Source organism: Chitinophaga skermanii, from assembly GCF_003259335.1.
In the GTDB taxonomy this organism is placed as follows: Bacteria; Bacteroidota; Bacteroidia; order Chitinophagales; family Chitinophagaceae; genus Chitinophaga; species Chitinophaga skermanii.
In genome coordinates this window covers 461371-576713 of record NZ_QLLL01000003.1, presented here as the reverse complement: position 1 = coordinate 576713, position 115343 = coordinate 461371, and the positions used below count along the sequence as shown (strand labels likewise).

Below are 115343 nucleotides of genomic sequence, written 5' to 3'. Positions count from 1 at the left end.
CTTACAAGCCATTAATAGTTACGGAGCTTCAGCTTCTTCTGATACCGTTTCAATTAAAGCAGCTAATAAAAACCCAATCATTGCAAATATTCCTGCTGTATTAGCGAAAACTGATACAACGATCTATGTACCTATTTCAGTTTCCGACGATCCAGGAGAAGCGATCACTTTAAGCTCTAGCACTTTACCTGTTTTTGCTACCTTGGTAGATAACGGTAACGGTTCTGGTAACTTAATCTTAGCGCCCAATAGCTTGCATATTGGTAAATACACAATTAACATTACAGCTACCGACGTGAACGGTGGTTCCGATACAAAAACAGTGTCAGTAACAGTAAAAGATAAAAACCTTACTTCTTACTACATCAATTTCAATAACTCGGACCCTGCAGCTGCTCCTTGGAACAACTTTAATAAGCTGCCAACTGCCGGCGCTGCTATTGCAAACGTAACGGATGAAACAGGTGCTGCTACTTCAATCGGCGTAACAGTTGTAAATGCTTTCACGGGTGCGAACGACTTAGGTGCTGTAACTGGTAATAACTCAGGTGTTTATCCTGATGCAGTAATGAAAACAGCTTACTACGAAGAAACAACGACCGCGAAGAGCGTGAAATTTACTGGCTTAGATGCCAATAAAAAATACAACCTCGTGTTCTTTGGTAGCCGTGGTGCTGTAACCGATAATAGAAGCACTAACTACACAGTAGGTTCAACTACAGTTACGTTGAATGCAGCAAGCAACACTACTAACACTGTTCAAATTAACGGCGTAAGCCCAACCAATGGCGAAATTACCTTCTCTGTTCAAAGAGGTACTGGTAGCAGCTATGGTTACTTAGGTGCGGTTGTTTTACAAGGTTATGTTGACAATGGCATTCCTCCTGCTCCTACTGCTTTACAAGCATTAAGTCCAAACCGTACTTCTGTAACATTAAAATGGCAAGATAAAACGAGCGACGAGATCGGTTTCGAAATCTACCGTTCTACTACCTTGTTGGGTACGTATACTTTGGTAACAACTACTGCTGCCAATGTAACTACTTACACAAACACTGGTTTAACTGCCAATACGAAGTACTACTATAAAGTACGTGCTAAGATCAGCACTACATCATTCTCAGATTATAGCAATGTGGCCGTTATCACTACGTTGAAATACGGTGTGTATGTGAACTTCTCTGTAGATTATGGTGCTGCTGCTCCTTGGAATAACACGAACATCTTGCCTTACTTGGGTCAGCAAATTGTGAACCCAACCGACGACGATGGCAATGGTACAGGCATGCTCATTACCACTATTAGAAACTTCACCGGTACAAACAACGTGGGTATGAACACGGGTAACAACAGCGGTGTAGTTCCAGATAACGTAATGAGAGAGTCTTACTACCTCGATCGTGGTGATACAGCTATCTTACGTGTTAGCGGCTTGAACCAATCTTTGGTATACTCATTCACCTTCTTCGGCAGTAGAAATGGTGCCGGTGATAGAACAACGGTTTACCAAATTGGAACAACTACAGTTAACCTCAATGCAGCACTTAATACAGCTAATACTGTTACGATCCATAAAGTAGTACCAAACAGCGATGGCGAAATCTTCATCCGCGTGTATGGTTCTGCGGCTAGCCAATACGGTTACCTAAATGGTTTGATTGTTCAAGCTTCAAACAACGACGGTACCGGTGCTGAAAATGGTATGACGGTTTACGCTAAGAAGAATGTGTTGAGAGATATGGAAATGGCTGCTAAAAATAGCAAAGAGAGCGCAGTGAAGGGTCATAGTTTTGAATTGTTGAATGCGTTCCCGAATCCTTTCCAACAAGATCTGTACTTGACGATGTCGAAAGATGGTAACCCAAGCAGAATAGCTGGATTGTTGTACGATATGACAGGTCGCCTTGTTCACGCAGAAGTGTTTGGTTCATTCAGTGGAACAAACCAATCTAAAGTGAACGTTCCGGCCAACTTACCTCCGGGTATGTATTTATTACAAATTTTAGTCGACGGTAAAGCTGAAAAAACAGTCAAGTTGATTAAACGATAATATTTCCTGGGTTGAAAAAATCCGGTTTTATTAACCGGATTTTTTCAGCTCTATCTTATTAAATTCTTTTTTATATTAAAGAATAGATTTATATGGATTTGATTTACCTCTTTAAGTCGCTGTTACGCAGAAAATGGATTATTATCATTTGTACCATTTCGGCAGTGATATTGGCATTTTTGTTAACGCTCAATCAACCTCAACTATATCGCTCTGTAGCGCAAATTGCAACAGGTTTTACCACTTCAGGCGAACAGGTGAAATTGCGCGATGAAGGGTTTAACATCTACGAAATTGACGTGAAGTTTAATAACGTAGTGGAAGCTATGCGTTCTCCTAAAGTATTAGGATTACTTTCCTATCACTTAATGATTCACGATCTCGAAAACCCAGCTAAGCCTTTCCGTACTTTAAACTCGGACCAGAAAGCGAAGGAAGCTGCCCTTAAGATTGACCGCGCGAAAGTTGTGGACATCCTAAAAGGCAAATACGCCAAAGAAAAATTATTAAGCTCTTTCGATCCAGAAGAAAGAAAAATCATCGAGCTCATTAAGATCTATAAATACGATCTCGAAAACCTCCGTAAATTCTTATGGGTAAGCCGCGTTCAAAGAACCGACTTTATCGATATCGAATTCAACTCATCGAACCCCGAATTATCGGCCGATGTAGTAAACCAAGTAGCGGCAGAATTTATTCGTACCAACGAATCTAGCCGCACCCAAAATACGATCAAATCTATCGACGCCCTCGATGTACTCGTTCGCCAGCAAAGAGAAGAGCTCGACTCTGCTCTAATGCGCCTGCGCTCTCGTGGTACGATCGATGTTTCGTTGGAGTCTACCAATAAACTTGAACAAATCAGCAACTACGAAAACCGTATTGCCGATGAACGTTCTATCCTAAATACCGCGCGCCTTAGCTTGCAAGAAATCAATCTTAAAATCGCGGAAATGGATAGAAGCAATTCTAGCTCTATTTCGGCTCCTAGCTCTATTAACAGCGAAGTGTCGACTGCAAAAGCTTTGATGAACAGGGCTTATTCAGATTATTTGAACTCCGGCTCGAGAGATGCAGAGCTGAAAGCGAAATATGAACGTTTAAAAGATGAGTACAATAAAAAATTGTCGCAATTAACCAGCACTACGCCTTCGGCAAGTGTGGGCCCTACAGTTACAAAGGCCGATTTGTTACAAAAACGTTCCGATCTTTCTATTCAAATTTCTACAGCGGAAAGTAATATCGAAGACTACCGCAATAAAATTGGATCGCTCAACAGTAGCATCGGTGCCGTTGCTTCTCGTGGCGCGAACAATATTGCGTTGCAGAAGGAAGTTGACTTAGCACAAGCCGAATACGAAAACGTAAAATCTCGTTACGATGCAGCAGCGAATTCTAAAATCGCGCCATCCGATAACTTCCGCCAGATTTTGTTTGGTCAACCTGCTGTTGAACCTGAACCTAGCAAACGTTTAATCATCCTCGGTTTAGCGGGCATGAGTATGTTTGTATTCTGTTGTATCGCGCTTATCTTCTTGGAGTATATTGATGTATCGATCAAAACACCTTCTCAATTCACAAAATCAGTGGATTTGAAAATGGTCGGTGTAGTGAACAAGGTGAATATGAAGAAAACGTCTATTACGAATATCTTCGCCAACCCCGATTCTAAAGAACCCGATGAGGTAATCTTCCGCGAACATTTACGCAAACTCCGCTACGAACTAGAATCCAGCAACCAAAAAGTATTCTTGTTCACCAGCGCACGCCCGGGTGAAGGTAAAACGACCATCATCAAAGCTTTAGCTAACAGCTTAAGCTTAAGTAAAAAGAAAGTTTTATTAATCGATACCAATTTCTCTCACAACTCGCTCACGCAAATTTTCGATGCAGCGCCTACGTTAGAGAAATTCCATGTGCAATGGAAAGATGGTCATATCGTAAATAGCGATAAACTAATTTCTGCCAGTGGAGTCGATTATGTAGATATAATTGGTTGCGAAAGCGGGCATTATACGCCAACAGAAGTGATCAACAGAAATAACATCTTGCATCATTTGGGTGCCCTCAAGAATGAATATGATTATATTTTCTTAGAAGGCGCAGCGCTGAACGGGCGTTCCGACAGTATGGAATTATTACAATATGTCGACAGCGTTATTTCTGTTGTTTCCGCCCGCTCTTCCATCCGTCAAACCGATAAAGAATCTATCGCTTTCTTACAAGGTTTGAACGGTAAATATACCGGCGCCGTACTGAATTATGTAGAACTGGAAAATATCGATTTGTAACGAATCGTATAACCGCGTACACAAATGAAGTTTAACCTCTTTAATAGTTCAATTGTCAACAATAGCCGCTTGCCATGGGTCGACTATGCACGCGGCATTGCCATTATTCTCGTCCTTTACCGCCACATTTTCGAGGGCTTTTTAAGGGCGATTCCTGGCACGGATGCTTATGATTATTTGGAACATGCGAATATTATTTTCTATAGTTTCCGTATGCCATTGTTTTTCATCTTATCGGGTGTATTCATTGGGCGTAGTTTAGCAAAACGTAGTGTAGGTACCATTGTAAAGAACAAATTCAATATTCTGCTTTGGCCATATTTAGTTTGGTCGGTATTACAAGTAACGCTGCAAATCGCGTTATCGAAATACGTGAATGCGGATCGGACCTGGCACGATTATACCTACATTGCCCTATTTCCCCGGCGGATCGACCAGTTTTGGTATCTCTATGCTTTATTCAATGTAACTGTTTTATACGTTTTATTACGACAAAAACTCAAAATTGGGTACCAGTTGCTATTAGGTGCTGCCATGTACTTTACATCCAGTTACCTAACGCGCCATCAAATCGATATTGGTTTCGTATATGATATCCTGCATTATTACATGTTCTTCGCTTTTGGTGATTTGATTGCGGATTATATGTTGAACAAGGAGAAGTATAAATTATATGGCTCTTGGCAGGTCTTCGGTGTTTTATTGCCCATCTTCATCGTGGGGCAATATTACTTTTTACAGGAAAATTTAATGATGAAGGATTATGAATTCGTAGAAGCATACCAACCGATCTTATTTATTGTGATTGCGGTTACGGGATGTGCTTTTATGGTGAACATAGCCTTTATGTTACAGCAATACAATGTGCTGAAAGCCTTAAGGGTTGTCGGTTACCACTCGATGTACATTTATGTATGCCACGTACTAGTAGCTTCGGCAACACGCGTGCTATTAGTAAAAGCAGGTATGACGTACATCCCGTTAATGCTGGCTATCTGTTTAGTAACTGCCCTTATTGTACCTATTATCGTGTATAACATCGCGATGCAAATTGGTGCATGGTGGTTGTATAGTTTGGAACGGCCAGAAAAGAAAACAGTTCAACCCAACCCGCAATTAGTCAAATAATGGAGCAAGAGAAAAAATATAGCTATTGGTTGTCATCGGGCATCTACAGCGGTTTGCAAAAACTAGCGGTGTTGTTCTTTGGCTTCGGTAGTATGCTCATACTCGTTCGCCATCTTACGAAAGATGAAATGGGTATATGGAGCTTGTTTTTGGTGATGACAGGCTTGATTGAAGTTATTCGCACTGCGCTCATCAAAAACGGTTTAATTAAGTTCCTCAATAGCACCCAAAAGGAAGAGCACGTTTTCGTGAATTCTGCCGCAATGTGTTTAAACATTGGCATCACCTTAGCCTTTGGCTTAGCGATCGCTACCCTATCGGTGCCATTAAATAACTTGCTGAAAGCACCGGCCCTAACACCGGTATTATATAAGTTTTTACCCGGTTTGTTGTGCTTAATTCCCTTCTCTCATTTCGAGTGGATTCAGAATGCTAATGCCGATTTTAAAGGGGTATTCTTCGCCTATTTCATGCGCCAAGGAACAGCCTTCGGGTTAATTGTCGCACACTTGTTTACGCAAGGTAGTGTAACGCTCGATTCATTGATATTGTATTACAACATTGGGATCGTAGTGGGAACAGCTGCTTCTTATTACTTCGCGCGGAAGTTCTTGTTAAGAAATTTCGTGGTGAAGAAGGAATGGATATTGAAATTATGGCATTTCGGGAAGTATGTGTTTGGAACGAATTTCAGCGCTATGGTGTTTCGAAATACGGACCAATTCATTGTGTCGTCATTTTTCTCTCCGGCGGCTGTAGCCTTGTATAGTGTATGTGTGCGTATCAGCAATTTAGTAGATGTGCCTTCGCAGGTGCTAGGTGATATTTTGTTCCCTAAAAGCGCGAAAGTGATGGAGGAAGGTAACATTGGTAAAGTAAAGTACCTCTATGAAAAAGCAGTAGGCGCCTTATTGGCCATTGGGTTACCGGTCAGTATTTTCATTTTTTGCTTGCCTAAGTTCGTGCTATGGGTGATAGCAGGACAGGAATACATGGAAGCAGCATACCTATTGCAAATCACGATGGTGTATGGCCTGTTTCTACCCTTCGTAAAACAATTCGGAACCATTATGGATTCCACGGGGCACCCGCAATGGAACTTTACGGTGCTTACAGTAACCGCTGTGATTAACATCGGTATCTGCTACGTATTCGCCAAGTATTTCGGGTTACAAGGGGCGGCCTTGGCTACTCTTACAACGTATATTTTATCCTTTGCTGTGATGCAAACGATTTTACATAGAAAGTTCGGTGTACAAGTAGGCAACGTGTTTAAATACATGTTCCAATTCTACCCCGACATGTTACAGATTGTTCAACAACGCCTGTTATGGAAATGGAAAACGAGATAATGCAAGGCAGAGATATTGTTATGGTGGGCTTGCAACCTTGGGACGTGCCAATTGGAAGTAATTGTAAGAATATCGCGATGGAATTATCGCGCTATAACCGCGTGTTATATGTTAACCGTGCGCTCGATCGCATTTCATCTATTCGCGATAAAAACGACCCTATCACGATCGCTCGTATGAAAAGCATTCGTCGAGAGGTCGATGATATCAATGAAGTACATCCTAATTTATTCGTATTGAACCCGCGAACGATAGTAAGTTCTGCTAATTGGGTACCTACGGATATGTTGTTCGATTACTTCAACTACAGAAATAATAAAAGTATTGCCAAGGAAATCCAACAAGCTATGAAACGCTTGCAGTTCGTTGATCCTATTTTGATAAACGACAGCGATTTCTTCCGTGCCTTCTATATGGATGAATTGTTGCCCGGGTTTGCCGCCACTGTATACTACATCCGCGACAACCTCGTGAGTCAACCGTATTTCCAAAAGCATGGCGTTCGCCTAGAACCCAAACTAATGGCTAAAAGCACAATGGTGGCTGCTAATTCAGCCTACCTCGCCAATTATGCTAAGCAACATAATCCAAACAGCATCGACATCGGTCAAGGTTGCGAGTTCGATCACTTTATCGTAAAACGCGCGCCCGAAAAACCATTCGGAATGCAAGGCATCAACGGCCCATTAATCGGGTATGTAGGTGCTTTAATGTCGGCCCGGCTAGACATCAACATTATTAAAACCATCGCGCAAGCGAATACGCAATGGCAAGTGATTTTAGTGGGGCCGGAAGATGAAAGCTTCCGCCAAAGCGAGTTGCACAATATGCCCAATGTACATTTCCTTGGACCACAACCCGCGCATACACTCGCCGATTACATTTACCATTTCGATGTGTGTATGAACCCGCAAGCGCTGAATGATATGACGATCGGGAACTATCCCCGTAAAGTAGACGAATACTTGGCTATGGGCAAACCCGTTGTAGCAACCAAAACTGCTGCCATGGAAATGTTCGCGCCGTATACATACCTATGCGAAAATGCCAACGAATATGTGCAAGCTATCGGTAACATTTTACGTATGCCTGTTGATCTACCTGTGATCGAGGCACGTAAAAAATTCGCCTTATCGCACACTTGGCCCGCATCAGTAGGAAAAATGTGCCAACAACTGAAACAGATCTTAGAACAACAAAACAAACGTACATGGCCGACGATAGGTTTAGCAACGATCGAATCTTAGAGATACTCGTCACCATTTTCGTGTTGTTCGTAATGGTAGCGATTTGTTTGAAAATTTTATTCTTTTAAAACATCGATTCAAGCGTGCTGAAATTAGCAAAACATACGTATAACAGTTTTACCAAGTGGGTGTACAATGTGCTGTACGACCAAGTTTACCAACGTAAACTCAATTCTCCATTGGGTTATATGACACTCCTATTTGTGTCGTTGGTGATCGCGGTAGGTGTTGCAAAAATACATTTCTTAGTAGGCATTGGTATTGTAGCAGGATTGATTGGTATTGCTACGGTATTCGCCTGTTTATTCGAAACCAAGCTAGGCTTTTACTTGTCGACCGGGGTCTCCTTCTTCGTTTTCTATCTCAACCGGATGGTGAACGATGCTTTACCCGTTGGTATCTTGATCGACGTGATGATCTTCATGAACTTCACCGGCATTTACTTCCGTAAAACGCTTATCCGCGAACGCTACTGGCAATATTCGAAGAACCCGATTACCTATATCTACTTCATTTACTTGGCATTCATGCTCGTAGAAGCATTCAATCCTTCCATGTATTCTATTGGTGGTTGGATATTCGCTTTTAGAAAGTACCTCAACTTCATGATGATCTACTTTGTAGCACTGCACGTATTTGAGTCGTTCGATGATGTAAAGCAGTTCTTCAAAATTTGGTTATCTCTTTGTGCCTTATCAGGCTTTTACGGGGTGTTCCAACAATGGGTGGGCCTCTTACCTTTCGAAGAATACTGGGTAGTTAGTGACCCATTAAAATACCGCCTTTATTTCCAAGGGGGTACCATTCGTAAGTTCTCGTTCTTAAGTGATCCTACTTCGTATGGTATCTTAATGGCTAGTACCGCGCTTTCTGCCATTGCATTAGCCATGGGGCCGGTTAGTAAAAAACATCGTCGCTATTTATTAATAGGTGCTTTGGGGATGATGCTAGGAATGGCTTTCTCTGGTACAAGAACAGCCTATGCTATGTTACCGGCGGGCTTGGTATTGTATATTATGATGACGATCACCAGTCGTAAAACCTTGGCTTTCGCCATTATTTCTACCATGGTATTCGTGGTGGTAATATTTGGTCCTTTCCATAGTAACGGCACTATCAACCGTATTCGCAGTACGTTCCAGTCGGAAGATGAATCGTTGAACGTGCGTGATGTGAATCGACATTATATTCAGCCCTATATCTGGCGCCACCCATTAGGTGGTGGTATGAGTACAAGCGGTGTAGGTGGTGAGATCTACAATCCTGGTCACCCCTTAGCGGGTTTCCCACCAGATAGTGGGTTCTTGAAAACTGCGTTAGAAGCAGGATGGGTAGGCTTGATTTTGGGTTGTATTTTATACTTCATTGTGATGCAAACGGGGATAAGGCAATATTACCGAACCCGTAATCCCGAACTGCGAACATACTACTTAGCCATCATGGTTAACATCTTCTCGATGATCATTGCCAACTATGCCCAAGTGGCCATTGGCCAAATTCCAGGCGCATTTATGTTCTACGGCTCCTTAGCCATGATCATCAAATTGCGTTCATTCGATACAAACACACAAACTGAAAATAAATCTGTACTTAATAAAACCGAGTTAAAATGAAAAAAGCATTCGCTGTATTGTTTCTAAGTGTAACGTTTGCTACAACCCATGCACAAACGCAGACCGCTGCCACTCAATTGAATCCCCCAACGGTTACCATCCGTGAGAAGTTGGTAGAACTAGCATTACATGGCCCCCTCGTGCGTGGTGCTGAAGCAGAAAAACAAAGAGCGCAACACATCGTTACCCGTGAAAAAGCGCAATGGTTGAACTACGTCATCGTAAGTATCAACATGAACGAAGTATCCCTTAATACGGTAGATCGTTCACAATTAGGAAACCTTTATTACCCGCTATGGAACGTTGGTATTAACGTGCCATTAGGTTCTTTCTGGTCGAAAGCCAGTGAAGTAAAAATCGCAAAACGTGGCGTGGAAGCTGCCGATGCTAAAAAAGAAGCAGCTGAACGTTCTATTAGGACGCTCGTATTGTCGAAATACGAAGACTTCCTCATGAAACGCGAACTCCTCAAATTGCAAAACGAAATCGCTGAAGATGATTATGCTGCTTTCACACAAGCAGAACAGAAATTCTCTACGGGCACCATTACGTACGAAGCATATAGCGCTGCTTCTAAAACCTATAATGCCGAACTAGTAAAGAAAATCATGTATGAACGCGATTTAGCTGTTGTAAAATTGGAAATCGAAGAAATCATCGGCCTCCGTTTCGATGACGTATTATCCCAATACCCGCAGCAATAATTTTAGTTACGTAGATACGTAACCGTTAGTATTGACCACTTATTACTTTGAATCATGAGAATTGCAGCTTTATTATTAATAGTGATGCTGTTTTCCGGAATACACCGAATACACGCCCAACGCCACCAAACTAAAATCGACATTCGCCTATCGCCTTGGCACACCAACGGGGCTTTAGTGCAACTACCCGATGACTATGCCACTGCCAATAAGAAGTACCCACTTATCTTATTCCTCCATGGCAAAAGCAAGTCGGGTACCGATTTAAGTCGACTAGCCTTGGAAGGTATCCCGTACTGGCTCGATAAAGGTGCCAAACTCGATGCTGTAAACCCAGTAGATGGCAAGCTCTACAAGTTTATCGTCGTGTGCCCACAAGCCTTAGAATGGGGCCTTAAACCCGAGCAGCTCAGTAGCGTGCTCGACCAGATCATTGCCAAGTACCGCGTAGATACTACCCGTATTTACATCACCGGTTACAGCGCCGGTGGATGGGCTTCCGTGATGGCCATCACAGAATCACTGAAACTAAGTAAACGCTTCGCGGCAGCTATACCCATGTCGCCCTCGGCGATCGACGATAAAAACTTATACCATTTCAGGAACACCGCTATTGCCGGTGTACACTGTTGGTATTTTGGTGGTAGTGACGAGCTTTTCTTCTTAGAAAATGCCCAACGATATGCCGATAGCACGAATAAATACCAAGAGGGTTTAGCCCGTGTAACGATCACCCCTTTCCGCCATTGTTGTTGGAAAGAATTGTATGATCCTAACTTTAGACAAGAAGGTATGAGTATATACGAGTGGCTACTACAATTTAAACGCGAGTAAGCGATTGTTTATACACTAGTCGATATGAAAAGGTTCTCTCCCCAATAGAGAGCCTTTTGTATTTTACAGGCAGTGGCCCCAACTATTTCTTGCCCATAATAGAAGCACGGTGTTCCATACCCCAATTAATCATTACCTCCAGCACCGGCCGAATGGCATATCCAGAAGACGTAAGTTCATAATCAACTGTTACTGGTTTCGAATCATTCACTTTCCGGGCTACAATCCCGTTAATTTCCAATTCCTTGAGTTCCTTCGACAACATACGTGGGTTAATGGTAGGAATATTCCTTTCAATCTCAGAAAACCGCTTTTTACCACTCAATAGAGAAGCCATGATAGGCAGTTTCCATTTCCCGCTAATAACATTGAGTGTATCGTTTAAGGCAAGTACAAGTTTGCTTTCACATAATTCGGCGTCGTTTACGAGTAATTTTTCCATGGGACAATTATAATAACTATACTGAAGTATAGCACTATACAAAAGTATAGTACTTACTATTTTATAGTAAAGCTATGTACTTTTACATCGTCAAACAAAACCTTTCAATAGGGAAATACGATGGAACGAAAAGAATTTATGCAAGCTATGATAGGATTAACAACGATGGGTACTTTGGGTGGATTGAAGACTTTAGCAGATGCTTTGCCTAAGCAAAGCAAAAAGATGCCGGTGCTTTTCACCTCTCATGGTAGCCCTATGGATATACCGCTGTCGAAAGAAGAGCGGCCGTTTTGGAATACTTTGTATGAACTAGGTAAAGTATTACAAACGAAATACGAGATAAAAGCCGCCTTGGTTATCTCTGCACACTGGTGTACAAAGGGCACTTTTGTGAATATATCACAAGAGCAAACCCAAATCTACGATTACTACGGCTTCCCTCCAGAATATTACAATGTAAAATACCACGCCAAAGGCGCCCCAGGAATAGCGCAAGAAGTAACAAAAATAATCCCATCGGTACACGCTACCGAAGATTGGGGCTTAGATCACGGCGCATGGCCCATGCTCATGCACCTCATCCCCAACGCCAACATCCCGATTTTTCAAATGAGTATCGACTATTACGCCAAACCCGAATATCATTATGAATTAGGAAAACAGCTACAGTCTCTCAGGGAAAAAGGCATCCTAATCATAGGCTCCGGCTCCCTCATCCATAATCTCCAGTTAGTAGGTCAAAAACTACAACGCGGCGACTACACCCCTTTCGGCTGGGAATTAGAATACGATCATTGGATTAAACAACAACTCGACAACCGTAATTTCACCAACATCATCAACTACGAAACAAGCCACAAACTGGGCAAACTAGCCGCCCCCACGCCCGACCATTTCGTCCCCGTCCTCTACAGCCTCGGCCTCATGGACAAAAAAGACGAAATCAAACACTTCTACGACCACACCATCAACCTCCCCGCCTTCAGCGAACGAAGCTTCATGCTCGGCGACTGGTCATAATAAAGAAAGAAGAAAAGAATCAACATACAAGCTATCTCCCCAAAGAGATAGCTTTTTTTCACCCCCACCCCCCACATACCACATACCCACCCACAAAACAGGCACCACAAAGAACGAATGCCCTTCACCACAGTAGCACCGAAGCCCCATCAACATCCCGATAAAACGGCGACGCAGTCTTTCGCCGTTTTTCCTCCTTTCTTTGGTTACTTTCTTTGGAGAAGCAAAGAAAGTAACAAATAGGATAAAAGAAATTTGAAAAACCTCGAATCCCAATCGTAAACCACCTTCGTAGAAATAAGAAAGGCTGCCACCTTTCGGTACAGCCTTTCCTAACAAATGATGATGTAAGCATTTTTATAAGCCAAAAGCAGCTTTCACTTTATCTACATAGTCGAGTTTCTCCCATGTAAACAACTCTACTTCCACTTTTTTCTCGTTTTTCTTGCCTGCGTTGAACACCTTCGTTACTACTTGGTTTTCACGGCCCATGTGCCCATAAGCAGCTGTTTCCGAGTAGATTGGATTACGAAGTTTCAATCTTTGTTCGATAGCGTAAGGACGAAGATCGAAAATTTCTTCGATTTTACGTGCAATAGCGCCATCATTCATATTTACTTTTGAAGTACCGTAAGTGTTAACGAACACACCACAAGGTTTCGCAACGCCAATAGCGTAAGAAACTTGTACGAGAATTTCGTCGGCAACACCTGCCGCTACTAAGTTTTTAGCGATATGACGGGTTGCATATGCAGCAGAACGATCCACTTTAGAAGGATCTTTACCTGAGAAGGCACCACCACCATGCGCACCTTTACCACCGTATGTATCTACGATGATTTTACGACCGGTTAAACCTGTATCACCGTGTGGACCACCAATCACGAATTTACCGGTTGGGTTAATGTGATATGTGATTTGATCGTTGAACAACGCTTGTAATTCCGGTTTCAATTGCGCTTTTACACGCGGGATGAGGATGTTGATCATGTCGGATTTGATCTTAGCCAACATCGTTTCATCTTGATCGAAATCGTCGTGCTGAGTAGAAATTACAATGGTATCGATTCTAATCGGCGTATTATCGTCAGAATATTCAATCGTAACTTGGGATTTAGCATCTGGGCGTAAATAAGTGATCTCTTTATTCTCGCGGCGTACTGCTGCTAATTCGATCAATAATTTATGCGCCAAGTCTAAAGCCAAAGGCATGTAGTTTTCCGTTTCTTTCGTCGCGTAACCAAACATCATACCTTGGTCACCTGCACCTTGTTCTTCTGGGCTTGTACGGTCAACACCTTGGTTAATATCTGGCGATTGCTCGTGAATCGCTGATAAAATACCACAAGAGTTGGCTTCAAACATATATTCACTCTTCGTGTAACCGATTTTACGGATCACGTCGCGTGCAATGTCTTGCACATCAAGGTAAGCTTCTGATTTCACTTCACCGGCTAATACGACTTGACCGGTTGTTACGAGGGTTTCACAAGCGACTTTAGATTTGCTGTCGTATGCCAAAAAGTTATCGATCAAAGCGTCGGACACTTGGTCTGCAACTTTATCTGGGTGACCTTCTGATACTGATTCTGAGGTAAAAAGATAAGGCATGTAATTTAAGGATTCAGCGTTATTGTTTAGTATAAATGATTCGTAAGTGCATATTTTGGGTAGACACTCCGCTACCACCGGCTTTCAAACGACGAGCGTCGATTGGCAATGATGAGTAAGCCATTAATTTGAAGCCATAATTGGTTTCTTGCTTTCTCAACAACATTTGCAAGTAGCGCGGGATGTTGAACTTGTATTGTATAGTTTTTACACCGCCGAGGTTAATCTCAACCTTCTCGCCACCAAAACTAGGGTTTGGAGAAAGTGGGCTACCATAGTCAACCACGTAGCCTAAGCTATCGGTTGTAGGAGATGCATACTTATACAACATCAAAGTACTTGGTTGGGTGTAGATATCTTTTTGTGTGTTGCCGGCAGTGATTTCTGTGATCACTAATTCTGCCGAGTTGATCGTTGATTGGGGGAAATTCTCCAAACCTGGGATCAACAGCTTTGCGTAAATACCTGGGGCCTCTTGCAAGTAAGTGGTTTGATCACCTGCTGGGTTGTTGGTATTCACAAAGTTAGCTACTTCGGCACCACTGTAATTACGCTCAAAATAGTTTTGATGCGCACAAGTAGACGCTACATATGGGAAGTTGTAGAAGATCGTACTATCTGGGCGACTGTTGAGGTACGTTTGAATACTCAATTTCGCTCCCGAAACCGAGGTGTACATCAAGGCTTTACCCGTTGATTTTGATCTTGGAACAATCGCCAAGCCATTTAACCATCTACGGAATGTACTATCGTTATCAAAAGCTGAAGTTTTAGAAGCGTTCACCAACATGTTGATGAAGGTGGCGTTCATTTTGATACGTAAGCTAGCACCTGTAACATAAATGGAAGAATCTTTACCTCCAATTTTGTCTACAATATAGACAGAATCTTTACTATTTACAGGTTTCTGCGTGGCAGTACCCAAAACAGTCGATAACCTGTTCATTTGTTGGTATGATCTATAAGCAGAATCTACCTTGAAAGTAGGTTCCTGCATTTGATATACATCTACTACCACATCGGAATTTTCGTCGCCATAAGAACCACTGTAAGGTAGGTATAACCATGCTTCCCTAATGCTTGAATTATCGGCAAATCGGAAAGTATCTTTTGGCATAGCCAATTGCAAAAACGCTTCACCGTACGACTTACCAAAAATAGCATCATCGGAAATAGTACCGATTACCTTGCCATAGCTTTGGTAACCTCCCGTGATGATCGTTGAGTCTGGACGTTGAATGTTGTATACAATGAGATTATTGATTGTTGAGTCAACAACATCTACCTTATCGCCACCGGGAATGAGATTACTACCAAGGATAGTAGATTCCGAACAGCCTGAAAACGTAAACAGGCCGAATGTGAGCAGCGATAAACAGCTTAAATAACTGAATTTGATCTTCACGTAGGTTTGATTTGAAAGGTTCTCTTATGCGTTTATTTGCCTATCAATTGTGTATAAAGTTGCAGGTAATCTGCTAAGTCTTCGTTGTCTTTCTTATAAGGAACAATAATTTTACCTTTCTCTGCCTTCACCTCGTCCACGATTTTTTTATCGGCCTTTTCGCCTGCAACAACGATTGCATCGGCGTATTTGGCTGCACCTTTATTCAAGGCTGCATTCGTACCTTCTTTGAAAAGTTCGAGATCTTTCTCTTTCACCTGGTTGCTGATCGCGGCTTTTTTCAAGAAAGTAGCCCCCAATTTCTCTTTGAAGCTGTTGGGTTCCAATGAATATACCGTTTTCGCATTCGCGAACACAGGCTCTTTTTTATATGCTGTTTTTAAATACATGGGAATGAGCGACGTCATCCAACCACTACAGTGGATAATGTCTGGAGGCCAACCGAATTTCTTCACGGTCTCTAAAGCACCCTTACAGAAGAAGATCGAACGGGCCGCGTTGTCGTCGAAAAATTTACCGTCATCGTCGGCAAATACATTCTTGCGCTTAAAGTAATCCTCGTTATCCAAGAAATACACCTGTAAGCGCGCATTCGGTAAAGAAGCCACTTTAATGATCAGCGGGTAATCATCGTTGTCGATCACAATATTAATCCCCGATAGCCGTACAACCTCATGTAAACGATGCCTTCTTTCGTTAATGGTACCAAACCTTGGCATGATGACCCTCACTTCCAACCCGGCTTCGTTTGATTTAATCGCCATTTTATTCACCATCGCCGCGTAATCACTTAATTCTAAGTAAGGCGACATCTCCTGGGCAATAAAAAGAATTCTTTTCTTTGTGGACATTTAAATGCTGATTATTAATGCAGTAATTTTTAATTTGGCTTGCAAAACTACGAAATTTTTAGGTAATAATAGGCAGTTTAACACTTTTAACATCCCTTTAAGCAAAGGATTATGTATCTATTTAAACAAAAAAACGAGTTGAAAACCTACTTGGCTCAGCTCAAATCTGAAGGAAAAAAAATTGGCTTCGTTCCAACGATGGGAGCCTTACACGACGGGCATTTATCACTCATCCGCGAGGCCCGCAAAGCGTGCGATATTGTTGTATGCAGTATATTCGTAAATCCTACTCAATTTAACGACCCAAAAGATTTCGAAAAATATCCGATTACGATTAATGAAGATATAATAAAATTGGAAAGTGTTGATACAGATGTTCTTTTTTTACCATCTGTTAGCGAGATGTATCCCGCCGGTATTCATGCCCAACACCCCCACTACGATTTCGGTCAACTCGAAAATATGCTCGAAGGCGCCTATCGCCCCAACCACTTCCAAGGCGTTGGTATCATCGTTCATAAACTTCTCCAAGCGGTGGAGCCGGACGCGTTATTTATGGGACAAAAGGATTTTCAACAATGCATGATTGTCAAAAAATTGTTGGAAATCACCAATACGCCAACTGATCTAGTGATCGTTCCAACACGACGAGAAGATTCTGGCCTTGCCATGAGTAGCCGAAATATGCGCCTCACGGCCGAAGAAAAATCCCTTGCCGTTACCATCTTCCAAGTGCTTTCTACAATTAAGCAACACTTGAAGCAGCAGCCTATTTCCGAATTAATTTCCACTGCAAGTAGCACATTACAACATGCTGGTTTTCAATTAGATTATGTGGCTGTTTGTAATGCCGATAATTTAGCACCCGTTACCGAATATACAGGCGAAAAACTCGTTGCTTTAGTGGCCGCGAAACTCGGTGAAATCCGTTTAATTGATAATATGCTGTTAAATTAATTCCACTTCCGCTGATACCCAATAATGTGCATTGTCAAATAAACGGTATAACGATTTGACGATGAATAGAATATTCGAAGCCCGTTTCTATACTATGGAAGCGGGCTTCTTTTGTCATGCGACTATAAATCCATGAGTTTCACCTACTACTTATGATTCTTTTTTCTTTACCTTTGCGAACACTTTACGCAGAACTATGCAAATCGAAGTATTAAAATGTAAGATCCACAGGGCAGTTGTTACCGAAGCGAACCTGCAATATGTTGGTAGTATTACTATCGACGAGGCCCTGATGGATGCCGCCGGTCTTATCGAATATGAAAAGGTGCAAGTGTTGAACGTAAACAACGGCGAACGCTTGGAAACTTATGTCATTAAAGGTAAAAGAGACTCTGGTGTTATTTGTATGAACGGCCCTGCAGCCCGTTTGGTAAGCCCTGGTGATATTGTTATCATCATCTCTTATGCAACAATGGACTTTGAAGAAGCCAAAAAATACACACCTATCGCGGTTTTCCCGAAAGAAGGTAACAAACTCTAAGCAATCGCATGCAGCAAAATCCTAACTATCCAACTGGCAACTCTTTCCTAGGGTTTATAAAGAAAGCACTCCGACTTTTAGTATTCCTCGGGCTAGGATTGCTATTGATATGGTTAGCACTAAAGGACCTGGAACCGGGGCAGAAAGCAGCCATCGTCGAATCATTTAAGGCGGCTAATTACTGGCTGATTCTTCCTGCTTTTGTCATCGGGTTCTTTAGTCACTGGGTACGTGCCATCCGCTGGCGCCTTCTCATGCGTTCCTTGGGTTACAATCCAACCCTTTGGAACACTTTCTTTGCTGTTATGATCGGCTACTTGGCCAATTTGGCCGTTCCCCGTTTAGGTGAAGTAGCCCGTTGCGGTATCTTAGCCCGCTACGAAAAACTCCCTGCCGACAAGCTAGTAGGTACTATCATTGCCGAACGTGCTGTTGACTTACTTAGTCTTATCCTCCTTTTCGCCATCACCATTTTATCACAGGTTGATGTCGTATATAACTTCTTAGAAACCGATATCCTCATCCCCCTACAAGCTAAAATCGCCGCCATGGATGCGAAGCATCTCATGATCTTGGCCGGTATAGCCATCGCGTTTGTATTGATATTGATTTATTTAGGCCGCAAATTCGCTAAATCTGCCGCCGCTATTAAAATCAAAGAAATCATCCGCAACGTATGGGATGGTATCATTGCCATTGGCAAAATGCCCAATAAAGGCTGGTTCATCTTCCACTCTATCTTCATTTGGTTCCTCTACTTCGGGATGATGTACGTGGGTTTCTTCACCTTGGGCGAAACTAGTCACCTCGGTGTGAAAGCCGGTATGGCGTTGTTAGCTTTTGGTAGCATCGGGATGATTGTTACGCCTGGTGGTATTGGAGCTTACCCGCTTATTATTCAGAAGATTATGCCTTTGTATAAGGTGCCTGCTGCGGCGGCTTATGCTTTTAGCTGGATTATATGGGGAGCGCAAACTTTGTTAATCCTTATTCTAGGGTTATTTTCCTTGATTATTCTTCCGATTTATAATCGTAATAGGCTTAAGTAATAGTTGCTTATTTGCCATGCGGTTACTTGCTATACAGTAGTTCTGTTATAGTTGATTTTTTATTCCATTCGCTGGCCCGGCTATTCTGTTTTGGGTTACATCCCGTTGTGTTACTTTCTTTGCTTCTCCAAAGAAAGTAACCAAAGAAAGGAGGACAAACGGCGAAAGACTGCGTCGCCGTTTGATCGGGATGTTGATGGGGCTTTGGTGCTACTGTGGTGAAGGGCATTGGGGGCTTTGTGGTGCCTGTTGTGTTGGGGGGTGGATGGGATTTTTGAGATTGGGATTTTTGAAGGATTGGGGTGATTGATGAGTAGTTGTAATGGTATAATACTATTTATACATGATGCTTTCAATTTGTTCCTTACTTTATCATTCATGTCATGCTGGCATAAAAAAATTGCTTTTTGAAAGAAGGAAGTTTCTTGAGAATAAGTATGTTTGTATTCTCTGAAAAATCGATTTTAAGGCCATTTTCAGGCCGATTAAGGGCTTTTGTTGTAACTTTGTCTTAGTTTGTTGATTTCTTCAAAAACTCCTTTAAATCGCCTTAAAATAAGTAATTCGACAAAATCCTTACCCACACAGTAAATGAGCCAAAAAAGTCGACTTTTTCGGGTTAAACCTAATCCAGCTAAGCCTTTTATCGGAAAATGTCGGGTAACAGTCGACAAAAGCCTTACTTAACCCTTACAAACACTGGTTTTCTCTCGGTGAAGCCTCGGCAAGCACTTGGTGAAGTGTCGGTAAAGACTTGGTAAAACCTTGGTAAACGTGGGTGATGAGTGGGTGAAACCTTGGGGGAAATTTAGGATAACTTCTTGCTTTCTTCGACAAAATGTCATGCTAATATACTATTATGCTTACCTATGGCCTAGATATATTGTCTATATATGCAAAAACATCCCACATACTTGGGAAATATATCCTACCTATTGTATTTACTGGGGTTTAACATTGAAAGAACATTAGAAGAACATTAGAAGATATTATAAGTACCATAGGGGTGCCTTTTAAATGATTCAATGTCAATTTATTAAAAAAATATATCCTGCTGCACGCAAATTTCACTCAAAAAACACATCCCATTTAACCCATGTCCCCCCAACACAACAGGCACCACAAAGCACCCAACGTCCTTCACCACAGTAGCACCAAAGCCCCATCGACATCCCGATCAAACGGCGACGCAGTCTTTCGCCGTTTGTCCTCCTTTCTTTGGTTACTTTCTTTGGAGAAGCAAAGAAAGTAACACAACGGGATGTAACCCAAAACAGAATGGCCGCGCCAGCGAATTGGAATAACGAATCAACTACTACAATAATCATAATTTATCGCTCGCCTACGGCATTGCTCGCCTTCGGCACTAATGAAAAAAGGTTTCCTCAAAAACTGAGAAAACCATTGATAACAAAATAATTACCTCGATTGATAGAAACAATTCGTAATTTAATATGCAATTAACATTTGGTTTGTAGCATTGCAACTTGAATCGTAAAACAGTTATTATGAGGGATACAAGCGCTGCCCTTGCTGCTCAACCACTTGAATCTAAGAAGAAGAAACCGGAACCCAAGAAAATCGTTAGGCGCATGCCAGTGAAGAAAAAAATTATTGTTAGAGACCTCAGTTGGTTATCGTTTAATGCACGTGTGCTGCAAGAAGCTGCCGATCCGAATGTACCGCTTTATGAACGCCTCCGCTTTTTGGCGATTCATTCGAATAATATGGACGAGTTTTTCCGCGTTCGCGTGGCTACTCTTAAAAGGATGACTTCCTTTGGCAAGGGGTCTAAAATGCATCTTGAACAGAATCCTGCGAAGATACTCGAAGAAATCCAAGCCACTGTTATTCACCAGCAACAAGAGTTTAACCGTATTTATAAAGAGATACTCGAGAAGTTAGAAGAAGAGAAGATCTTCATGCTCAACGAGAAAGAACTCAACCGCGAACAACAGAAGTTTGTACTTAATTACTTCAATGAAGAAGTACGTACGAATATCACCCCGTTGATGATCGAAAGCATTCAACACTTCCCCATCTTGCGAGATAAATCCATCTACTTAGCCGTTGTGCTGGGTAAGGAGGATAATTCTATTCGCCAGAAGTTCGCGTTGATCGAAATCCCAACGAAATTATTACCTCGTTTTATCATCCTGCCGTCAAAAGAAGGTGAACATAATATTATGTTACTGGAAGATGTTGTTCGCTTTAGCTTACCCAGCATTTTCTCGTACTTCGGGTACGATAAATTCAGCGCACACATTATTAAAGTAACCCGCGATGCCGAGCTCGACATCGATAACGACCTCGATACCAGCCTCATTCATCAATTAGAGAAGGGATTGAAAGACAGGAAGAAAGGGAAACCTGTGCGCTTTGTGTACGATAAGGATATCGATAGCCTGTTGTTGGAATACTTGATGCGAAGAATGGGCTTATCGAAGAAAGATAACCTCATTCCGGGGCAGCGTATTCACAACTTTAAAGACTTTATGGACTTCCCGCAAAGTGTGTTTGCCCACAAGCATCACCGTAGGAAGTCGTTCTCGCATCCGTTGTTCTTGAATGCACCGAGCGTTATGCACGTTATTCAGCAGCAAGATGTGATGTTGCATTTCCCCTATCAATCGTTCGATACGCTCATCGATTTACTGCGAGAAGCGGCCATCGATCCTAACGTTACCACCATCAAAATTACGGCTTACCGCTTGGCGAAGAACTCCAAGATTGCCAATGCGCTCATTAACGCGGCAAGGAATGGTAAGCAAGTAACCGTGGTGTTGGAGCTTCGTGCTCGTTTTGATGAAGAGGCGAACTTGAAATGGAAAACGCGTTTGGAAGAGGAAGGTGTGAAGGTGTTGATTGGTGTGCCGGGTATGAAAGTGCATGCGAAAGTTTGTGTGATTAAAAAACGCATTGGTAATAAAACCGTTCAATGTGGTTTTGTTAGTACGGGGAACTTAAATGAAGTAACGGCCCGCTTTTATGGCGATCATTGTTTGCTAACAGCCAATAGGGCTATTATGGCCGACATTAATAGGATCTTTACTTACTTGGAGAACCCGAAGCACGATTTGCAAGTATTGGCAGCGTGTACGGTTATGCCGGTGAGTCCTTATAACATGCGCCGTACCTTCTTGCGTATGATTGATAAAGAAATCAAAAACGCAAAGAATAAGAAAGCAGCCGCTATTACCATCAAAATGAACTCGTTGAGTGATGAGTTCTTGATCTTGAAACTTTACGAAGCGGCTAAAGCCGGGGTAGATGTGAAGATGGTGATTCGTGGTATTTGCTGTGCTTATACGGAAAATAAATCGTGGAAAAAGAACATCGAGGCGGTAAGTATTGTGGATGAATACTTGGAACATGCCCGCGTATTCATCTTCCATAACGGCGGTAAACCTAATGTTTACATTGCTTCTTCCGATTGGATGGTGCGCAACTTGGATCACCGGGTAGAAGCAGCTGTACCGATCTTGAATAATGATTTGAAAAAGGAATTGATAGACATTATTAATATCCAGTTGAGCGATAATGTAAAAGCGCGCATCTTGGATAATAAACAAGAAAACGAGTATAAACATACCCCAGGTAAGAAAATAAATTCACAAGTAGAGATTTTCCGCTACCTACACGAAAAATCTACTACTTTTACGCCTGCAAGTTATTGATTGACATCATCTTTACTGGTGTGGTTTTTGTGAACCCATTGGAATTGATGATTTTATTTTTGAATTGATTCATGAAGCTAGCAGCAATAGATATAGGTTCCAACGCCGCCAGGTTGTTGATTTCAGAAGCTTCGCCGAAAAGTAACGGCGAAATGGATTTCACGAAGGTAAACCTCGTTAGGGTACCCTTGCGTTTAGGTTTTGATGTATTTGCAGAAGGTAAGATCTCCGAGAAACGGGCCGATAACCTCATCAATACCCTAAAAGCATACAAGCACTTACTAACTGTTTACGAAGTGAAGTACCTTAAGGCTTGTGCAACTTCTGCTATGCGCGATGCCAGCAACGGCGCCGCTATCATGCAACGGGTGAAGGACGAAACAGGGTTGGATATACAAATTATTACCGGTCAACAAGAAGCTACTTACATCTACGAAAACCATGTAGCTGAAAACTTAGATAAATCGAAGTCATACTTATACATCGACGTAGGTGGTGGTTCCACCGAACTTACGCTCTTTAGTGGTAACACGTTAAAAGCCAAAGAGTCGTTTAACATTGGTACCATTCGTCTTTTACAAGGTCAAGTAACGGAAGATCACTGGACGGCAATGAAGGACTTTGTGAAAACGAAATTAAAGACATTAAACTCGCCATTAGTAGCCATTGGTTCTGGTGGTAACATCAATAAAATTTTCTCGCTCTCGAAACGGAAAGAAGGTAAACCGTTGACATTCGACCAGTTGAAGGACTATCTAAAGGAATTCAGCAATTTCACGGTAGAAGAACGGATACATATTTACAACCTCCGGGAAGACCGCGCCGATGTAATTGTACCTGCCTTGCAAGTATATGTTAACCTAATGCGCTGGGCTAATATCGAAGAAATATACGTACCTAAGATTGGCTTGGCCGATGGATTGATACATGCATTGTATAATGAAATTGTTGTAAGCAGTCCCCTTTCGTAAAAAAATTCACTGATTTCCAAATTATATATTAACCTTTGTGATCCATTTCGCCACACCATGCTGCGAAATGGAACGGTTTATCGTAAACCGTGATGATTGTTTACACAAAAAATAAGCTGCTTTATGTCGGTGAATAAAGAGATTAAACGCATTACCACCCACGTATTACAAAAAATGAAGCACGACGGGGAAAGAATTTCCATGTTAACTGCTTACGATTTCTCGATGGCCAAAATCTTTGATGATGCGAACATCGACATTTTGTTAGTAGGCGATTCGGCTTCGAATGTAATGGCGGGACACGAAACCACCTTACCGATCACTTTAGATCAAATGATTTACCACGCTGCTTCGGTAGTACGTGCAATCAAGCGTAGTTTCGTGGTGGTGGATTTACCGTTTGGTTCTTACCAAGGTAATTCGAAAGAGGCGTTGAATTCTACCATCCGTATCATGAAAGAAACGGGCGCACATGGTATTAAAATTGAAGGTGGCGAAGAGATCATTGAATCTGTGAAGCGTATTATTTCCGCGGGTGTTCCGGTAATGGGCCACTTGGGTTTAACACCACAATCTATCTACAAATTCGGTACTTACGCGGTAAGGGCTACGGAAGAAGCGGAAGCACAAAAGCTGTTAAACGACGCTAAATTGCTGCAAGATGCAGGTGCTTTTGCCATTGTATTGGAGAAAATCCCGGCGCAATTAGCGAAAAAAGTAGCTGAAGCCTTAGAAATCCCGGTGATTGGTATTGGTGCAGGTAAATATGTGGATGGCCAGGTATTGGTTATGCACGATATGCTGGGTATCAATAAAGAATTCAAACCACGTTTCTTACGCAGGTACTTAAACCTGTACGATCAAATCTTAGATGCCACGAAACAATATATTACAGATGTGAAAGGTCGTGACTTCCCGAACGACAACGAACAGTACTAATGCAATTGTTGTGAAATAACTTGAAGGCTTCCAAGCAATTGGAGGCCTTTTTTTATGATTTTATTGACGAAACTCATTTGATAAAATCGCCCAAAAAAATTACATTCGCTGAAAGAACACGTTAAGTTGAACGCATTATTAAACATACAACTCTCCCTGCTTTCCTTTCTTCGGAGCACTTGCTCCCATGTTCCTTGATGCTTTCGTTTACGCATACCCGTTAGTGGCAAAGCATGCTTGCATGTGAGGGTACTTAGCGCCACATATTTTCCGAACAAAAGCTATCAACAACACCAAAATGATTTAAGATGAGTACTTTAGACATTGTTTTACATGGATTAATGAGTCGTTATAAAGAACGCGTACCCGATGTACCGGCTATTATCGATGCGATGATAGATGAAAAGATCATTAATAACGGCGATGAGATTGAAAATGACCACATTGCATTTCGCACGATGGGTGTAGAACACCTCGGTATTCAATCCTTAGAAAAGATCTTCTTGCATTACGGTTACACGAAAAGAGACTACTACTTCTTCCCTGAAAAGAAACTAGATGCCTATTGGTATGCACCTCCTTCCAACGAGTACCCACGTATATTCATTAGCGAGTTACGTGTGAAAGATCTCAGCGAACAAGCACAACAAATTATCAAAAGCTATACAAACGAAGTAACAAGCGATCCTGTAGATGCGATCGATTTAGATAATGGCGAGGCTGTAGACAAGTTCCTGCATAGTTCTTTATGGAGAACACCTACCCTAGCCGACTTTAAAACCTTAAGTGCTGAAAGTGAATACGCTGCATGGGTTATTTACAATCGTTATTATTTGAACCACTTCACCATTAGTGTACATAACCTTAAAGATGGTTATAACACCGTGGCCCTTTTCAATGAGTTCTTGAAGAAGAAAGGCTTCAAATTAAATAACGCCGGTGGCGAGATCAAAACCAGCCCCGACAATAACCTATTGCAAAGCTCTACCGTAGCACGCATGATCGAGGCTAATTTCGCTAACAATGAAACTCAGTCGATTTCAGGCTCTTATGTAGAATTTGCAGAGCGCCGCGTATTGCCACAGTTTAAAGACTTACCGGCGAATGAAATCAAACGCGAGCATCGCCGCGAAGGCTTCGAAGCGAATAATGCCGATAAGATTTTTGAAAGCACTTATTCTACCCAAACAGGTCGATAATCAATTCATTCCTATAAAATACAAATTATGAAATCTTCATCAGGTAGAATACCTTTATATCCGTACGTATCTAAAAGCGGAATCAACAAAATTGCATTTATTGAAATTGCCAATGATAATAAAGGCGGAGAAGGATCTTGGGAGGGTGAGTCTAGTATTCGTAAAACTGTTATTGATGCTGAGAGTGGTTCCTTTGATCGAATGTCAAGTTATGAATTACCAACAAGAGATATTACAAGAATAGTTCAAGAAGGTGCAAATGATGACGTTTTTAGTATTGAAGAATGTAGATCTATGATTGAGGCATTGTCTGCTTCTTTGCAAAGAATTTAATGTTATTCAATTGATTTCCATAAAAAAAACCTTACCAAGTACTTGGTAAGGTTTTTTTGTTGTTATCTATCTCCATCGCTTAATGCGGTAATTTATTTTTATAACGCCCGTACACCCAAGTACCTGAAATGGCAAACAAAATGGTAACAATGGCAACTGTGTAGCCACCACCAATTTGTGCGTATAAAGGCCCTGGACAAGCACCTGTAATACCCCAGCCTAAACCGAAGATTAAGCCACCATAGATATTGCCTTTGGAGAACACCTTTTTAGGAATGATAATAGGCTCGCCGCTGATGGTTTTGATATTGAACTTTTTAATAAGTAATACCGATATCATACCAACTGCTATTGCACTGCCAATTACACCATACATATGGAACGATTCCAAGCGGAACATCTCTTGAATACGGAACCACGACATTACCTGGCTTTTAATAAGGATAATGCCGAAAATGATACCGAATACTAAGTATTTGAATAATTTCATGTTAGACAATTTTTAGGATGAAGGGAAGAATGAGGTTGGCCATGATGAAGCCGCCTACCATGAAGCTGATAGTAGCAATAACGGAAGGCCATTGTAAAGTGGAAATACCCATAATGGCGTGGCCAGATGTACAGCCCCCTGCATAACGGGTACCAAATCCTACTAAGAAGCCACCGATGGCGAAGAAGAATAATCCCTTCAACGTAAAGAGGTTGTGCCAATTAAATATATCGCCAGGCAATAACCCGCTAAAGTCGGTGATACCGCGTTCTTGTAAAGTTGCTATTGTATGAGGGTTTAAATCTACGGGTTGGCCATTGCTCATAAAGTTTACTGCTATAAACCCGCCAATAATAATACCCAAGGCAAATACTAAGTTCCAGCTTTCCTTCTTCCAATCGTAGGTAAAGAAAGGGATGTTAGCCGGTACACAGGCAGCGCAAATGTGCCTGAACGAACTGGATATACCGAAGGCTTTATTGCCTGCAATTAATAATACAGGCACCATTAAGCCAATCAGCGGCCCGGCAATATACCAAGGCCATGGATCTAAGATGAAATTCATAGCGTTCTAAAATGTTATGGTGTAAAAGTAAGCTCGTCAATTGTACAGGCGCGTGATAAAAGTCACAGCGAAACATGCTACTATAAATGTAACACTCCACATCCAATATTTTATCATCTGTTAAAGCCCTTTAAATTTTGGTTGTCGAATCGCTGGCTTACAAGCATTTATTGTAGATTTGGAACTTATTCAAGCAATCTAAACATGCAAAACATCTTACAACATTTCCAACTGGGCGAATTGAACAGCGGTGTTTCTACCGGCAACAGTTGGTTACATTCCAACGGTGAAAAAATTGTTTCTAGCTCCCCTGTTGATGGTAAAGTAATTGGAACCGTGCAAGCGGCGGATCGTGCTGCATACGATGCGGCGATTTCGAGTGCACAAAAAGCTTATCCTATTTGGAAAGCCATCCCTGCTCCTAGGCGTGGCGAAATTGTTCGTCAAATTGGTGAAGGTTTACGCAAGAATAAAGAGGCTTTGGGCAAATTAGTGTCGTATGAAATGGGTAAAAGTCTCCAAGAAGGTTATGGTGAAGTACAAGAAATGATCGATATATGTGATTTTGCCGTAGGCTTATCACGCCAATTACATGGTTTAACCATGCACTCTGAACGTCCGGGTCATAGGATGTACGAACAATACCATCCACTGGGTATTGTAGGTATTATTTCGGCTTTCAACTTCCCGGTAGCGGTATGGAGCTGGAATAGTATGTTGGCTTGGGTATGTGGTGATGTTTGTGTGTGGAAGCCATCTGAGAAAACACCTTTAACAGCCATTGCTTGTCAACGTATTACAGCAGAAGTATTTGCTGCCAATGATGTACCGGAAGGTGTTTCTTGCTTGGTGATTGGTAACCGTGATGCGGGTGAATGGATGGCTGCAGATGAAAGAGTACCATTGGTATCGGCTACAGGTTCTACGCGCATGGGTAAAAGTGTAGCGGCGGTAGTTGCGGGCCGTTTGGGTAAATCTTTGTTAGAATTAGGTGGTAACAATGCCATCATTATTACAGAGAATGCTGATTTGGACATGTCGCTTATTGGCGCTGTATTCGGCGCTGTAGGTACTGCGGGTCAACGTTGTACAACTACCCGTCGTTTAATTATCCATGAAAGTGTATATGATGCCTTTAAAGATAAACTGGTAAGTGCTTACAAGCAATTGCGCATTGGTGATCCGTTAGACCAGCACAACCATGTAGGTCCGTTGATTGACCAGGATGCGGTGAAAGCTTACTTGGCGAGTATTGAAGCGGTAAAAGCAGAAGGTGGCAAGTTTGTAGTAGAAGGTGGTGTATTATCTGGTGCAGGTTATGAATCAGGTTGTTATGTGAAACCTTGTATTGCAGAAGTAGAGAACCATTACAAAATTGTGCAACACGAAACCTTTGCCCCTATCTTGTATTTAATTAAATACAGTACACTCGACCAAGCCATTGCTTTACAGAATGGTGTACCGCAAGGTTTATCGTCGGCTATTATGACCCTTAACCTCCGCGAAGCAGAGCAATTCCTTAGCAATGCGGGTAGTGATTGTGGTATTGCCAATGTGAATATTGGTACATCGGGTGCTGAAATAGGTGGTGCATTTGGTGGTGAGAAGGAAACCGGTGGTGGTAGAGAATCGGGTTCTGATGCATGGAAAGCGTATATGCGTCGTCAAACGAACACGATCAACTACAGCACAAAACTGCCATTAGCGCAGGGCATTAAATTCGATTTCTAAGAAAGTAGTAGTAAAAAATGGGCAACACCGTTTTTGCGAGAAGATATAAAATGAGCGGGGTGGAAACCCCGCTTTTCGTTAAACGGAAACCATGCTTATGAGAAAGAAATATAACTGCCGGGATGGCATATTATATTCTCCCTGGTATAAATATTATACTTTTTTCCGAATTCTCCTATTCAACTTTTGTGCTACAGTGGGTACTTTCGGGCTATTAGCCACCTTGTTATACCGCTAAATTCCCCAAACAAATACTCCATTAACGCAAATGACCCTACAATAGGGCGTTTTAGACTGCGAATAGTATCAGGCTATCCCCTTACCTGCTTCAAAAAAACTTACCTGTTACAGGAAAAAATTTCGCAATTGATTATTGATGTACGGTAGGTAGAAGATTCTATTTAAGATAAGTTGTGCAAAATTTATCGCTTGAAACACTTTGCTGCATTGGGTTTAATAAGAATTTTGCATGATAATTTGCTAAAATGATCAAAGGGTGCATTAGCACTCCTACTTAGGTGGAATGACAAAATGCTACCTTGTTAAGCGGGCGATATGTGAAGGAAATGTTAATGAAACCCAAGCCAGTAAAGGTTCGGGCTGCCTTTTATGCATTTTAACAATTGTATAAAGTACATAACACGAACATGTTTTGCAATTGCAGGTTTAAATACATGTTTATTGTAAATGCTTGCTGTACTTGGGTTTAACAAAATTCAGATTACCAACATCCAATTTCAACGCACAAACGTTTGTATTACTTTTTACCGATTATGTAATAAGTAAGGATTGATTTATTGCATTTTACATACCTTTAACCAATTGTGGTATTTATATTGACTATCGATTTTAGCAAATTTTTCTAAACATGAATTTTTTTAGTACATCCAAGGCAGTCTTAGCTAGCATAGCTATCGTAGCTGCTTGTTCGATGAGCGCGAATGCACAATCTACCAAACCAACCGTCCCCAAAAACTGGCAATTATTAAGCTATGATAAAGATAGCGTGTATGGTGTGGGTGCAGAAAAAGCCTATCAAACCTTATTAAAAAACAAGAAAAGTACACCCGTAATCGTTGCGGTGATCGATTCTGGTATCGACACTACCCACGAAGATCTCAAACCTGTACTTTGGCGTAACCCGAAAGAAATTCCGAATAACGGTATCGATGATGACAAGAACGGTTATATCGACGACGTATTTGGATGGAACTTCCTTGGTGCAAAAGATGGTGGTAGTGTAAAAGAGGATTCTGATGAAGCTTCCCGTGAGTACTATCGCTTGAAGAAAAAATACATCAACCCAGATAGCGCTTTAGCCAACAATGCTAAAGAATTGGCTTACTGGCAATCATTAAAAGAAAAAATCGAACGTCCTGCTTCTCAAAACAAGGTTACTTATAAAACCATGTTGAAAGTGCAAGAAAACGTTCGTAAAGCTGAAAACATCCTCACTTCGTTCTTAAAGAAAGAAGATTTCACGTTGAACGACCTCGATAGCATTAAAACCAGTGATGAAGATGTATTGCAAGCGCAACAATTCGCTACCCGCTTATTAGAAAGCACCGGCGAAGAAGATGTAGCTTTCTCTAAATTAAAAGAAGAATTAACAGAGTATATCGCCGATTTAAAACGTAAAGTAAACAGCTCTACACAAGAGCCGGAAGATAAACGTACTAAAATCGTAGGCGATAACATTGAAGATATTAACGACCGTTACTATGGTAATAACGATGTTACCGGTCAATTTGCTTTCCATGGTACCCACGTTGCCGGCATTATTGGTGCAGCGCGTAACAACGGTATTGGTATGGATGGTATTGCTAATAACGTGAAAATTATGGCCGTTAAGGTGGTGCCAGAAGGCGACGAACGTGATAAAGACGTTGCATTAGGTATTCGCTATGCGGTTGACAATGGTGCACAAATCATTAACATGAGCTTCGGTAAAGGCTTCTCTCCTCATAAAGAGTGGGTAGACGATGCTTTGAAATATGCTGAAAGCAAAGGCGTATTAGTGATTCACGCGGCGGGTAACGATGGTAACAATAACGATTCTGTACCAAACTTCCCTAGTGCAAACTTCAATGATGGTACAAAAGCGACCAACATTGTAACAGTAGGCGCTATGGGTAATGGTAAAGTAGGTAGCCCGGTGGCAGGTTTCTCTAACTATGGTAAAACACAAGTAGACGTATTTGCACCAGGTGTACAAATCTACTCTACGGTACCAGGTGCAAAGAAATACGATAACGCGAGTGGTACCAGTATGGCAGCCCCAGTAGTAGCAGGTGTAGCTGCTTTAGTATTAAGCTACTACCCCGACCTTAGCGCTCGCCAATTGAAATACATCTTGGAGAAATCGGCTGTTAAATTACCTGCAGGTAAAAACATGGTGAACTTACCAGGTGATAAAGATGAAACCATCGACTTCGCTGATTTATCAACTTCTGGTGGCGTAGTAAACGCTTACGAAGCATTGAAATTAGCTGCCACTATTAAAGGTGAAAAGAAACCAAAAGCAAAAGTAGCCCCTGTTAAAAGAGGATAAGCATTTTGTGTTAACATACTATGGCAAAAAAGCCTGCTCTATATCGTAGAGCAGGCTTTTTTTATGCTTATAAGTTAAAAAATACCCTAAAAGGTGCTTTTTTAGCCCATTTCTTAACATTCTGTTCATTAAAAATTCATTAAAACATCATTAAAGAATGATTAAAATGATGGAATTAAAACATTAATTGTATTTAACTTAATGAAAATGGTTAATAATTGTATGTACTTAACAATTTCGTAATGATTCGTTAACATCCTGGTTTTATTGACTTTCGTCCTTTGTGGTATAATCTGAAGGTCATTATATGAAATCATTTTTAACGTTCGTAGCAAGCTGTTTAATTATCCTTGTAGGATTCAGCGCAAATGCTCAAGTAACAACGGCTAGTATTTCGGGTAAAGTATCCGATGAGAAAGGCCAAGCCATTCCCGGTGCAACAGTGGTGGCATTGAATGTGTCGACCGGTACTAAATCCGGCACGCAAACAAACGCGGATGGTCGTTATATTATTAATAACCTCAACCCGGGAGGACCGTATACGCTGACGGTTTCTTTTATTGGGTATAAAAGTGACGAAAGAAAAGACGTAAACCTTCCATTGGGTGCTACTTCCTTCAACTTCAAATTAGGCGAAGAATCGAAGGTCTTAAACGAAGTGGTGATCACTGGTAATACCGGTTCTAAAATTGGTGTAAGAGTGGGTCAAGACCAGATTAAAAACTTACCGTCGTTGAACCGTAGTTTACAGGATATGACGAAAGTAACGCCGCAAAGCAGCAACAACTCCTTTTTGGGTACGAACTACCGTTATAATAACGTAACGTTAGATGGTGCCATTAATAATGATGCGATTGGGTTTAGTCCTTCTATGGGTGGGCAAAGTAATACCAGTGGTCAACCGGGTAGCTCTACCCGCACGAACCCTGTTTCTTTGGATGCGATCCAAGATGTGCAGGTATTATTAGCGCCATTTGATGTGAAAGTAGGTAACTTCTTAGGCGGTAGTATTAACGCGGTAACACGTAGTGGTACCAATACGGTGCATGGGTCGGTATATGGATATGGACGCACTGCATTTATGATAGGTAAGGATAAAGCTGGAGATGGTTCTAAACTGCCTAGTGATTTCCACGATTACCAAGCGGGTGTGCGTGTAGGGTTCCCTATCATCAAGAACAAATTATTCTTCTTTACGAATGAAGAAATTACACGCCGCGTAGATCCTATTATTTTAGCAGCAGGTTCTAAAGGCTCAGAAAACATCCTGAGTGAAGCAGATGCTATTGCGATTACGAATAAAATGAAAGAATACGGTGTTGATCCAGGTACGTATAACAACACGAGTATTTATTCTAATTCAACCAAGTTTTTCAACCGTTTGGATTGGCATATCAATGGTAAGCACTCCCTTTCATTACGTAATAATACCATTACTTCAGAAGCAACGAACTTAGAACGCGATCAACAAAACTTCCGTTTTAAAGGTATCGACTTCAAACAAGTGAATAACCAATCGTCTACCGTAGCAGAATTGAAAAGTAACTTCAACGCTACTATTTCTAACAACTTGATTCTCGGTTACTCTTCTGTACACGATTACCGTGATCCATTATCTGACCCGGCTACGCCGCAAATCCAAATTACAGGTAAAACACCTGGTACTACCATCTTCTTGGGTACGGATCGTGAAGCGAGCATTTTCAACATGAAACAGAAAACCTTTGAAGTAACGGATAACGTTACCATCTTTAAAGGCAAGAATACATTTACCATTGGTACGCACAACGAGTTTTATAACATTACTTATGGGTTCGTGAACGCTTGGAACGGTCGTTTAGATTACAACTCGGTACAAGACTTCTTAAACAACAACCCTGCCCGTGTACGTGGTAACTACAATTACACGAACAACTCGCGCGATGCCATAATGGCCAACCCGCCGGCACAGTTCAAAGTGAACTTGTTAAGCTTATATGGCCAGGATGAAATCCAGTTAACCGATCGTTTCAAATTAACAGCAGGTGTTCGTTTCGATTATGCTGGCATTCCGAACAAACAACCGTTGAGCGATAAAACCACCAAATCGCCACAAGATCCTAACTTCGGTACAACGTATACATATACAAAACCACAAGACATTAAGAATAATTTCTTGAACAACATACAAGTGTCGCCACGCTTAGGATTTAACTGGGATATTAATGGCGACAACTCTATGATTTTGCGTGGTGGTAGCGGCTTCTTTACCGGTAGAATTCCTTTCGCTTGGTTGGGATATGCATACTACAACAACGGTGTAACCTATGGTGCATACGATCAACGTGCTTCCAACAAACCGTTTGTAAATACGCCTAACCCAGCAGCGAAACCTTCGCAAAATGGTATTGCCGATTTCGCACAACAAAATGGTGTAGATGTGAAGAATGCAGCCGGTGCAACCCAAGTGGATATGATCGATAACAACTTCAAAATGCCACAAGTATGGAGAACCAGTTTAGCATTTGATTATACAACACCGAATGCTTGGAAATTTACCGTAGAAGGTATTTACACGAAAGTGATCAAAGACTTGATGTTCCAACAAGTGAACTTAGTAGATAACCCTACTTACTTCGCTTATGATACTAAGCATCAACAACCGATTTATTCCGGCAAAGGCATCAACCCGTTATTCACGAATGCTTACTTATTATCGAACACCGATAAAGGTCACCGTTACAGCATTACCGGCCAGGTAACGAAAACATTCCCATTCGGTTTGAACTTCATGACAGCGTATACTTACGGTCAAGCGAAAGATATTACGAATGGTATTCGTAACTCGATGGAATCTAACTGGCAGTTGAACCAGGCATTGAACCCGAATAATCCAACATTGGCTTATTCTAACTTTGATATTCGTCACCGTATCGTAGGTACTATCAACTACAAACAAGATTGGGGTACAAACGGTAAATGGGTAACCAACTTCAACTTATTCTTTAACGCGCAATCGGGTACTGCCTTCACCTATGGTTTTGTGAATGCCACCATTCAAGGCACACCACAACAAGTGAGCTTGGCATATATTCCGAAAGACGTAACTGAAGCAACGAATATGTTTGCTAACATTGCGGGTGGTAAAACAGCGGCGCAACAAGCCGCAGATTTCATGGCGTATGTAGATGGTAACAAATACTTGAGAACACGTAAAGGCGATTTCACAGAACGGAATGGTGGTCGTACTCCTTGGAACTACCAAGCCGATTTTCGTTTGGCACAAGACTTCAACGTGAAAACCGGCAAACGTAAACATACCATTACATTAACATACGACATCGTTAACGTAACGAACCTTTTGAACAAGAATTGGGGTGTACAAACATTTTCTCCCAACACCTTTAACTCAACTTCCAGTGTTGGTTTAAAATCTAAGAATAGCGTAGTAAATGGTTACCAAACATACACATGGACAAACCCTGGTGTACCCTATTCTACCGACTTCTTTGCTTCCCGTTCGCAAATGCAACTAGGTCTTAGGTATAGCTTCTAATAAACTTCCTTTTATTTTAACAAGCAGCCGTTTCTACATCGTAGGGCGGCTGTTGTTTTTTTATAGGCACCTCCCCTATTAAACTTTTAGATTTTTACATTGTTGGTATTCGACCGGTTCATCTTAACCCACTTCAACCGGAATACATTCAATTACGAAACTTCAATTAAAACCCAGGAGGAAATCATATGTATTACAGCAAAGGAAACTATGAAGCATTTGCTCGCCCTCGTAAGCCGGCAAATGTAGACGATAAATCAGCGCATTTAATAGGTGCAGGTTTAGCCTCTTTAGCCGCTGCCGTGTTCTTAATACGTGATGGACAAATGAAAGGCGATCGAATTCATATTTACGAAGAATTGCCCTTGCCAGGCGGTACTATGGATGGCATTTGGAATGAGCAAAAGGGCTACATCATACGTGGAGGGCGTGAAATGGAAGTACATTTCGAAACTATTTGGGACTTATTTCGCTCCGTTCCTTCTTTAGAAACACCTGGTGCATCGGTACTGGATGAATATTATTGGTTGAATAAAGAAGATCCCAGTTTTTCATATGCGCGCGTGATAGAAATGAGAGGACAACGGTTGGCAGATGATGGGAAGCTGACCTTAACACCCAAGGCCATTGAGGAACTGGTGCACCTTGCATTGATACCTGAAGAAAAGCTACAAGATGTAAAAATTAGTGATGTATTTAGTGAAGAATTTTTCCAATCGAACTTTTGGCTGTATTGGGCTACTATGTTTGCCTTCGAGCCATGGGCAAGTGCCATGGAAATGAGACGTTATATACTCCGCTTTGTACATCATATAGGTACTTTGTCGAACCTCTCTTCGCTCCGTTTTACTAAGTACAACCAGTATGAATCGTTGATTAAGCCATTGGAAAAATTCTTAGAAAGTAACGGGGTGCATTTTCATTACCCTACAGAAGTACACAACATTGAAGTGAGCTTACATGGTGATAAAAAAGTGGCGAAGAAGATTGTTTTTGCTGATAAAAAGAATGAGCCCATTACGCTAACAGAAAATGATCTCGTATTTGTTACAAACGGCTCCATTACAGAAAGTAGTACATACGGCGATAATGAACATCCAGCGCCTGGTGATAGGGATTTAGGAGGTAGTTGGAAACTGTGGAAGAACTTAGCTGCACAGGATCCAGCATTCGGAAAGCCTGGAAAGTTTTGTGAGAATATACCAGCTGCGAACTGGGTGATTTCGGGTACTATTACCTTCCCCGATGATCGTATTGTTCCGTATATCGAACGCATCAGTAAGAAAGACCCGCATAGTGGTTCTATTGTTACCAGTGGGCCGGTGAGCATTAAAGATTCCAATTGGCTATATGGTTATTCTATTAGCCGTCAACCGCATTTTCATGTACAGAAAAGCAACGAGCTAGTCGTATGGGTGTATGGTTTATTTTCTGATAAACCGGGCAATTTTGTACCGAAGAAAATCGCGGAGTGTTCGGGTATTGAACTATGTGAAGAGTTGCTTTATCATTTAGGCGTGCCGGAAAACGAGATCAAGGAAATAGCCGCTGCCGCGAATACCATTCCTTGCCATATGCCGTATATCACCTCTTATTTTATGCCGCGAGCTTTGGGTGATCGACCATTGGTGGTACCGCATGGTTCGCAAAACTTAGCCTTCATTGGGAATTTTGCGGAAACAGTGCGCGATACTGTATTCACGACGGAATATTCGGTACGTACGGCTATGGAGGCGGTATATACTTTGTTGAATGTAGATAGAGGTGTACCGGAGGTATTTGATTCTTCTTTTGATGTGAGGGTATTGTTGAATACGATCTATTACCTATACGATCATAAATCACTCGATGAAATTAAGCTACCATGGTTAGCGTCGGTGATTGAGAAGATGGGATTGAAGAAAATACAAGGAACGTATTTAGAGGAATTGTTGAAGGATGCGAAGTTGTTGTAATGAAAAATAAGAAGCGGCTCCGTATTATTACGCAGCCGCTTTTTTATAAGATGATGGCTTTTGAAGGCATCAAGTAGTTTTATGAATTAAATCCATCATATTAGTAACGCCGATCATTTTTGCCGACGTATACCCTTCTGCATACTCCACGCCTACCATTTTACCCAGCATTTTGGCACGGTAAATAACGCTGTCGAAGAATTCCGGGCTAGAGATATAGGTTTGCGGCTCGTTGTCTTGCGCGGCGAGGAATTGGGATTTAAAAGCTTTGATGGCTTCGATCTTTTGATCCATGAAACCGGTAATGTCAACCACGAAATCGGGTTGGATAAACCTATCCTGTATCATGTGGAAGACATTCTTTGGTCGGTAGGCCGCTTGTGGTACACCGTCGATTTCCGTTTCAATCTTCCTTAAACCGGCTAAGAAGCAGGCATCGGCGATTAATTTAGCACCTTTCCCGTGATCGGGATGGCGATCGTCGATAGCGTTGGCCAACACAATTTCGGGTTGATATTTACGGATCATACGGATAATGGCTAGTTGTTCTTCCGTTTCATTTCTAAAGAAACCGTCTTTCAAACCCAGGTTTTCTCTTACGGTTACTCCCATTAACTTGGCAGCGTCCTGGGCTTCGATTAAGCGACCTTCCGGGGTGCCTCTTGTACCTAATTCGCCCTGTGTAAGGTCAACAATACCCACCTTCATACCTTTGGCAGCATGCGAGAGCAAGGTGCCGGAGCAGCCTAGTTCAACATCGTCGGGATGTGCTGCTATGGCTAATATATCTAATTTCATGTGCTAATGTTTGCGTATTCGGGTGCAAAGTTATTGGAAATTCTGTTGTTATAACGCGTAGAGACTGTCAGCTGCTTGTTATATATCATACGAGGTCGGTGGATAATTCTGCTGCTCGGCCGATGAAAAAATATGATTGGTCGATTCGTAGCGTTGGGTTTGTGCAAATTCCTGCTCTTTTGTAATGTGGATATTTTTCATGAATTTTAAAGAGCATTCCTTTTTCAACCTGATAGTATGAGAGGCAAATGGTGGCAAATCTGTTTACACGTAGTGGGCTGCGTATTATTTTTATGCTTGCCCATCCTGTTCTCGCCCGACCAGCTAAAACTTAAAGACATCATCTTGCAACCTCCGCGGCAGCGCGACTTTATTGCCTATTGCTTGATGCTAGTTTTCTTTTATAGTAACTACTTTATTTTCATCCCGAAGTTCTATTTCACCAAGCGATACTGGGTATTCTCCTTCATCACGATCGCCTGTTTCATTTTCATTGTATCTGTACCCATAGCGCTTACGAGCAATGCCGATTACAATCGTTACCGGGTGCCGCCGCGGGAAATGGTCATGCAAAACCAAAGAATGCCTCCACGCATGCTTATGGGTAATCAACAGCCATTTCGCCGACCGCCCAATAGCGTAATGATAGGTGTTGGTAGGCACTTGTTCCTATTTCTTGCCGTCGTGTTATTATCGTTGATGTTGAAGATTAGTAACCGGTGGAAGCAGAGTGAACAGGAGCGGTTAAAATCGGAAGTTGCCTATTTAAAAGCACAAATCAACCCGCACTTTCTCTTCAACAGTTTAAACAGCATTTATGCTTTAGCCTTGCAACGCTCGGAAGCCACGGCAACCGCGATTGTAAAGCTTTCCGGTATGATGCGTTATGTAACGAGTGAAGCGGGGAACGACTTTGTACCGTTAGAAAAAGAGATTGACTATATCCGTAATTACTTCGCTTTACAAAAACTTCGTTTCGGGGAAGCAGTACCAACGGAACTACATATTAGCGGGCATATGCAAGGGAAAAAGATTACCCCTTTGTTGTTGATTCCGTTTGTTGAGAATGCATTTAAACATGGTGTGAACGCGGAAGAAGATTCGTTAGTAGTGGTAAATATTGACATGCAGCACCGCGATTTAATAGTAGATGTATACAACCGTAAAGTACCGGTACGCTTGATGGAAGAAGAAAAGATAGGCTTAGGAATTGAGAATACGCGTCAACGCCTACAAATGATATACCCTGCCAAGCATACATTCGAGATAGTAGATACGGACACTAGTTACCGTGTTAAATTAACCATTCAATTAACTGCATGAAAGCAATAGCTATTGATGATGAAATTCCAGCGCTGCAAGTAATTGAAAGCTTTTGCGCACAAACACCCGGCGTGAAATTGCTCGCCACCTTCCATAAGCCATCGGCAGCATTGGCATTCTTGGCACAGAACGAAGTGGATCTTTTGTTCCTCGACATTAACATGCCTGCTGTATTGGGTACGGAGTTCTACCGCGATATTAAACAAGATCACCTTGCCATTTTTACAACTGCATTCAGTGAATACGCCGTTGACGGGTTTAATTTAGATGCCGTGGATTACTTGTTAAAACCGTTTACAATAGAGCGTTTCCAACATGCGGTGAATAAAGCACAACAATTACTATCAAGAAAACAAATGAATACAAGTGCCCAGCTTTTAGTAAAGGTTGACTATAGTTGGGTGAAAATTGATACTGTACAAATCCTCTTTATTGAAAGTTTAGACGATTATTTGAAGATTCATTTAATCGATCAAAAGTCAATACTAGTAAGGATGACCATGAAAAGTATTTTAGAGAAATTGCCTTCTCACCAGTTCGCACGCATTCATCGTTCTTATATTGTTGCACTACAAAGAATTGACCAGGTACGTAATAAAGTGATTTTTATAAACGACTTAGAATTGCCCCTGGGCGGTAGTTACGAGGAATCATTCTTCCAGGTATTTAAAGGATAGTCATTCATTCACCGCAGAAATAGTTGCCTTCACCGCAAAAACTTTTTACACTACATTTTTTGTGAAATCTTTGTCTTGTTCACGCTACGCCAACTAAAACGAATGCAACATGGAAAGAAAAGAGTTTCTCAAGAACAGTGTTTCAAGTATCATAGGCTTAAGTACCATTATCCCGGTGATGGCTGCTTGTAAGAAAAGTAGCGATGTAGCTGCAAACGGTGAAGCCGGTTCGAGCGATGGCAGTTGCAAAGTAACCGATACCGAAACAGATGGGCCTTATCCACTTTACACCAGTCGTGGTTCCTCCATCCAAAGGGTGAATATAACCGATGGCAAAGCTGGTATTCCCCTCGATATCAATATCACCATTCGCAACGTAAACAACAGTTGCAATATACTGGGCAATGCACGGGTCGATATTTGGCATTGTGATAAAGATGGGTACTACAGTGGTTATACCAACCAAGGTTACTTGGGCACGCAAAACAATACGAGCGCTGTTTTTTGCAGAGGCATTCAATATACCGATGCGAATGGTGTGGCGAAATTCACTAGCATTTATCCAGGATGGTACCAAGGGCGTGTGACACATATTCATGCACAGATTTATGTGGATGGGAAATTGAAGCTTACTACTCAAATCGCTTTCCCGGATGCTATTAACACAGCGGTTTACAATACCGATTTGTATAAAGCACATGGACAGAACAGTATGACCAACAGTGGCGATAACATCATTTCCGATTCCCTTAGCAACGAGCTGGCAACAGTAGTGGCAAATGCAAGCGGCGGGTACGATTTAACACATACCATTTACATAGCAGGCTAATGAAAACAGTACATGTTCGAATGGCCTATCGACAAATGTTTACAGCCGCAAGTAATAACAGTTTTGAACGCGATGTATGGATTGAGTCGTACAACGAATGGTGCATGCAAATACAAGCGTACAACCCTAATGATGCCTTCACTACATGGGAAGAAATTCGCCAAGCATCGCCGAAAGCGAGCTTCCATGTGCCTTATAAAACAGGCTTCGCGGTAGGGTTATTTGTAAAAGCATTGAACAACGAAATCCCCGGCAGCCAAGTGCATATGAGTGGGCAACCACTACCATTTGAAGGCTACCAATTTGAAATTGTGCAAGCGAGTACTATACAACGTAACGATTACATAGCAGCGATCGTATATCAAACGCCGGTACTACAGTTGTTGGGGCAGTTTGGGAATAAATTATTATTGAGTTATAACCTGCAACATCCCGGGGCAGAAGGCGTAGCAACCTTTATGCTCACATTGCATGAAAATATGGCTATTACGCATTACGCGGAAGTAGTGTAAAGAAAACAGGTGACCGACAGGTTTACCCTGGGTGTGTAAAATAAGTAAGCCGGGTCGCGCAGGACCCGGCTATGCTTTTTATACCCATTTGATGTAAGACTTAGTTGTAATAATTGTACAAACGGATTTCTTGTACAATCAGCTCAATATCATGATCGTCTTTCGGATCGAATTCCGACTTTAAGTTACCGCCAAAGAAGAAGGCGACTGTTTGGAATACGCGGGCGTTGAAGCCGCCTTTTAGTTCCTTTACAATCTCGTAGCAGTTCTCCCCTGTTTCCCGGTGAATGAGCTTCATCAGTACTTTTCCTTGGTACACCGATAAGTTTTCGAGTTTATTCCCAAATGCCGCCCTTAGTTCTTTCTCCTTGGATTGGAGGTATTCTTTCCGGGCTTTTTTATTCGGCAAGGTTTGCAGATGGGCGTTTACGTCCTTTAGAATGCGGGAGGCAGCCACTGCATAGGGGTATGTAACATATACAGCATTGCGTAAGCGTGTCCAACGTTCGCGTTCTTTGCGGAGCCTGCGGGGGAGTTGGGCGTATACTTCGTATATCTGTAAAGTAATGGAAGGAATAGTATCGGTGCCTGAGAGAACGAATCTAACAGGGATGGTATCGTTTCTTGATTGGGCCTTGCTTTCACCGGCGATCATCGTACAGATGAGCATCGTTGTAATTATACCCAGTATTTTGGCTAACCGATGCATTGTAAAATTGGCTTGCTTTTTAGCGGACTTGGCTTCTTTATCTTCTAATAAGACGATCAATCCAGCTTAAAGTTACGTACAAGTTATAGAATTAATTGCAATTTACCATTAATTCACACGGGGCATCTTCAGCACCTCGTCGGTAAAGCTGAAAATAGCTTTTTCTACGCCGGGTATGTCTTTACTGGTGTATGAGCAACCCATTACGTGTGCTCCTGCATTCGGGATGGCTACGGCACGTTTCTCGTTTGCCGGCGTTGCCAACATTTCGTGCATTTCTTTGATGGCACTAACCTTTACCGTTGGGTCTTGTTCCTGTTCATTCTTATAGTAATAAAGATTGAGGATGGGTTGATGGATAGCATGGAAGGTAGCAGGCACCATGGCATTTTCTACTAAGTTCTCTAATTCTGTTACTGCTTCCAGCCTGTATTTTGTTTGCCAGTATTGCGCTTGTAGCGGGTCTACCGGCTTGTTTTCGTTGTATTTGCTACGCTTTACGGCTTGAATAAGGGTTAAGCCCCAGCGGTTATTGGCGAATTCTACCATCGGTTGGTTAATGGCCACGTTTGGACTCATATTAATTACGGCGTATACGTCTTTCGGGAACTTAGCAGCTAATAATAAAGCCAATGTGCCACCGGTGGAGGTGCCTACGAGTATCACTTTTTTACCTAATTGTTTGCCAATAGCTAAAGCGTGTTTGGCATCATTCCATAATCCCGTGGCTGTCATATTTAAAAGCGCTTCTTCTCCTTCCAAACCATGTTCATTCAAGCGCGATAGGTACAAATTGCAGCCATATCGTTCTGCTAAATCGTGGTGTACAGGGTCGCCTTCTTTTTGACTAGCTGAGAATCCATGTAAATAAACAATCACATATTCTGTTGGCTCTTCCTTGTTATTGTACCATTCGATACGTGCCTCGTTGTCTTTCTTCACTTTGAAGGCATGTTCGTGTTGTTGAACATAGGATGTGAGCGTATGTAAGTTATGGGGAACTTGTGGTAAGTCGCCGCCTAATTGTGGAGGAGCTGGGTAAGGACCAAGGAAATATATGATGACTAATACAACCATCAAAACCAGGAAAGCACGAAATATGCGTTTTAGCATCATATGTTGGGTTTATCGTAAATATAACAAATTGCAGGTAGCCAAGCAATTGCTTGTATAAATTTATAGGGGAATATGACGAATTTTTAACCTATGGAGCGTAGAAAGCATAAAAAAATCCCGCCCCTGTTGGAGAGAGGCGGGATACTATATAATTGAACGTTACAGTGCTATTTTGACTTTCTTCTTTGAGCAGCACTCATGAAGAAACCGATCGTCATCACAATAATACCAATCCAAAGTACATTGATCGCTGGGAATACGTAAGCTTTTAAAACTACGTAATCGGTGATAGTGCCTGATTCTTTGGTTTCGATGACTACTTTTTTCTCTTCCGGAACAATTTTACCCAGTTTAACAATCAAGCCCATGCCTTGCGCGGTATCGGGGATGTTGAACGCATAGGTGCTATCTGTTAATGCGAATACTGGGCGTAATGTGAATTGTTTATCGTCTTTCGTTAACACACGTAATTCAGCTTCCAAAGCTACTTCGCCTTTGTTAGCTACGTAGTTTTTGTTAGTTGGTTTCGGTGATAAGTTATCGAGAATGATAAAGCCTTTAGAGAAGTACGTGGTATCCCCTACACTCATTTTATGTGGTGTAAATGGAATTGTATCTGTTTCCGGCGCATCCTTTTTAGGTACAGCGGTAATATACGTGAACACGTCTTTATGCCAGTAGTGCTTAGAATCGGGGTTAGGCGTAATACCTTCTTGGCCCTTTACATTCATGAAAGCATCTGGGTACAAAGTGAATTTCTCTGTTGGAACGTCGTTCAAACTTTTCTTCTTCTCGTAGCGGATAATGAAGTATGTTTTCGCATCTTTCGGTGCTGTGGAGTCACCTTCATAAGTAACATAATAATCACCCATTTGAACCGGCATACCTTTCGGTAACATCAAGTTTTCGCGGCTGTTTTGTTTACTTTCTTTGGTGAAGTAACCATCCAAAATACCCATTTTATCGAGGGAAAGGACTTCTTTCTTAGAAGAAGAAATCAAAATTCCCACCAACACCAATCCAAAACCAACGTGTGCTACTGAAGCACCGCTTGCTTTCAATTTACCTTTCGAACCAATCCAGATGTAAGCAAAGTTTGCTACTACAGCATACACACTTGCAAACATCATTAAGTAGATGGCGAATAAGAATCCTGGGCCGTATGCACTACTGTATACTTTACCCCCTACAATAATGGCAACAGTAATTACCAAGCTAATGACTGTAGGTAACCAGATCTTCTTCACGAAGAATTCTTTGCTGGTATTTTTGTATTTCAAGTACTGTGTAACGGCTGTTAAAAGTCCAATCACAACAGCTACCCAAATTTGGATTTTGTTGTAGAACAATTCTGGTTCTGTTGGCGGTGCCAAATCTTTCAAACCAGGTAGCTTGCTCCATACCGGGATAGAAGTTGTGAAGCAGATTTGGATGGCTGATACCAACAATACCAAGCTGCCTACAAACAACCAGAACTCGCGGCTGTATGTGCTTTCTTCTCTTACCGGCGCTGGAATAGCTTTGCGTTTTGCAATTAAGAACCAGAATGCCGGGATGGCAAACACGAACATGTAGATCAACAACTGGCCATTCATACCAAGATCGGTGAACGAGTGTACAGAGGTTTGACCTAATACCCCGCTCTTCGTTAAGAACGAAGAATAGAGAATTAACGTGAACGTGATAAAGAAGAAGAAGTAAGTTATTTTAAGTGAGTAACCGGTGCTTCTATATGCCAACAAGGTGTGAATACCTGCAACCAATGTTAACCATGGTACAAGGGAGGCATTTTCTACCGGGTCCCAAGCCCAATAACCACCGAAGGTAAGTGATTCATATGCCCAAGCAGCGCCCATCATAATACCTAAACCTAAGATACCTGCAGCGAATAAAGCCCATGGTAATACGGGTTTTACCCATTCGGTATAGCGTTTGGTCCATAAACCTGCAAATGCAAAAGAGAATGGAATAATGGTAGAAGCGAAACCTAGGAATAATACAGGTGGGTGAATAACCATCCAGTAGTTCTGCAATAATGGGTTTAAGCCATTACCATCCTGCAAACGGGTCATATAATTCGCCATTTGGAAGATCGGTGCATCGGCATTCTCATTACGCATTAATACGAATGGACTAGAACCTACGCGGTAATCCAAGATATAAATACCCAAAATCATAGAGGCTACAAATACTTGCGCCAATGAAAGGCTGGCCATAACCGGCGCTTCCCACGATTTTGAAGTAAACATTACAATTGTACCCAACACACAATGCCAAATACTCCATAACAAGAAGCTACCTTCCTGCCCTTCCCAGAAACAGCTGAGCAAGTATTTTACTTCCAGTGATTTGGAGGAGTGTTGCCACACATATTTGTATTCAAATAAGTGGCCGGAAATCATGTGATAAAGGGTGAAGAAAACAGTAAACACGGCAACAACTTGTACCAAAAATGCTACTCGAGCAATTTTCTTCCAGCTGTTACGAAGCAGGTCGTCCTTCAACTGTACCGCGCATACATAGGCGATAGTGGCTACTATCGAGGCAACAAAGGCGAGCACTGCGGCAAAGTGACCGATTTGCCCAGGCAGTAAATGCTCATTTAAAAATTTAGTTTCCAAGATATTTCTACAAGCTATTTTTTGAAAAAAGCGAAAGTATTCGTTTCCATTTTACTGTACACTGATAAATGTCATTAATTCAACACTTTAACAAATCATACTTCGCATTCATATGACGACTGAATTAAAGATATATACAGTAAAATATGAGGGAGCTATTAAGCTTGTTTGATGCCTACAACTTCTTGATCGTCTTTGTATTTAGACGGGCATTTCATTAATATCTTGTTGCACACGAAAATATCACCATCCATTTGGCCTGTTAATACAAGCTCAGTAGATTTTTCGAAATCTGTAGGTTTTGTTCCAGTGAAAATAACTTGACGTAATTCGCCGCTTTTATCCTTCATATAGAATGAAAAATAGTTGGCATCTTTTTGTGGATCGTAAACGAGGGCTTTGGTTGTATCTAAAGCTCCAATCACATGAATTTCTTTACCAGGCTTAGAACGCGAAGTGGCAAATGTTTCGTAGGTGCTAAAATCTCCTACCATCATAGCTACAACAGCCACACAAATCGCGATAATTACAAGCAGAACAATATTCGTTTTTTTCATCTTACACCAGTTGATTAATCTGGCAAAAATAGTTAATAAAAGTTCATAACTAAAGGATTAATTTGTTGAGCGGCGGTAAAATATGTAAGATTTCCAGCAATTACCAGTACCTTTGCGCGGAAATACGAAACGAACAAGTTATAATGGCTGATTTATCGCAATTTGATCCGAACTCAGTTGGCTTGCTATCCAATAATATTTTTGGCTTGCCATTCAGTGAAAGTGAAGCTAAACTGGTTTTGTTACCAGTTCCATGGGAAGTAACCGTGTCTTACAGCAATGGCACCGCCCGTGGCCCAGAACATATCTTCAAAGCTTCTCTCCAAGTGGATTTGTACGACCCAGATGTTAAAGACGGTTGGAAACAAGGCTTTTTCATGCGCGAACCTGATAAACATATCTTGCTCCGCAGCGATTACCTCCGTAAGGAAGCCGAATTATATATTAAATTCCTCATGGAAGGTGGCGACGTATCGGAAAACGATTTCCTTTCCCGCTCCCTCGAAGATGTAAACACCGGTTCGCAAAAACTGAATGATTGGGTATACAACCAAACCAAAGAATTACTCGATAGCGGTAAACTCGTTGGTTTAGTAGGTGGCGACCATAGTACCCCGCTTGGTTTCTACAAAGCCATCGGCGAAAAGAAAGGCGATTTCGGTATCCTTCAAATTGATGCACACTGCGACTTACGCGATGCATACGAAGGGTTTAAATACTCCCACGCGTCTATCATGTTCAACGCCTTAAACGAAGTACCACAACTGAAAAAGTTAGTACAAGTAGGTATCCGCGATTATTGCGAAGAAGAGGTAGATTATATCAACAATTCTAATGGTCGTGTTACGACTTTCTTTGATAAAGACATAAAAGAACGCCAATTCGAAGGCGAAAGCTGGAAATCTATTTGTGATAGCATCGTAAACACCTTGCCACAACAAGTGTACATCAGCTTCGATATCGATGGTTTAGATCCGAAATTGTGCCCGCATACAGGTACGCCTGTTTCTGGTGGTTTCGAAGCGGAACAAGTATATTACCTCTTCAAAAAGGTGATCGAAAGCGGCCGTAAATTAATCGGTTTCGACTTGAACGAAGTAAGTGCCGGCCACGACGATTGGGATGCCAATGTTGGTGCACGCGTACTTTTCAAGTTGTGCAACTTGATGGTAAAAGCAAACGCATAATCTTACATCAAATAAAAAGCCGGGAGCCTGCTAACTTAGTGGCTTCCGGCTTCTTTTAATTTAATAGCTGCTATGTATAAATTCCGCATTATTCATCCCAATGCCATTACCCGTTTACGTTTACAACCCGTTATGCACGGTATGGCAGGTATATTGTTTATGTTTAATACAATGGGCGCTTATAGGGTCGAAAACCCTAACTTGTTTTTGGTGATTTTCTTTTTATTGATGGGACTCGCCAGCATGGTGTTTCCTTTCATGTTAAGACGCCTTAAGAACATTCCAAGCGCTAACGGCTTTATGCGTATCATGCAGGTAGTGATTTTACTAGGTAGCGCCTTGTATTTCTTAGGGCATTTGCAACCAACCATCGCCATTTTGCAAATATTCGCCGGTTTAACCTTAGCATATGCAGCTTACGCAGAATATAAAATCTTCCAACCTGCATATGTAGAATTATCGAATACGAACATCGTGCTCCCTACCCTCTTTGCAAAACGCACAATTGGTTGGAACGAGCTGAAAAACGTAATTTTACGTAACGATGTATTCACCATCGACTTTAAAAACAACAAGCTATTACAATTAGACGTTGCCGATGAAATTGGTATCGTAGAGCAAGAAGAAATCAATGCTTTTTGTAGTAGCCGGTTAACGAAATAATAAGCATCGCTTTTGAGCAGGAAGCAAAAGCAATTTACTGGTAGGATAGCTAGGCAATATGCCCCGTTATCAAAAAACATTACACATTGAAACCATACATTTTATACTCCGACGGTAAAGGAAATATTTTCGAAGACGAAACCATGTACGTTACAGGACGTAGTGGTTGGGATGCTTTCGAAATACCTGGAGACGAGTGGATCGAGTTGCCGGAAGGAGGTAACTTGTACGAATTGCCAGGCCGTAGAGGGATTGGTATTGATGTAGAAACCGGTGACTTAGGTTTGTGCGAAAAAGGCTGGGCAGTAGCGGCATTTATTCCGCCTGCACACACAGGCCACTTCTTAGCTGCCTACGAAACCATGCCCGATGCACCCACCTTACCCCTGTTCTGCTATACAGCCGTGGGTTGGTACGATGGTAAGTTCTACGTACCTGCCACTCGTATTGAAAGAGATATCCGCCAAGAATGCGCCGGCTTCGACGATAAAAAAGTGCAAGAAGGCGTTAAAACCTTAATAGAAGCATACCCGCATAACCGCTTAGTGCAACACTTAGCCGATAATTGCGCGTTAACATACCACTGCCCTGCAGCACGTAACTACTTCATGGGAAGATGGGAATGCCCAATTCCTTCCTCTCCTGCTTGTAATGCTAACTGCGTGGGATGTATTTCCTTCCAACCAGAAGAAGAGTCAATCGTATCTACCCAAGATCGTTTGACTTTCAAACCTACTGCCGCAGAAATCGTGGAATATACTGTTCCGCACTTAGAAACGGCTCCTTACCCAATTGTTAGCTTCGGTCAAGGCTGCGAAGGTGAACCATTATTAATGTGGGAAACACTCCGCGAATCGATCATCGAAATCAGGAAGCACACACAAAAAGGTAGCATTAACATCAACACAAACGGCAGTAAACCAAACGCTGTACGTGCACTTTGTGAAGCAGGCTTAAATAGTATCCGCGTAAGCACAAACTCGGCACGTGAAGCTATTTACACCCCTTACTACCGCCCGAATAACTATAAATTCGAAGATATTGTAGAAAGTATCAAAGTCGTGAAAGAATTCGGCGGTTGGGCCTCTATCAACTACTTCGTATTCCCGGGTATTACCGATTCTGAAGAAGAATATGAAGCCTTACGCAAATTGATCCGCGAAACAAACCTCGACATGATCCAATGGCGTAACTTCAACATCGATCCAGATTGGTATATGGGAAGAATGGGAATCACGGAAACAGGTGATTGCCTTGGTGTTAAACAATTATTAGAACTCATCCACGAAGAGTTCCCACACTTGAAATTCGGTTATTACAACCCGCCGATGGAAAGGATTAAAGGGGATTTTGATATGGATTTTGCACATTATTAATCGTCATAAAAAACGCTTCCAAGTTGGAAGCGTTTTTTTATGTTTCTGTAACAATTATTTTATGCCCGCATGGCAGGATTCATCTCCCCTTCGTGCAGTTTGCTTTCTTGGATAACCTTCTTCTGTAAGCACCAATACCCCAAAGCCGCCAACACACAAATACCTGCTAGCACGTAAAACCAGCCGTTAAACCCAACATGCAATACTACGTAAGCGCCCAAGAAAGGCGCCGATACATGGGCCGCTGAATAAGCCATGCTATACAATGCAGCATATTGCCCCCGGTTTTGAGGTTGACTACGGGAAATCCAAAACGAGTTCATAAAAGGCATGGCGAATATTTCACCGTAGGTAATTACCACGCAATACAAGGTGGCTACCCATACAAACGGGAAGATCGTCATTAGCATATAAGAAGCGCCTACCATCAGTGTACCTATAGCGATAAACACGAGGCTCGGCAGCTTGTTTTCCAGTTTATAAATCAATACAATTTCTGTGGCGGCAATTAACACCCCGTTAATCGCCAAGTTCCAGCCAATAGCTGTTTCGTTCATCTTCAACACGTCTTTAAAGAACAAAGGTGTAATGTTGAACATCTGCATAAAACACACGGCGAATAAATACACGAGCACGATGAATGCAATGTAAATATGATCACGGTAAGGCGAAGAGGCTTTCGTTGCGCATACTTCTGCTGCGCAGGCTGCCCTTTGCTCGTCGCGCTTTACGTTTTTTAGGAAAATAAGTATCAGCAAGGCAGAAGTTACACAGGTGAAACCATCTACCCAAAACAAGTATTGATAACCAATAGCGGCTAGGAAGCCACCGATAGATAAACCTATTGCCCAGCCCATGTTCATGGCAAAACGATTTAGCGCATAAGACCGCGTTCTTAATTCCGGGGTAGAATAATGGGCAATTGCTGCCGCGTTGGCCGGTCGGAAGGCATCTCCCATGAGACTTAAAAAGAATATGCAGATACAAATCTGCGGGATGGTTTGCATAAAGCTCAAAATAGCGAACATGACGCCGTTCATGAGCAAGCTACAAGCTTGCACGGGATAGAATCCAATTCTATCGGTTAAACGACCTCCTAATGCTGCGCCCATAATAGAGCCTACACCAAAACAGGCCATCACCAAGCTGGCATCACCCAAAGTATAATGCAAGTGTTTGGTAATGTAAAGTGTCATGAATGGGATAACCATGGTGCCACAACGGTTAATGAGCATCACGAAAGAATTCCACCAAATGGCCGGAGGGAGGCCACCATAAGCACTCTTATAAAGTTGTACAGTTTTTTTGAATAACATAACGCTTCCGCACTGAGCTATAAAAGTACTCCATTAAACTGTGATTTACGTAGCAAAACAAAAATTCATGTTAAAATAAAAGGGATAGCTACTTTTGCAGGCAATAGATTTTTGCTTTAACACTTTACGATGGAAGTCACGGATATTCTAATCATGTGCTTATTCTCTTTTAGCGCAGGATTTGTAGATGCAATTGTAGGCGGTGGTGGATTAATTCAAACACCTGCCATTTTAATTCTTTTCCCGCAGTACCCAGTGCCTATGCTACTTGGCACCACGAAGATTCCTGCTTTCTCGGGAACATTGAATGCTACTTATCAATACAGTAAACGGGTATCGATGAACTACAAGGTGCTGGCATTTATGTGCTTCGTAGCCTTTGGTGCTTCTATGCTAGGCAGTAGTAGCGTAAACCTCATGCCTCGCGAATACTTGCGGCCTTTTATGCTGGTATTAATGATTGGTATCGCCATTTACACTTTTTTGAATAAGAACTTCGGCAGTGCCGAACATGTAGAGAAAACCGACCGCTTGCGTTATGTATACGCCGCTGCTTTAGCCGCTTTAATTGGGTTTTACGATGGCTTTTTCGGCCCCGGCGCAGGTAGCTTCCTGATTCTCGTGTTTATTGGCTTATTGGGGATGGACTTCTTACACGCCAGCGCCCACGCAAAAGCGGTGAACCTATTTACGAACTTGGCTTCTATTACTTATTTCGGGTTGAAAGGGCTCATTATCTGGAAATTGACTGTTCCCATGGCAGTAGCTAATTTCGCAGGTGGTTTTACAGGCGCTAAACTGGCTATTTCGAAAGGGAATAAACTGGTTCGCTATTTCTTCTTAATTGTTGTTTGTGGAACAATTATTCGCTTTGCCTACGACTTAATTATGCAATATCGATAGCTACGGCATCGTTATTGTAGTTTATATAGATGCGATAAAAATTTTATTTAACTTTACCGCAACCATTATTTTCAACATTCAGGCATGAACGGACCACAAAAGCAAGATAAATACAAAGCCCTCAGCATCACCATTGTTGTGCATGCTTTGTTGGTGATGGCATTTATTATGATGAGCATTGATACGCCCCCTCCTATTCCCAACCAGGATTTAGGTATGGAAGTGAATTTAGGTACCAGCGATGATGGTATGGGTGAAGTACAACCACTTAACCCAAACCCGCCGGCAGCTGCCGACGATGCTAGCACAGCCTCTCAACCTGAAACAAACCCTGCTACCCAAACAGGCGAACAACCCGATTATGCCACGCAAGACGAAGAAGAGGCGCCTGAAGTAAAGAAACCAGAAAAAGTAGTAACTCCTCCTAAAGAGTTACCTAAAAATATAGAACCTAAAAAGGATAATAAACCTAAACCCAAACCGGCAGATAAACCTACCGAAACTAAACCCGAGCCTGCTCCTAAACCTAAAGCCACCTATAAAGGCGGTACAGGTAGTGCTGCCAATTCAGGTAATGGTGCCGATGGTAGCAACAACTCCACCGGTGAAGGTAATACAGGTAAACCGGGTGATCGCGGAAAAATCGATGGCGATCCCAATGCCAAAGGCTACGATGGTAACGGCGGTTTAGGCGGTGGAAAATCTGATTTCCGCTTAGCAGGTAGGTCCTTGAAAAGCGCTCCTAGGTTAACTTACGACGGACCAGAAACTGGCTACGTTGTAGTGCAAATCAAAGTGAATCAAAACGGTCAAGTTACGAGTGCTAGTATCATTCCAAAAGGTACTACTATCACCTCTTCCAGCGCAAGAGAACTAGCGCGTAAAGCAGCGTTAGAACTCAAATATTCCGCGAACGATGATGCGCCAACTGAACAGTTCGGTACAGTGAAAATCTACTTCAAAAGCGGTCAGTAACAATTAATTCATAAAAAATATAATAAGTGCAAGCCAATAAAACGTATCTTAAAATCGTTTTATTGGCTTGAATGTTTATATGAATACACGCTACCTGGGAATTCTGTTTGGATTAATATGCTTACTATCCAATGTTAAGCAATCGTGCGCACAATCGTTCGGAGGATACACTACTAGTCATTATGCCGGTATCTATGCCGTGCCTTTCAACCCTGCTATGGCTGCGGGTTATCATAGTAAATGGGATATAAATATCATTGGTGCCGATATGCGTGCCGGCAATACATATGCCTTCTTCAAAAAGTCTTCCCTGCTACACCCGCCCGAAAAATTAGTACGAAATAGAGATTATTACTTTGATACACTCGCTAGTGGAAAACAGTTTGGTTGGGGTGCAGGGGAAATTATGTTACCTGCTGTGTTGTATTCTATCGATACGAAGCAAGCGGTGGCTTTTACTTGGCGGGTACGCGGTTTTGGGAATATTGGGCATGTAAGTACCGAAACTGCCAACTTATTTGCAATTAATTATCCGAATACTAAATATCTCGATAGAACATTATCAGAACCCGGTGCAAACGGCTCGTACCATGCTTGGAACGAGTTTGCGTTTACCTATGCACGTACGCTCCAAGAAACGTATGCTTCCCGCTTAAAAGTGGGTGCTACGTTGAAGATATTAAGCGGGCTTACTGCTGCTTATGGCAGTGCAGGTGATGCTATCTTCCGTTTCAATAGCAATGGTACTATTAACGTGAATAGCGGGCAAGCTAGGTTTGGTTATAATAACGAATTGGATTCAGCTAATAATAGTTTTGGCGATTACTATAAACTCTCGGCTCACCCGGGAATAGGTGTAGATATTGGTCTTACTTATGATGTGCGTGACGAGGATGGTGGTTTTGGTGATTATGAAGAAGAAGGGAACGAATCTTTTAACCCCGAAGCCGACGATTATAAACTTCGCTTAGGGATTAGTATTACTGATATTGGTAGGATTGCTTATAATACTTCTATTGTTAGTCAACATGTAAACCTAACTACACAAAGTTTACACGTGAACGATTTACGTCAACGCAGGGGCGAAAGCGATAAATTATACCTATTACGTTTAGGTACCTATTTCGAACAACTACCCGTTGATCAGAAATATAAGATGAGCTTACCCACTACGCTACATCTTATGGGCGACTATAAAATAACATCTAACTTTTATGTAAGCGCCAATGCCGATATAGCCCTCACCAGTGGCGTGAAAAACGATCGAAAATCAAGTGCTATCACCCAATTACTCGTTACCCCCCGGTACGATGCAAAACACATCGGCGTTTACCTCCCTTTCAGTGTGAATAGGTATAGCCAAGCCGATGCAGGCATTGCCCTTCGAGCGGGTCCGTTGGTTATTGGTTCCAATAGTTTGTTCACGAACTTAGCACGTAAAAATTTAAATCGTGCCGACGCTTTCGTAGCTTTGCGCGTAATTCCTATTAAGTTTAGGAAGAAAGACGGCGGCGATGGTATCTTCCGTAGGAAGAAACAACAAATGGGCTGCCCTATTTAGTCGATTTAAGGAAGCAACATGCAACAACCTACTTACGAACAAACACTAGAATACTTATTCGCGCAATTACCCATGTTCAGCCGTATTGGTGCGGCTGCCATGAAGCCCGATTTGCATAATACACAAGCTTTATTGGCTTTCCTAGGCAACCCCGAAAAGCAATTCAAAACAATTCACATCGCGGGCACCAATGGGAAAGGCTCTTCTAGCCATATGCTAGCGGCCATTTTCCAAGCCGCAGGCTATAAAACGGGTTTATATACTTCCCCCCACCTCGTCGATTTTAGAGAACGCATCAAGGTGAACGGCGAAATGTGTAGCCAACAATTCGTGGTAGATTTTACAGAGAAAGTAAAAGCCTCTATAGAAGATATTCAACCATCGTTTTTCGAGTTAACGGTAGGTATGGCGTTTGAATATTTCGCACAAGAAAAGGTAGATATCGCCATCATAGAAACAGGTTTGGGCGGTAGGTTAGATAGTACGAATGTAATTACACCAGAGCTATCGCTGATTACCAATATTAGCTTCGATCATATGAACATCTTGGGCGATACTTTGCCCGCTATCGCGGCTGAGAAAGCGGGTATTATAAAGGAACATGTACCGGTAGTGATTGGTGAAACCCAAGTCTCCATCATCCAAGTATTCAAAAGCAAAGCACAGCAATTGCATGCCCCTATTTATTTCGCCGATCAACTATTACAAGTAACAAATCAACAATACACGCCCCAATATCTTACTCTCGATATCTTACATCACAATAGCGGCGAAAACATCCGCTATACACTCGATCAAACAGGTAAATACCAAGCAAAGAATATCCTCGGGGTATTAACTGCTGTACGCATTTTAAGGGAACAAGGCTGGAACTTACCGGAACAAACGGTACAAACTGCTTTGTCGCAAGTGAAACGCTTAACGGGTTTACGTGGCCGCTGGGAGGTGATTGCAGAAAAGCCATTAACCGTGTTGGATGTAGGCCATAATGAAGCAGGCGTAGGAGAAATTTTGGCCCAATTGGCCATGCAGCAATATAATAAGCTACATATTGTTACGGGGTTTGTACGGGATAAAGATGTTCCTAAAGCTTTATCGCTATTGCCTAAAAATGCAACCTATTATTTTACCCAAGCGCAAATACCCCGGGCATTGCCTTACGATGAACTAGCGGTATTAGCCCAACAAGCAGGACTTACCGGCAATACATATCCCACAGTGAAAGAAGCATTCGCGGCCGCACAGCTGGCTGCACAGCCGGATGACTTACTATTAGTTTGTGGTAGTTTCTTTATCGTGGCAGAAGTGATGTAATTACCATTGCATCTCCCCTGCTTTAATTAAGCCGTAGAATAAGCATGCAGCATGCAGACTTTGCCAAATCTCGTGCTGCTGCAACAAGGCTTTCACCTCGTCGATACTCATCAACAATACATCCAATTCCTCGTGCTCATCCAGCGATTGTTGTGATACTTTCACCCCGCCCGTAGCAAAGAAATAATGCGTGAGATTAGTAGTGGTGCCCGCATTCGCTGAAATGGAACCCATCGGTTCTACGTGGGAAAATGTATACCCCGTTTCCTCCAATAATTCACGACGAATAGCATCTTCTAAAGTAGCATCAGTTGGATCTACACATCCACCAGGTACTTCGATAATGGTTTTACCTAAGCCTTGCCTAAATTGTTTTACCATCAACACTTTCCCCTCTGCTGTTAGTGCAAATGCATTCACCCAGTCGGGGTATTCAATCACGTAATAATTGTCGACCTGCTTACCGCTGGCCGTTATACAAGTATCCTTCCGTGCTTTTAACCAAGGTTCCGTGAAAACATACTCACTTTTAACTAGTTTCCAATCTAACGGGTCGCTCATAATCTATATTTTAAAAGCCTGGCTTCGGCCACCCTTCACGCTCTACGAGTTTCTCGATATGAGCTAAATGGTGCTTACCATGCCAAGCATAAAGAATTAAATGTTGTGCAATAGAGGTGATTTTTTTTGATGCCGGGTGGAAGAAGGTACGTTGCCATTGCTCTTCTGTTAACCGTTCTAAAATCGCTACCCAGCGCACATGCAAAGCGTGTAACAAGGTTAACGACACATTAATCGGCACATGTTTAACGTCTTCCAATTCTGCCCACAATTGTTCCTCGTAAGGTTTAATCTGTGGGTTGTCTTCCGTTAAAGCCAATTTTAGCCTCACTAAGGCGTTCATATGGCTATCGGCCACGTGATGCACCACTTGCGCTACCGTCCAGCCACCGGGCCTATAAGGTGTGTTTAGTTGGGCCTCGTCGAGGTTTTGTACCATTAGCTCCAATAACGAAGGTAAATACCGGATATCGGTAATCAATGATTGCCGCTGTTGCGGGGTTAATTCGATACTAGTATCGGCATGGCCGATAGGATAACGTAAGTCTTCGTGGTTCGACATGCAATATTAATTTTAGGATTCGCGTAGTGCTTTCCCGGTTAGGGTAATGAACACATCTTCCAAGTTGGCTAGCTTCACTTGTTTTTCTCTTTGGAAGCCACTGTCTACTAATTGATCGATGAGGTTGTTAGGGGAATCGAGCGCAATAATTTTACCACTATCAACAATCGCGCAACGATCGCACAGGAACTCGGCTTCATCCATGTAGTGTGTTGTAATAACAACGGTGGTGCCTTTTGAACGAACATCCAGGATTAAGTCCCACAGGTTACGGCGCGCTTGCGGATCGAGGCCTGTTGTGGGTTCGTCGAGGAAGATGATTTTAGGTTTATTGATCAGCGTGGTGGCAATGCTGAAACGTTGTTTCTGCCCGCCGGATAACGCTTTGTATTTTGCTTTTGCTTTGTCTTCGAGGTTGAAGGCTGCTAATAGCTCTTTGGGATTAACCGGTTGATTATACAACCCGCCAAACAGCTCTATTAACTCTACGAGGTTCAAGTTGGGATAATAGCCCGAAGTTTGCAACTGCACCCCGATGATTTTCTTGATCGCTTCCGGTTGTGTATCCAAGTTCAATCCATCTACGATCACTTCCCCACTCGTTTTATCACGCAAGGTTTCAATGATCTCCAAGGTAGTAGATTTACCGGCGCCATTAGGTCCTAATAATCCAAAGATCTCACCTTCTCGCACATCGAAACTGATGCCCTTTACAGCTTGAAAATCGCCGTAATTCTTCACCAAGTTCTTTACTTCAATAATATTCCTCGTTTCCATGGTGCCAAATTACAACATAAATTCATTTACAAACCCTCTTGCCCCATTTTTTCCAAGGCCGCAAAATATTGCCCCACATGCAAGCCATCCATCAACGCATGGTGTACTTCCACGGAAACCGGCATCATGCGGCGATCGCCTACCATGGTATATTTGCCTAACGTGATTTTCGGAATACTATCGCCCGTTTTGAACTTACGCGCATGTTGTAAACTGGTAAAGCTAATCCATGGTATAACCGACACGTGTATCACGTTTATCATGGCTTCCATCCCATCCAATACCTGTTGCGTACGAAGCTTCTCTATTTCCACTTTCCCCGCCTCGCAAAAAGCCGTTACATCATGGTCAAACGGGAAATACCCAAATGTAAAGTTCCCATCGGGCTTCATCACGGTAGAACTACAATGAATGGTTTCGTGGGCCACTACCGCTCCATTATGCAAACGCAATTTGAAAGCCGGTACTTGGTTGACTGCTTTGGTTAACCAATACAAGCAAGCTAAGAAAAACGGTTGTTGCCTTGCTTTTGCATCGGCGTATAATCCTGTTACATCCACCTGGGCTGTGATGTTGAAGAAGGGATTATCATAATCTTTAAAAAAGTCGTATTGCGGTTTCCGCTCCCACGTTTCAATATCTATCAACTGCATTAACGCATCACGTTTAAGATTTCTGTAATTTTTTCAACGGCTAAGAAGTTGGGGTGTTGCGGTACTTCGGCATGTTCATGCAACCAAGTTATCGCGTAAGGTACGTGTACTGCATGTGCATCGATGTTCAATACAGGCAATACATCCGATTTCAAAGAGTTTCCAATCATTAAGAACTCTTTCGGCGCAATATTTTGTTGCTGTAAAATCTGGCGATAATCATTCTCTTTCTTATCACTCATTACTTCTACGTGCTTAAAGTATTGCATTAATTGCGATTGCTTTACTTTCCTTTGTTGATCGAGCAAATCGCCTTTAGTAGCTACCATTAAACGGTAATCTTTATGCAAGGCATCCAATACAGATTCTACACCATCGATCAGTTGCACAGGGCGGTTTAACATGCTTTTACCGATGTCTAAAATTTGGTGCGTGATATGTGGAGGAAGATCGCCTTGGGTTAGTTTCACAGCGGTTTCAACCATGCTCAATGTAAAACCTTTGATGCCGTAACCATAAATCGGCAGGTTTTGTAATTCGGTATTAAACAAGGTGTCAACAATATTCGTGGCGCTTGTATAAGGTTGGATAAGGTCTTTGAATGCTTGTTCTGCCTCACGGAAATAAATCTCGTTATCCCACAATGTGTCGTCGGCATCGAAGGCAATCACTTTAATGTCTTTAGTCATGTATCTCGTATTTTTTATTCGCCATTGTTCCTTTGCCATGGGCTCAATGGAGATGCAAAACTATTTGATTAATTTCGTGTAAAGTATCGCGATCTAATATAAAAGTATCGAATTTCACATGAAGACACTCAGCGGTGACGATTTTAAATATTTGTTAGCAAGGCAAGTAAATGCCTTGCAAACCCCCATGCCGCTAAATGTTCCTGCCAATTTAGATCATCTTATCAAAGCAAAAACCGTGCATCACCGCGGACCAGGCTTCGATATGATCCACTTCAGAGGCAGCTTCGATGAAGAAACCCGGGTAGTCGACTTCTACGATGAAACGCATACCAGTTTACATTTCCAATTGGCAGGTTCTTCCTGGGCAACCATCGGCCCCACGATCGATAATGCCGATATGCAACCCATGCAATACAACCTGTATAACTGCCATTCCCCCATCTCGCAATACCGTTTTCCCAAACAAAACGATTACCACTATTTCACAATATCACTTTCCCCCGCTAAAACCATAGAGAAACTCCAAACACTTCAACATCAACAGGCAGACGCTATTATCGATAAAATCCTACAAGCGCAAACCTTCTCCTTCATCGGCGAAAACCGCCGCCTAACACCCGCTATGCTGCAAAGCATCCAAGCGATCGACGATTGCCCTTTTGAAGGTGCCATCCGCGAAGTATACCTCGATGTAAAACTAACCGAGTTCCTTATCCATGGCTTGTTCGATACACAAAATGCCCTAACTTCCAAACAACAACACGGTATTCAAGACGTATGCGCGTACTTACAGGAAATGTGCCCCAATATTTACGATGCACCCACGCTATCCCAACAATTCCGCCTTCCTGCACAAGTCATTGTAAAGGGCCTAAAAGCGGCTACTGGTATGAGCCTATTCGCCTACCAACAGCACTTACGCATGCAATGGGCCAACGTATTATTACAAAGTGGAGAACGCAACGTAAACGAAGTCGCCGACATTCTAGGTTATAGCCAAGCTTCCCATTTTATTCATGCTTATAAGAAATTGTTCGGCTACACGCCTAAGAAAATGCAATAAAAAAAGTCGCCCCTACGAGGTAGGAACGACTTGCTGGGATATTGATGACATCCCAATTTGTTTATGCGTGTAATTACAAGGCGATTACTGTTTGATAAACACCTGTGTAAAAAAAGTGATGTTGTTTTTACCTTCTGCCACGCCAATACCTATCATGGTATAATCGCCCAGCATATTCTTACGGTGCCCCGGGCTATTAATCCAACCATTCACTACACCCTGTGCATCCAAATTACCGTAGGCTACGTTTTCAGCAGCACCGGCCACGCGTCCCATTTTCTTGGTTACATGGTCAATGCGTGATTCAAAGCCTTCATGCCCAAAACCGGTACGACCATTGGCCATGTCTTTGCTATGATCACGGGCTTCGTCGCTAATAACGTCCACCAATTTTAAAGGTGGCTTTCCTTTAGACTGGCGGAATTTGTTCGTGTAAGCCAAAATCTCTTCTTCAAATTCTCCCCTCGATATTTTTTTCTTAGGTGCGGATGTAGTGGTGCTTTTTGAAGTTTTTGCAACAGGTTTGCTTGAAGAACAAGCACTCGCTTCCGTTACAACTGCAGCACTCACCAAGAGGCATAAAAATGTTTTTCTTAGAACAGTTGTCATAAACTGTAAACGTTTTGGTTAAAATAAAATTGCAGGACATGCCTGCAATTTTATCAAAGCAACAATCTTGCCAGTTGCTTAAAAGCCTTATTGTAGCACAACTTTCACTACATCCACCATGTCTTTCGACCCAATGAAAATAGGAATCCGTTGGTGCAATTCGGTTGGTTTTACGTCTAACAAACGGGTATGACCATCTACGATGGATGCTCCGCCCGCTTTTTCGATGAGGAAGCTCATCGGGTTACACTCGTAACAAAGGCGTAAACGCCCGTTTTTGTATTTACCAAAGGCTGGATACATGAAAATACCCCCTTGGATAAGCGTACGATGGATTTCTGCTACCATACAACCCACAAAACGGTGGCGGTAAATACGGTCGTTCATATCCTTCGCCATGTATAAATCGATGGCTTCACGCACGTTTTCCTCGTATAAATGATAGTAACCGGCGTTTACAGAGAAGATATCGCTATTATTAGGTACCTGGATGTTTGGGTGACTCAAACAGAACTCGCCAATAGAAGGATCAAGGGTAAAACCTTGTACACTTCGCCTAGTAGCATATACTAACATGGTAGATGACCCATATATAATATACCCTGCCGCAATCTGCTTCGCCCCTTCTTGCAAGAAGTCATTCAAGTCACAAGGACTGCCATTAGCACTTAACCTGCGGTACACCGAAAATATAGTACCAATCGATACATTCACATCAATGTTGCTAGACCCGTCGAGCGGATCAATTAATACAACATATTTCGATTGCAACGATTTCTCATCGTTAAAGGCAATAAAGTCTTCATTCTCTTCCGAGGCCATACCGGCGCAATAAATGCTATGGCGAAGGGAATTGATGAATTGGTCATTGGCGAACTCATCCAATTTCTTCACTGATTCGCCTTGCACATTGGTTTTACCTGCTTCGCCCAGGATATCGGCGATACCGGCCTTGTTTACTTCCACATTCACCCTTTTGGCTGCCAAGCCAATATCACGCAAGAGGCCCGACAATTGGCCTGTTGCTTCTGGGAAATTACGAAGTTCCTGGATGGTGAATTCATCCAGCGTCATTACTTTTTGCTTGCTGTTCATGTTCCGAGTAGCGTTGTTTTGGTGGGTACGAAAATACTGCTATTTGCAACGATTATAAAGAAACTGTCATTTCTTGCAAATCAGATTTTTAAACAATTCTAAGTTTGCCGTAATTTGCTAATTAATTGTTTAACAGAAGATCAACCGATATATGAAGGTTTTCAAATTTGGCGGTGCAAGTTTAGAAAGTATTGAACGCATACAACACGTAGGTAAAATTGTACAAGCTTTCCCTGGCGAAAAGTTACTGATCGTTGCCTCGGCAATGGGTAAAACAACAAATGAACTGGAAAAAGTTGCCCAAAACTTCTTCATGCGTAAGCGTGAAATAGCAGCGCAACTCCTCTATAATATAGAACAACAACACGTTCACTTGGCTGAACAGTTGCTCGGAACAAACGAACATCCTTTGTTCACCCAGCTTCAACAGTTCTTCACCGAAGTAGAATGGACATTAGGAGAAAAGCCTATTCGTACCTACGATTACTATTACGACCAAATCGTAAGTATGGGCGAATTAATCTCCACAGCCATTGTAAGTGCTTACTTCAACCACGCAGGTATTTCCAATAACTGGCTAGATGTACGCGATGTATTCAGAACGGACGATAATTTCCGCGATGCCAACATCGACTGGGATTACACCCAAAATGCTGTCAATACAATCGTAAAACCTTTATTCAACAATTCCAATATTGTTATAGCGCAAGGCTTTATCGGTAGCACCGACCAAAACGAAACCGTTACGCTCGGTCGTGAAGGGAGCGATTATACCGCCGGTGTATTTGCCAATATGCTCGACGCCGAAAGCCAAACGATCTGGAAAGATGTAGAAGGTTTCAAAAATGCCGATCCCAAACTCTTCCCAAATACAGTGGTGATTCCTGAAATTACTTTCAGCGAAGTAATCGAACTCGCCTACTACGGCGCCCAAGTAATTCACCCGAAAACAATCAAACCTTTGCAAAACAAGCAAATCCCGTTATACGTGAAATGCTTCTTAGATAAAGACTTACCCGGTACCGTCATTAAAGAAGATGCCGATGTTAAGAAGTTACCGCCATTGATTGTATTGAAGAAAAACCAAGTACTCATCAGCGTTAAATCCCGTAACTACGCCTTCATTACAGAAGATAAAATCAGCGATATTTACGAGATCTTCCACGCCTGCAAGGTGAAGATTAACTTAATGCAAAACGGCGCTATCAGCTTCTCTTGCTGTATCGATAACAATCCTGATAAAATCGAATTGTTAATTAAAGCTCTCCACGTCGATTTCAAAGTGAAGTACAACGAAGGCTTGGAACTCTTAACTGTTCGCCATTACCAACCAGAACTTCTAAGAGAATTAACAACCGATCGCCAAATTTTACTCGAACAACGTTCCTTGAAAACAGTGCAGCTATTGATGAAATTAGCTGTCGCTGAAGGAAGTGTGCTATAAATGAATGATCAAAACGATCGTTTATCAAAATAAAAACGCTTTCCAGTCTATTCGATCGGAAAGCGTTTTTGTTATATAACGGTGTATGACTTACTTATTGATGTGTACCGTGGATATACGTTTCCAGGTTTTGAATGGTAGCACGTTGATCATCGATGATGTACTTCACCACGTCGCCAATAGAGATCATTCCCACTAAGCGGTTATTTCCATCTACAACGGGTAAATGCCGAATATGCTTATCCGTCATTTTCTCCATCGCTGTTTCAATAGGATCATCTTCGCTGACGGTAAAAGGGTTCTCCGTCATAATCTCACTAATTAAAGTGTCTTTCGAAGCGCGGCCTTTAACGATGACTCTACGTGCATAGTCGCGTTCTGAAAAAATTCCGCGAAGGGTGTCGCCTTCTAAAACGAGAAGGGCCCCAACGTTGCGGTCTACCAAAACCTGTAAAGCGTCGAATACGGTGTCGCTTGGTTTGATGGAATACACTGCATGCCCTTTTGCTTGCAGGATGTTTCTAATTCTTCCGCTCATGGCAAGCTCAATTTAAGTGTTAAGAAAAAGGGGGACTAACCATTATTAAGTTACCAAAAAATCGGTAGAAAATCAAAAAAATGTCGCCTACTTGGTTGATAATTTGGTGAGATAATTACAAAAAAAATGCCCGCTTGTTGAGTAAAGCGGGCATTTTTTTATGATTTTTTGCTATTATTCTAAAGTTGTTGCGCCAGAAACGCTCGCAGCTTGGGTTTGATGTAAATCGAATACAACAATCTCGTTCTCCCCTGCTTTTAACCAGGGCGCTGGGCAATACAGTCTTTTTTGAGGACCAATTTCCCAATACCTACCCAGGTTATGCCCATTCACCCATACAATGCCTTTCGTATACTTCGACATATCAATATAAGTATCCGCCGCTTTCTCAAGCTTAAAGGTGCCTTTGAAGAATTGGCCAGGTTTAGTTGGCTCTACGGTGGAAGCTTGCAAACCGGGCATCTCTTGCTCCGTCATCGGGAACCCAAATACCTCCCAGTTCATCAATGTCATGCCATTCAACGTAACACGCTCAGTAATCCCTTTACGGTCGATCAAATGCTCGGCGAAGTTAATTCTACCCATACCTTCCACGAAGATCTCGAGTACCGGGTTTTTAACATCCGATTTCGGTAAATCAATGGTGCTTTCCCCTAAACGGCGGTCGATTTTACCTACGTATTTGCCGTTCAAAAACACCGTGGCATAATCATGCAGCTGGGTAATCTTCAACTTACCGCTATGATGGCCAATTAAAGTTGTTTTATACAACATGAAGCCATGATCTTGGTTGTACGCTTCGAAGGTTTTAGGTTGTACGGAAGCTACCGCCTTTGGCATGTGTTCCCAAATGCTTGTAAATGGTTTCAGTTGAACAGAATCGAATCCCACAACAGGAATCGCCTTTGGTACCGGTGGCAATTTCTTGCCCTTCGGCAAATACGAACCCATCAAATCCCTAAGCGCCGTGTACTTCGTTGTTACGCTACCTTGCTCATTAATCGGGGCATCGTAGTCATAACTCGTAATATCTGGCTCATATCCTTTACCGCCCGAGTTAGCGCCAGCCATGTAACCAAAGTTGGTACCGCCATGAATCACGTACAAGTTGAAGGAACGTTTATTGTCCATCAAGTACTTCACTTCCTTTACAATGCCCTCATTGCCTGTACGGGCATATTTTTCGCCCCAGTGTGTTAACCAGCCCGGGTATGTTTCCGCACTGAATGCCGGCACATTCGGGTTCTTGCGCTTTGCAGTCGCGAAATCAGCATCCGAGCTTCCCGAATCTAAACCTATTGCCGCGCCATCTACCGTTCCTGCCTCCAACATGTAATCGGTTGGACCATCGGCTGTATAATAAGGTACGTTGATGCCATTATCATCCCACAGCTTCTTTACCGCGTAGAGGTAGTTTTTATCGTTACCATAGCTTCCATACTCGTTCTCGATTTGCACCATTACGATAGGACCGCCATGGGTAATTTGTAAATCTTTTACTTCTGCTGCCAAGGCCTTAATATAGCGTGAAACCGCCGCCATATAACGCGGGTCCATACAACGAACTTTGATATCGTTAATACGGAGTAAATAAGGCGGCAAGCCACCAAATTCCCATTCCGCACATACATATGGTCCGGGGCGTAGCATCACCCACATGCCTTCTTCCTGGCAAATCTTCACAAACTCGGCAATATTGTGGTTGCCTGTTTTGAAATCAAATACGCCTTCCGTGCTCTCGTGGTAATTCCAAAATACATAAGCCGCTATGGTATTACACCCCATCGCCTTCGCCATTTGTATACGATGACGCCAATATTCATGAGGAATACGTGCTGGGTGCATTTCGCCAGAGATCACTTGGGTCGGCTGCCCGTCAAGTAAAAAATCTTGCCCACTCAATGCAAACGTATGTTGCTTTGCAGGCGCTTGTTTTTTCTGCGCATATGCCGCCGGGCCCATCCACAGGGCAAGAGCCATACAACTACTGAATAATACTTTTTTCATTTCGTCCTTGTGTTAGTATGCTATAAGTTGTAAACATAGTTAAAGAATGAACGCAGCACTAATAGTATATTAATAATGTAAGGTGTAAACTTCACATTTCTAATGTTGGCGTTGCGTGGTGGTATTATAGTCGTGTTGTTTGTACACTTGTACTATTGTAATACATGTTTTTTAGACTTTTTGCTTGCCAGTGGCCACACTATTTTCAATTTCATGCCGATGTTGTTACATTCTTTGCTCGCCAATGCAAGCCGAAAAACAGGTCATGAACAGCAGCCTGGTTTTATTGGTTCCTTAATTAGATGTTCCGGGTAGCAGTTGGAGGCTACGTTGGTGTGGAGATGACAGCTGTTTGGATTGATATTTGAGTTATATCATGTTTGGTATTGTTAAATAAACGACCGCCTTCGTAAGTCTAAGGTTTTGTTCATTTATTGCATACTTCATTCCTTTTGTAAATGCTAACCCTCACCTATGATCTCATATATAACAACGCTTTTACCCAATGACACTAAGTAACTTCAAAGTGACTTTCAAGTTGTTTCCATGTACTTTCTAGGTAGTTTTCATGTAAAATCCATGTAAGTTCCATGTAAATCCATGTGGTGTAGTCGTATTTTACTCGATGTTCACTTGGCTTTCACTTTACTTTATGTCGATGATTAACCGAGCGTAGGTTGATGTTTACTTGGTAGGATATTGCGTGGTTGTATTCGATATGATGCTTATTGTGATATGGGAGGGTGAAAGAAGGTAAATGAGTGGTTGATTTGAGATAATGCTGATAGTATTTTGCGATTGGCAGGTGATGGATTGTAAACCAATAAATTATAGTGTTGTGGCAAATGAAGCTTGAATGTTTAAAATAAAAACGCCTCCTGTTCGGAGGCGTTTTCTATTATTCGTTTGCACGATTACAAGTTATTCTTCTTTAACTCGCTTACAGCATGGTCGGCGGCGCGGGCGGTTAGAGCCATGTAAGTAATCGATGGGTTCTGGCAAGCGGATGAAGGCATGCAGGCACCATCTGTAATAAATACATTTTTCGCAGCGTGAACTTGGTTATAAGCGTTGAGGACTGACGTTTTCGGGTCGCGACCCATGCGGGCAGTACCCATTTCGTGGATACAGTGGCCCGGAGGTGGCATATCATCGTTGCCGCCAACGTTTTTAAGGCCGGCTTTTTCAAGCATTTCCTTGGCACTGTCTAACATGTCTTTTCGCATGGCGATTTCGTTTTCTTTGAATTCGCAGTCGATATCAAGGGTAGGAAGACCGTGAACGTCTTTTTTCTCGTGGTTGAGGCTTACTTTGTTATCATAGTATGGAAGATGCTCACCCCATGCTCCAATACTCATACCCCAGCCACCTGGTACAGTTTGGGCGTCTTTGAAATCGGCACCAATACCATCAAATATGTTAACGCGGCCACGGGCGGCGCCACCTTGGTAACCGAAGCCACGAACGTAGTCGTTGCGCTTGGTTTTTTCGTTGGTATTTCTGAAGCGTGGGATGTAAATACCATTCGGGCGACGACCGGCATCGTAATACTGGTCTTCAAATCCTTCATAATTACCCCATGCCCATACACCATAGTGGTGATCCATTAGGTTATGACCCACTTGACCGCTATCATTACCAAATCCTTCCGGGAACCGGTCCGATTTCGAATTCAACAAAATCCACGTCGAGCCCAATGTAGAGGCATTCAAAAACACAATCTTCGCATAGTATTCTATTACTTCCTTCGTTTCCGAATCCATAATGCGAACACCCTTCGCCTTCTGCGTTTGATCATCATACAGCACTTCTAACACAATAGAATGCGGCCGTAAGGTCATATTCCCCGTTTTCGCGGCTGCAGGTAACGTAACCCCGTTACTGCTGAAATAGCCCGTAAAAGGACAACCACGGGCACACAAGTTCCTAAACTGGCACTTCCGGTGATCGATCGCTTTCGTAGCATGCGCTACCCTACCAATCGTCATAATCCGGTCGTTATACAAGTCTTTAAAACGCTTCGCCACGTGCTTCTCTAAACAGTTCATATCCATCGGCGGCAAAAACACCCCGTCGGGCAATTGTGGTAAGCCTTCGGCTTGACCGCTAACACCGGCAAATTTCTCTACATAGGTATACCAAGGTTCCAAATCCTTATATCGAATGGGCCAATCTACACCATGCCCATCTTTCGCATTCGCTTCAAAATCCAAATCACTCCAACGGTACACTTGCCTACCCCACATCAAAGAACGCCCCCCAACATGGTAGCCGCGCAACCAGTTAAAAGGCTTCACCTGGTTGTACGGGTTCTCCAAATCGTTCACCCAATGTTGCACGGTCGACTCGTCGAATGCATAACACTGGCTTTGAATGGGATGCTTAGCTTTCATCTCGTTTGTAATACGAAGGTGATGTTCAAACTCCCAAGGGTCTTTCATGGCCGTTGTATAGCCTTCACCATGTACAATGTTACGACCTCTTTCCAACACGAGCGTTTTCAGACCTTTTTCACTCAGTTCTTTCGCTGCCCATCCCCCGCTGATACCCGATCCTACAACAATGGCGTCGTAGGTATTTTCCTTTTCAGCTTTGATATTTAGATTCATGGGTGGTTAGTTTTTTGCAAGAAAAATCCCCGTTAGTTACGAACGGGGATCAATTTTCTTTCTTTATAAATATTAAAGATTGCCTTTCTTCAATTCTTTCACTGCGTGGTCTACAGCGCGGGCTGTTAATGCCATGTAAGTGAGAGATGGGTTCACGCAAGAAGCACTTGTCATACAAGCACCATCGGTAACAAATACGTTTTTCGCTGCGTGTACTTGGTTGAATTCATTCAAGATCGACGTTTTCGGATCTCTACCCATACGTGCAGTACCCATTTCGTGGATAGCCATACCAGGATAAGAGCCATTGTCGTAAGTTTTGATGTTCTTAACGCCTGCTGCTTCCAACATTTCAGCCGCATCGTTCATCATATCCTTACGCATTTTCATTTCGTTTTCTTTGAATTCTGCATTGAATTTCAACGTTGGTTGACCCCATGCATCTTTCACCGAAGTATCAAGCGTAACTTGGTTGTCTTCATATGGTAAACATTCACCGAAACCACCAAGACCCATGCTCCATTGACCAGGTTCTGTTAATGCTTCTTTGAAGTCTTTACCAACACCCAATTCAGCTACACCCCTGTTCCAGCCACCGCGAGAACCACCACCTTGGTAACCGAATCCACGTAAGTAATCACGTTTATCAGCACCAATGTTACGGTAACGAGGTACATAGATACCGTTTGCACGGCGACCGAAGTAGTATTTATCTTCAAAACCTTCCATCGTACCAGAAGCACCTGTACGGAAGTGGTGATCCATCAAGTATTTACCCAATACACCACTATCGTTACCGAAACCATTCGGGAAACGGGTAGATGTACTGTTCAATAATACGAATGTAGAACCCAATGTAGAACCGTTTACAAAAACGATTTTAGCATAGTATTCTGTCATTTCTTTAGAATCTTTATCAATCACGCGAACACCTGATGCTTTACCCGTTTTATCATCGTAAATCAACGAGTTTACGATAGAATTCGGGCGTAATGTCAACAAGCCTGTTTTATTAGCCGCCGGTAAAGTAGATGATTGTGTACTGAAGTAAGCACCGAAAGGACAACCACGGCTGCACAAGTTACGGTACTGGCAAGCAGCACGGTTATCTTTCGCTTCCGTTAAGTTCGCCACACGACCCATCGTAATTCTACGAGATCCGCCGAAGTTCGACTCTACTTTTGCTTTTAATGCTTTCTCTACACAGTTCATTTCCATCGGTGGTTGGAAGATGCTATCTGGTAATTGTGGCAAGTTTTCAGCTTGACCACTGATACCTACAAATCTTTCAACATACTCGTACCAAGGTTTCAAATCCTTGTAACGAATAGGCCAGTCAACAGCAATACCATCTTTTGCATTTGCCTCGAAATCGAGGTCGCTCCAACGGTAGCTTTGGCGGCCCCACATAATAGATTTACCACCTACGATATCTGGACGATACCAGTCGAAACGCTTTTCTTCTTGGTAAGGCGATTTGCTATCGTTGATCCAATATTTCTCGTTGTGCTCGCTATATGGATAATCTCTTTGTAATTTTTCGTGCGACTGACGTTGGTCTTGCGTGATACGACCACGGTGTTCAAATTCCCATGGATCTTTCGTAGCAGTTTCATAACCAGTAACGTGCTCAAGTGGTTTACCACGATCGAGCATCAATACACGTAAACCTTTTTCAGTTAATTCTTTTGCAGCCCAGCCGCCACTTACACCAGAACCTACTACGATAGCATCGTAAGTATTTTGGTCTTGCGCTTTTATATTCAAATTCATTTGTAATCAGTTTTTAAGAAGCTAGAAAGTAATTGTACATACACGGAAACAATGTTCCGTTACACTTAGGAAGCCCAAGCTTTATCGCCTTTGTTGTAAGGGATACAACCTTCGTATTTACCTGGTACTTTTTCGTAACGCAATGCTTTGGTAGCACCTGGTTCAGACGTGAAGTAACCCAACAAGGTTAATTCCTTCATGATTTGGAAGTAATGTGGACCCGCATCTTTCGGCTTGTCTTTATTATCCCTGTAAGCAATTCTTTCTTTGTCGATCTCTGTCAACAATTCCGTTTTCTGGTCTGCTGTTAGGTTGATGAATGTTTTACCATACTTCTTGTCGGCTGCAGTATCGATTGCTTTCAAGCCATCCACAAAAATACCTTGTGCTTTGGCATCATAGCAATCATTCATCATAACTAATATGAAGTCATCGACTTTAGCAGCTTTTGCACCCGGCGTACTTGTTTCCGGGATAATTGTTTCGCAAATTTCAGCTACCAATGAACGCGTTTCGGGCGTTTGCAAGGTGTAGTTCTTTGGACCGCTATTACAGCCTGTAAGCGCTGCCAAGGTGGATGCTGATATGGCCGTTCCCATTAGGATGGCCACATTTTTAAGGGCGTCTCTCCTGTTCATAATAGTTATAATTGATTTGACCTAATTGACCTGTTCTGTTAAATAATGTTAAGACGTAATAAGTGTTTTACTATTTTTCTCTGCTGTTGATGGTAGTAACACGTGGAGTATTATTTTTCTACGACAGCGGCAAATGTAAACTGTAAACTCGCTGCTGGCGCATCTTTAGCGTTACAGCGTAAGACAATAATTTTTTCATAACGGTGGAAAGATTGACTATTCGACTTAAATGTAAAAAAAAATCCTTTAGTCGTGTGTATTTTTTACACATAACTAAAGGATTTTTTGATGAACGTCTAATTTATAGGATGTATTTACCGGAACTGTTCACCATAACGACCGGTAATTGTTTGTTTTTTTCGAAGTAATCGTACGCATTCCGGAGGTTTACCCAAAACTTCGGGTATTCCGTATCGTTGGGTGGTAGGTTATTATTCAAATAGTCTACCGACTTGCTATTACTGAACTTAACAGGGAATACATGCACCGGGATAAAATCTTGGCCCGCGTTTTTCGCGTTCACGCACATGATATATACCTCGTCGATGAATTCATCTGTTAATGGAATACAACCGATGGTTAAGCAAGTACCGTGGATATAGATTTCGCCGCCGGGCTTTTTAGGATCGGCTGCGAGAATTTTATCGGAATAGTTCGGGTAGTTAATCCCGAGTGATAGGTGGTACGAGCTGTTTGGGTTGAAGTCGTTGATATAATAAAACCCTTCTGGTACTTGGCGGTCGCCTTCCTTGCGCTTAGGCCCCATTCTGCCCGACAAAGTACACACTTTGAAAGATTTGAATAGTTTAAATGAGTCGGTTACTTTATTCTTCACCCAAATCTCCAATTCGCTATCTAACTTAAACGAACGGATGTAGATGAATTTCGCCGGGTACGTCAAACCCTTCTTTTCAAATTCTTTCTTAATCATTTCCTCTTTTGCACGGTAAGCCTCTCCTACGCGGGGAAATAGCTTCTGGTTGTCGAGAAATGATTGTTGTGCCATTGCTGCACTAGCTCCCATCAATAGTAAAGCGGCGATCAGTAAATACTTCATGTTTGTTGTACAGGTTAAATTATCTTAAGTGTCTATATCCTAGGTAAAATAAAATCACTGCAAAGATGATATAAATGAGCATCCCTACCTTTTTACCGGCTACGCGCACCATGTAGTGCGAGTTGCCTTGGAAAATCAAAAATGCCGTAAAGAGTTGAAAAAGTCCAGCCAAAAGGAACAATATACCGTATAACGTCTGTGTGCTCATCGTATTTTATATAATATTCACAAATTTATTGATTTTTTTCAGCGAAAGGAATGGAAAAGGCACTTTTAACGCTTTTATGGCAAAAAATAGCACAAAAATGGGGCAAGTAATCAATACTTGCCCCGGCCCATCGTGTACCATTCATGGGTGCTATGAAAAGCGAACTTGTAGATCGTCGATAACCAACACACCTCCCTTTACCCCGCTTTGCTGGAGGCTAAGCACGAAACTTAATCGCTCTGCCGTACTATGCACGGCATGTTGGAAGCTAATATGCTGCCAATGACTACTCGCAGCGGCAAAATATGTACCCTGTAACAACCCGTTTTCATACACGGAAAGCTTCAATTCCGGGTCCTTCTTCGCATACACCCCGGGCAAAAGCGACGTGTCGTAGGCTACCTCTAACTGTTTACTGCCGGCCGGTATGGGTAATTCGTGGCTCGACAAGCAACTTTGTGCCAATGCGCCTTCGTTGAATTGACAGCTACCTTTGCTTTTCAGGGTGAAGTGGTGATTATGCAGCACGGGTTGGGCCGTAATACAAGCCCTTTTAATCCACGGCACATAGGCCAGGAAGTAATATGGCCCTGTTTCATCGAAGCTAGCCTGGTAGGTAGTTTGGGATGGCACTGGTTTGCTGTTTTGGGGAGCCTCTAGCCAGCAGAACTGTACATTCAGCCCGTCTAGTACACTACCACCCCCAAACCGGGTAAAATCGAAACTGATAACGACCTCCTCACCAGGATTCTCGCTGTGTTGTAGTAATACGGTTAAGTGATGCGTGATTTTAGCCAAAGAAATGGGTTCACTAAAGATCAGCCCTTGGCTCGACTTGATCGTTGTAATAATGTCATTGTGCGCGTTTAAAATTTTACATGAAAAAGAATGCCCGCTATAGCTGGGCGTAAACATGCTAAAACAACAGAAGCCTCTAGGCACGGTTGCATGGGGTAAGAAACTATACCCAATCTCATACTTTATCAAGGACATAAGAGGAGATTTAAATATTGGCAAGACCTGTAAAAAATTCTCGTGAGCAATAACTAATATACAGTGCTTGCCTGCATTGTCCATGCAGGAGTGATTGGGGGAATTGGGGGGAGTTTGGACTAGATTATTATTTCATTACATTCTATTATGCCTATTTCGTTTTGTTTAATGGTTGCGAAAATTTTGTTCTTTTTTGATGAAAGCGATGTTTTACTTTCTCTTGCATTCTTACTAATTACCCCATTCACCTCCTCAACGAGATCAAAAATATCAAGACCAGTATTTTTAAGTTGTTCAACAGTAGCTACAATTTGGATAATGGCCTTTTTTCTAAGTTTACCCCTATTCCCTGTTGCGCCATTTTTCAACTCAATAAAATATACTAGGTTGTTTGTTACAAGGATAAAATCACACTTCTTATGTTTATTGTTGATGAAGTAATGATCGACTTTGATGATGGCAAAAACTTTCCCTACGGGATTCTTAATAGCAAAACTGCCCATTCTTTTTTCATGGGTTACTCTTACTCCTTTATTGCCGCCCTGGTCATACACATACAACTCTGTTGCCGTGTAATTTCTATAAGCGTGTTTCCTTCTCCCAATTACTGGATCGAGGTGTAAGCAAATCTTTCGTGCTATCGTTCGAATATTCTCCACCATTGTCGTATTAGATTTATGATTTTATCGAATTCAGTATCAAGTTTTACCGACGCTTCGTCAATTATATTTTCAGCGATTAAATGGGTTGCTGGATCGATAATTGAATATGATTTCCCTTCCTTTACTTCAAAAGCTTTCAGTTTCACCGTTGGTGAAAACATGGGTACAATAGCCTTTACAGCATCGAGGATATTGTAAACATCCCTGATTGATTTACCAGCTTTCAACGTACTGTTTTCTACTTGCCTAGTATCTAGTTCCTTTGATGCTAACAGTATATTAGTAATAGCAGAAAGAATAAGTGGGTTATTAGTAGTATAAACATGTATACAATCATCGGCCATAATACTGTCGTATCCTAATGCCGCAAATAACTCTTTTAGCAATGCATACTGCGTTACAGGAAAATAATGTAGTTCAGGTTGCTCAACTATAATTGAACGATGCTTATGAGGTATGGCGGGAAGTAATATTGCCAACGTATTACGAATATGTGTACTCGCCGAAGAAAGATGTACAGCCTTATTATTAGAGTATAAAACTTGCTTAGCAGTTTTATTATGGACGTACTTCAATTTCTTTTGCAGAAAACTTAAATCATATTCCTGCACAGGCGAGTTATGAAATGTTTCCAAGTAAGCATTCAAGTATGGTGGAATCTCTGGCTTAATCGTAGCTGGATTCAGCATCATAAGTGTTGCGCGCTCTGCTGGAATATAAACGGGCGTTTGTGTTAACGTCTCTTGTTCAAATGTTTTTAAGAAAGGAATAATAGTATCTAAGTGGTCACTATAGGTATAAACAGTTTCCATCAACTCAGCCGACATACTTATACTAGGTAGAATAATTTCCTGTATTCGTCGATAAGCATTACGATGTGTCTTGAAAATAGATTTTAATGTCGCATTTAGCTCAGTAAGATGCTCACTTTTATTAGCATTCAACCTTTCCAATTGATGAATAACTTCTAAAAGCTTACGCCTATATTCAACCTGTCCTGGTTTAAATCTTATATAATAGATACTTGATTCAAATATGATGATGGTATCTTTTCTTAAACCCGTTTTAATATTATAGTCTTCAAGTGCTTGTATGAATTTTTGATCATTTGTCTGTATAATTTCTAATTCATGTTCTTGCTCAAATACATTTTTCGTCATTTTAACTATCGCCAATATTTTGGCAATTGTACTGTTATCATCCTCTTTATCCCCAATCAATACATTCACATTTCCTAAATGCAAGTCAACTGAATGAATGGATCCAAAATTTTTTATAACTAATTTTGCTTCCATGCCTATAAGATTTTGTCATCAAAATCAATTATCGACAAGAAGGAATAATATACAGAATATGGCTGTAGCTTAGCTTTTACGCTTAATACAGCCATTTTTTCCGCATTAAGAATGCTATCTCCACTCTTACTTATATGCCTAGTTTTTGGTATGCCATTTTTACTAATCATTGTATCCACATTTGCGCCTTAAAAACAAGTAAAATAACCGCAAATATTTATTGAAATAGTAAATTGATTACGATACAATCAAATCAATTCTTAAGTAAGCATATTGATATTTTTATTCGCATTAATTTCTTTTGAAATACAGTATGGTAGAGAGATTTATGAAAATTATGAGGTAGGGTATAATTTTTTATATTAAGCGAACACCCATAAAAAAAACCGCGATGCAGGTATCCCACATCGCGGTTATTTATCTGTAAACTAATATCTACCTAGTTCGATTTCGTCCATACCGTTGTTCTACCAAACATCGATACGCCTACAAACCCCCGTATTTCCAAGGTATTGCCTTTATACTTGATCTTACTACTGTACGTTTTACCACTCTTGGGATCATATATCTTACCATCTTCCCATACCCCGTCGTCATATACAAAGTTCGTTAAGATCACTAAGCCTAGTATATCCCGGTTACGCAATGAAGCGTCATTATTCTTCTTGTCTTTCCGCGGGGTTTTACCATCATCCTCAAACTGGTGCTTAATCCATACCAATTTGCCGAAATACTGGTTGTTTTGCTTGTATATCTCAATTTTCGCGTCTTTCTCTTCATTCAACCAATGTCCCAAAATAGCATCTGGTTGTTGCGCAAACATCTTTACAGGGATGAAAAGAAATAGGCTAAGTGCCATTAATATGTTTTTCATGCGAAATGGGTTTGGTGTACTATCCAAATATCGGGAAAATTACAACGTAAAACGGCTTTCCCTGGATTTTAAGAAAGCTATAACAGGCTAATAATGAGGATGCACACGCTGCACATACACCATCCTAAACAAGAATATTTTCAATGCCAATAACACTATCAGCACATACGCATTATTATACGGCGTAATCTCATGTACCAATATCACCACCCGCGGGTCTGCCGAAGCATACCGGATATTATCTATAACAAAGCTCGATATAATCCCTAAAAAGAAGATCACCACGTCTACCACCCATGAAAAGGCATATACCTTAAACGATACTTTCGGCACCGGCTGGAATACCCTAAATGCCATGTATGCCGATACCAACGTAAAGCCCAAATACACGTATTTCATATGACGCATATGCACGTCGATATTCTCGCGGATACTATACGCATGCGAGGTAAGGTTACGCAAACAAAAGTTAATAATGTCGTAGCTGAAATACGCCAATGCAAAGAAGAGCAACACGGCATACACGAGAATAATGCCTATTCTTTTATACACATTCTGCATACCAAGGGTTTTTCTAGGTGAACAATGCTATAATTGAATATAAGCTTTCTTCAGCAGAATGAAAAATCCCGTCCCTATGAATAGAAACGGGATGCCAAGTTTTGATTGTTGTTGTATGGTATCAAGAGAAAAAAACTACAAGTTGCCTCTCAATTCTTGCTCGCGCTCGATCGACTCGAACAAGGCTTTGAAGTTACCTTTACCAAAAGATTTCGCACCTTTTCTTTGGATAATTTCAAAGAACACGGTCGGGCGATCTTGGATAGGTTTCGTGAAAATTTGTAATAAATACCCTTCATCATCACGGTCTACTAAAATGCCCAATTCTTGTAAAGGCTTAATTTCTTCATCAATCGTACCTACTCTTTCCAATAATGTTTCGTAGTAAGATGATGGCACTTTCAAGAATTCAACACCGCGTGCTTGCAAGGTAGATACGGTATGGATAATATCGTTCGTTGCGATTGCCACGTGCTGTACACCCGGGCCACCGTAGAATTCTAAGTATTCTTCAATTTGTGATTTCTTTTTACCTTCTGCCGGCTCGTTAATCGGGAATTTAACACGACCATTACCGTTACTCATTACCTTGCTCATTAATGCCGAATACTCGGTAGAAATATCGCTATCATCGAAGCTGATAAGGTTACGGAAGCCCATGGTTTGTTCGTAGAAGTCAACCCAAGTATTCATTTCGTTCCAACCTACGTTACCTACGCAATGGTCAACATACAACAAACCTGTGTCGGCCGGTTGATATTCGGGGTTCCATGGTTTATAGCCTGGTAAGAAAGCTCCTGTGTAGTTTGTACGCTCGATGAAGATGTGCACCGTATCGCCATATGTATGGATACCACTTTTCACTACTTCACCAAACTCGTCTTTCTCTACAGTGGGTGCTAAATAAGGTTTTGCACCACGTTTCGTCGTTTCTTCAAATGCTTTGCGTGCATCATCTACCCACAATGCCAATACCTTTACACCATCGCCATGCTTCGCAATATGCTCAGCGATTTCGTTGTTCGGTTGTAGAGGTGTTGTTAATACGAAACGAATTTTACCTTGTACCAACACATACGACGCTCTATCACGCATGCCCGTTTCTGGACCCGCATAAGCGATGGATTGGAAACCAAAGGCTGTTTTATAATAGTGCGCGGCTTGTTTTGCATTGCCAACGTAAAACTCTACATAATCTGTTCCGTTCAGTGGTAAAAAGTCTTCACCTACTGCTGCGGCCGGGTTTGCTACTGCTGAATTCATCATGGTTGTTTAAATTTTGTTGTAATAGGTTGTTGTTGATTTTATGATACAATTTGCAACGCGCCGAGCTTCTTATTGATATAATCAATCTCACCGGGTGCTAATGTTAATTGCGCTGCTCTTGCGTTTTGTATTGCTTGATCTGCGTTGCGTGCTCCTGCTAATGCCACGGTTATGCCCGGGTGATCTATCGTCCAACGCAATACTAATTGTGCTAAGGTGGCGTTTTTGCTTTCCGCCATCGGCTTTATCTCTGCTAAGAATGCATTGATACGCTCGATGTTTTCCGGCTTGTAGTATTTCGTAGTAGGACGGTGATCGCCTGCTGCGAATTGATGCGTAGGTTTTATTTTACCTGTTAACACACCCCGTTGCAGCGGGCTGTACGCTAATATGCTTTTCCTGTTTTCGATACAGAATGGTTTTACTTCGGTATCAATACCGCGCTCCACCATGCTAAAGGGCACTTGGTTACTCACGATATTCATAACGTCGTTCGCCTTTTTCATGTCTGCTACGTTGTAATTACACACGCCTGCCTCACGGATTTTACCTTGCTCCTTTAAGCGCAACACCGCCTCAAATGTTTCCTCGATGGGTGTGGTATTATCCGGCCAGTGGATTTGGTAAAGGTCGATGTAGTCGGTTCGTAAGCGTTTCAGCGAATTTTCACATTCCGCGATGATGCTTTCTTTACCGGCGTACTTGTAAATTTTGATGTCCTTACCATGGTTGTCTTGCGAATCAAAGGCGAATTGACCTTTCGTACCTTCCCAAGTCATGCCGAATTTTGTGAGTATCTGTACTTTATCACGCGAAACGCTCTGTATGGCTTCGCCAACAATAGATTCACTATGTCCTTGCCCATAAATAGGCGCTGTATCGATCGATGTAACGCCTTCTGCTAACGACGCATGTATGGCTGCAATGGCATCATTGTGTTCTGCGCCACCCCACATCCATCCGCCAATAGCCCATGCACCAAAGGTGATGGCCGATACTTTTACATCGCTTGTTCCTAAGTTCCTGTATTCCATTTGCGTAAAGTTTTAATAATAACGTACGTGAAATCTATAATTGGCAAACGGCTATTCGGCCCAACTCATCGTGTAATTTGTATCCTCGATTTCGAGGGCTTCTTTTGTTATTTGAAGTGGATGGAAGGTATCTACCATCACGGCTAATTCTTTTGTTTCTTTCGCTCCAATGCTCTTCTCTACAGCGCCTGGATGCGGCCCATGTGGAATACCGCCCGGGTGAAGGGTAATCATTCCCCTGGTTACATGTTTCCTACTCATAAAATCACCATCTACATAATACAATAGCTCGTCGCTATCAATATTACTGTGGTTATACGGTGCAGGAATGGCTTGTGGATGGTAGTCGTACATTCTCGGCACAAACGAGCATACCACGAAGTTGTTGCCTTCGAATGTTTGGTGCACCGGTGGCGGTTGGTGAACGCGCCCTGTAATAGGCTCGAAATCGTGGATAGAGAAAGCATGCGGGTATTCGCAACCGTCCCACCCTACTACATCGAATGGATGATGACCGTAATGAATAGGATACATGTTTCCTTTCTTCTTGATCTTAATAAGGAAATCACCCTTTTCATCGATGGTTTGAAGGTTTTGAGGCTGACGAATATCGCGTTCGCAGAACGGGGCATGTTCTAATAATTGCCCGTAATGACTTAAATATCTCTTTGGAAAACGTAATGGGCTAAACGATTCAACAATAAATAAGCGGTTGTTTTCGGTGTTGAAAGAGATTTGATAGATAGTACCCCTTGGCACTACTAAGTAATCGCCATAACCAAACGCCAATTCGCCGTATTGTGTATGCAAAACGCCGGTACCCTCGTGCACGAAAATCATTTCATCGGCATCCGCATTCTTGTAGAAATAGTCTTTCATGCTTTGTTGTGGGGCAGCTAATACTACATGTACATCGCTATTCACAAGCACCGGCACACGACTTTCCAAGTAATCTGCTTTCGGTTTCACGTTAAAACCTTGGAAACTACGGTGCGATAACATTTTCTCTTCCGCCACATTCGGCGCCACGCTGTATGGTGTATCCACTTTTACGATTTCGGTTGGTGGATGACAATGGTACAATAGCGAATAGTGAGAAGAGAAACCTTCCGTGGAAAATAGTTGCTCGGAGTATAAACCGCCATCGGCCTTACGAAACTGCGTATGGCGCTTATGCGGAATCACTCCCATTTTGTGGTAATGTGGCATAATGGGTATAATTGAATGAACAATCTTTGCCTCGCGGCAAACGACCAATTAATTCGTCAGTAAATAATAAACAGGAAAAAGGGTATACCAGTTTAAGGCATTAACCGGTATTTGCATTATATAATAGCGGAATCCATGGCTAAAGTGGCCATTAGGAAGTAATAGTTGAGTTGTTGCGTATTATGTAGTTGGTGTAACTGCATGAATTAAAATGCAATAATGCTGCTCCTAAAATAGGAAATATTACCATACAAATGATAGCAGCGATGAAATATTTGTTAAGCGGCATCGTATGACAATCACAAGGAAAACATGAAAAAAGTACCAGTTTAATTATGTGTAATGTCATGTAATTGTAATGAATAACGGTAGTTGTATTGACAACTAATTTCATTTTATTTACTCGTTACGGGGTAATAGATCCTTATTGGTATTGACTATTGTCATTTAGTTAGATATTATTCAATGAAAATGTGGAATCTTAAAATATTATTAAATGAAAAATAGCGCTATGAAATTGCAAATAACTTTCTAATCTTTGTAACACGAAAGTCATAATAACAAAGTGCAAATACTTCATTCACATATGAACCATTCTTCTCGCCGCCGCCAGGTAGCGATCAGCACTTTGCATATCTCCACTAGTGGCTCCATTATTACGGCTACGATTATTACAACCCCAAGCCGGGGTTAAATTTCACATATCGTCACTCGACCAAAATAAATTGGTTCCCAAGCTTAGGGAGAGCCGTGTATCCACATATATCGATAAATCTTATTTCATGCAAGTTTTAAAATTCGGAGGTACTTCATGCGGAAGTGCCAAGGCCATAGAACAAGTTTGCCAAATTGTACAATCCTACCAGAAGAAAGGGAAAATGATCATCGTCGTGTCTGCTATGAGTGGGATTACCGATAAACTCATTGCCTGCGGGAAACTTGCCGGGCAAGGTAATGATGCGTACAAACAACAACTACAAGAAATCGAACATAAACATTTCGAGGCCATTCGCCAATTGTTCCCCATCACTATCCAAAGCGGCCTCATCAGCCAAGTAAAAAAACAACTTAATAACTTGGAAAACCTATGCGACGGTATCTTCCAAGTTGGCGAACTCTCCCGCCGCTCACTCGATAAAATCATGAGCTACGGCGAATTACTTTCCTCTTGGATGATCGCAGAGAAGATGAAACAAGTAGGCCTTCACGCTGCTTGGAAAGATAGCCGCGAGTTAATCGTTACCGATAACAATTTCGGTAATGCCCAAGTAGATTTCGAATCCACTAACGATCATATCACCGCCTATTTCCAACACGCACCCGAAGAATATTTCGTTTGCCCAGGCTTTATTGCTCAATCTTTCCAACAAGAAACCACTACCCTCGGTAGAGGTGGCTCCGACTACTCCGCCGCTATTATGGCCGCCGCTGTAGATGCCAATGTATTGGAAATCTGGACCGACGTAAGCGGTATGATGACCGCCGACCCGCGCATCGTGTCGCAAGCTATTCCCATCCCCCATATCTCCTACGAAGAAGCGATGGAACTATCCCACTTTGGCGCCAAAGTAATTTACCCGCCTACTATTCAACCAGTGATGGACCGCCGTATTCCTATCTGGATTAAAAACACGTTTGCGCCAAACGACTATGGTACTTTGATTAAAGACAACGGCGAAAAAACATACCCCGTTACCGGTATTTCCGGCATCCAAAATATTGCCTTGCTCACGCTCGAAGGTAGCGGCATGGTGGGTATTCCTGGCTTCTCTAAACGCCTGTTCGAATCCCTTCACCGCGAAAAAGTGAACGTGATTTTAATTACGCAAAGTTCTTCCGAACACTCTATCACCGTAGGTATCCACGAAACTGATATGCTAAAAGCAAAAGCAGTGGTAGATTCAACGTTCGCACAAGAAATCCATGATAAAAAAATTGAACCGCTCATCGTTGAGAAGGATTTAAGCATCGTTGCTGTAGTGGGCGATAACATGAAAAATCACCACAACATGAGTGGCCGCCTATTCGGTGCATTAGGTCGTAACGCGATCAATATCCGCGCCATCGCCCAAGGTTCTACCGAAAAGAACATCTCTACTGTTATCAGTAAACATGATGTAAAGAAAGCGCTGAACGTAATACATGAAGCCTTCTTCTCTGCTCCTACCAAGCAAGTAAACTTGTTTGTTGTGGGTGTAGGGAACGTAGGTGGTAAACTCTTGGAACAACTCGATCAACAAAAAGCCTTCTTGCAAAATGAACTCGGCTTAAATATCCGCGTGATGGCTGTTGCCAATAGCAAAAACATGGTGTTCAGCGAAAATGGTTTGCCGCTCGATAACTGGCAACCTGCTTTACAAAGCGGTGAAGAAATGAGTATGCAAGCTTTTGCAGAAAAAATCATTTCACAAAACTTACGTAACAGCGTGTTCGTAGATAACACTGCCAGCGCCGCTGTTGCCAGTACTTATGCTTTGTTCTTGCAAAATGGTATCTCCGTAGTAACCTGCAACAAAATTGCCTGCGCATCGGAATATGCTTCCTATAAATCATTGAAAGAACTCGCCCGTAAATACAATGCTTCCTTTATGTTCGAAACAAACGTAGGGGCAGGTTTACCGGTGATCAATACCCTCAACGATATGATCCGTAGCGGCGATAAAATCCATTCAATCGAAGCTGTTTTATCAGGTAGTTTGAACTTCGTGTTTAATCATTTCGTAGAAGGACAATCGTTCCGTAGCGTAGTACAAGCCGCACAAGATGAAGGGTATACCGAACCAGATCCAAGGATCGACCTTAGCGGTACCGATGTTATGCGCAAGATATTAATCCTTGCCCGCGAAAGTGGTACTGTTATGGAAATTGAAGACATCACGAATAACGGCTTCTTGCCGGATGAAGCATTGAACGCACCTTCCGTAGCAGAATTCTATAACCAATTAGATGTACATGCCGAGCACTTTAACAACCTCCGCAGGGCTGCCGATGCAGAAGGCAAGAAACTAAAATTCGTTGCCAGTTTCAAAGATGGTAAAGCCGCTGTAGGATTACAAAGTGTAGGTCCTGATCATCCTTTCTACCAACTGGAAGGAAAAGACAATATTGTACTCTATAAAAGCAATCGCTATGCCGCCCAACCCTTGATTGTAAAAGGAGCCGGTGCGGGCGCAGATGTAACGGCATCGGGTATTTTCGCAGATATCATAAAAACAGCTAGCCTTTAATAGGCCATCAACAATTATCACACTAACGTATACGACATTATATGAAAAGCATCAAGGTATTTGCCCCCGCTACTGTTGCCAATGTAGCTTGTGGATTTGACGTAATAGGTTTGGCCCTCGACAACCCCGGCGATGAAATAGAAATGAGCCTTAGCGATACCCCCGGTATTAAAATACTCGGTATCAATGGCGCCGATCTACCACTAGAACCTTCTAAAAATGTATGCGGCGTTGCCTTACAAGCGCTGATGCAGAAATATGAAGACAAGAATGTTGGGTTCGAAATGACGATCACAAAGAACATTCAACCCGGTAGTGGTATTGGTTCTAGTGCCGCTAGCGCCGCCGGTGCTGTAGTAGCCGCCAATATATTACTGGGCGAACCATTCGCTAAAGAGAAATTAGTACGCTTCGCGATGGAAGGTGAACGTTTAGCCAGTGGCTCTGCCCACGCCGATAACGTAGCCCCCGCCATTTTAGGAGGCTTTACCTTGGTGAGAAGTTATACGCCGGTTGATATTGTTGCTTTACCTACACCGCCTAACTTATGGGTAACAGTTATTCACCCGCAAATTGAAGTGAAAACATCCGATGCCCGCGAAATCTTGAAGCAAAAAGTATTGATGAAGGACGCGATTAAACAATGGGGCAACGTGGCTGCTTTAGTAGCCGGTTTATATAGGAATGATTACGCGCTGATTGGTCGTTCTTTAGAAGATGTAATTGTAGAACCTGTTCGTTCTATTCTCATCCCCGCCTTCCACGATTTGAAAATTAAATGTAAAGAAGCAGGTGCTTTAGGAGGCGGCATTTCTGGTTCTGGTCCTTCTGTGTTTATGCTCAGTACTTCGGAAGAAACAGCCCGCATTGTAGCGAATGTTATGCATGAAGTATATGCGCCTTTGGGTGTAGATTTTAAAGTACACGTGTCGCCGATTAACCAATCCGGCGTAAAAGTAATTTCACAATAAGCAACGATACAAATTAAGTTATGCAATACTATAGTTTAAATAATCCACAGCACCGCGTGTCTTTTAAGGAAGCCGTGGTAGCTGGTTTAGCACCCGACCGGGGTTTATACTTTCCTGTAAATATCCCTAAGCTCGACAAAGATTTTATTGAACGTTTGGAAGAATACGACCCGCTATATATTGGTAAAAAGGTGATGGAGCCTTTTATCGAACAAGAAATTCCTACACACGCCCTAGCACAAATCATTAGCGAAACCCTTTCCTTCCCGTTCCCCTTGCGCGAAGTAGAAGAGCATGTTTTTGCTTTGGAGTTGTACCACGGCCCTACACTCGCTTTCAAGGATGTAGGCGCCCGTTTTATGGCAGGCTGTTTGGGTTACTTTAGGAAAGGCGACGATCGTCCTGTTACCGTATTAGCGGCTACTTCTGGTGATACAGGCGCGGCTGTGGCACATGGTTTCTACAATGTGCCCGGCGTGCAAGTAGTTATCTTGTACCCCTCAGGCAAAGTAAGTACCCTGCAAGAAAAACAATTAACCACGCTAGGTGGCAATATCACCGCCTTGGAAGTACAAGGTACTTTCGATGATTGTCAACGTTTGGTGAAAACAGCGTTTAACGACGAAGATTTGAAGGAGGCTTGCTTACTAACATCTGCTAACTCTATTAACGTAGCAAGATGGTTACCACAAATGCTCTATTATTTCTTAGCATACCGTAAACTAAAACAGTGGCATAAAGACGTAGTATTTGCTGTACCCAGTGGTAACTTTGGTAATATTTGCGCTGGTATGATGGCCGCTCAAATGGGCTTACCAATCCATCATTTTATTGCAGCTACCAACGTGAACGATACCGTTCCACGTTTTATGCAGAACGGCGAATACGCACCGAACCCTGCCTTACCAACATTATCAAACGCGATGGACGTAGCCGATCCAAGTAACTTTGTGCGCATTTTACAAATCTTCGCACATAACGACCAGGCACTCCATGCACAATTATCTGCATACAGCTTTAACGACGAGCAAACGGTAGACGCCATTGAACGTGTATGTGCAGCGCATAATTACTTGCTCGATCCGCATGGAGCTGTAGGCTATTTAGGCTTGAAAAAATACCTCGCCGATCACAAAAAGCCGGTAGGCGTGTTTTTAGAAACAGCCCACCCGGTAAAGTTTGCCGACAATATGCCGGCAAGTGTGCAAGCGAAAATCGATACCCCGGCAAAAATCAAGCAACTGGCAAACCTAGAAAAGCAAGCCGTGCTGATGCCGAACGATTTCAATGTTTTTAAAAAGTGGCTAACGGGTCAATCCTATGCAGTATAGTGGGCAAACAAAAAATACTGCAAGCGGAGGCGTACTGTAACAGGTGCGCCTTTCTTTTTTATGAATTATTCCAAGCCTAAATATTCTCTAACATCTTTAATGATGGCTTGCTGGTGAGCCATAGCGGCGTCATCATTCCAATCACTTCCCCACTTTGTATAAATCTGATCGGATTTTAAAGAATCCAGAAATCCCTTTCTTTTTTTCTCTAAAAACCTTGCTTGTTTGAGCTTGTAAGATTGATCGCTATATTCAGAGTTAATGCTCCTAGTTACTAATACCAGGTTACCAAGATTATGTAACATCTCAACACAAACTTTATCGGCTGGATCTCTTGGATTTTGTGGACTAATATGTTCTATAGAATTCTTAGAAGTGATTCTATAGTCTTTCCAGTGCTCATAACCTTTAGTTTGTGCGTATTTTTTCCATAGGATATATTCTATCTTGTAAAACCAATAATGCGGAAAACGAGTACCTGATGCTTCAAGCAAGGTTGACGTTTCACACTTCTGGTGTTCAAATCCAGCTTGCATGAACTTCCATGTCCGTGTAATTAATGGGGCAAAATTCTTGGTACAAAACAACTGGTTATCTAATAACTCCAGCTCCTTAGGGGCGTCGAGATTTATTTTGTTTAATATTGAATACAAAAATGGCGTCAGCCAATACTGTGTGGTATTATCTTGGGTATGATACAATATAGATTGTAACATAATAAATTGCTTGTCGTTTTCAAAAATGTCTCTTTCAAGAGTCTTGGAATTTTTTACCAACCTTTTTATGATCAACTCTTCTGTGTTGTTGGCTGTCGGAACCCATTTTACAATATGCTGATCAAATGCTTCTCTTACTTTAAAAAGCAATTCAATAAACTTGGTACATTTCGCTTCTATAAATGCATCATCCCCTTTAAAGATTGAGAAAAAGTAGTTGTCAAAAACACGAACTAATTCCTTTTCGTTTATTTTTTCAATATCATCCTTGTTTTCATTTCTTAAGAATATTCTTAATGTATGCAACAGAAGTTGTGGGAATGTGAGAATACTTCTTCCACTTTGTAATTCATCCTGCTCGGCATTAGTCGTATTGTCCTCTGTTTTAAAAGCTGCTATTTTTTCTTCCTTTTCAATCTGTTCAGCGTTAATAATATCATGTATGCTTTTAGGGGAGCTAACTTCTGTGGGAGTATTTAAAAGTGCCTTAATTTTATTAATATTAAACGAAGAATCATAGTAGTCCGCAAGCGTTTTTGCTTCAATGTGCTCTTTTAATAGGTTGTCCAGGTAGTTGTTCATATCACTACAAACCTCCCAAATCTTCGCGTATGCCCATCTTTCTTGCGAATTTTTAATCTTATCTAATATTTGAGCTTTTAATAGGGCATCCTGCGATAATTGCTCGCCCCTATTATTCAATGCTTCAAATAACTTGTTTAAATCAGTTTTTTGAGGAACAATTGTAAGGCAAAACGCTAGGTTGTCAAAAATATATTTAGAAAATTCTTGCTTTTCTTCATTGTTTATGAAGCTGCTTGTTATCAATTCTTGCAATTTCATTCGTGCTTCATCAATTCTTTTGATTTCCCTATAATCTTTATCATCGTCATCAATAGCACTATTGATGTTACTTAGTTCATTTCTAAAGTATTTAGTAGCGATTGTTCGAATGGAAAATTGTATTCGTGGCCATTGATCTGTTTGGCTAAAAGCCTTTAGTGCGCCTTCCAGCTCCAATGCCAGTAACCATAAGGTTGTAAATCTTTGTTGTCCATCTACTAAATCGTACACCCCATCGTTATGTTTGTTTTTTACCAAGATAATACCTCCAATATAATAAGATGACTTCTTACCCGACTTGAATGCTTTGTAAAGATCATTGAACAATGTTCTAACATGGTCAATTTGCCATACATACAAACGTTGATATAATGGAATATTAAATCTATAGTGATTGGCAATTATATGTTGAAGGCTATATAAATGTGATGTTAATTGATCCATGCTAATCGATTTTCTAAGTTTACATCTTGTGTCTTCTTTCTATATTGGTCAAGTACCCTATCTATGTAATTGTTCTTTTTATGACGATTATCCTCTTTACTAGAACTCTCCTTATATTTCGTTCTTATATAGTTCTCTTCTTTTATGAATTCAAAAACCTCGTTCGGTAAATAAGCATGTGCTATAACATCTAGTAGATTGACTTTGGGGACTGTAAGACTCTTTCGAACTGCTTCTATTCTAACACTTTTTTCAAGTCGAAGGCCACCAATGAAATAATCAAAAAATTCAATGGCTCTATCTAGATGTGTTGAACCAAATGAGTCACAATACATCACTAAACAAAGCTCCATGAAATGCTTCAAATAGATCGACATGTCGGCATTATATACATTTTCGAAGTATGTAATTGTGTTAATAATAGACTTGTCTTGTATTTTATTTTTTGGTGTACTGAAAAGTAGTTTATGAATGGTGTGATAACGTTGTGTGTATTGAAAGAAATGAACTCCTTTATAAATTGGTTGCCTTATTTCCATTGGAGGAGCAGTTATGTCAATTGTTTTTTCACTTATGAGCATTTCAGTGTAAGAAATCTCGTTTTCATGCAAGTCGAATTTTACATAGTTTTTTGTTCCAAATAAGGGAAGCGTATTCTCACTTTGTTTTATTGTCTTCTTTTGAAAACACTCCAATATTAAATCCCTATTAGCCACTTTACAGGTGGTTGCCCCTTTCCATTGCCTTGCTGGGTATATAATTTCCTCAAAAAGATACGTTAAGGCCATCTTTTTTGCGTTTGAGTGGCCACTTAATGCAGCTTGTTCCCAAGTTGTTGCCAAACTCTTTTGTAATGCTTCAGATTCGACTTCTCTTAAATGATAGGCTTTAAGGAAATCATCGGCCGATAGTGATACGCCTCGGCTGTTTTGGGTGTCAAAGAATAAAAACGATTTATCCTTATCATAACTAATGATAAGCGTAAAGACGATTTTTTCAAGATAATCATCCAGCGCCTTAAGGAGATCAATATTGCTAGCAAGATAAGTGTAGTTTTTTTTGATGTGGTCTTTAGAAGTGTGATTACTATACATTATTTTCAATTTTGTACGACGTTCCAATAAGTAAGTAATCAAATTCAAAGTCGTCAAGCGTTGTTGCCCATCGATGATTTCATACTCGCTTTTAAGTTTATCTTTGTACAACAAAATACCACCCATATAGTATTCCTCCTCTTGGCGAGGGTTAGACTCTTTAAAAGCTTTCAAATCCTCCAATAGTGCATCCACTTTTGTTGTGTCCCATAAATAGGCTCTTTGGTACCCCGGTATGCTGATATGCGAATCCTTTTCAAGTAATTCGCCAAAGGTAATCCGACAAATTGTTACGTCTTCCATTACTAATAATTACGTGGTAGTTAGGTTTTCAAAAACTTTCAATATAACCAATTCTCCACCACAATTTTCCATCCCCCACAATAAAATATCCACAAAATCATTTAGGTTTGAGTAATGAAACGAACGAGCCTTATCTTAGCACTATCCTATTTCGCAACAACGGCCTTGATGGTTAGTTGTAACGATGCTCCAAAAACCGCATCCACACTACAAACCGCCGATACCGTTCTTCAATCGGCTACCATCAAACCTATCACCGATTCCATTATTAATTTCCCCCAAAAGCACGACCTCTACTTCAAACGCGCCTTGCTTCTTTTCAACGACGAACCACATTTAGCACTGCAAGATTTTGAAAAAGCAGCTGCTCTCGAACCTAAAAACCCCGACTACCTAGCCGGTGCAGGTGAAGCCGCGCTCGTTACAGGAGAATACAAAAAGGCCGTGCAACACTTCTCTACCGCTTTGCAATTAATGCCGAACTACGGCTATCTACAATACAAACTAGCGATCAGCTTAATTGAAAACAAAGAATTAGAACGTGCCGATAGCGTTGCCCGTATCTTACAACGTGATACCAAAGTAGCCGATAAAGGCTTCTATTTACAAGCCCGCATCGCCGAAGAGAAGAAAGATACCGCCACTGCTATGAAGCTCTTAGCTGCCGGTATTAACCATGCCGGTATTCACGCCGATTACGATGCTATCATGGAAATGGGCGATCTCCTAAGCGATCGCAATTCCCCCGAAGCCATTCAATACTACCAATTAGCTTTTCAACAAGATACGACCGACACGGGCGCGCTACATGCCATCGCCGAATTCCACCTGCAAAGGAAGGAAATGAAGGATGCCATGAATATGTACGAAAGAGCGATTTTAGTAGACCCTACAGATGCAAAAGCCTATCTGAAAATCGGCGACATCTACATGGATCAAAAGAACCCAGCGAAAGCTGTTACGCCATACAGCCTCGCCATTAAAGGTGAACCTAGCAATGCCGAAGCGTACTATAAACGCGGCCTCGCATACGAAGCTTTACATAAAAACGACCTCGCCAAGGCCGATTTCGAGAAAGCAACGATCTTCAAGAAAAACCACGAAGATGCTGTTACCGCCTTAAAACGCTTGGCGAAATAAAGAAGCAAAAAGATTTTAGTAGGTTTGTAATGTTCGTATTACGATCTATTCATGTTTAAAACCTTGAGCAATTTGGAAAAGAAAGAAGTCATTGTTGCACCTTCCCTGCTAGCAGCTAATTTTTTACAGCTACAGCACGATATCGATATGGTCAATAATAGCGAAGCAGCTTGGCTGCATTTGGATGTGATGGATGGTCGTTTTGTACCGAATATTAGCTACGGGATGCCTATCATCGCGCAAGTGTCGCAAGCATGTACCAAGGTCGCCGATGTACATTTGATGATCGAACAACCAGATCTCTATATCGCCGATTTCAAAAAGGCAGGGGCACAAGTCATTACCGTGCACCAAGAGGCTTGTACACACTTACACCGTACTATACAATTAATTCACTCGCTGGATATGAAAGCGGGCGTTGCCTTAAATCCAGCTACGCCTGTACATACACTCGAAGATATTATTGCCGATATCGACCTTGTATTAATTATGAGTGTAAACCCCGGTTTCGGAGGACAAAAGTTCATTCAACATACCATTAAAAAAATCATGCAAGCACGCGAACTGATCGACCGTACCGGTTCTAGGGCATTGATTGAAGTAGATGGTGGTATCAACTTAGAGAATGCACATGCAATTGTGCAAGCAGGGGCCGATGTGCTGGTAGCGGGTAGTACGGTATTTGCTTCAAGCAATCCCGTGCAAACAATTGCCCAGTTAAAACAAGCAGGGAAATAAACTACTGCCCTATTTGTAAAATGATTTCGTTCGTAAGCGGTTTGGTTAAATAACCATTTACATAATCATATACATCCACTCGTTCTTTATCTTTCTCATCTATACTGGAAGTCAACACGTATATCTTCACCAATTTATTCAATAACGGGCGGATATGCGTGAATGCTTCTAGGAATTCCCAACCATCCATAATAGGCATATTCAGGTCGAGTAAAATAATATCGGGCAACGCGCTTTCGTTGTGGAGGTTCGCTTTGAAGTGATCCAATACTTCTTGTGCATCTGAATACTTGGCTACGTGGCAGGCTACATTCAACCGGTTGAGCATTATCTCGGTGATTTGCTGGTGAATGGGATCATCATCTACAATAAAGATTGTGTTCAACGGTTTCATACTGTCTTATTCTGGCCTAAAAGTAATAATAAATTTTGTACCTACATTGGGCGTACTCTCAACTTTAATCTGCCCGCCCATGGCTTCTACCTGGCTTTTCGTGATAAATAAACCAATGCCTTTTGCATCTTTATTCTTATGAAAAGTTTTTCTAAAGCCGAAAATCTTATGACCAAAGCGCTCCAAATCAATACCTATTCCATTATCCTCAGCCGATAAGTATACATTACCATCTAGCGTCCATGTTCTCAAATGTAAGCTAGGTCTACGGTTCGGGGAACGGTATTTGATGGCGTTCGTCAACAGGTTCTGTAAAATACTGTCTAAATATATACGGGGATAATCAATACTAGGGGCTGATGAAAAATCATACGTCAACATGATGTTGCTCGTTTCAATATCCACCAACAATATATCTTTGATCTTTTGTAAACGATCTACAAACTGCAAATTCTCGCGTTCAACGTTCAAGTCCTTCCTAATTTGCACCACTTCTAACAAGTCATTCAAGGTTTCGTCGATGTTACGGATTACATCGTCTAACATACCCACATACATACCGCGTTCCTCTTGCGAATCAGTTTCCTTGTAAATCTGCATAAGCGCTTTCAAGTTGGCAATCGGTGCACGCAAGTTATGCGAGGTAATGTGCGCGAAATCTTCTAGTTGTTTATTCTGGTTAACGAGGTACTTGTTTAAGTTCGATAATTGATCGTTCGCCTTCCGCAATTCGCGTTGCAGCTTTTTACTGTAAGTAATGTTGCGGGTGAAGATGGAAATATTCCCATTCTGCATAGGTGCCAATAAGAACTCGTACCACTTATCTAACTCTGGTAAATAGTTGAAGAACGATACCGGCTTCTGCCCCGTAATACACTCCTTCACACGTGCATGGAAAGTAGTACCCACCAACCATGGGAATACATCGAAGATGTTTTTCCCCACCACGGTTTCCGTATCCAACATTTCCCCTGCTTTCTTATTCATGAAGTTCACCGTGCCATCTTGGTCCATTAAGGCATAGCCCATATCGATGGTATCGAAGAACAAGCGCATTAACTCGGCATTCTGCGTTAACTCGTACCGCATTTGGAATTGCTCGGTGATGTCTTGCAACACGCCATGTATACGAACTATTTCACCGTTTTTATATTCAGGTTGACCAATAGAACGTACCACCACGAGGTTACCATGGGCCGTTACAATTTCTACTTGCACGTCGTAAGGAATTCCTTTTTCCATGCAATCCTTCGCCGCTTTTTCTATGATGCTGCGCGATTCCGGGGTGTAGAAATCGAGGGCGCCTTCCAGCGTTATGTCGTGCTGGTGGTACAATTCGTGTATGTGATAGGTTTGGGTCGACCAGCGTAATTTCTGTGTTTTAGCATCTAATTCCCAGCCCCCTATTTTACCAATGGCACCGGTTTGTAGTAAGAAATCTTGGTTCTTCTCATTCTCAAGTGCTTGGTTTTTCTCAACCGTAATATCGTTTACGAGGGTAACAATGAGTTGATCTTTATCAACCGGGTCTTCCACCGGGAAGAGTGTTAAATCGAGGAACAATGTTTTCTGTGCGCGCTTCCAAGAGGGTTCATTCGTGAAATCCAACTTCTTCTCCACGCGCAACATTTTACCTTGTTGCAATACCTGCATAAACAACTTATCCAATTCGAATAGCTTCGCAAATGGATGGTCGATCATGTTATATTTATGCTCGCTCTCCCCTTCTTGCAACCCAAGGAAAGCCCTTTGCGTTTGGTTAATACGGCGCGCATTACCAAAATTATCGAACTGCATGTAGCCAATAGGCAAGTTCTCAACAATGGTATGCAGCAAACGCTCACTCTTCTCTAAACTTAATTCGGCAAGTTTTTTCTCCGTGATTTCGCTGAGGATGAGGAAGAGGAAGCTGATGTTATTTTGTTGATCGATCACGGGGAAACCTGTTACCTCGTAGTAGGTAGGCTGTATACGGGTTACACCATGATCGGGATGTTCTGTATATTTAAGTAGAATTTCTTTCTTGATAGGGCCACGTGAATCCTTTACTTCTTGTAATAGTTCGCGTAAGCCATTCCGGTAATTCAACGGGTCGTTGAACAAATTGTAAGGCTCGCCAATTACAGCAGGGTGACCCGGACCTAAAATATCACGCAAAGCGGAATTCATGTCTACGCTAAACCCTTCTGGCGTTAGTTGTTGCAGTCCCACCGGTAAGTTTTCGAGGATGCTGCGGAAGAAGCGTTCGTTTTCTTGGGCGGCTATCTCTTTTTCCTTGCGGGATGAAATATCGAACCCAATCAGCAAATACCCTGTAATACCTTGTATGGCATGTTCAATAGGGTAAATAGCCGCATCAATCCAAAGCGATTTCCCCGTTGGAGAAGCGCAGTTCACCTCGGCACGCCAAGTTTGACCGCTTTTCAAAGTGTTCACCAATTCATTGGCACAGCTCACCACTTCCCCTTGAATATTATTAATCACATTCGCTAACGACTGCCCCACGAAAGCATGAGCGGGCAGTTCCATGGCATTGCAGAAGAAGTCGTTAACTTGCAAGAAGGACGTACTTTCATCTAACACAGCCACCATGGCACAAGTATCGATGGCTTGCTGAATGTGTTTCAGTTTGCTATTGGCTAGTAATAAATCGTTAACAAGACTGGTATTTTGCTGTGCTTGTTTTACAGTTAATAAAACCGCCTCTACTTGTTGTTGCTCGTTTTTGAGAGGAGCTAAGGTACATTGATAGAAAACTGTATTCCCCGAAAGCTCGTGTGCATGCAGCAAAATTGTATTCTTTTCACCGGCAATTGCCGTATCGATCGCGTTGTTGATGCGTTTAAGTGTATTGGATGACGGTATTTGAAGGTTGAACCCAGGCAATAGTTGTACCCCAAGGTACTTGTTTACCTCGTTTTGCAGGCTAGTATTACACTGCAAAATGCAATGACGCAAATCAATAATGGCGAGTGATTCTTGGAGTTCATCCAGCACCCGGCCCAGCAACGCTACAGTCATGAAACTTAATTCCGGATAAATACTTTAATCTAATTGTTGTTGGCTCCCAGTTGCTTTATAGGATCTGCACATCGACTCTCATAAATTGCAATTCCCGCAACAAAAAGGGTTAAAAGTAATATTAATATAACACAAAATACTACTATTAAACAATATATGCTAAACTGTTCTATAAATGGGGGCAGAAAGACTCTGTTCTACCTAACTAATTCAGTTTGAATAACTATTGTTGATAGCTGTTGTAACAATGAACCCACTTATAGATGTACCTAAATGTACGCTAGTAGAAAAGTAGTTTCCATGTAAATTCCATGTAATTTCACCCTGTTTTCATGTAAAATCCATGTAGTTCCCATGTAATGATTGTTATTAAACCCTTTACCAGCCTTATTCTTGCCTTTATTTATACTATTAAAACCTTGGTAATCAATTCTACCCTCCTTCACTGCCGCATAGTTACCCCTTGTAGACCGTATATTTGTTCATATCACCATTTTTAACCCAATTAATCCATTGTACGATGGGAAGAGTTATACCACTTTACCAAAAGAATCTACCGCGCGTTTCTTTTCACCATACCCAAAACGGCTTTCTTGCCATAGAAGGTCGAAAGAAAACGAACTGGCAAGATGAACGCTACGAGAAAATCCGTTCACACCGCAAGGAGTTTGGCCGTGCCGCGCAAATGGCCGCCGATACGCGCCTAGCCTTCTCCGGCATGCTAGAAATGTTTCCCGATAAAACATACTACAGAAGGCTATCATCGTCTTTATTATCCATACTAAAAAGCGATGTTACACACCTAAGGGGAGAACGTACCGTAGAAGCGGGTGACGTAACAGCTTTAACAGGCTTCGATTTCAACCAACAAGCACAATTTAACCGTACTTGTCGCGCCCCTTATACAATCGCCATCGATCGGAAAAACGGCGTGGCGAAAGTTACTTTTCCAGCCTTCAAACCCAGCCATAAACTACGTGCCCCCAAACAAGCCACACACTTTCAATTAATAGCCACTGTACATGCCATCAACTTTGATACAAATCGTAACGACAGTGCTGTTGCATCTACAGTCAACCTCCCCTTAGATGGTAAGTTAACCGCCGGGATAAGCTTGGATATTCCATTTGAAAAGAACGAGTTGCGACACCTGTTTGTATCGATTGGCGTAGTATTCGTGGAAACGCTGAATAACCGCCCGTATAATATACTAGGTGGGCGCTATAATGCCATGTGCATAGCCGCCGTATCTGCTAAAGTTGGGGAAGAAGAAATTACGGTTGAAGAACCTAATGCCTTGCCTGTTAGTAAACAATTATACAACCATGCAAATAAAACAGGCATACTGCATGCGAGTAAGCCGTATAAAAAGCCGGTCATCACTGGGCGAAAGCGGCCGCGGCTGGCGAAATTAAATAGGTGATGAAATCATTTTAAATATAGTGGAATACAAGAAATGGCATGGCTTATGCTATGTTTATTTGGGTGAAGTATGCCTTGTAAAAACCATGAAAATGAGTTTTTTAAGTTAATAAAAGGATAATTTACCCACATTGGTGGAGAACTCGTATTTCGTTAACTTACTTGTAATATATTTGGGCCAAGAAACTTATAATCAGCGAAGCATGAAAAATCTCTTTACCACGGGGTTGGAAAGCAACTCCCGGTAATGAAACATCGCAACCTATTTTTCTTACTGGTAGCAACAGTGAACTGGTGGTGACATTCCCACCCTTCTATACCGGAAAAAGTAAGCAAAAATTGTAAGTATGTGCAGCACCGGCAAAGGGTGTTGATCGCATAAACATCACTCATTTTTGATCTAAAACATTGCTCCATTGACAGAACAGATCATCAACTTAGATACGATTAATCCGATTGAATTTTTCGGAGTAAATAATGGGAAACTGGATTTGTTAAAGAAGAAATTTCCCCTATTGAAGATCTTATCTCGCGGAACCCAGCTTAAACTCTCCGGCGCCCCTGAAGAAGTAGCGACTGCTAAAGAAAAAATCGTTCAAATCGTTGGGTATCTTGAAAGAAATGGTAATCTCAGTGAGAACTATTTCGAACAAATACTAGGCGATGAAGTGAAAGTCGATAATTTCAGCGACAGGAACCCCAACGAAGTATTGGTATTTGGCCCGAATGGCAGAACCGTTCGTGCGAAAACAGCCAATCAAAAGAAGATGGTAGCCTTAGCCGATAAAAACGACATTCTTTTTGCCATTGGTCCTGCCGGTACAGGTAAAACCTACACCGCTGTAGCCTTGGCTGTTCGAGCATTGAAGAATAAAGCCGTTCGTAAGATCATTTTAACCCGCCCAGCAGTAGAAGCCGGTGAAAGCCTTGGTTTCTTACCGGGCGATTTAAAGGAAAAAATCGATCCGTACTTACGTCCTTTATACGATGCTTTGGATGATATGATCCCGGCAGATAAGCTCAGTTACTTCATGACCAACCGTATTATCGAGATTGCCCCTTTAGCTTACATGCGTGGTAGAACCTTGGATAATGCGTTTATTATTTTGGACGAGGCGCAGAATGCTACGGAATTACAGCTTAAAATGTTCTTAACCCGTATTGGTGCATCTGCGAAAGCAGTTGTAACAGGCGATTTAACCCAAATTGACTTACCGAAGAACCAAAGAAGCGGCTTAGATAAAGCCACGCGTATTTTGAAGAATATCGACGGTATTGGGTATTTGGAATTGGATGAAGAAGACGTGGTAAGGCACCGTTTAGTAAAAGCCATTATTAGGGCGTATGATGCGGCGGCTGTGAAAGAAGCAGAGCGCGAAGCTGAAAGAGAAGCAGCTCGTGAAGCAGCAAGGGAAGCGGCTAAAGAGGAAAAAGCACAATAAAATAAAATATAATAATAACGGTAGATTTTCACATAATATATTGGAAAGTCTACCGTTATGTATGCCGGGAATTAACACTATCTTAACACGGTTATTCGTAAGTTGTGCAATTAAATCTTTCCCGCTATTTTTGTTAGCATAAATTAATTATTCAACCACATGAGCTATTATCGGCGAATTGTAACAATTGTATGCATTACTGGCGTTGTATTAATGACCGGCTGTAAGAAACATCCAGAACCGAATGAAGTGGCACTCAACTTTATGCATGCCATTCAGAATTCTAATTTCGAGGCTGCGAAAGAGTATTCAACGAAAGAATCAGTGCAGGTTATTACACTTTATTCCATCTTCGATCAACGTCGTAAAGAGGGAGAAAGAGAGAAAATCAAGAATGCGAAGATTGACGTGGTGGATGTAAAAATCAACGACGCGCAAGATCATGCATCGGTAACTGTATTAAATTCATCTGTAGGTAAAGAAGAAACCCTGCAACTTGTGAAAGAGAGTGGCCAATGGAAAATATCACTTACTTTAGAGAGTATCATTCCTAACTACGTACCTGAAGCTACGTCCGACTCTACATCGGTTATCAGCGTTGATTCAACAGGATTGCAAATGCCGGGTACGGTAAAATAATAACGGGAAACATAGCGGAGAAACCAAGCTTATTCGATACTAACTAATATATTCGTATTAATACTTATTCCACTTTTTTTACTGTTAATCATAATTTTATAGCTTTTAATGCATAGTTCCTTATTTTTGCAATCCAATTGCAGGAATGCTTATGCATTAAAAAAGCCTGTAATTGGCCACCATAGCTATTGTAAGTAGGTTTTGGGGTAAAACGAGGAACTGTAACCTTCCTCAAAAGGCCACAAAACCCGCATTTAAACAGTAAATAAATTAAAAGATAGAAACATTTATGACAACAAATCCTTGGCACAGCGTTAGTCCCGGTGAAAAAGCGCCACATATTGTAACAGGAATTATTGAAATACCCAAAGGCTCTCGTGCTAAATACGAACTGGATAAAGATAGCGGTTTGTTGAAACTAGATAGAGTTTTGTATTCTTCGGTATACTACCCTGCCAACTATGGCTTCATTCCAAAGAGCTACTGCGACGATCATGATCCATTGGATATCCTCATCATCTCTCAAGTTGAATGCGTTCCAATGTGCCTAGTTGAAGCCAAAGTGATTGGTGTTATGCAAATGGTAGACGGTGGCGAAGCCGATGATAAAATCATCGCCGTAGCTGCAAACGATATGAGCGTAAACCACATCAACGATATCTCCGAATTACCTCCTCACTTCATCAACGAAATGCGTCACTTCTTCGAAGAATACAAACGCCTTGAAAAGAAAGAAGTGAAAGTAGAAGAGTTCCAAAATAAAGAAGTTGCCGAGAAAATCATCTTAGACAGCTTCAAAATGTACGAAGAAAAATTCCCTGAATTAGCAGGTAAATAATATAAGACGCTCCGCTAGGAGCCGTTAAATTGAATTTTTTTAAAAAAGGTTTTCTCAGTTTTTGAGGAAACCTTTTTTCATTAGTGCCGAAGGCGAGCAATGCCGTAGGCGAGCGATAAATTATGATTATTGTAGTAGTTGATTCGTTATTCCAATTCGCTGGCGCGGCCATTCTGTTTTGGGTTACATCCCGTTGTGTTACTTTCTTTGCTTCTCCAAAGAAAGTAACCAAAGAAAGGAGGACAAACGGCGAAAGACTGCGTCGCCGTTTGATCGGGATGTCGATGGGGCTTTGGTGCTACTGTGGTGAAGGGCATTGGGGCCTTGATGGGGGGAGTTTGTTGTTTGGAATGCCTAGAAAGGTTCCGTAGGAAGCTTTAAATGAATTGATGGGGTTATTGAAGAGATTGTGTTATAAAGAAAGCCTTGCAGCGATTGGGTCGGTGCAAGGCTTTTGTTTTTTTGAATATTGTGTGTGGTTTTTTACTTGTTGTAGAATTGAGCGGTTTATTGGGGTGTTCTTACTGTTGGTAATGCAACTAATTGCTATACAATCATTCCAAGCAGCAATCACCACAAAATCCCAATCAATTCATGAAAAGCTTCCTATGGAACCTTTTTTAAATCCCATAATTCCTATACTCCCCCATACAATCTATCATCCCAAGAATTCCCTTATCCCAACGCCCGGCACCACAGTAGCACTGAAGCCCCATCAAGGACCCGATAAAACGGCGACGCAGTCTTTCGCCGTTTTTCGCCTTTCTTTGGTTACTTTCTTTGGCGAGCAAAGAAAGTAACACAATGGGATATAACCCAAAACAGCATGGCCGATGCCCAATCAAAAGATTAAATTATAATTACACCGCACGTAGTCAATGAAAGATGATTAAAAAAACCTTTTAATCAACCGTAATTTATGCGTCCTCACACCCGTATCCACATTTATTATCCCCTGGTTATCGATAGCATCCACCCTCACCTTGCCGGCAGCATGAATAATCTCATGATCATTCAGTAAAATACCAACATGGGTAATCTTACCGGCTTCGTTATCGAAAAAGGCTAAGTCGCCGAGCTTCGCTTCTACTAGGAACCCTACTTGTTCGCCTTGCGAGGCTTGTTGGTAAGCGTCGCGTAAAAGGGGCATTCCAAGGAGTTTAAAGACGGATTGGGTGAAACCTGAGCAATCGATTCCAAAAACGGATTTGCCGCCCCATAAATAGGCTGTATTGAGGAATAAATGGGCCGTGTCGGTAATGGTTTTATGGGTGGGGTGAATGGAAGGGGTGGCGCCGGTACCTAAAGGATGCGGCAATTTTTCCACTGTGTTGCCCCAACTCACCGATACATTTCCCCAAATTGCGCCAACATCTTTACCCAATTTCAAAAGGCAGCCATATGGAATGTGCATGGGTTTGCCATTGAGCATGATTTCATTCACCCAATTTTTAGCATAATGGGTGTAGGGTGAATCGTATAATTCGTTGTCGATCATGGTGATGTGGGATTGGGTGATCCATCCCTCGTAGCCGTCGAATTGGGCTTTCACTTTTACCCATCCATCCGGGGTAACTGTATCTGTTTCAACACATTCGCCGAAAAGTAATTGCGAAACATTTTCACTACGGTGTGAAGGTTCTGCCCGCATAGGAACTACTGGCACAATGGTGATGGCGTATGGCATATAAATTGTTTTATTTTATTATCGATTCCGTGAACTTTTGCCGGGAAATTACGTAAATATTAATATAGAAATTTATGCAGTTGCTCCTACAAAACTTACCAGATAAAGAACTTATTTCCCGCGTAAAAAGATCAAATGACCGGGAAGCTGCGGCAGTACTACTTTCGCGCTATAGTCATTTGCTCGCTGCCGTTTGTTTACCCAAGTTAAACAAGGAAAAAAGCGCTTCTGTTGTGTACCCTTCCCTGTTACAATACATGAACAGTGCACTCAGTGTTCAATCCATCTACAAAGTAAACGAATGGATGCAACAAATTGTGCATGCCTATTTTAGTAGAAATGTTAAGTCAGATACCACGCTCCCCTCTCGCCAATTCCAAGCACTATACCGCTTAGAAAACCGCGTAGATAATGCCGGGAATAACCCCATCGAAAAAGAAGCTTTGTTAACGCAACTGAAACAAGCCTTGAAATCCCTCAATCCCGACGAGTTGTATATCGCGAAAGCATTTTATGCTGATCAGAAATCTTTTGACCAAATTGCCACGAGCAAAGACATAACGATTGATAAAGTAAGAAACACCTTGAAAGGAGTTAAGAAGAAAATTGCACTCACATTGATGGATCAAGCCTATGAACAATAATTCTTTTTCTGATGAACGACTCTTTAAAATATTCTCCTCCGTTAGATGTTTGAATAAAGAGCAATTACCGCGTTATTTAGACGGTAGTATGACCGATTTGGAGAAACACCTCATCGAACAACACCTCGTTACCTGCGATTTGTGCTACGATGCATTACATGCCGTACAACACGCCAAAGATCGAGAAGAATATATCCAATACACAAACGGTATTAATAATTACATCCGCGACAATATTCACGTAAAACCCGTGGAGTACAAAGTATTGCACGAGAAAGAAATTCGTCGCGGCAGAACAAAAGATACTTTGCTCAGCTCTTTCTGGCTAGTTATCTTTTTCGTACTGGCAGGTGGCGGCTATTGGCTAATCGCGAACCGGGCAGATCAACCCTCTCCTACATTTGCTAAGTTGGAAAACCCAAAGGTGCCCCAACAATTAGCCGATGCCGTTGTACACGATAACGAACCACCGAAACACCGTTCCGTTATTCCAGCGAATAGCGTGCAACCACAAGATTCTATGCGCGTGCAAAATGCCGTGGTGAAAGAAGTCATTCCGCCCCCTTCTCAACCCATCATCATCCAAAAACCCGATACCACTAAGTCGCACACGACTAAACCCGCTACCAAACCGGCTGATACCCCTGTTGCCAATACAATAGCAAAAGAGGATAAACCCGCTGTACAAGAGAAAAAAGATACCGAGGATGTAAAAGAACCGGCCAAAGAGAAAGAAGTGACCGTTGCTAAAAACGACGATAAACCAGCGAAAAAACAAGACGACGACGCCCCTGCTGCTATGCCTTCAAGCGATGAGTACGTGTATAAAACTGCCTTACTCTACCAACAACAGGGCGACTTCAATGAAGCCATTAACCAGTTCAAAAAAATTAGTGGTAGCCGCGGTAAATACAACGAGTTAGCGAAGTACCAATTGGCACAATGCTATAAGCAAAATGGTCAAAACGGTAAAGCGCGCCGCTTGCTGAAAGAATTAGCCAAAGGCGATGGCACCATGAAAACTGCTGCCATGAGTGCATTGAACGATATGAATTAATACAAGCCACATTTTTTTCATACAATATTTATGGAATCATTCCAGCTGTGCATCTATGTACATAGAAATTCTATCTTTACAACGTGAACTATCCTAACGCGCAGCATTTATCAGACATAGAACTCATACAACGGTACAAAACCGATGGCAATAGCGACTGGATTGGCGTGTTGTTCGATCGTTACGCTATTCTCCTATTGGGTTTGTGCATGAAGTATTTAAAGAATGAAGAAGATGCCCGCGACAGTGTGCAGCAAATCTTCCTAAAAGTTCTACAAGAAGTCCATAAGCACGACATTATCTTCTTTAAAGCCTGGATACACCAAGTAGCCAAGAATTATTGCCTGATGCAACTCCGTAAAACACAACAACACGTGCAAACAGAGTTAACAGAAGTGAATATGCCCGGTGTAGCCGATATAGAAGACGACCAAAAAGCCAAGCACATCGAGAAAGATAACATGCTCGAGCATATGCAAGAAGGCCTCGCACAGTTGAACATAGAACAAAGCACTTGCGTGAAATTATTTTACCTCGACAAAAAATCTTACCAAGAAATAGCCGACATTACAGGGTATTCCCTATTACAAGTGAAGAGTTACATACAAAACGGTAAGAGAAACCTGAAATTATTCTTAGAAAAATTTAGCACTAAAAGCTAATGCTATAATAGAAAGTAGATTATGAACGACAATTTTCGTGACATATTTGAAGAAACCGATTGTTTATCACAGCAAACCTTGATGGATTATTTACAGGGCAAACTGTCCGGTGAAGAACTGCACCATGTAGAGCAACACATTGCCGATTGCGAATTGTGTAGCGATGCATTGGAAGGTTTACAAGCCATCAAACAAAAGGAGAAGATCCCTTTTTGGTTGCGTGATATCAAGTGGCAATTGATGAAGAAATTGCGTAAGAAGAATCATCGTAAACGTAAACTACGCTTGTATGTAAACGTACTGGTGATTACGTTAATCCTACTCATTTTGTTATTTATGATGTATTGGGTACTGTTTGAAGTGAGAAGAGGACATTAAACCGGTTGATCAATAATTTGCATGTCATAAAAAAATACCCCGTTTCTATTGTAGAAACGGGGTATTTTTATTTAGTATAAAGTACGGTTATCTTTCTGTGCCCATTCCTTGAAAACATTTAAAGCCGCGGGATCGGGGCAAGCAATGAAAGGAATTTTCTTTTGATCGTGTGGCAGGTTGATTTCTTTGTAAATGAATGAATCATCGAAATCAATTGCAGCTGCATCTTCTTTTGTATTCGCAAAGTATACGCGTTGAGGACGAGCCCAATAAATAGCGCCTAAGCACATGGGGCAAGGTTCGCAGGAAGTGTAAATTTCACAGTCGGTTAGTTGGAAGGTGCCTAATTGCTGGCAGGCATTACGGATCGCTACTACTTCTGCATGCGCTGTAGGATCGTTGTGTAATAACACTTGGTTCCAACCTTCGCCTACAATTTCGTTTCCCCGCACTACAATCGACCCAAACGGTCCCCCATCTCCATTGTGCATACCCTTAGCCGATAACTCGATAGCGACTTGTAAAAAGTGTCTTTCTCTATCTCCAAATGCAAATTTTTCCATGCTACGCGTTTTATTTAAAGATACTGATTTTTATAGCGGCATTTTGGCATAAAAAAACCCGGGCGAAGAATCGCCCGGGGGATGTTTTCCTGTAACTGTATATTGTCGTTTGTTGACTAAGACTTATTTATTTCTGATTACTACTACACCGTCGAAAACGTCTACCAACACAGGTTTTGTTTTGTCTATGTCGCCTGCAAGTATCTTCTTACTTAACAGGTTCACGATTTCTTTCTGAATCAATCGTTTCAACGGTCTTGCGCCAAATTGCGGGTCGTAACCTTGCTCAGATAAATATTCTAAAGCATACTCTGAAAAATCCAATATCATGCCATTTTTTGCAACAAGGTCACGAAGTTGTTGTAATTGTATGTTAATAATACCGCGCACTTCTGTTTTCAGTAATGGTTGGAACATAATTACTTCATCTACCCTATTTAAAAACTCTGGCCTAATGGTTTGTTTCAACAAGTTCATCACTTCTTCTTTCGTTGTTTCTACCACTTCGTCCTTGTTGGATTCAGTAATTTTTTCAAAGTTTTCCTGGATAATATTGCTACCCATGTTACTTGTCATGATAATGATCGTGTTCTTGAAGTTCACTACGCGGCCTTTGTTATCTGTAAGGCGGCCATCATCGAGTACTTGTAAGAGGATATTGAATGTATCCGGGTGTGCTTTTTCGATTTCATCGAGCAACACAACGCTGTAGGGTTTACGGCGTACGGCTTCGGTTAATTGACCACCTTCATCGTACCCAACATAGCCTGGAGGCGCACCTACGAGCCTGCTTACGGCGTGTTTCTCTTGGTATTCGCTCATATCGATGCGCGTCATCATGCTGTCATCGTCGAACAAATATTCCGCGAGGGCTTTGGCTAATTCTGTTTTACCCACACCGGTTGTACCTAAGAAAATGAAGGAACCAATCGGGCGTTTAGGATCTTGTAACCCGGCGCGGCTTCTGCGAATGGCATCTGCCACTGCCACAATGGCTTCATCTTGACCCACTACGCGTTTATGGAGTTCATCCTCTAATTGTAACAACTTATCTTTTTCACTTTGCATCATACGTGCCACAGGAATACCTGTTGCTTTGGCTACGTTTTCAGCAATATCTTCTGCGTCGACTTCTTCTTTTAACAAGCGTTTATTATTGGCAGACATGCCTTCTAAATCTTTTGTTAAATTCGCTACGACTTGTTCTTCTTCTTTGATTTTACCATACCTAATTTCTGCCACCCTGCCATAATCGCCGTTTCTTTCGGCAGTTTCAGCTTCGTGTTTATAGTTTTCGATGGCAGCTTTCGCGTTTTGGATTTTGTCGACTACTTCTTTCTCTTGTTTCCATTTCGCTTTGAAGGTGTTTCTTTCTTCGCTGAGGCGGGCGATTTCTTCCCCGAGTTCGCGGAGTTTGTTTTCATCCTTTTCGCGTTTGATGGCTTCTCTTTCAATTTCCAACTGGCGGATTCTACGTTCTAGTTCGTCGAGTTCTTCCGGCATGGAGTTCATTTCCAGTCGCAATTTTGCCGCGCTTTCATCGATCAAGTCGATCGCTTTATCGGGCAAGAAACGATCCGTAATGTAGCGTTGAGATAACTCTACTGCTGCAATAATTGCATCGTCTTTAATGCGTACGTGGTGGTGACTTTCATATTTCTCTTTGATACCGCGCAGGATGGAAATAGCATCTTCCGCGGTAGGTTCATCGATGATTACTTTTTGGAAACGGCGTTCGAGTGCTTTATCTTTTTCGAAATACTTTTGGTATTCGTTCAGCGTGGTGGCACCGATGGCGCGGAGTTCACCGCGGGCCAAAGCCGGTTTCAGGATATTAGCGGCATCCATAGCACCTTCCATGGCACCTGCGCCTACGAGGGTATGGATTTCGTCGATGAAAAGAATGAGTTCACCATTACTTTCCGCTACTTCTTTAACAACCGCTTTCAACCTTTCTTCGAATTCACCACGGTACTTAGCACCGGCCATTAACGAACCCATATCGAGGGCGAAAATGGTTTTCGACTTTAAGTTATCGGGTACGTCGCCGTTTACAATCCTGTGGGCTAAACCTTCAGCGATAGCAGTTTTACCTACACCGGGTTCACCAACAAGGATGGGGTTGTTTTTTGATCTACGGGAAAGAATATGGAGGGTACGACGAATTTCTTCATCGCGGCCGATCACTGGATCTAGTTTACCGGCGCTGGCCAATTCGTTTAAATTCTTAGCGTATTTTTCTAGGGAATTGTACTGGGCATCGGCTGTTTGGGAATTCACTGTACCTCCTTTCCGCAATTCAGTAATAGCAGCCTTCAAGCCTTTTTCCGTTAATCCCGCATCTTTTAAAACCTTCGCGGCATCGTCGCTACCGCCCAGTATACCTAGTAATAAGTGTTCGACACTTACAAACTCGTCTTTAAAATCTTTGATACTTGCACCCGCCCGTAAGATGGCATTGTTAGCATCGCGGCTTAACGTTTGCGCACCTTCACCGTTGGATACGACAGGATACTTTTGTAATTGTTCGTTCAATTTATTCTGTAAGAATCCTGTGTTCACATCGTTTTTCTTCAATAAGTATTCGATGGAATTGTCCTCATCATCTAGCAAAGCCTTGAGGAGATGGCCTGTTTCAATCGCCTGGTTTTGGTGATTGAATGCCAATTGCTGCGCGTGTTGCAGCGTTTCTTGTGACTTAATAGTGAAGTTATTCAGATTCATAATTTTTCTCTCTTTATCTTCTAAGGTTAACCCAAAGGATGTAATAATGTTTACAGTTCATCAAACGACGCACCAAGATAATATTACAGAAATTTTGACAGTGTTTCTCACTTTAAACTGCTGATTTAGCAGGTTTTATTGAATGCGCCTGTAATTTTAACAGGAAACTAACCCCTTTAGGTACAACATTTTTCAAAATGGGTTGTTGATAGCAATACCCCTTTTCGAGAACTGGGTGCTAAAATCACCCCATAAAGCAAATATTCGAGCTAAATACTTACCCTTTCATTCCCAAAAATTCACATCATGGCTACTGACTTATTAGGCAGCATTGAAAACATTCTTGGTGGCGATTTTGCTTCAAAAGCAGCCTCCCAATTAGGAGAAAGCAAAGACGGCATCATAAAAGCCATCACTGCAGCTATCCCGGCGATATTGACCAGCTTTATCCATAAAGCCAGTACAGCCGCCGATCCCACCATGCTAACCAACATATTTAAACGCGCCGATGTACAAAGCGCCGGTAATGTGTCGAGCCTTGCATCTGAAGGTATTTCCTCCAATTTGATCAGTAAAGGGGTCGATTTGGTGCAATCCCTGTTGGGTGATAAAGCAGCCCCACTCGTGAATAATATCGCCAATTATGCGGGTATAAAGGCCAGTTCCGCGGAATCTGTGTTGCATACTACGGCCCCCGTGGCAATGAATACTTTGTTGCAACAAGGTGGAGGACAAGGGTTTAATATTACCAATATATTAGCGTACTTAAATACCCAAAAAGACAAGATTTTCGCCGCCGTGCCGGCAGGACTGGGACTTTCCAGTATCCTAGGCGTTGGTAACCTCAGCGATATCGGCCACCGTTTCAATGGCTTAATAGGTGGGTTGAAAGATAATTTTGGTCGTGCTGCCGCATCCGTTACCCCTAGTGGTACAAAGAAATGGGGCTGGATGATTATCCTCTTAGTTGCTTTAGCCATCATTCTCTGGTATTTAATGAAAGGCTGCGGAGGCAGTAACACGGAAACTGTTACCGTAACCGACACCATGAGCGCAACGGTAGTAGAAACCCCGCAGGAGAAAATACCGGTAGAAACACCCCGCGAATCCATCAAAGTGAGCCTTCCGAATGGCAAAACGATTGATGCATACCGTGGTGGTATCGAAGATCACTTAGTACAATTCTTACAAGATAATAGCCAGAAAGCAGGCAAAGATGTGTGGTTCGATTTCGACAACCTCAACTTCCAAACCGGTAGCGCTAGCATTACACCGGAAAGTGAAGTACAGGTAAGCAATTTAGCCGCCATACTCGAAGCCTTCCCGAAAGCGAAGATTAAAATAGGTGGCTACACCGATCGTTCCGGCGATAGCTTAGCCAATCAAAAATTATCAAATGAAAGAGCACAAGCAGTGCTGGCTGCGTTGAAAGGGAAAAATGTAAACCCTAGTCAACTCCAAGGAGCAGAAGGTTACGGTCAACAGTTCGCGAAAGCAGCAGCTGATGCGCCCGACGACCAACGCAAATTGGATCGCCGCATTTCTATCAGTGTGCGTGAGAAATAGTAGTTCCTCAATAGTTAACCATACACATAAAGGATGATGGGTGTCTACCCTTCATCCTTTACTTTTTTTGATATATCAATGTTTAAGGAAAGGTATGCTGAATGGGTAATTGAAAGGTCTTCCATTCAATAACTTGTACACCCCGAATGCCGATACCACGAAGTTGAAGATTAACACAAACTTCCGCCAGAACACGTGGCCACGGGGGAAGGTGTGTTGTATATAATCCATATCCCAAACCGGGTATTGCAAAAATGATTTCGTCCACACTAATTGCGGGTATAGCTCAATAATAATAATCAATAATGCCAAGGTGGCTTGGAAATTAACCATCTTCCGGAACATCACATCGGTAGGTGTATGCTTCCGTTTGCCCCTAAATAATAGTACAAAAATGAGGATAAGTATCACCAAGGGTGTCCAAGCATATAATAAAAATCCCAAGGCTATAACTACAGCCAATTGGCGTTGAAGGGAAATATGAGAAGTTTGCATAGGCATTGGATGAAAATAACTACAAACCTATAAGCCGGGTTCTGTATCTCTACAAGTAGAGATTGCTACCATTTATCTACGATGTTGATTACTCAACACCTCTATCTGCCTACCCTCGGTCGACAATCGGGCGAGCAGCCCTCGGGCGACCGTATACATGGCATTTCAACACGCAAGGTTTACCCCCTAGTAATGTTACCACTGCTAAGCGTAGGCTCTTACCCTACATTTTCACCCTTACCTCTACAAGTAGAGGCGGTTATTTTCTGCGGCACTTTCTGTATCTGTTTACACAAATCCCGCCTGTTAGGCGGTGCGTTGCTCTATGCTGCCCGGACTTTCCTCCCTCTCTACTAGGTAGAGACGACGATAGCACGGTTTGTAGTTAGCCGGCAAAGATAATAGAAATTTCAAGAGAAAGCGAGCAAATGCTTATATATGGGCACAAAAAAACCGGCACAAGTGCCGGTTTACTGATATAACGCTAAAAAAGATTAGTCGATGCGAGTAACTTTAACAGCATTCATACCTTTTCTACCTTCCTCAATTTCAAACTCAACACGGTCGTCAGCTTGAATTTGATCAACAAGGCCGTTAACGTGTACGAATGTTTCTTTGTTAGATTCATCATGTTTGATGAAACCGTAACCTTTAGTTTCATTGAAGAACTTTACAGTTCCTGTGTATTTTGTATTCATTCTAAAAAAATAATATGAGGCCTAAAGGTAGGTTTAATTCTGCTGTGTTGCTAATTTAATTTTGATTTTCATGCCATTCTTAACAAATAATTATAATTAACATATAATAATTCTATTAAAATAGATAGACAGACTTGTCTATCTTAAACTAAATATCTATGTTTGCAAAAGATTTAGCGTAGGTGATAACCGCTAACATATTTGAGTATGAAATCATCAGCAGAAATTAAAACAACCATCCTCGAAACCGCTGGGCGCTTGTTTTATTCGCAAGGATATAATTCAACCGGCATCAACCAAGTGATTGATGAAGCAGGCATTGCGCGGGCCTCTTTATATAATCATTTTAAATCGAAGTCGGATTTATTATATGCTTACTTGGAAGAATTGGATGAAAAGTGGTTTGATCAATTACACGTGCAAATCGATAAAATCAAAGATCCAAAGGAGAAAATCATCGGCTTATTTGAGTTTAGGTTGAAGCGGCAGGCCAATAGCCAGTATGCCGGTTGTCCTTTTATAAAAGTAAGCGCCGAAGTACCGGCCGACGATAGCAAAGCTTTCGAGTTGATCAACAAGAATAAAATGAAGTTCAAGCAGTTGATTGAACAGTTAGTGCAAGATATACCAGCCCATGCTCAACTTTCAACAGCAGAACTGGCAGATACCTTGTATATGCTGATTGAAGGCGCAACAGTAACGGCTGCTTTTCAAAAGAACAAATCCATGATGACAGCCGCTAAATCCATTGCAGCTAAGCTACTTGGGTAATCATTCCAATTAAATAATCGGTATTCATTCACATTCCTATCAATAATAGGAACAGGCCATTTATTGCCCATACTTTTATGCTGTAAAATAATATTCAAAACAACAGTTATCACAAGCACGCAAACGTAACATTTAACAACATGCACTACAGGTTGAACAATCAACCTATGCTATAATTTTCAAAACTACAAGATGGAACAAAAAGATAACAGGTGGCTGCAACACGTCATCCTGCTCACCGCTCCTTTGCTTACAGTGATCGATGTATTTATTGTCAACATTGCCGTACCATCCATCAAACAAAGTTTACAGGCAACCGATAGTGAAGCGGAATTGATTATTGCTGCCTATTTATTAGGTTACGCTTCTTTCCAAGTAACAGGTAGCAGGGCGGGCGATATTTACGGGCGTAAAAGAATTTTCTTATGGGGTATGTTGCTATTCGTTGTAACATCCTGCCTTTGTGGTGTAGCCCCCGACCCTACTACCTTAATTGTTGCGCGTTTATTACAAGGGGTAAGTGGTGCTTTTATGATGCCACAATCACTCGCATACGTACAAGTATTGTTTCCTTTACCACATGAACGCACCAAAGCCATTGGTTATGTTGGTATCACGCTAGGCATTGCTTCTGTTTTAGGCCAATTCCTCGGTGGACTCTTTTCTGGTATCGATACAGTTATAGCAGGTTGGCGATTTATTTTCTTTATTAATCTTCCCATTGGTTTGGTCGCCTTTTTTACCGCTAAGAAGTACCTCGTTGATACTAAACAGAATACCCATGAAAGGTTCGATTATCAAGGGGTGGCGCTGTTTATCACGGCATTATCGTGCTTAATTTACCCCTTAACAGAAGGGCGTGAAAAGGGGTACCCGCTTTGGAGTTTCGCTATGATAATTATTTCAATAGCACTCTTTGTTGTATTTGTTTTTCACCAGGAAAGAAAGCTCGCCAAACAACAACATCCTTTAATAGACATGCGGTTGTTCAAGATCCGCGAGTTCAACATCGGGCTATTATTATTAACGGCTTACTTTATTATGCATACCTCCTACTTACTGGTATCTACGATCTATTTCCAAGAAGGGTTACATTGTACACCGTTCCAAACAGGACTATACTTCTCCATATGGGGCGCTTGCTTTATGCTTTCCTCCTTCTTATCTATTCGCTTGGTAAACGCTTTTGGAAAACGGCCTATTCAATTAGCTATGATTGGTATGATGATAGCGTATGTTATACAACTGGCTTACTTCAATGAGCAAGCGAATCCTGTGGCTATTATAGTGGTAATGTTAATGATGGGCTTATGTGGAGGCATGGTATTGCCCACCCTCATTAACCTCGCTTTACGAAAGGTTCCTTCCCATTTTGCCGGCATTGCATCGGGTACCTACAGCACCGTGCAACAAACAGCTTCCTCCTTCGGTATTTGCTTAATAGGTGGACTTTTCTTTAACGTGGCACGCAGTACAAATAGCGTAGTGATGGGATTTCATGTGAGCGTGTACGCAGAGATTGCTTGCTTAGCGCTTGGATTTATTTTATTGATGTTTATGGAAGATTTGAAGAAGAAGAATTGATAGCTATCAAATAAAAAAGGCAGCGTATTGAAGTGCTGCCTTTTTAAAATATCTTACCAGTGAGGACCATGTGTGTGTTGTAGGGAAAAAAATCGACATTTTCATGTGCGTGCCCTAGGTTGTTACGCCTAGATCGTTGGTATAGTTAGGTTTCATTCGGGGCACAAGATAGAGATTGTTTTGTTAGTTGTAGATACTATTTTCAACTAGGTATAAAAAAAGCAGCACAATGATGCTGCTTTTCCTATGTAAATTCGTTGTATTAAATATCGAAGAAAATCTCCGTGGCACCATAACCATACTGCGGATGGTATTGGTTGACGAAGTATTTCACTTCAAACGTTTTCTTCAACACTTCGTGAATCTCTTCTCTTAATGTACCCTTGCCTACCCCGTGAATCACAATCATTTGGTGCTGCTTATGGGCAATTGCCAAATCTAGGTAATGCTCAAACTCGTTGAGTTGAATGGCCAAGATTTCCAAGTTGCTTAAATCTTGCCAGTCGTCCATTAATTTCTCGATGTGTAAATCCAGTTCGAACTTAGGCTTTAACGGTGTTTCGGGCTTCAAGTTAACTTGTGGGGCCGATACGTAGTTTTTACCGATGGCATCGCTACCGAAGTCGAATGCATCGTTTGCTTGGCGTTCTGGGTATTTATCGTACAGTGGGTAATTGATGGTAGCTTCTTGGCGTTGTTGTAGTTTATTCAGCTGGTCGAACAATTGCTTGGGTTTAATCTTCCATGTTTTTTGTACGGAAGGTGCCAGCTTTTTGTCGGGTGTTTTTAGGCTGAAGGTAAACTCGAACTTCGGGCTGTCGTTGAGGTTCTCGAATAATAAATCGGTGAGGTAGAACGATTGGAAAGCCAGCACAACGTTCTTGATTTCCATGTGAAGCTGTTGATTTAAAAACACTTGGAAGTGCATGTTTAAGTCTTGCTTCGTTTCGTTGTGAAGGTGGAACTTCATGCGGGTTACCACGTCTTCATACCCATCCGTTTGGAACACCGGCAGCATCGACATGGTAACGCCTGTTTCCATGCGTATTTGCCCGCCGAGCTTCTCTTTCTTGATCTCTTCGCCGGGTGTTAGTTTATTATAGCCAGAGCCTTGGTCGAATGTTGGGATTTGGTTCTTCTTCTGCGAGAACCAATGAAAGTAAGGGAAGTCAATTTGATCCATATACACGGGGAAGCTAGAGCCGCCCACTTGTATCACCACCATTTTGTCGTCGAGGATGTCAATAATGTTCCCTTCTTCCTTCGAGCTCAATAAAATGATCTTATCTCCAATAGTATATTTCATATAAAAAAATAGCCAGTAAAAATACAAAAATAGCAATCCAGGCTGGAGCTGCGAAATTTGTATGTAATTACCGGCTATTTAAGGGAAAGAAAATCCAAGCTAATGAGGGTGGTACGTTGGTTTTTCGGGATGTCGACGCATGTTTTCATCAATAGAAAACCGGCCGCTTCCTTCTACCAAGAAGACAATCAGTAGGAAAAATACGATAAGTGTTACGGGCAATTCGTTGTGAACGAGGAATAGCCCAGTCGGTTCATGTACAAAAAGCAATGCACCGATCAAAACGGGAAGGTTGGCCAATGCTGCGTAGCGTGTAAGCAGGCCGAGCATGATAAGTAGTCCTCCTGCAATGTGAGCAAACACAATGTAGTGGGCCACCCACATGGACAGAACGGACAAGAACGGTTGTCTTTCAATAACGGAATTCAACACGTTGATGTTTCCAACAAAGCTGATACCCTTCCAAATTAAATACATGCCGAGCAGTACGCGTATCCCGTCCAGCCACATGGGGTGGTGAGAATCGCCCCAGCGTTCGATTCGTTGTAAGAGGTTCATAATATTGGGTTTTAAGTTCAAAGAACATTTAACCTAATATACGACTATTTAGGCATAAAAAGAGCGCAGCCCGCTCCTCCAAGAGAAACGGGCTGCGCTTATTATCAATATGTTATAACTTCTATTACGCTGCTTTGGGTGCCAATTTACTTTTCCTGTAACCATACAGGAAGTAAATCGCTAAACCAAAGGCCATCCAACCGAAGAACACGATCCAGCTTTTCGCCGGGATCTCGATCATTAAGTACAAACAGCACAACATGCCCAGTACCGGGATCAAAGAGAGTTTCTTAATAGCGGTAGCAATGGTAATGGCTACTGCCAATACCAAGAAGATGATGAACAAGATTTCTTGGTGCGACTCGTGGGTTAAGTTCGTGAAGCTATCTACGATTCTTTCTCTAAAGAAGAAACAGAAAACAGCCAGCATCACTGGAATAATAATTTGACCATTGATATATGGCAAATTGAATTTCTTCGCGGCCTTGTTTTCCAACTTTGGCAGTAACAATACACCACCGCACACCAATACGAAAGCAAACAAGGTACCGATACTTGTTAAGTCGGTTACAATGGCACTATCAATAAATAACGAAGGAATCGCTACGATTACACCTGTTAAAATGGTAGAGAAGGAAGGTGTTTGGAATTTAGGATGCACTTTACCGAAACGTTTCGGTAACAAACCATCACGGCTCATGCTCATCCAAATACGCGGTTGACCAATTTGGAATACTAATATCACGCTGGTAGCAGCTACTACGGCACTGATCGATATAACGTACCCAATTTTTTCAAGGTGTATCTTATCAAACACGTATGCCAATGGATCAGAAACGTGCTGGAATTCCGAGTAATTCACCATCCCGGTGATGACCAAGGTAACAATTACGTAAATGATGGTACAAATCACCAAGGAATAAATCATACCACGGGGAAGATCGCGTTGCGGGTTGGCACATTCTTCCGCGGTGGTTGAAATGGCATCGAACCCAATGTATGCAAAGAATACAGCGGAAACGCCTTTCAATACACCCGTGAATTGATTCGGTAAGAACGGTGTCCAGTTGTCGGTATTGATGTAAAACACACCAATGGCCACCACAATCATTAACACCACTATTTTCAAGCCCACCATAAAGTTGGCGCTCTTTTTACTTTCTTTGATACCTACATACGCTAGAATTGTTACCAATATCACGATCACGAAGGCCGGGATATTCATAATTACATGCCAGCTACCCAAGGTAGGTGCTGTAGCCCAAGCTAAGGCAGAAGTATCGGTTCCCGCGGTTACGGCTGCATCATAAGCAGCCTGCGCGGTTTTATAATCGGTGGTAAGCCATGCGGGCAAATGAATGCCCATGCCTACCAATACGTTGTTAAAATAGCTACTCCAGGAAATGGCCACCACTATGTTACCGATGGAGTATTCCAAGATCAATGCCCAACCAATAATCCAAGCGGCTAATTCACCGAATGTTACGTAAGAATAGGTGTAAGCACTACCGGCAACGGGTACACGTGAAGCAAATTCAGCATAACACAAAGCGGTAAAACCACAAGTAATGGCTGTAATAAGGAATAAAAAGATTACACCAGGGCCGCCGTCATACGCAGCTTGACCAATGGTAGAGAAAATGCCGGCACCAATTACCGCCGCGATACCCATAAAGGTTAAGTCGCGTACATTCAGTACCTTTTTTAATCCTCCCGAGCCATGCGCGTCGGAAAGCCCGTCCTGCGCATCTTGTAGCAGGTTTACGATCGATTTTTTACGAAAAAGGGAATTAGACATTTAAATTTTGTTGATGTTAAGATCGGTTGATATTATATGTCGCTTACGCTGTAACGTGGTGCTCTTGATTGGCATATTCAATTGCATTGCGTCTTCTAATATACAGCACTATCGCGAATATAGTAATTCCAATTGTTTAATGTTGCCTTGTGAGCAAGAAATCGGCTAATTCAAGCAGAGGCTTCTTGCGGGCACTTACCACGGCAATTTCTTCCAAGCTTTTGATAGCCTTTTGTTTATAGCTTTCTTTTTCTTCTTCCGACCAAACATCTATTTTACATTCTTTGAAGATGCGTAACACCTGCGCCACTTTATCGGCCGGGTTCGTGTCCATTAAATGGTGCAGTTCTTCTTTTTGCCCCGGGTTACATGTATCGAGGGCCTTTAGTAATAAGAAGGTCTTTTTATTAATGAGGATGTCGCCACCGGCTTGCTTACCATGTTTGTCAGGGTCGCCGAAGGCATCCAAGTAATCGTCTTGCATTTGGAATGCAATGCCTACGTTTTTACCGAAGTTATAGAGGTGTTGTTGGTTACCCTCGCTTCCACCACCGATAATAGCACCCATTTGTAAAGCGGCTGCTAACAATACCGAGGTTTTTAACCCGATCATGTTCACGTAATCATT

The 115343-nt window shown here is 41.9% G+C and carries 97 protein-coding genes and 1 other RNA gene (2 of these 98 only partly in view); 50 read left to right on the top strand and 48 right to left on the bottom strand.

Going from position 1 to position 115343, the window contains the following annotated elements:
- The 8 genes from LX64_RS10155 to LX64_RS10120 all read left to right on the top strand — a co-directional run.
- A protein-coding gene (locus LX64_RS10155; RefSeq protein ID WP_111597520.1) for a fibronectin type III domain-containing protein crosses the window boundary here: on the top strand, positions 1-2050 show its 3' end. Its footprint begins 4295 nt before the window's first position; 2050 of the gene's 6345 nt are visible here — the last part of the coding sequence; its start codon lies beyond the left edge, outside the window; it ends in the stop codon at positions 2048-2050.
- 92 nt (positions 2051-2142) lie between these two features.
- Positions 2143-4341: an exopolysaccharide transport family protein gene (locus LX64_RS10150; protein ID WP_111597519.1), complete on the top strand. Its 2199-nt coding sequence runs from the start codon at positions 2143-2145 to the stop codon at positions 4339-4341.
- A 24-nt stretch (positions 4342-4365) separates the two neighbouring features.
- A complete protein-coding gene (locus LX64_RS10145; RefSeq protein WP_111597518.1) occupies positions 4366-5469 on the top strand; it encodes an acyltransferase family protein in 1104 nt (367 codons plus the stop codon).
- Positions 5469-6821: a flippase gene (locus LX64_RS10140; protein ID WP_111597517.1), complete on the top strand. Its 1353-nt coding sequence runs from the start codon at positions 5469-5471 to the stop codon at positions 6819-6821. Before LX64_RS10145 ends, LX64_RS10140 begins: the two co-directional genes overlap by 1 nt.
- Positions 6800-8068 carry a glycosyltransferase gene (locus LX64_RS10135; protein WP_245952614.1) on the top strand — a complete coding sequence of 423 codons (1269 nt, stop codon included), beginning with the start codon at positions 6800-6802 and terminating at the stop codon, positions 8066-8068. Before LX64_RS10140 ends, LX64_RS10135 begins: the two co-directional genes overlap by 22 nt.
- A gap of 83 nt (positions 8069-8151) precedes the next feature.
- Positions 8152-9681, top strand: a complete 1530-nt coding sequence (locus LX64_RS10130) for an O-antigen ligase family protein (protein WP_111597516.1) — start codon at positions 8152-8154, stop codon at positions 9679-9681.
- Positions 9678-10385, top strand: coding sequence for a TolC family protein (locus LX64_RS10125; protein WP_111597515.1), 708 nt, complete (start codon positions 9678-9680; stop codon positions 10383-10385). The genes LX64_RS10130 and LX64_RS10125 overlap by 4 nt, the downstream gene beginning before the upstream one ends.
- Positions 10386-10439: 54 nt before the next feature.
- Positions 10440-11219, top strand: a complete 780-nt coding sequence (locus LX64_RS10120; RefSeq protein WP_111597514.1) for a carboxylesterase family protein — start codon at positions 10440-10442, stop codon at positions 11217-11219.
- Between the two features lie 82 nt (positions 11220-11301).
- Here LX64_RS10120 and LX64_RS10115 read toward each other — a convergent pair whose 3' ends face one another.
- Positions 11302-11661, bottom strand: coding sequence for a winged helix-turn-helix transcriptional regulator (locus LX64_RS10115; RefSeq protein ID WP_111597513.1), 360 nt, complete (start codon positions 11659-11661; stop codon positions 11302-11304).
- Between the two features lie 120 nt (positions 11662-11781).
- Here LX64_RS10115 and LX64_RS10110 point away from each other — a divergent pair, with 120 nt between their 5' ends.
- A complete protein-coding gene (locus LX64_RS10110; RefSeq protein WP_111597512.1) occupies positions 11782-12684 on the top strand; it encodes a dioxygenase family protein in 903 nt (300 codons plus the stop codon).
- Positions 12685-13041: 357 nt separating this feature from the next.
- Here LX64_RS10110 and metK read toward each other — a convergent pair whose 3' ends face one another.
- The 3 genes from metK to LX64_RS10090 are packed head-to-tail and all read right to left on the bottom strand — an operon-like array spanning position 13042 to position 16551.
- Positions 13042-14295 carry a methionine adenosyltransferase gene (gene metK, locus LX64_RS10100; protein WP_111597510.1) on the bottom strand — a complete coding sequence of 418 codons (1254 nt, stop codon included), beginning with the start codon at positions 14293-14295 and terminating at the stop codon, positions 13042-13044.
- A 19-nt stretch (positions 14296-14314) separates the two neighbouring features.
- Positions 14315-15700 (bottom strand): DUF4270 family protein, encoded by a 1386-nt coding sequence (locus LX64_RS10095; protein ID WP_111597509.1) that lies wholly within the window; start codon positions 15698-15700, stop codon positions 14315-14317.
- Positions 15701-15732: 32 nt separating this feature from the next.
- Positions 15733-16551, bottom strand: a complete 819-nt coding sequence (locus LX64_RS10090) for a glycogen/starch synthase (RefSeq protein ID WP_111597508.1) — start codon at positions 16549-16551, stop codon at positions 15733-15735.
- Positions 16552-16662: 111 nt separating this feature from the next.
- Here LX64_RS10090 and panC point away from each other — a divergent pair, with 111 nt between their 5' ends.
- From panC to LX64_RS10045, 8 genes are all read left to right on the top strand, one after another.
- The gene (gene panC / locus LX64_RS10085; protein ID WP_111597507.1) at positions 16663-17508 is read left to right on the top strand and encodes a pantoate--beta-alanine ligase; all 846 of its coding nucleotides are present in this window, start codon (positions 16663-16665) and stop codon (positions 17506-17508) included.
- A gap of 196 nt (positions 17509-17704) precedes the next feature.
- Positions 17705-18049: an aspartate 1-decarboxylase gene (panD, locus tag LX64_RS10080; RefSeq protein ID WP_111597506.1), complete on the top strand. Its 345-nt coding sequence runs from the start codon at positions 17705-17707 to the stop codon at positions 18047-18049.
- 8 nt (positions 18050-18057) lie between these two features.
- Positions 18058-19098, top strand: a complete 1041-nt coding sequence (locus tag LX64_RS10075; RefSeq protein WP_111597505.1) for a lysylphosphatidylglycerol synthase transmembrane domain-containing protein — start codon at positions 18058-18060, stop codon at positions 19096-19098.
- Between the two features lie 1508 nt (positions 19099-20606).
- Entirely contained in the window at positions 20607-22775 is a 2169-nt protein-coding gene (ppk1, locus tag LX64_RS10070) for a polyphosphate kinase 1 (protein ID WP_245952612.1), read from the top strand.
- Positions 22776-22846: 71 nt separating this feature from the next.
- On the top strand, positions 22847-23746 hold the full coding sequence (locus LX64_RS10065) for a Ppx/GppA phosphatase family protein (protein ID WP_111597504.1): 900 nt from the start codon (positions 22847-22849) through the stop codon (positions 23744-23746).
- A gap of 123 nt (positions 23747-23869) precedes the next feature.
- Entirely contained in the window at positions 23870-24685 is an 816-nt protein-coding gene (panB, locus tag LX64_RS10060) for a 3-methyl-2-oxobutanoate hydroxymethyltransferase (RefSeq protein ID WP_111597503.1), read from the top strand.
- A 308-nt stretch (positions 24686-24993) separates the two neighbouring features.
- Positions 24994-25884: a DUF1338 domain-containing protein gene (locus LX64_RS10050; protein ID WP_111597501.1), complete on the top strand. Its 891-nt coding sequence runs from the start codon at positions 24994-24996 to the stop codon at positions 25882-25884.
- Between the two features lie 27 nt (positions 25885-25911).
- Positions 25912-26217, top strand: coding sequence for a hypothetical protein (locus tag LX64_RS10045; protein ID WP_111597500.1), 306 nt, complete (start codon positions 25912-25914; stop codon positions 26215-26217).
- 79 nt (positions 26218-26296) lie between these two features.
- Here LX64_RS10045 and LX64_RS10040 read toward each other — a convergent pair whose 3' ends face one another.
- Both LX64_RS10040 and LX64_RS10035 read right to left on the bottom strand, forming a co-directional pair.
- Positions 26297-26707 carry a DUF6691 family protein gene (locus LX64_RS10040; RefSeq protein WP_111597499.1) on the bottom strand — a complete coding sequence of 137 codons (411 nt, stop codon included), beginning with the start codon at positions 26705-26707 and terminating at the stop codon, positions 26297-26299.
- A gap of 1 nt (position 26708) precedes the next feature.
- Positions 26709-27272 (bottom strand): YeeE/YedE family protein, encoded by a 564-nt coding sequence (locus LX64_RS10035; RefSeq protein ID WP_111597498.1) that lies wholly within the window; start codon positions 27270-27272, stop codon positions 26709-26711.
- A 204-nt stretch (positions 27273-27476) separates the two neighbouring features.
- Here LX64_RS10035 and amaB point away from each other — a divergent pair, with 204 nt between their 5' ends.
- The 4 genes from amaB (at position 27477) to LX64_RS10015 (ending at position 37044) form a co-directional block, all read left to right on the top strand.
- Positions 27477-29003, top strand: a complete 1527-nt coding sequence (amaB, locus tag LX64_RS10030; RefSeq protein ID WP_111597497.1) for an L-piperidine-6-carboxylate dehydrogenase — start codon at positions 27477-27479, stop codon at positions 29001-29003.
- Positions 29004-29871: 868 nt separating this feature from the next.
- Positions 29872-31554, top strand: a complete 1683-nt coding sequence (locus LX64_RS10025; RefSeq protein ID WP_111597496.1) for a S8 family serine peptidase — start codon at positions 29872-29874, stop codon at positions 31552-31554.
- Positions 31555-31861: 307 nt separating this feature from the next.
- Complete coding sequence (locus tag LX64_RS10020; RefSeq protein WP_111597495.1) at positions 31862-35089, top strand: TonB-dependent receptor; 3228 nt, start codon at positions 31862-31864, stop codon at positions 35087-35089.
- A 188-nt stretch (positions 35090-35277) separates the two neighbouring features.
- A complete protein-coding gene (locus LX64_RS10015; protein ID WP_111597494.1) occupies positions 35278-37044 on the top strand; it encodes an oleate hydratase in 1767 nt (588 codons plus the stop codon).
- Between the two features lie 69 nt (positions 37045-37113).
- Here the strand turns inward: LX64_RS10015 and bshB1 are convergent, their stop codons facing one another.
- Both bshB1 and LX64_RS26340 read right to left on the bottom strand, forming a co-directional pair.
- Entirely contained in the window at positions 37114-37842 is a 729-nt protein-coding gene (bshB1, locus tag LX64_RS10010) for a bacillithiol biosynthesis deacetylase BshB1 (protein WP_111597493.1), read from the bottom strand.
- Positions 37843-37920: 78 nt separating this feature from the next.
- The gene (locus LX64_RS26340; protein WP_262511788.1) at positions 37921-38043 is read right to left on the bottom strand and encodes a hypothetical protein; all 123 of its coding nucleotides are present in this window, start codon (positions 38041-38043) and stop codon (positions 37921-37923) included.
- A gap of 36 nt (positions 38044-38079) precedes the next feature.
- On the opposite strand from LX64_RS26340, the gene LX64_RS10005 reads away from it, so the two are divergent.
- The 4 genes from LX64_RS10005 to LX64_RS09990 all read left to right on the top strand — a co-directional run bounded on the left by LX64_RS10005 (position 38080) and on the right by LX64_RS09990 (position 41183).
- Complete coding sequence (locus LX64_RS10005) at positions 38080-39165, top strand: sensor histidine kinase (RefSeq protein ID WP_111597492.1); 1086 nt, start codon at positions 38080-38082, stop codon at positions 39163-39165.
- On the top strand, positions 39162-39842 hold the full coding sequence (locus LX64_RS10000) for a LytR/AlgR family response regulator transcription factor (protein ID WP_111597491.1): 681 nt from the start codon (positions 39162-39164) through the stop codon (positions 39840-39842). Before LX64_RS10005 ends, LX64_RS10000 begins: the two co-directional genes overlap by 4 nt.
- Positions 39843-39951: 109 nt before the next feature.
- Positions 39952-40671 (top strand): dioxygenase family protein, encoded by a 720-nt coding sequence (locus tag LX64_RS09995; protein ID WP_111597490.1) that lies wholly within the window; start codon positions 39952-39954, stop codon positions 40669-40671.
- On the top strand, positions 40671-41183 hold the full coding sequence (locus LX64_RS09990; protein WP_111597489.1) for a hypothetical protein: 513 nt from the start codon (positions 40671-40673) through the stop codon (positions 41181-41183). Before LX64_RS09995 ends, LX64_RS09990 begins: the two co-directional genes overlap by 1 nt.
- 100 nt (positions 41184-41283) lie before the next feature.
- On the opposite strand, the gene LX64_RS09985 is transcribed toward LX64_RS09990, so the two are convergent.
- From LX64_RS09985 to LX64_RS09970, 4 genes are all read right to left on the bottom strand, one after another.
- Complete coding sequence (locus tag LX64_RS09985; protein ID WP_111597627.1) at positions 41284-41853, bottom strand: DUF4294 domain-containing protein; 570 nt, start codon at positions 41851-41853, stop codon at positions 41284-41286.
- Positions 41854-42000: 147 nt separating this feature from the next.
- Complete coding sequence (locus LX64_RS09980; protein WP_245952611.1) at positions 42001-43008, bottom strand: alpha/beta hydrolase; 1008 nt, start codon at positions 43006-43008, stop codon at positions 42001-42003.
- 167 nt (positions 43009-43175) lie between these two features.
- Positions 43176-45629: a cytochrome c biogenesis protein CcsA gene (gene ccsA, locus LX64_RS09975; RefSeq protein WP_111597488.1), complete on the bottom strand. Its 2454-nt coding sequence runs from the start codon at positions 45627-45629 to the stop codon at positions 43176-43178.
- A 158-nt stretch (positions 45630-45787) separates the two neighbouring features.
- Complete coding sequence (locus LX64_RS09970; protein WP_111597487.1) at positions 45788-46186, bottom strand: cytochrome c maturation protein CcmE domain-containing protein; 399 nt, start codon at positions 46184-46186, stop codon at positions 45788-45790.
- 143 nt (positions 46187-46329) lie between these two features.
- Here LX64_RS09970 and LX64_RS09965 point away from each other — a divergent pair, with 143 nt between their 5' ends.
- From LX64_RS09965 to LX64_RS09955, 3 genes are all read left to right on the top strand, one after another.
- Positions 46330-47373 (top strand): agmatinase family protein, encoded by a 1044-nt coding sequence (locus LX64_RS09965; RefSeq protein ID WP_111597486.1) that lies wholly within the window; start codon positions 46330-46332, stop codon positions 47371-47373.
- 72 nt (positions 47374-47445) lie between these two features.
- On the top strand, positions 47446-48036 hold the full coding sequence (locus LX64_RS09960; RefSeq protein WP_111597485.1) for a hypothetical protein: 591 nt from the start codon (positions 47446-47448) through the stop codon (positions 48034-48036).
- An 86-nt stretch (positions 48037-48122) separates the two neighbouring features.
- Positions 48123-49412, top strand: coding sequence for a radical SAM protein (locus tag LX64_RS09955; protein WP_245952610.1), 1290 nt, complete (start codon positions 48123-48125; stop codon positions 49410-49412).
- A gap of 59 nt (positions 49413-49471) precedes the next feature.
- Here LX64_RS09955 and LX64_RS09950 read toward each other — a convergent pair whose 3' ends face one another.
- Positions 49472-50728, bottom strand: coding sequence for an MDR family MFS transporter (locus LX64_RS09950; RefSeq protein ID WP_111597484.1), 1257 nt, complete (start codon positions 50726-50728; stop codon positions 49472-49474).
- A 129-nt stretch (positions 50729-50857) separates the two neighbouring features.
- Between LX64_RS09950 and LX64_RS09945 the strand changes: the two genes are divergently transcribed.
- From LX64_RS09945 to LX64_RS09930, 4 genes are all read left to right on the top strand, one after another.
- Complete coding sequence (locus tag LX64_RS09945) at positions 50858-51631, top strand: sulfite exporter TauE/SafE family protein (protein ID WP_111597483.1); 774 nt, start codon at positions 50858-50860, stop codon at positions 51629-51631.
- A gap of 84 nt (positions 51632-51715) precedes the next feature.
- Entirely contained in the window at positions 51716-52606 is an 891-nt protein-coding gene (locus LX64_RS09940; protein ID WP_111597482.1) for an energy transducer TonB family protein, read from the top strand.
- Between the two features lie 79 nt (positions 52607-52685).
- On the top strand, positions 52686-54167 hold the full coding sequence (locus LX64_RS09935; protein ID WP_111597481.1) for a DUF5723 family protein: 1482 nt from the start codon (positions 52686-52688) through the stop codon (positions 54165-54167).
- An 18-nt stretch (positions 54168-54185) separates the two neighbouring features.
- Positions 54186-55481 carry a bifunctional folylpolyglutamate synthase/dihydrofolate synthase gene (locus tag LX64_RS09930; protein ID WP_245952609.1) on the top strand — a complete coding sequence of 432 codons (1296 nt, stop codon included), beginning with the start codon at positions 54186-54188 and terminating at the stop codon, positions 55479-55481.
- On the opposite strand, the gene LX64_RS09925 is transcribed toward LX64_RS09930, so the two are convergent.
- Genes LX64_RS09925 through LX64_RS09905 form a run of 5 tightly spaced genes read right to left on the bottom strand, consistent with a single transcriptional unit; the run spans position 55482 to position 58723 of the window.
- Complete coding sequence (locus LX64_RS09925; protein ID WP_111597480.1) at positions 55482-56042, bottom strand: NUDIX hydrolase; 561 nt, start codon at positions 56040-56042, stop codon at positions 55482-55484.
- Between the two features lie 10 nt (positions 56043-56052).
- Positions 56053-56604: a YfiT family bacillithiol transferase gene (locus LX64_RS09920; protein WP_111597479.1), complete on the bottom strand. Its 552-nt coding sequence runs from the start codon at positions 56602-56604 to the stop codon at positions 56053-56055.
- A gap of 12 nt (positions 56605-56616) precedes the next feature.
- Positions 56617-57381, bottom strand: a complete 765-nt coding sequence (locus LX64_RS09915; protein ID WP_111597478.1) for an ABC transporter ATP-binding protein — start codon at positions 57379-57381, stop codon at positions 56617-56619.
- Positions 57382-57407: 26 nt separating this feature from the next.
- A complete protein-coding gene (locus LX64_RS09910) occupies positions 57408-58034 on the bottom strand; it encodes a chloramphenicol acetyltransferase (RefSeq protein ID WP_111597477.1) in 627 nt (208 codons plus the stop codon).
- Complete coding sequence (locus LX64_RS09905) at positions 58034-58723, bottom strand: HAD family hydrolase (protein WP_111597623.1); 690 nt, start codon at positions 58721-58723, stop codon at positions 58034-58036. The genes LX64_RS09910 and LX64_RS09905 overlap by 1 nt, the downstream gene beginning before the upstream one ends.
- 118 nt (positions 58724-58841) lie before the next feature.
- On the opposite strand from LX64_RS09905, the gene LX64_RS09900 reads away from it, so the two are divergent.
- A complete protein-coding gene (locus LX64_RS09900; protein WP_111597476.1) occupies positions 58842-59789 on the top strand; it encodes a helix-turn-helix transcriptional regulator in 948 nt (315 codons plus the stop codon).
- Between the two features lie 84 nt (positions 59790-59873).
- On the opposite strand, the gene LX64_RS09895 is transcribed toward LX64_RS09900, so the two are convergent.
- Complete coding sequence (locus tag LX64_RS09895; protein ID WP_111597475.1) at positions 59874-60398, bottom strand: CAP domain-containing protein; 525 nt, start codon at positions 60396-60398, stop codon at positions 59874-59876.
- 87 nt (positions 60399-60485) lie between these two features.
- A complete protein-coding gene (gene fbp, locus LX64_RS09890) occupies positions 60486-61493 on the bottom strand; it encodes a class 1 fructose-bisphosphatase (RefSeq protein ID WP_111597474.1) in 1008 nt (335 codons plus the stop codon).
- A 151-nt stretch (positions 61494-61644) separates the two neighbouring features.
- Here fbp and LX64_RS09885 point away from each other — a divergent pair, with 151 nt between their 5' ends.
- A complete protein-coding gene (locus LX64_RS09885; RefSeq protein WP_111597473.1) occupies positions 61645-62937 on the top strand; it encodes an aspartate kinase in 1293 nt (430 codons plus the stop codon).
- Positions 62938-63031: 94 nt separating this feature from the next.
- Here the strand turns inward: LX64_RS09885 and LX64_RS09880 are convergent, their stop codons facing one another.
- The 14 genes from LX64_RS09880 to LX64_RS09810 form a co-directional block, all read right to left on the bottom strand.
- Positions 63032-63475, bottom strand: a complete 444-nt coding sequence (locus LX64_RS09880; RefSeq protein WP_111597472.1) for a CBS domain-containing protein — start codon at positions 63473-63475, stop codon at positions 63032-63034.
- Positions 63476-63649: 174 nt separating this feature from the next.
- Positions 63650-65482 (bottom strand): glycoside hydrolase family 35 protein, encoded by a 1833-nt coding sequence (locus tag LX64_RS09875; RefSeq protein WP_111597471.1) that lies wholly within the window; start codon positions 65480-65482, stop codon positions 63650-63652.
- Positions 65483-66396: 914 nt separating this feature from the next.
- Positions 66397-68091, bottom strand: a complete 1695-nt coding sequence (locus LX64_RS09870; protein ID WP_111597470.1) for a GMC oxidoreductase — start codon at positions 68089-68091, stop codon at positions 66397-66399.
- Positions 68092-68163: 72 nt separating this feature from the next.
- Positions 68164-69864: a GMC oxidoreductase gene (locus tag LX64_RS09865; RefSeq protein ID WP_111597469.1), complete on the bottom strand. Its 1701-nt coding sequence runs from the start codon at positions 69862-69864 to the stop codon at positions 68164-68166.
- A gap of 65 nt (positions 69865-69929) precedes the next feature.
- A complete protein-coding gene (locus LX64_RS09860) occupies positions 69930-70502 on the bottom strand; it encodes a gluconate 2-dehydrogenase subunit 3 family protein (protein ID WP_111597468.1) in 573 nt (190 codons plus the stop codon).
- A 301-nt stretch (positions 70503-70803) separates the two neighbouring features.
- Positions 70804-71559 carry a L,D-transpeptidase family protein gene (locus LX64_RS09855; RefSeq protein WP_111597467.1) on the bottom strand — a complete coding sequence of 252 codons (756 nt, stop codon included), beginning with the start codon at positions 71557-71559 and terminating at the stop codon, positions 70804-70806.
- Between the two features lie 358 nt (positions 71560-71917).
- A complete protein-coding gene (locus LX64_RS09845; RefSeq protein ID WP_148707265.1) occupies positions 71918-72760 on the bottom strand; it encodes a hypothetical protein in 843 nt (280 codons plus the stop codon).
- A gap of 119 nt (positions 72761-72879) precedes the next feature.
- Complete coding sequence (locus LX64_RS09840) at positions 72880-73422, bottom strand: hypothetical protein (protein WP_111597464.1); 543 nt, start codon at positions 73420-73422, stop codon at positions 72880-72882.
- A complete protein-coding gene (locus tag LX64_RS09835; RefSeq protein ID WP_111597463.1) occupies positions 73398-74717 on the bottom strand; it encodes a hypothetical protein in 1320 nt (439 codons plus the stop codon). Before LX64_RS09835 ends, LX64_RS09840 begins: the two co-directional genes overlap by 25 nt.
- Before the next feature lie 439 nt (positions 74718-75156).
- Positions 75157-75591, bottom strand: coding sequence for a DUF2147 domain-containing protein (locus tag LX64_RS09830; protein WP_111597462.1), 435 nt, complete (start codon positions 75589-75591; stop codon positions 75157-75159).
- An 87-nt stretch (positions 75592-75678) separates the two neighbouring features.
- On the bottom strand, positions 75679-76152 hold the full coding sequence (locus LX64_RS09825; RefSeq protein WP_111597461.1) for a hypothetical protein: 474 nt from the start codon (positions 76150-76152) through the stop codon (positions 75679-75681).
- 135 nt (positions 76153-76287) lie between these two features.
- Positions 76288-77418, bottom strand: a complete 1131-nt coding sequence (gene hppD / locus LX64_RS09820; RefSeq protein ID WP_111597460.1) for a 4-hydroxyphenylpyruvate dioxygenase — start codon at positions 77416-77418, stop codon at positions 76288-76290.
- Positions 77419-77456: 38 nt separating this feature from the next.
- Entirely contained in the window at positions 77457-78452 is a 996-nt protein-coding gene (locus LX64_RS09815) for an aldo/keto reductase (protein WP_111597459.1), read from the bottom strand.
- A 51-nt stretch (positions 78453-78503) separates the two neighbouring features.
- On the bottom strand, positions 78504-79661 hold the full coding sequence (locus tag LX64_RS09810; protein ID WP_111597458.1) for a homogentisate 1,2-dioxygenase: 1158 nt from the start codon (positions 79659-79661) through the stop codon (positions 78504-78506).
- Positions 79662-80443: 782 nt separating this feature from the next.
- Here LX64_RS09810 and thrA point away from each other — a divergent pair.
- The 3 genes from thrA to thrC are packed head-to-tail and all read left to right on the top strand — an operon-like array spanning position 80444 to position 85190.
- Positions 80444-82888 carry a bifunctional aspartate kinase/homoserine dehydrogenase I gene (thrA, locus tag LX64_RS09805; RefSeq protein WP_111597622.1) on the top strand — a complete coding sequence of 815 codons (2445 nt, stop codon included), beginning with the start codon at positions 80444-80446 and terminating at the stop codon, positions 82886-82888.
- Positions 82889-82929: 41 nt separating this feature from the next.
- Positions 82930-83859, top strand: a complete 930-nt coding sequence (locus LX64_RS09800) for a homoserine kinase (RefSeq protein ID WP_111597457.1) — start codon at positions 82930-82932, stop codon at positions 83857-83859.
- A gap of 20 nt (positions 83860-83879) precedes the next feature.
- Positions 83880-85190 carry a threonine synthase gene (gene thrC, locus LX64_RS09795; protein WP_111597456.1) on the top strand — a complete coding sequence of 437 codons (1311 nt, stop codon included), beginning with the start codon at positions 83880-83882 and terminating at the stop codon, positions 85188-85190.
- 65 nt (positions 85191-85255) lie between these two features.
- On the opposite strand, the gene LX64_RS09790 is transcribed toward thrC, so the two are convergent.
- Positions 85256-87193, bottom strand: a complete 1938-nt coding sequence (locus tag LX64_RS09790) for a DUF262 domain-containing protein (RefSeq protein ID WP_111597455.1) — start codon at positions 87191-87193, stop codon at positions 85256-85258.
- Positions 87181-88590 (bottom strand): DUF262 domain-containing protein, encoded by a 1410-nt coding sequence (locus LX64_RS09785; protein ID WP_111597454.1) that lies wholly within the window; start codon positions 88588-88590, stop codon positions 87181-87183. Before LX64_RS09785 ends, LX64_RS09790 begins: the two co-directional genes overlap by 13 nt.
- Before the next feature lie 114 nt (positions 88591-88704).
- Here LX64_RS09785 and LX64_RS09780 point away from each other — a divergent pair, with 114 nt between their 5' ends.
- Positions 88705-89730: a tetratricopeptide repeat protein gene (locus tag LX64_RS09780; RefSeq protein ID WP_111597453.1), complete on the top strand. Its 1026-nt coding sequence runs from the start codon at positions 88705-88707 to the stop codon at positions 89728-89730.
- 72 nt (positions 89731-89802) lie between these two features.
- Positions 89803-90468, top strand: coding sequence for a ribulose-phosphate 3-epimerase (gene rpe, locus LX64_RS09775; protein WP_245952607.1), 666 nt, complete (start codon positions 89803-89805; stop codon positions 90466-90468).
- Between the two features lies 1 nt (position 90469).
- Here the strand turns inward: rpe and LX64_RS09770 are convergent, their stop codons facing one another.
- Complete coding sequence (locus tag LX64_RS09770) at positions 90470-90862, bottom strand: response regulator (RefSeq protein ID WP_111597451.1); 393 nt, start codon at positions 90860-90862, stop codon at positions 90470-90472.
- Between the two features lie 6 nt (positions 90863-90868).
- Positions 90869-93883: a PAS domain S-box protein gene (locus LX64_RS09765; protein WP_111597450.1), complete on the bottom strand. Its 3015-nt coding sequence runs from the start codon at positions 93881-93883 to the stop codon at positions 90869-90871.
- A gap of 520 nt (positions 93884-94403) precedes the next feature.
- On the opposite strand from LX64_RS09765, the gene LX64_RS09760 reads away from it, so the two are divergent.
- The 4 genes from LX64_RS09760 (at position 94404) to LX64_RS09745 (ending at position 98224) form a co-directional block, all read left to right on the top strand.
- Positions 94404-95306 carry a hypothetical protein gene (locus LX64_RS09760; protein WP_111597449.1) on the top strand — a complete coding sequence of 301 codons (903 nt, stop codon included), beginning with the start codon at positions 94404-94406 and terminating at the stop codon, positions 95304-95306.
- Positions 95307-95721: 415 nt separating this feature from the next.
- Complete coding sequence (locus LX64_RS09755; RefSeq protein WP_111597448.1) at positions 95722-96747, top strand: PhoH family protein; 1026 nt, start codon at positions 95722-95724, stop codon at positions 96745-96747.
- A gap of 159 nt (positions 96748-96906) precedes the next feature.
- Positions 96907-97386, top strand: coding sequence for a nuclear transport factor 2 family protein (locus tag LX64_RS09750; RefSeq protein ID WP_111597447.1), 480 nt, complete (start codon positions 96907-96909; stop codon positions 97384-97386).
- Between the two features lie 289 nt (positions 97387-97675).
- Entirely contained in the window at positions 97676-98224 is a 549-nt protein-coding gene (locus LX64_RS09745; RefSeq protein ID WP_111597446.1) for an inorganic diphosphatase, read from the top strand.
- A gap of 889 nt (positions 98225-99113) precedes the next feature.
- Here LX64_RS09745 and LX64_RS09735 read toward each other — a convergent pair.
- Positions 99114-99911, bottom strand: coding sequence for a C40 family peptidase (locus LX64_RS09735; protein WP_111597444.1), 798 nt, complete (start codon positions 99909-99911; stop codon positions 99114-99116).
- 74 nt (positions 99912-99985) lie between these two features.
- On the opposite strand from LX64_RS09735, the gene LX64_RS09730 reads away from it, so the two are divergent.
- From LX64_RS09730 to LX64_RS09715, 4 genes are all read left to right on the top strand, one after another.
- Positions 99986-100555, top strand: coding sequence for a sigma-70 RNA polymerase sigma factor region 4 domain-containing protein (locus tag LX64_RS09730; RefSeq protein WP_111597443.1), 570 nt, complete (start codon positions 99986-99988; stop codon positions 100553-100555).
- The gene (locus LX64_RS09725) at positions 100545-101612 is read left to right on the top strand and encodes a tetratricopeptide repeat protein (RefSeq protein ID WP_111597442.1); all 1068 of its coding nucleotides are present in this window, start codon (positions 100545-100547) and stop codon (positions 101610-101612) included. Before LX64_RS09730 ends, LX64_RS09725 begins: the two co-directional genes overlap by 11 nt.
- An 83-nt stretch (positions 101613-101695) precedes the next feature.
- Positions 101696-102274: an RNA polymerase sigma factor gene (locus LX64_RS09720; protein WP_111597441.1), complete on the top strand. Its 579-nt coding sequence runs from the start codon at positions 101696-101698 to the stop codon at positions 102272-102274.
- A gap of 21 nt (positions 102275-102295) precedes the next feature.
- Positions 102296-102652 (top strand): anti-sigma factor family protein, encoded by a 357-nt coding sequence (locus tag LX64_RS09715; RefSeq protein WP_111597440.1) that lies wholly within the window; start codon positions 102296-102298, stop codon positions 102650-102652.
- Positions 102653-102723: 71 nt separating this feature from the next.
- Here the strand turns inward: LX64_RS09715 and LX64_RS09710 are convergent, their stop codons facing one another.
- Entirely contained in the window at positions 102724-103215 is a 492-nt protein-coding gene (locus LX64_RS09710) for a nucleoside deaminase (protein ID WP_111597439.1), read from the bottom strand.
- 123 nt (positions 103216-103338) lie between these two features.
- Positions 103339-105939: an ATP-dependent chaperone ClpB gene (clpB, locus tag LX64_RS09705; RefSeq protein ID WP_111597438.1), complete on the bottom strand. Its 2601-nt coding sequence runs from the start codon at positions 105937-105939 to the stop codon at positions 103339-103341.
- Positions 105940-106245: 306 nt separating this feature from the next.
- On the opposite strand from clpB, the gene LX64_RS09700 reads away from it, so the two are divergent.
- On the top strand, positions 106246-107505 hold the full coding sequence (locus tag LX64_RS09700) for an OmpA family protein (RefSeq protein ID WP_111597437.1): 1260 nt from the start codon (positions 106246-106248) through the stop codon (positions 107503-107505).
- 75 nt (positions 107506-107580) lie between these two features.
- On the opposite strand, the gene LX64_RS09695 is transcribed toward LX64_RS09700, so the two are convergent.
- The 3 genes from LX64_RS09695 to LX64_RS09685 all read right to left on the bottom strand — a co-directional run bounded on the left by LX64_RS09695 (position 107581) and on the right by LX64_RS09685 (position 108698).
- Positions 107581-108000 (bottom strand): DUF4870 domain-containing protein, encoded by a 420-nt coding sequence (locus tag LX64_RS09695; protein WP_158538589.1) that lies wholly within the window; start codon positions 107998-108000, stop codon positions 107581-107583.
- A 14-nt stretch (positions 108001-108014) separates the two neighbouring features.
- An RNA gene (gene rnpB / locus LX64_RS09690) (RNase P RNA component class A) lies at positions 108015-108386 on the bottom strand.
- A gap of 108 nt (positions 108387-108494) precedes the next feature.
- The gene (locus LX64_RS09685; RefSeq protein WP_111597435.1) at positions 108495-108698 is read right to left on the bottom strand and encodes a cold-shock protein; all 204 of its coding nucleotides are present in this window, start codon (positions 108696-108698) and stop codon (positions 108495-108497) included.
- A 207-nt stretch (positions 108699-108905) separates the two neighbouring features.
- Here LX64_RS09685 and LX64_RS09680 point away from each other — a divergent pair, with 207 nt between their 5' ends.
- Complete coding sequence (locus LX64_RS09680; protein WP_148707264.1) at positions 108906-109469, top strand: TetR/AcrR family transcriptional regulator; 564 nt, start codon at positions 108906-108908, stop codon at positions 109467-109469.
- A 192-nt stretch (positions 109470-109661) separates the two neighbouring features.
- A complete protein-coding gene (locus tag LX64_RS09675) occupies positions 109662-111053 on the top strand; it encodes an MFS transporter (protein WP_111597433.1) in 1392 nt (463 codons plus the stop codon).
- Between the two features lie 262 nt (positions 111054-111315).
- Here the strand turns inward: LX64_RS09675 and LX64_RS09670 are convergent, their stop codons facing one another.
- The 4 genes from LX64_RS09670 to LX64_RS09655 form a co-directional block, all read right to left on the bottom strand.
- On the bottom strand, positions 111316-112359 hold the full coding sequence (locus LX64_RS09670; protein ID WP_111597432.1) for a Smr/MutS family protein: 1044 nt from the start codon (positions 112357-112359) through the stop codon (positions 111316-111318).
- A gap of 99 nt (positions 112360-112458) precedes the next feature.
- The gene (locus LX64_RS09665; protein WP_111597431.1) at positions 112459-112917 is read right to left on the bottom strand and encodes a DoxX family protein; all 459 of its coding nucleotides are present in this window, start codon (positions 112915-112917) and stop codon (positions 112459-112461) included.
- Between the two features lie 124 nt (positions 112918-113041).
- Positions 113042-114715, bottom strand: a complete 1674-nt coding sequence (locus tag LX64_RS09660; protein WP_111597430.1) for an APC family permease — start codon at positions 114713-114715, stop codon at positions 113042-113044.
- A gap of 136 nt (positions 114716-114851) precedes the next feature.
- On the bottom strand, positions 114852-115343 hold the 3' portion of the coding sequence (locus tag LX64_RS09655; RefSeq protein WP_111597429.1) for a polyprenyl synthetase family protein. The gene runs 480 nt beyond the window's last position; the window shows 492 of its 972 coding nt (coding positions 481-972); its start codon lies beyond the right edge, outside the window — the gene reads right to left on this strand; the stop codon is at positions 114852-114854.

Coding starts and splice junctions, on each gene's coding strand:
- LX64_RS09770 (WP_111597451.1), bottom strand. CDS start 90,862: ATGAAACCGTTGAACACAATCTTTATTGTAGATGATGATCCCATTCAC.
- LX64_RS09950 (WP_111597484.1), bottom strand. CDS start 50,728: ATGTTATTCAAAAAAACTGTACAACTTTATAAGAGTGCTTATGGTGGC.
- LX64_RS09660 (WP_111597430.1), bottom strand. CDS start 114,715: ATGTCTAATTCCCTTTTTCGTAAAAAATCGATCGTAAACCTGCTACAA.
- LX64_RS10015 (WP_111597494.1), top strand. CDS start 35,278: ATGTATTACAGCAAAGGAAACTATGAAGCATTTGCTCGCCCTCGTAAG.
- LX64_RS09680 (WP_148707264.1), top strand. CDS start 108,906: ATGAAATCATCAGCAGAAATTAAAACAACCATCCTCGAAACCGCTGGG.
- LX64_RS09855 (WP_111597467.1), bottom strand. CDS start 71,559: ATGAAGTATTTACTGATCGCCGCTTTACTATTGATGGGAGCTAGTGCA.
- LX64_RS09900 (WP_111597476.1), top strand. CDS start 58,842: ATGAAGACACTCAGCGGTGACGATTTTAAATATTTGTTAGCAAGGCAA.
- LX64_RS09800 (WP_111597457.1), top strand. CDS start 82,930: ATGAAAAGCATCAAGGTATTTGCCCCCGCTACTGTTGCCAATGTAGCT.
- LX64_RS09810 (WP_111597458.1), bottom strand. CDS start 79,661: ATGCCACATTACCACAAAATGGGAGTGATTCCGCATAAGCGCCATACG.
- LX64_RS10150 (WP_111597519.1), top strand. CDS start 2,143: ATGGATTTGATTTACCTCTTTAAGTCGCTGTTACGCAGAAAATGGATT.
- LX64_RS09825 (WP_111597461.1), bottom strand. CDS start 76,152: ATGCAGAATGTGTATAAAAGAATAGGCATTATTCTCGTGTATGCCGTG.
- LX64_RS09925 (WP_111597480.1), bottom strand. CDS start 56,042: ATGAGCGACCCGTTAGATTGGAAACTAGTTAAAAGTGAGTATGTTTTC.
- LX64_RS09695 (WP_158538589.1), bottom strand. CDS start 108,000: ATGCAAACTTCTCATATTTCCCTTCAACGCCAATTGGCTGTAGTTATA.
- LX64_RS10020 (WP_111597495.1), top strand. CDS start 31,862: ATGAAATCATTTTTAACGTTCGTAGCAAGCTGTTTAATTATCCTTGTA.
- LX64_RS09715 (WP_111597440.1), top strand. CDS start 102,296: ATGAACGACAATTTTCGTGACATATTTGAAGAAACCGATTGTTTATCA.
- LX64_RS10050 (WP_111597501.1), top strand. CDS start 24,994: ATGAGTACTTTAGACATTGTTTTACATGGATTAATGAGTCGTTATAAA.
- LX64_RS10135 (WP_245952614.1), top strand. CDS start 6,800: ATGGAAATGGAAAACGAGATAATGCAAGGCAGAGATATTGTTATGGTG.
- LX64_RS09765 (WP_111597450.1), bottom strand. CDS start 93,883: ATGACTGTAGCGTTGCTGGGCCGGGTGCTGGATGAACTCCAAGAATCA.
- LX64_RS09815 (WP_111597459.1), bottom strand. CDS start 78,452: ATGGAATACAGGAACTTAGGAACAAGCGATGTAAAAGTATCGGCCATC.
- LX64_RS10075 (WP_111597505.1), top strand. CDS start 18,058: ATGCAGCAAAATCCTAACTATCCAACTGGCAACTCTTTCCTAGGGTTT.
- LX64_RS09910 (WP_111597477.1), bottom strand. CDS start 58,034: ATGCAGTTGATAGATATTGAAACGTGGGAGCGGAAACCGCAATACGAC.
- LX64_RS09780 (WP_111597453.1), top strand. CDS start 88,705: ATGAAACGAACGAGCCTTATCTTAGCACTATCCTATTTCGCAACAACG.
- LX64_RS10045 (WP_111597500.1), top strand. CDS start 25,912: ATGAAATCTTCATCAGGTAGAATACCTTTATATCCGTACGTATCTAAA.
- LX64_RS09835 (WP_111597463.1), bottom strand. CDS start 74,717: ATGGAAGCAAAATTAGTTATAAAAAATTTTGGATCCATTCATTCAGTT.
- LX64_RS09880 (WP_111597472.1), bottom strand. CDS start 63,475: ATGAGCGGAAGAATTAGAAACATCCTGCAAGCAAAAGGGCATGCAGTG.
- LX64_RS09685 (WP_111597435.1), bottom strand. CDS start 108,698: ATGAATACAAAATACACAGGAACTGTAAAGTTCTTCAATGAAACTAAA.
- LX64_RS09730 (WP_111597443.1), top strand. CDS start 99,986: ATGCAGTTGCTCCTACAAAACTTACCAGATAAAGAACTTATTTCCCGC.
- LX64_RS10145 (WP_111597518.1), top strand. CDS start 4,366: ATGAAGTTTAACCTCTTTAATAGTTCAATTGTCAACAATAGCCGCTTG.
- LX64_RS09980 (WP_245952611.1), bottom strand. CDS start 43,008: ATGATGCTAAAACGCATATTTCGTGCTTTCCTGGTTTTGATGGTTGTA.
- LX64_RS09840 (WP_111597464.1), bottom strand. CDS start 73,422: ATGGTGGAGAATATTCGAACGATAGCACGAAAGATTTGCTTACACCTC.
- LX64_RS09870 (WP_111597470.1), bottom strand. CDS start 68,091: ATGAATCTAAATATCAAAGCTGAAAAGGAAAATACCTACGACGCCATT.
- LX64_RS09990 (WP_111597489.1), top strand. CDS start 40,671: ATGAAAACAGTACATGTTCGAATGGCCTATCGACAAATGTTTACAGCC.
- LX64_RS09985 (WP_111597627.1), bottom strand. CDS start 41,853: ATGCTCATCTGTACGATGATCGCCGGTGAAAGCAAGGCCCAATCAAGA.
- LX64_RS09725 (WP_111597442.1), top strand. CDS start 100,545: ATGAACAATAATTCTTTTTCTGATGAACGACTCTTTAAAATATTCTCC.
- LX64_RS09710 (WP_111597439.1), bottom strand. CDS start 103,215: ATGGAAAAATTTGCATTTGGAGATAGAGAAAGACACTTTTTACAAGTC.
- LX64_RS10115 (WP_111597513.1), bottom strand. CDS start 11,661: ATGGAAAAATTACTCGTAAACGACGCCGAATTATGTGAAAGCAAACTT.
- panB (WP_111597503.1), top strand. CDS start 23,870: ATGTCGGTGAATAAAGAGATTAAACGCATTACCACCCACGTATTACAA.
- LX64_RS09670 (WP_111597432.1), bottom strand. CDS start 112,359: ATGAAATATACTATTGGAGATAAGATCATTTTATTGAGCTCGAAGGAA.
- LX64_RS09785 (WP_111597454.1), bottom strand. CDS start 88,590: ATGGAAGACGTAACAATTTGTCGGATTACCTTTGGCGAATTACTTGAA.
- panC (WP_111597507.1), top strand. CDS start 16,663: ATGTATCTATTTAAACAAAAAAACGAGTTGAAAACCTACTTGGCTCAG.
- LX64_RS09790 (WP_111597455.1), bottom strand. CDS start 87,193: ATGGATCAATTAACATCACATTTATATAGCCTTCAACATATAATTGCC.
- thrC (WP_111597456.1), top strand. CDS start 83,880: ATGCAATACTATAGTTTAAATAATCCACAGCACCGCGTGTCTTTTAAG.
- fbp (WP_111597474.1), bottom strand. CDS start 61,493: ATGAACAGCAAGCAAAAAGTAATGACGCTGGATGAATTCACCATCCAG.
- LX64_RS10065 (WP_111597504.1), top strand. CDS start 22,847: ATGAAGCTAGCAGCAATAGATATAGGTTCCAACGCCGCCAGGTTGTTG.
- LX64_RS09905 (WP_111597623.1), bottom strand. CDS start 58,723: ATGACTAAAGACATTAAAGTGATTGCCTTCGATGCCGACGACACATTG.
- LX64_RS26340 (WP_262511788.1), bottom strand. CDS start 38,043: ATGAAAAATATCCACATTACAAAAGAGCAGGAATTTGCACAAACCCAA.
- LX64_RS09895 (WP_111597475.1), bottom strand. CDS start 60,398: ATGACAACTGTTCTAAGAAAAACATTTTTATGCCTCTTGGTGAGTGCT.
- amaB (WP_111597497.1), top strand. CDS start 27,477: ATGCAAAACATCTTACAACATTTCCAACTGGGCGAATTGAACAGCGGT.
- LX64_RS10025 (WP_111597496.1), top strand. CDS start 29,872: ATGAATTTTTTTAGTACATCCAAGGCAGTCTTAGCTAGCATAGCTATC.
- LX64_RS09675 (WP_111597433.1), top strand. CDS start 109,662: ATGGAACAAAAAGATAACAGGTGGCTGCAACACGTCATCCTGCTCACC.
- panD (WP_111597506.1), top strand. CDS start 17,705: ATGCAAATCGAAGTATTAAAATGTAAGATCCACAGGGCAGTTGTTACC.
- clpB (WP_111597438.1), bottom strand. CDS start 105,939: ATGAATCTGAATAACTTCACTATTAAGTCACAAGAAACGCTGCAACAC.
- LX64_RS09760 (WP_111597449.1), top strand. CDS start 94,404: ATGGGAAGAGTTATACCACTTTACCAAAAGAATCTACCGCGCGTTTCT.
- LX64_RS09830 (WP_111597462.1), bottom strand. CDS start 75,591: ATGAAAAACATATTAATGGCACTTAGCCTATTTCTTTTCATCCCTGTA.
- LX64_RS09865 (WP_111597469.1), bottom strand. CDS start 69,864: ATGAATTTGAATATAAAAGCGCAAGACCAAAATACTTACGATGCTATC.
- LX64_RS10125 (WP_111597515.1), top strand. CDS start 9,678: ATGAAAAAAGCATTCGCTGTATTGTTTCTAAGTGTAACGTTTGCTACA.
- LX64_RS09915 (WP_111597478.1), bottom strand. CDS start 57,381: ATGGAAACGAGGAATATTATTGAAGTAAAGAACTTGGTGAAGAATTAC.
- LX64_RS10040 (WP_111597499.1), bottom strand. CDS start 26,707: ATGAAATTATTCAAATACTTAGTATTCGGTATCATTTTCGGCATTATC.
- metK (WP_111597510.1), bottom strand. CDS start 14,295: ATGCCTTATCTTTTTACCTCAGAATCAGTATCAGAAGGTCACCCAGAT.
- LX64_RS10090 (WP_111597508.1), bottom strand. CDS start 16,551: ATGTCCACAAAGAAAAGAATTCTTTTTATTGCCCAGGAGATGTCGCCT.
- LX64_RS10035 (WP_111597498.1), bottom strand. CDS start 27,272: ATGAATTTCATCTTAGATCCATGGCCTTGGTATATTGCCGGGCCGCTG.
- LX64_RS09860 (WP_111597468.1), bottom strand. CDS start 70,502: ATGAACAGGAGAGACGCCCTTAAAAATGTGGCCATCCTAATGGGAACG.
- LX64_RS09735 (WP_111597444.1), bottom strand. CDS start 99,911: ATGCCATACGCCATCACCATTGTGCCAGTAGTTCCTATGCGGGCAGAA.
- LX64_RS09875 (WP_111597471.1), bottom strand. CDS start 65,482: ATGAAAAAAGTATTATTCAGTAGTTGTATGGCTCTTGCCCTGTGGATG.
- LX64_RS10140 (WP_111597517.1), top strand. CDS start 5,469: ATGGAGCAAGAGAAAAAATATAGCTATTGGTTGTCATCGGGCATCTAC.
- LX64_RS09845 (WP_148707265.1), bottom strand. CDS start 72,760: ATGTCCTTGATAAAGTATGAGATTGGGTATAGTTTCTTACCCCATGCA.
- LX64_RS10000 (WP_111597491.1), top strand. CDS start 39,162: ATGAAAGCAATAGCTATTGATGATGAAATTCCAGCGCTGCAAGTAATT.
- thrA (WP_111597622.1), top strand. CDS start 80,444: ATGCAAGTTTTAAAATTCGGAGGTACTTCATGCGGAAGTGCCAAGGCC.
- LX64_RS09970 (WP_111597487.1), bottom strand. CDS start 46,186: ATGAAAAAAACGAATATTGTTCTGCTTGTAATTATCGCGATTTGTGTG.
- LX64_RS10005 (WP_111597492.1), top strand. CDS start 38,080: ATGAGAGGCAAATGGTGGCAAATCTGTTTACACGTAGTGGGCTGCGTA.
- ppk1 (WP_245952612.1), top strand. CDS start 20,607: ATGAGGGATACAAGCGCTGCCCTTGCTGCTCAACCACTTGAATCTAAG.
- LX64_RS09995 (WP_111597490.1), top strand. CDS start 39,952: ATGGAAAGAAAAGAGTTTCTCAAGAACAGTGTTTCAAGTATCATAGGC.
- LX64_RS09945 (WP_111597483.1), top strand. CDS start 50,858: ATGGAAGTCACGGATATTCTAATCATGTGCTTATTCTCTTTTAGCGCA.
- LX64_RS09885 (WP_111597473.1), top strand. CDS start 61,645: ATGAAGGTTTTCAAATTTGGCGGTGCAAGTTTAGAAAGTATTGAACGC.
- LX64_RS09965 (WP_111597486.1), top strand. CDS start 46,330: ATGGCTGATTTATCGCAATTTGATCCGAACTCAGTTGGCTTGCTATCC.
- LX64_RS10110 (WP_111597512.1), top strand. CDS start 11,782: ATGGAACGAAAAGAATTTATGCAAGCTATGATAGGATTAACAACGATG.
- LX64_RS09750 (WP_111597447.1), top strand. CDS start 96,907: ATGAGCTATTATCGGCGAATTGTAACAATTGTATGCATTACTGGCGTT.
- LX64_RS09960 (WP_111597485.1), top strand. CDS start 47,446: ATGTATAAATTCCGCATTATTCATCCCAATGCCATTACCCGTTTACGT.
- LX64_RS09665 (WP_111597431.1), bottom strand. CDS start 112,917: ATGAACCTCTTACAACGAATCGAACGCTGGGGCGATTCTCACCACCCC.
- LX64_RS09700 (WP_111597437.1), top strand. CDS start 106,246: ATGGCTACTGACTTATTAGGCAGCATTGAAAACATTCTTGGTGGCGAT.
- LX64_RS09930 (WP_245952609.1), top strand. CDS start 54,186: ATGCAACAACCTACTTACGAACAAACACTAGAATACTTATTCGCGCAA.
- LX64_RS09920 (WP_111597479.1), bottom strand. CDS start 56,604: ATGTCGAACCACGAAGACTTACGTTATCCTATCGGCCATGCCGATACT.
- LX64_RS10120 (WP_111597514.1), top strand. CDS start 10,440: ATGAGAATTGCAGCTTTATTATTAATAGTGATGCTGTTTTCCGGAATA.
- LX64_RS09935 (WP_111597481.1), top strand. CDS start 52,686: ATGAATACACGCTACCTGGGAATTCTGTTTGGATTAATATGCTTACTA.
- hppD (WP_111597460.1), bottom strand. CDS start 77,418: ATGATGAATTCAGCAGTAGCAAACCCGGCCGCAGCAGTAGGTGAAGAC.
- bshB1 (WP_111597493.1), bottom strand. CDS start 37,842: ATGAAATTAGATATATTAGCCATAGCAGCACATCCCGACGATGTTGAA.
- LX64_RS09940 (WP_111597482.1), top strand. CDS start 51,716: ATGAACGGACCACAAAAGCAAGATAAATACAAAGCCCTCAGCATCACC.
- LX64_RS09745 (WP_111597446.1), top strand. CDS start 97,676: ATGACAACAAATCCTTGGCACAGCGTTAGTCCCGGTGAAAAAGCGCCA.